The sequence below is a fragment of the Sphingobacterium ginsenosidimutans genome (assembly GCF_039536865.1).
Taxonomy (GTDB): Bacteria; Bacteroidota; Bacteroidia; order Sphingobacteriales; family Sphingobacteriaceae; genus Sphingobacterium; species Sphingobacterium detergens.
The window spans coordinates 461372-570298 of sequence record NZ_BAAAZK010000007.1; the positions used below are offsets into that span (position 1 = coordinate 461372).

The 108927-nt window shown below is 39.7% G+C and carries 96 protein-coding genes and 2 pseudogenes (1 of these 98 running past the window's edge); 53 read left to right on the forward strand and 45 right to left on the reverse strand.

The window, feature by feature from the left end:
• On the forward strand, positions 1-902 hold the 3' portion of the coding sequence (locus tag ABFX33_RS14250; protein WP_346086548.1) for a hypothetical protein. 91 nt of this gene lie to the left of the window's left edge; only the last 902 of its 993 coding nucleotides appear in the window; its start codon lies off the left edge, out of view; its stop codon occupies positions 900-902.
• A gap of 346 nt (positions 903-1248) precedes the next feature.
• Here ABFX33_RS14250 and ABFX33_RS14255 read toward each other — a convergent pair whose 3' ends face one another.
• Entirely contained in the window at positions 1249-1674 is a 426-nt protein-coding gene (locus ABFX33_RS14255) for a hypothetical protein (RefSeq protein WP_346086549.1), read from the reverse strand.
• Between the two features lie 192 nt (positions 1675-1866).
• Positions 1867-2106 (reverse strand): DUF3885 domain-containing protein, encoded by a 240-nt coding sequence (locus ABFX33_RS26730; RefSeq protein WP_257090375.1) that lies wholly within the window; start codon positions 2104-2106, stop codon positions 1867-1869.
• Positions 2107-2210: 104 nt separating this feature from the next.
• Between ABFX33_RS26730 and ABFX33_RS14260 the strand changes: the two genes are divergently transcribed.
• Complete coding sequence (locus ABFX33_RS14260) at positions 2211-4427, forward strand: S41 family peptidase (RefSeq protein WP_346086550.1); 2217 nt, start codon at positions 2211-2213, stop codon at positions 4425-4427.
• Positions 4428-4591: 164 nt separating this feature from the next.
• Here the strand turns inward: ABFX33_RS14260 and ABFX33_RS14265 are convergent, their stop codons facing one another.
• Entirely contained in the window at positions 4592-5104 is a 513-nt protein-coding gene (locus tag ABFX33_RS14265) for a ClbS/DfsB family four-helix bundle protein (RefSeq protein ID WP_346086551.1), read from the reverse strand.
• Positions 5105-5330: 226 nt separating this feature from the next.
• On the opposite strand from ABFX33_RS14265, the gene ABFX33_RS14270 reads away from it, so the two are divergent.
• Positions 5331-5753, forward strand: a complete 423-nt coding sequence (locus ABFX33_RS14270; protein ID WP_346086552.1) for a PD-(D/E)XK nuclease family transposase — start codon at positions 5331-5333, stop codon at positions 5751-5753.
• Positions 5754-5967: 214 nt separating this feature from the next.
• Here the strand turns inward: ABFX33_RS14270 and ABFX33_RS14275 are convergent, their stop codons facing one another.
• On the reverse strand, positions 5968-6399 hold the full coding sequence (locus tag ABFX33_RS14275) for a hypothetical protein (protein ID WP_346086553.1): 432 nt from the start codon (positions 6397-6399) through the stop codon (positions 5968-5970).
• A 125-nt stretch (positions 6400-6524) separates the two neighbouring features.
• Here ABFX33_RS14275 and ABFX33_RS14280 point away from each other — a divergent pair, with 125 nt between their 5' ends.
• Complete coding sequence (locus ABFX33_RS14280) at positions 6525-6992, forward strand: HAD domain-containing protein (protein WP_346086554.1); 468 nt, start codon at positions 6525-6527, stop codon at positions 6990-6992.
• A 322-nt stretch (positions 6993-7314) separates the two neighbouring features.
• Here ABFX33_RS14280 and ABFX33_RS14285 read toward each other — a convergent pair whose 3' ends face one another.
• Positions 7315-8085 carry a tRNA(His) guanylyltransferase Thg1 family protein gene (locus ABFX33_RS14285; RefSeq protein ID WP_346086555.1) on the reverse strand — a complete coding sequence of 257 codons (771 nt, stop codon included), beginning with the start codon at positions 8083-8085 and terminating at the stop codon, positions 7315-7317.
• Positions 8075-8521, reverse strand: coding sequence for an AAA family ATPase (locus ABFX33_RS14290; protein WP_346086556.1), 447 nt, complete (start codon positions 8519-8521; stop codon positions 8075-8077). Before ABFX33_RS14290 ends, ABFX33_RS14285 begins: the two co-directional genes overlap by 11 nt.
• A 315-nt stretch (positions 8522-8836) precedes the next feature.
• Here ABFX33_RS14290 and ABFX33_RS14295 point away from each other — a divergent pair, with 315 nt between their 5' ends.
• The 3 genes from ABFX33_RS14295 to ABFX33_RS14305 all read left to right on the forward strand — a co-directional run bounded on the left by ABFX33_RS14295 (position 8837) and on the right by ABFX33_RS14305 (position 11033).
• Positions 8837-9583 (forward strand): hypothetical protein, encoded by a 747-nt coding sequence (locus ABFX33_RS14295; RefSeq protein WP_346086557.1) that lies wholly within the window; start codon positions 8837-8839, stop codon positions 9581-9583.
• 123 nt (positions 9584-9706) lie between these two features.
• Positions 9707-10294 carry a Crp/Fnr family transcriptional regulator gene (locus ABFX33_RS14300; protein ID WP_346086558.1) on the forward strand — a complete coding sequence of 196 codons (588 nt, stop codon included), beginning with the start codon at positions 9707-9709 and terminating at the stop codon, positions 10292-10294.
• 55 nt (positions 10295-10349) lie between these two features.
• Entirely contained in the window at positions 10350-11033 is a 684-nt protein-coding gene (locus ABFX33_RS14305; protein ID WP_346086559.1) for an MBL fold metallo-hydrolase, read from the forward strand.
• 218 nt (positions 11034-11251) lie between these two features.
• On the opposite strand, the gene ABFX33_RS14310 is transcribed toward ABFX33_RS14305, so the two are convergent.
• Together ABFX33_RS14310 and ABFX33_RS14315 are read right to left on the reverse strand one after the other, a co-directional pair.
• Positions 11252-11569 (reverse strand): nuclear transport factor 2 family protein, encoded by a 318-nt coding sequence (locus ABFX33_RS14310; RefSeq protein WP_346086560.1) that lies wholly within the window; start codon positions 11567-11569, stop codon positions 11252-11254.
• Between the two features lie 21 nt (positions 11570-11590).
• On the reverse strand, positions 11591-12382 hold the full coding sequence (locus ABFX33_RS14315; RefSeq protein ID WP_346086561.1) for an SDR family oxidoreductase: 792 nt from the start codon (positions 12380-12382) through the stop codon (positions 11591-11593).
• 128 nt (positions 12383-12510) lie between these two features.
• Here ABFX33_RS14315 and ABFX33_RS14320 point away from each other — a divergent pair, with 128 nt between their 5' ends.
• A complete protein-coding gene (locus ABFX33_RS14320) occupies positions 12511-12876 on the forward strand; it encodes a winged helix-turn-helix transcriptional regulator (RefSeq protein WP_346086562.1) in 366 nt (121 codons plus the stop codon).
• 283 nt (positions 12877-13159) lie between these two features.
• Here ABFX33_RS14320 and ABFX33_RS14325 read toward each other — a convergent pair whose 3' ends face one another.
• Entirely contained in the window at positions 13160-13396 is a 237-nt protein-coding gene (locus ABFX33_RS14325; RefSeq protein ID WP_346086563.1) for a hypothetical protein, read from the reverse strand.
• A 68-nt stretch (positions 13397-13464) separates the two neighbouring features.
• On the opposite strand from ABFX33_RS14325, the gene ABFX33_RS14330 reads away from it, so the two are divergent.
• The 4 genes from ABFX33_RS14330 to ABFX33_RS14345 all read left to right on the forward strand — a co-directional run bounded on the left by ABFX33_RS14330 (position 13465) and on the right by ABFX33_RS14345 (position 16468).
• Positions 13465-15198 (forward strand): amidohydrolase, encoded by a 1734-nt coding sequence (locus ABFX33_RS14330; RefSeq protein WP_346086564.1) that lies wholly within the window; start codon positions 13465-13467, stop codon positions 15196-15198.
• A gap of 8 nt (positions 15199-15206) precedes the next feature.
• On the forward strand, positions 15207-15359 hold the full coding sequence (locus tag ABFX33_RS14335) for a hypothetical protein (protein WP_346086565.1): 153 nt from the start codon (positions 15207-15209) through the stop codon (positions 15357-15359).
• Positions 15356-16159 carry a transporter gene (locus ABFX33_RS14340; protein WP_346086566.1) on the forward strand — a complete coding sequence of 268 codons (804 nt, stop codon included), beginning with the start codon at positions 15356-15358 and terminating at the stop codon, positions 16157-16159. Before ABFX33_RS14335 ends, ABFX33_RS14340 begins: the two co-directional genes overlap by 4 nt.
• Before the next feature lie 120 nt (positions 16160-16279).
• Positions 16280-16468, forward strand: coding sequence for an SDR family oxidoreductase (locus tag ABFX33_RS14345; RefSeq protein ID WP_257090402.1), 189 nt, complete (start codon positions 16280-16282; stop codon positions 16466-16468).
• Positions 16469-16533: 65 nt separating this feature from the next.
• On the opposite strand, the gene ABFX33_RS14350 is transcribed toward ABFX33_RS14345, so the two are convergent.
• A complete protein-coding gene (locus ABFX33_RS14350; protein ID WP_346086567.1) occupies positions 16534-17508 on the reverse strand; it encodes a helix-turn-helix domain-containing protein in 975 nt (324 codons plus the stop codon).
• A 102-nt stretch (positions 17509-17610) separates the two neighbouring features.
• Here ABFX33_RS14350 and ABFX33_RS14355 point away from each other — a divergent pair, with 102 nt between their 5' ends.
• Both ABFX33_RS14355 and ABFX33_RS14360 read left to right on the forward strand, forming a co-directional pair.
• Complete coding sequence (locus ABFX33_RS14355; protein ID WP_346086568.1) at positions 17611-18108, forward strand: transposase; 498 nt, start codon at positions 17611-17613, stop codon at positions 18106-18108.
• Positions 18101-19285 carry an FAD-dependent oxidoreductase gene (locus ABFX33_RS14360; RefSeq protein ID WP_346086569.1) on the forward strand — a complete coding sequence of 395 codons (1185 nt, stop codon included), beginning with the start codon at positions 18101-18103 and terminating at the stop codon, positions 19283-19285. Before ABFX33_RS14355 ends, ABFX33_RS14360 begins: the two co-directional genes overlap by 8 nt.
• 237 nt (positions 19286-19522) lie before the next feature.
• On the opposite strand, the gene ABFX33_RS14365 is transcribed toward ABFX33_RS14360, so the two are convergent.
• Both ABFX33_RS14365 and ABFX33_RS14370 read right to left on the reverse strand, forming a co-directional pair.
• Complete coding sequence (locus tag ABFX33_RS14365) at positions 19523-20002, reverse strand: GNAT family N-acetyltransferase (protein WP_257090409.1); 480 nt, start codon at positions 20000-20002, stop codon at positions 19523-19525.
• 202 nt (positions 20003-20204) lie between these two features.
• Positions 20205-20456 (reverse strand): winged helix-turn-helix transcriptional regulator, encoded by a 252-nt coding sequence (locus tag ABFX33_RS14370; RefSeq protein WP_346086570.1) that lies wholly within the window; start codon positions 20454-20456, stop codon positions 20205-20207.
• Between the two features lie 164 nt (positions 20457-20620).
• Between ABFX33_RS14370 and ABFX33_RS14375 the strand changes: the two genes are divergently transcribed.
• Entirely contained in the window at positions 20621-23116 is a 2496-nt protein-coding gene (locus ABFX33_RS14375) for a cation-translocating P-type ATPase (RefSeq protein ID WP_346086571.1), read from the forward strand.
• Positions 23117-23264: 148 nt separating this feature from the next.
• On the opposite strand, the gene ABFX33_RS14380 is transcribed toward ABFX33_RS14375, so the two are convergent.
• The 12 genes from ABFX33_RS14380 to ABFX33_RS14435 all read right to left on the reverse strand — a co-directional run bounded on the left by ABFX33_RS14380 (position 23265) and on the right by ABFX33_RS14435 (position 39017).
• Positions 23265-24173, reverse strand: a complete 909-nt coding sequence (locus ABFX33_RS14380; RefSeq protein ID WP_346086572.1) for an SMP-30/gluconolactonase/LRE family protein — start codon at positions 24171-24173, stop codon at positions 23265-23267.
• Between the two features lie 424 nt (positions 24174-24597).
• A complete protein-coding gene (locus tag ABFX33_RS14385) occupies positions 24598-25041 on the reverse strand; it encodes an SMI1/KNR4 family protein (protein WP_257090416.1) in 444 nt (147 codons plus the stop codon).
• A gap of 247 nt (positions 25042-25288) precedes the next feature.
• Positions 25289-25606 carry an EF-Tu C-terminal domain-related protein gene (locus ABFX33_RS14390; RefSeq protein ID WP_346086573.1) on the reverse strand — a complete coding sequence of 106 codons (318 nt, stop codon included), beginning with the start codon at positions 25604-25606 and terminating at the stop codon, positions 25289-25291.
• 125 nt (positions 25607-25731) lie between these two features.
• Complete coding sequence (locus ABFX33_RS14395) at positions 25732-26172, reverse strand: hypothetical protein (protein WP_346086574.1); 441 nt, start codon at positions 26170-26172, stop codon at positions 25732-25734.
• A gap of 349 nt (positions 26173-26521) precedes the next feature.
• A complete protein-coding gene (locus ABFX33_RS14400) occupies positions 26522-28687 on the reverse strand; it encodes a glycoside hydrolase family 97 protein (RefSeq protein WP_346086575.1) in 2166 nt (721 codons plus the stop codon).
• Positions 28688-28775: 88 nt separating this feature from the next.
• Positions 28776-29918, reverse strand: coding sequence for a SusE domain-containing protein (locus ABFX33_RS14405; RefSeq protein ID WP_346086576.1), 1143 nt, complete (start codon positions 29916-29918; stop codon positions 28776-28778).
• Positions 29919-29949: 31 nt separating this feature from the next.
• On the reverse strand, positions 29950-31659 hold the full coding sequence (locus ABFX33_RS14410) for a RagB/SusD family nutrient uptake outer membrane protein (RefSeq protein ID WP_346086577.1): 1710 nt from the start codon (positions 31657-31659) through the stop codon (positions 29950-29952).
• Positions 31660-31679: 20 nt separating this feature from the next.
• Positions 31680-34622, reverse strand: coding sequence for a SusC/RagA family TonB-linked outer membrane protein (locus tag ABFX33_RS14415; protein ID WP_346086578.1), 2943 nt, complete (start codon positions 34620-34622; stop codon positions 31680-31682).
• A gap of 392 nt (positions 34623-35014) precedes the next feature.
• A complete protein-coding gene (locus tag ABFX33_RS14420; RefSeq protein WP_346086579.1) occupies positions 35015-36691 on the reverse strand; it encodes a DUF6377 domain-containing protein in 1677 nt (558 codons plus the stop codon).
• 369 nt (positions 36692-37060) lie between these two features.
• On the reverse strand, positions 37061-37426 hold the full coding sequence (locus ABFX33_RS14425; RefSeq protein ID WP_346086580.1) for an SRPBCC domain-containing protein: 366 nt from the start codon (positions 37424-37426) through the stop codon (positions 37061-37063).
• Between the two features lie 44 nt (positions 37427-37470).
• Positions 37471-38364 (reverse strand): cyclase family protein, encoded by an 894-nt coding sequence (locus ABFX33_RS14430; RefSeq protein WP_346086581.1) that lies wholly within the window; start codon positions 38362-38364, stop codon positions 37471-37473.
• 38 nt (positions 38365-38402) lie between these two features.
• Complete coding sequence (locus tag ABFX33_RS14435) at positions 38403-39017, reverse strand: Crp/Fnr family transcriptional regulator (RefSeq protein ID WP_346086582.1); 615 nt, start codon at positions 39015-39017, stop codon at positions 38403-38405.
• A 315-nt stretch (positions 39018-39332) separates the two neighbouring features.
• Between ABFX33_RS14435 and ABFX33_RS14440 the strand changes: the two genes are divergently transcribed.
• From ABFX33_RS14440 to ABFX33_RS14450, 3 genes are all read left to right on the forward strand, one after another.
• Positions 39333-39719, forward strand: a complete 387-nt coding sequence (locus ABFX33_RS14440; protein WP_346086583.1) for a YtxH domain-containing protein — start codon at positions 39333-39335, stop codon at positions 39717-39719.
• A 238-nt stretch (positions 39720-39957) separates the two neighbouring features.
• On the forward strand, positions 39958-40536 hold the full coding sequence (locus ABFX33_RS14445) for a Crp/Fnr family transcriptional regulator (RefSeq protein ID WP_257090446.1): 579 nt from the start codon (positions 39958-39960) through the stop codon (positions 40534-40536).
• A 71-nt stretch (positions 40537-40607) separates the two neighbouring features.
• Positions 40608-41522: a DUF4267 domain-containing protein gene (locus ABFX33_RS14450; RefSeq protein ID WP_346086584.1), complete on the forward strand. Its 915-nt coding sequence runs from the start codon at positions 40608-40610 to the stop codon at positions 41520-41522.
• Positions 41523-41651: 129 nt separating this feature from the next.
• On the opposite strand, the gene ABFX33_RS14455 is transcribed toward ABFX33_RS14450, so the two are convergent.
• The 3 genes from ABFX33_RS14455 to ABFX33_RS14465 form a co-directional block, all read right to left on the reverse strand.
• On the reverse strand, positions 41652-41909 hold the full coding sequence (locus tag ABFX33_RS14455) for a hypothetical protein (protein ID WP_257090448.1): 258 nt from the start codon (positions 41907-41909) through the stop codon (positions 41652-41654).
• A 177-nt stretch (positions 41910-42086) separates the two neighbouring features.
• Complete coding sequence (locus ABFX33_RS14460; RefSeq protein WP_346086585.1) at positions 42087-42527, reverse strand: DUF4241 domain-containing protein; 441 nt, start codon at positions 42525-42527, stop codon at positions 42087-42089.
• 53 nt (positions 42528-42580) lie between these two features.
• Complete coding sequence (locus ABFX33_RS14465) at positions 42581-43117, reverse strand: hypothetical protein (RefSeq protein WP_346086586.1); 537 nt, start codon at positions 43115-43117, stop codon at positions 42581-42583.
• A gap of 434 nt (positions 43118-43551) precedes the next feature.
• Here ABFX33_RS14465 and ABFX33_RS14470 point away from each other — a divergent pair, with 434 nt between their 5' ends.
• The gene (locus ABFX33_RS14470; RefSeq protein WP_346086587.1) at positions 43552-44535 is read left to right on the forward strand and encodes an Rpn family recombination-promoting nuclease/putative transposase; all 984 of its coding nucleotides are present in this window, start codon (positions 43552-43554) and stop codon (positions 44533-44535) included.
• Positions 44536-44688: 153 nt separating this feature from the next.
• Here ABFX33_RS14470 and ABFX33_RS14475 read toward each other — a convergent pair whose 3' ends face one another.
• Complete coding sequence (locus ABFX33_RS14475) at positions 44689-45111, reverse strand: hypothetical protein (protein WP_257090451.1); 423 nt, start codon at positions 45109-45111, stop codon at positions 44689-44691.
• A 91-nt stretch (positions 45112-45202) separates the two neighbouring features.
• On the opposite strand from ABFX33_RS14475, the gene ABFX33_RS14480 reads away from it, so the two are divergent.
• Positions 45203-45529: a hypothetical protein gene (locus ABFX33_RS14480; RefSeq protein ID WP_346086588.1), complete on the forward strand. Its 327-nt coding sequence runs from the start codon at positions 45203-45205 to the stop codon at positions 45527-45529.
• 84 nt (positions 45530-45613) lie between these two features.
• Here the strand turns inward: ABFX33_RS14480 and ABFX33_RS14485 are convergent, their stop codons facing one another.
• The 3 genes from ABFX33_RS14485 to ABFX33_RS14495 are packed head-to-tail and all read right to left on the reverse strand — an operon-like array spanning position 45614 to position 47731.
• Positions 45614-46225, reverse strand: coding sequence for a hypothetical protein (locus ABFX33_RS14485; RefSeq protein ID WP_346086589.1), 612 nt, complete (start codon positions 46223-46225; stop codon positions 45614-45616).
• A 46-nt stretch (positions 46226-46271) separates the two neighbouring features.
• Positions 46272-46886, reverse strand: a complete 615-nt coding sequence (locus ABFX33_RS14490; protein ID WP_257090454.1) for a DUF4304 domain-containing protein — start codon at positions 46884-46886, stop codon at positions 46272-46274.
• A gap of 53 nt (positions 46887-46939) precedes the next feature.
• A complete protein-coding gene (locus ABFX33_RS14495; protein ID WP_346086590.1) occupies positions 46940-47731 on the reverse strand; it encodes a DUF2711 family protein in 792 nt (263 codons plus the stop codon).
• An 86-nt stretch (positions 47732-47817) separates the two neighbouring features.
• Here ABFX33_RS14495 and ABFX33_RS14500 point away from each other — a divergent pair, with 86 nt between their 5' ends.
• From ABFX33_RS14500 to ABFX33_RS14520, 5 genes are all read left to right on the forward strand, one after another.
• Entirely contained in the window at positions 47818-48285 is a 468-nt protein-coding gene (locus tag ABFX33_RS14500; protein ID WP_257090456.1) for a macro domain-containing protein, read from the forward strand.
• A 269-nt stretch (positions 48286-48554) separates the two neighbouring features.
• On the forward strand, positions 48555-48836 hold the full coding sequence (locus ABFX33_RS14505) for a hypothetical protein (protein WP_346086591.1): 282 nt from the start codon (positions 48555-48557) through the stop codon (positions 48834-48836).
• Positions 48837-48888: 52 nt separating this feature from the next.
• Complete coding sequence (locus ABFX33_RS14510; protein ID WP_257090458.1) at positions 48889-49245, forward strand: hypothetical protein; 357 nt, start codon at positions 48889-48891, stop codon at positions 49243-49245.
• 592 nt (positions 49246-49837) lie between these two features.
• The gene (locus ABFX33_RS14515) at positions 49838-50401 is read left to right on the forward strand and encodes a hypothetical protein (RefSeq protein WP_346086592.1); all 564 of its coding nucleotides are present in this window, start codon (positions 49838-49840) and stop codon (positions 50399-50401) included.
• A 46-nt stretch (positions 50402-50447) separates the two neighbouring features.
• On the forward strand, positions 50448-51011 hold the full coding sequence (locus ABFX33_RS14520; protein ID WP_346086593.1) for a hypothetical protein: 564 nt from the start codon (positions 50448-50450) through the stop codon (positions 51009-51011).
• Positions 51012-51055: 44 nt separating this feature from the next.
• On the opposite strand, the gene ABFX33_RS14525 is transcribed toward ABFX33_RS14520, so the two are convergent.
• Complete coding sequence (locus ABFX33_RS14525) at positions 51056-51775, reverse strand: hypothetical protein (protein ID WP_257090461.1); 720 nt, start codon at positions 51773-51775, stop codon at positions 51056-51058.
• Between the two features lie 105 nt (positions 51776-51880).
• Here ABFX33_RS14525 and ABFX33_RS14530 point away from each other — a divergent pair, with 105 nt between their 5' ends.
• Positions 51881-52228 (forward strand): hypothetical protein, encoded by a 348-nt coding sequence (locus tag ABFX33_RS14530; RefSeq protein WP_346086594.1) that lies wholly within the window; start codon positions 51881-51883, stop codon positions 52226-52228.
• 274 nt (positions 52229-52502) lie between these two features.
• Here the strand turns inward: ABFX33_RS14530 and ABFX33_RS14535 are convergent, their stop codons facing one another.
• Positions 52503-53069 carry a fasciclin domain-containing protein gene (locus ABFX33_RS14535; protein ID WP_346086595.1) on the reverse strand — a complete coding sequence of 189 codons (567 nt, stop codon included), beginning with the start codon at positions 53067-53069 and terminating at the stop codon, positions 52503-52505.
• Positions 53070-53361: 292 nt separating this feature from the next.
• On the opposite strand from ABFX33_RS14535, the gene ABFX33_RS14540 reads away from it, so the two are divergent.
• The 18 genes and pseudogenes from ABFX33_RS14540 (at position 53362) to ABFX33_RS14625 (ending at position 70232) form a co-directional block, all read left to right on the forward strand.
• On the forward strand, positions 53362-54093 hold the full coding sequence (locus ABFX33_RS14540) for a COG4705 family protein (RefSeq protein ID WP_346086596.1): 732 nt from the start codon (positions 53362-53364) through the stop codon (positions 54091-54093).
• Between the two features lie 295 nt (positions 54094-54388).
• Positions 54389-55045 carry a CPBP family intramembrane glutamic endopeptidase gene (locus ABFX33_RS14545; RefSeq protein WP_257090464.1) on the forward strand — a complete coding sequence of 219 codons (657 nt, stop codon included), beginning with the start codon at positions 54389-54391 and terminating at the stop codon, positions 55043-55045.
• A 282-nt stretch (positions 55046-55327) separates the two neighbouring features.
• Entirely contained in the window at positions 55328-55624 is a 297-nt protein-coding gene (locus ABFX33_RS14550) for a cyclic nucleotide-binding domain-containing protein (protein ID WP_346086597.1), read from the forward strand.
• A gap of 80 nt (positions 55625-55704) precedes the next feature.
• Entirely contained in the window at positions 55705-56301 is a 597-nt protein-coding gene (locus tag ABFX33_RS14555) for an NAD(P)H-dependent oxidoreductase (RefSeq protein WP_346086598.1), read from the forward strand.
• A 103-nt stretch (positions 56302-56404) separates the two neighbouring features.
• Positions 56405-56785, forward strand: a complete 381-nt coding sequence (locus tag ABFX33_RS14560; protein ID WP_346086599.1) for a MauE/DoxX family redox-associated membrane protein — start codon at positions 56405-56407, stop codon at positions 56783-56785.
• A gap of 142 nt (positions 56786-56927) precedes the next feature.
• Positions 56928-57662, forward strand: coding sequence for a DUF6597 domain-containing transcriptional factor (locus ABFX33_RS14565; RefSeq protein ID WP_346086600.1), 735 nt, complete (start codon positions 56928-56930; stop codon positions 57660-57662).
• 72 nt (positions 57663-57734) lie between these two features.
• Positions 57735-58268 carry a dihydrofolate reductase family protein gene (locus ABFX33_RS14570; RefSeq protein ID WP_346086601.1) on the forward strand — a complete coding sequence of 178 codons (534 nt, stop codon included), beginning with the start codon at positions 57735-57737 and terminating at the stop codon, positions 58266-58268.
• A gap of 663 nt (positions 58269-58931) precedes the next feature.
• Entirely contained in the window at positions 58932-59708 is a 777-nt protein-coding gene (locus tag ABFX33_RS14575; protein WP_346086602.1) for a hypothetical protein, read from the forward strand.
• Between the two features lie 162 nt (positions 59709-59870).
• Positions 59871-60566 (forward strand): annotated as a pseudogene (locus tag ABFX33_RS14580) (VIT1/CCC1 transporter family protein).
• Positions 60567-60802: 236 nt separating this feature from the next.
• Positions 60803-62002 (forward strand): FAD-dependent monooxygenase, encoded by a 1200-nt coding sequence (locus ABFX33_RS14585; RefSeq protein WP_346086603.1) that lies wholly within the window; start codon positions 60803-60805, stop codon positions 62000-62002.
• Positions 62003-62240: 238 nt separating this feature from the next.
• Positions 62241-62831, forward strand: a complete 591-nt coding sequence (locus tag ABFX33_RS14590) for a TetR/AcrR family transcriptional regulator (RefSeq protein ID WP_346086604.1) — start codon at positions 62241-62243, stop codon at positions 62829-62831.
• A gap of 62 nt (positions 62832-62893) precedes the next feature.
• Positions 62894-63985, forward strand: a complete 1092-nt coding sequence (locus tag ABFX33_RS14595) for an alkene reductase (RefSeq protein WP_346086605.1) — start codon at positions 62894-62896, stop codon at positions 63983-63985.
• Between the two features lie 46 nt (positions 63986-64031).
• Complete coding sequence (locus ABFX33_RS14600; RefSeq protein WP_346086606.1) at positions 64032-64760, forward strand: SDR family oxidoreductase; 729 nt, start codon at positions 64032-64034, stop codon at positions 64758-64760.
• 66 nt (positions 64761-64826) lie between these two features.
• Positions 64827-65591: an SDR family oxidoreductase gene (locus ABFX33_RS14605; RefSeq protein ID WP_346086607.1), complete on the forward strand. Its 765-nt coding sequence runs from the start codon at positions 64827-64829 to the stop codon at positions 65589-65591.
• A 2-nt stretch (positions 65592-65593) separates the two neighbouring features.
• On the forward strand, positions 65594-66592 hold the full coding sequence (locus ABFX33_RS14610) for an NADP-dependent oxidoreductase (protein WP_346086608.1): 999 nt from the start codon (positions 65594-65596) through the stop codon (positions 66590-66592).
• 629 nt (positions 66593-67221) lie between these two features.
• On the forward strand, positions 67222-68088 hold the full coding sequence (locus tag ABFX33_RS14615; protein ID WP_346086609.1) for a hypothetical protein: 867 nt from the start codon (positions 67222-67224) through the stop codon (positions 68086-68088).
• Between the two features lie 815 nt (positions 68089-68903).
• Positions 68904-69422, forward strand: coding sequence for a hypothetical protein (locus ABFX33_RS14620; protein ID WP_346086610.1), 519 nt, complete (start codon positions 68904-68906; stop codon positions 69420-69422).
• A gap of 186 nt (positions 69423-69608) precedes the next feature.
• Positions 69609-70232: a hypothetical protein gene (locus ABFX33_RS14625; RefSeq protein WP_346086611.1), complete on the forward strand. Its 624-nt coding sequence runs from the start codon at positions 69609-69611 to the stop codon at positions 70230-70232.
• An 87-nt stretch (positions 70233-70319) separates the two neighbouring features.
• On the opposite strand, the gene ABFX33_RS14630 is transcribed toward ABFX33_RS14625, so the two are convergent.
• Complete coding sequence (locus tag ABFX33_RS14630) at positions 70320-70829, reverse strand: dihydrofolate reductase family protein (protein ID WP_257090479.1); 510 nt, start codon at positions 70827-70829, stop codon at positions 70320-70322.
• A gap of 89 nt (positions 70830-70918) precedes the next feature.
• On the opposite strand from ABFX33_RS14630, the gene ABFX33_RS14635 reads away from it, so the two are divergent.
• Both ABFX33_RS14635 and ABFX33_RS26735 read left to right on the forward strand, forming a co-directional pair.
• A complete protein-coding gene (locus ABFX33_RS14635; RefSeq protein ID WP_120257676.1) occupies positions 70919-71260 on the forward strand; it encodes a winged helix-turn-helix transcriptional regulator in 342 nt (113 codons plus the stop codon).
• Between the two features lie 15 nt (positions 71261-71275).
• Positions 71276-71464: pseudogene (locus ABFX33_RS26735) on the forward strand (aminotransferase class V-fold PLP-dependent enzyme); the annotation flags it as partial.
• Positions 71465-71856: 392 nt separating this feature from the next.
• On the opposite strand, the gene ABFX33_RS14640 reads toward ABFX33_RS26735, so the two are convergent.
• The 9 genes from ABFX33_RS14640 to ABFX33_RS14680 all read right to left on the reverse strand — a co-directional run bounded on the left by ABFX33_RS14640 (position 71857) and on the right by ABFX33_RS14680 (position 89252).
• Positions 71857-73638 (reverse strand): glycoside hydrolase family 2 protein, encoded by a 1782-nt coding sequence (locus ABFX33_RS14640; RefSeq protein ID WP_346086612.1) that lies wholly within the window; start codon positions 73636-73638, stop codon positions 71857-71859.
• Positions 73639-73717: 79 nt separating this feature from the next.
• On the reverse strand, positions 73718-75352 hold the full coding sequence (locus ABFX33_RS14645) for an alpha-L-fucosidase (protein ID WP_346086613.1): 1635 nt from the start codon (positions 75350-75352) through the stop codon (positions 73718-73720).
• 79 nt (positions 75353-75431) lie between these two features.
• Entirely contained in the window at positions 75432-77381 is a 1950-nt protein-coding gene (locus ABFX33_RS14650) for a glycoside hydrolase family 97 protein (RefSeq protein WP_346086614.1), read from the reverse strand.
• Positions 77382-77416: 35 nt separating this feature from the next.
• On the reverse strand, positions 77417-79477 hold the full coding sequence (locus ABFX33_RS14655) for a beta-galactosidase (protein ID WP_346086615.1): 2061 nt from the start codon (positions 79475-79477) through the stop codon (positions 77417-77419).
• Between the two features lie 113 nt (positions 79478-79590).
• On the reverse strand, positions 79591-80802 hold the full coding sequence (locus tag ABFX33_RS14660) for a glycoside hydrolase family 5 protein (protein ID WP_346086616.1): 1212 nt from the start codon (positions 80800-80802) through the stop codon (positions 79591-79593).
• 51 nt (positions 80803-80853) lie between these two features.
• A complete protein-coding gene (locus ABFX33_RS14665) occupies positions 80854-82770 on the reverse strand; it encodes a sialate O-acetylesterase (RefSeq protein WP_346086617.1) in 1917 nt (638 codons plus the stop codon).
• A 226-nt stretch (positions 82771-82996) separates the two neighbouring features.
• A complete protein-coding gene (locus ABFX33_RS14670) occupies positions 82997-84451 on the reverse strand; it encodes a glycan-binding surface protein (RefSeq protein ID WP_346086618.1) in 1455 nt (484 codons plus the stop codon).
• Positions 84452-84457: 6 nt separating this feature from the next.
• Entirely contained in the window at positions 84458-86050 is a 1593-nt protein-coding gene (locus ABFX33_RS14675) for a RagB/SusD family nutrient uptake outer membrane protein (protein ID WP_346086619.1), read from the reverse strand.
• Positions 86051-86066: 16 nt separating this feature from the next.
• Positions 86067-89252 (reverse strand): SusC/RagA family TonB-linked outer membrane protein, encoded by a 3186-nt coding sequence (locus ABFX33_RS14680; protein ID WP_346086620.1) that lies wholly within the window; start codon positions 89250-89252, stop codon positions 86067-86069.
• Between the two features lie 299 nt (positions 89253-89551).
• Between ABFX33_RS14680 and ABFX33_RS14685 the strand changes: the two genes are divergently transcribed.
• From ABFX33_RS14685 to ABFX33_RS14715, 7 genes are all read left to right on the forward strand, one after another.
• The gene (locus ABFX33_RS14685) at positions 89552-93661 is read left to right on the forward strand and encodes a hybrid sensor histidine kinase/response regulator transcription factor (RefSeq protein ID WP_346086621.1); all 4110 of its coding nucleotides are present in this window, start codon (positions 89552-89554) and stop codon (positions 93659-93661) included.
• A 487-nt stretch (positions 93662-94148) separates the two neighbouring features.
• Complete coding sequence (locus tag ABFX33_RS14690; protein ID WP_346086622.1) at positions 94149-97010, forward strand: glycoside hydrolase family 31 protein; 2862 nt, start codon at positions 94149-94151, stop codon at positions 97008-97010.
• Positions 97011-97039: 29 nt separating this feature from the next.
• Entirely contained in the window at positions 97040-100177 is a 3138-nt protein-coding gene (locus ABFX33_RS14695) for a SusC/RagA family TonB-linked outer membrane protein (RefSeq protein ID WP_346086623.1), read from the forward strand.
• A gap of 12 nt (positions 100178-100189) precedes the next feature.
• Entirely contained in the window at positions 100190-101818 is a 1629-nt protein-coding gene (locus tag ABFX33_RS14700; protein WP_346086624.1) for a RagB/SusD family nutrient uptake outer membrane protein, read from the forward strand.
• A 51-nt stretch (positions 101819-101869) separates the two neighbouring features.
• Positions 101870-102805 carry a hypothetical protein gene (locus ABFX33_RS14705; protein ID WP_346086625.1) on the forward strand — a complete coding sequence of 312 codons (936 nt, stop codon included), beginning with the start codon at positions 101870-101872 and terminating at the stop codon, positions 102803-102805.
• 10 nt (positions 102806-102815) lie between these two features.
• Entirely contained in the window at positions 102816-104435 is a 1620-nt protein-coding gene (locus tag ABFX33_RS14710; protein WP_346086626.1) for a glycoside hydrolase family 43 protein, read from the forward strand.
• A 30-nt stretch (positions 104436-104465) separates the two neighbouring features.
• The gene (locus ABFX33_RS14715) at positions 104466-106910 is read left to right on the forward strand and encodes a glycoside hydrolase family 2 TIM barrel-domain containing protein (protein WP_346086627.1); all 2445 of its coding nucleotides are present in this window, start codon (positions 104466-104468) and stop codon (positions 106908-106910) included.
• 189 nt (positions 106911-107099) lie between these two features.
• On the opposite strand, the gene rsgA is transcribed toward ABFX33_RS14715, so the two are convergent.
• Together rsgA and ABFX33_RS14725 are read right to left on the reverse strand one after the other, a co-directional pair.
• The gene (gene rsgA / locus ABFX33_RS14720; RefSeq protein WP_346086628.1) at positions 107100-108152 is read right to left on the reverse strand and encodes a ribosome small subunit-dependent GTPase A; all 1053 of its coding nucleotides are present in this window, start codon (positions 108150-108152) and stop codon (positions 107100-107102) included.
• 337 nt (positions 108153-108489) lie between these two features.
• The coding region (locus ABFX33_RS14725; RefSeq protein ID WP_346086629.1) for a helix-turn-helix domain-containing protein at positions 108490-108927 on the reverse strand (438 nt) is incomplete at its 5' end.

A 108927-nucleotide genomic window follows, 5' to 3' on the forward strand; every position in this document is an offset into this window, starting at 1 on the left:
TTATCGGTGCAATTATAGTTTGGTTTGCCTGCAAAACTTCTATCAAGCTTATTAAGACTACGGTGACACCGATCAATGCCGTTAAGGAGGGCTTAGTTAAGTTACGCGGTACGATCACCGCTCCCGAAACCTTTACCACGCCATACTTTAAGCAAGAATGTATTGGCTACCATTATAAAAAGGCAAACGTAACTTACGACAGTGAAACAGGTACAGAACATGAAAACAATGCAACCATTGAAGAAGAATTTCAGGACTTTGTTATCACGGATAGTACAGGAACAATCAAGGTGACTTCACAGCGATTTAACCTCTCATTTTTACCAGTTAAAACAGACATAGTTCATAACATCAAATATGGAGAGGATGATATAAAACACAGTGAAGGAACGCTAAAAAAAGGGGATACAATTTCGGTAATGGGCTATGCACAGAAAAGTGCAGATGAAAGTTTCGAAATAATTGAACAGCTCAATAACCCTGTGGTGATCAGCAATACAGCTTTCGAAAATAATAGCCGAAAATCATTCAAGGTTTTCAAGTATCTATTACCTTACATTTTGCTGATGTACTTTTCGGTCAACTATTTTGTGTTTTTTGCTCCAGTAAAACACTGGCCGCAGAATGATGCCTTAGTGGTATTTGGCTTCTTTGGGGTGCCTATTTTAGGGTTGATATTTGGTATTATAGGCAAAAGGGGAACTGGATATCTCAACGTATCTTTCACTGTTTTAGGGGGAACACTTCTTCTCGTTTCTTTACTAACTTTTCCTTTGTTATGCCTACTTCTTATGACTAAAACAGCATTCTACACTATCGTTTGTGTATGGCTTTGCATTTTCATTTCTATCTTACTGGGGGTAGGCATCAATCACAAAAAACTGACCGATCTCAACGAATAAAATCTCAAGACAAGTCCAAATCTGAGATTTAATGCAAATTTTTATTTTCGAATATACTCGCTGTAGCTTTTGATGTACATTACCTTGATTCAGGTGTATTCCATTGTGGGATGCCGATAAACATCTCGTTTATAAATTATTCTGTATATCGCTGCATTCCGGCTTCTTCCTTGTCAAAGTAAGCCTTTATTTTTGAGCAAACTTTAGGATTGTAGCAAAACTTGACTCGCAGGTTTTCAACCCATTCGCCCCGGATTACAATAGTAATCAACCTTTTTGTATCACGGGCCAAACCAATTACGATGATATCTTTGCTCATTCCGGCAAACCAATCAATTTATCGCAGTCATGAATTGTCATCGGGATTATACTTCCTATGATGTATACCTATTGCAACTCCAAATCCAACAAGTGTGGACCATATGATGACAATACTTTCACGGCCGTTTAGGAATGTGAATTTAGATAGGGGATGGGCGTGTATATATTCTGCTATTGGCCATACCAGTAAAGATAGCCCAATTATTATTGCCATTGAAAGCCAAAACTTTGGAAAAGTCAGGATGACATTTGTATTTAGTGTAAATAGTATTGCAGCTAGCGCCGAACCAATATACATGGTATACAATCCCATTGGGAAAAGGATAGATACAGTGATGCCAACTGTGATGACAAAGATGACAATACTCAAAAAACAATGTAGCAATATACCAGTCAATTTTTTTGGAAAACTGATCTTATCAAAATTACTTAATGACACGGCTAATGACATTAATATGGGGATAAGGATAAGTGACCAGTCCCATTTAATGCAAACTAAAAAAATTATGCTTGCCAAAATACAGCAAAGCGATGTCATAGCTATTCTGATAATTTGCATACACCTATTTTTAGATTTAAGTTCCTCAATACCGATCCATTTTTCCTTCGTACCAATTTACACAAACAAAATTGTAATCTGATTTTATAAGAAGAGCTTTTCTATTTGTGCCCTGTCATAGTCAAGAATCCAGTTTTTGTGGTTTTCGTCAATTGGTTTCAGTATTTCAATATTAGTAGCGACAAGATCAAGATCTCTGTCATTGTACCTATTAAAAAGAAGTTTTTTATTGATGTTTAGAAAGTAAATCTCTTTGTTCGAAATTATATGATTATATGCTAACCTTGGGAATCTTGAAGGAAAGTCCTGATTTGCAATTGCCAATAATACGCTATATTAATTCAGAACCTTTGACTTCTAATTTAATATTATTTAACGTTACAACATAAGTATATTGTCTATATTGTATTCGATAATAAACCTGTATTATGAAGAAAGTAATATTGCCTTTTCTGTTGACCGTTGTTTTGACTATCTTTCATTCAATTTTTACCTATGCGCAACAGATAAAATCCTATAATGTTGATCAGCAGATTATTAAAAATGGGCTGCCGGCAGGTTGGTTCTTAGCGGAATCCCGAGGCTATTCTTTCACCGTTGAAAGACATAGCAAGGACGCCGATAAAACACAGTTAAAAATTAGCAGTGTACGCGATAGCAATGGGTATTCAGGTGTTTTGATGCTGAATATCCCTGAAAACCTAGAAGGTAAGGAAATTGCTTTTGAAGGAAAAATCAAGACAGAGCATATAGCTCCTGATGGATTCGCCGGATTATTTCTCCAATTAAAACCCAAAGTTGATGTTGAGAATATGGAGTTCCAGAAATTGAATGGAACACATGACTGGGAAACATTTGGTGTCAGGCTTAAGTTAAAACCAAAGGAAACACGGAGTATTGCCATTGGGACCTTTATCGTTGGTAAAGGGACCGCCTGGTTCGCCGATCTTACCCTTAAAATAGATGGTAAGGATTATACCAAGGCGCTGCAATACCCAAGCATAAACAAAGCAGATACTATTTATAATTTCAATTCACAGTTGAAGGAAATTTCATTAACGAATGATAATATTGCTAAGTTAGCCCATACAGCTCAGATCTGGGGGATGTTAAAATATTTTCATCCTGCCGTTACTTCGGGGAAATGGGATATGGATACGGAGCTTTTCAAATTTATCCCAAATCTGTTGGCGAGTAAGGATCAGGCTGCTACCGAACACCTTTTGAGTGAATGGATCCAGCATTTTGGCCCCTTTCAACCATCTGTGGAGCAATCAACCATTACTGCAGAAAAAATTGCAGCAGCAGCCAACAATGAATGGATAGATAAATTGCCCTATTCCAGTAAGCTCAAAGAAAAGCTTACAGCGCTGTCCCGTGTGATACCAGTAGTACCGAACCAATATATAGACTATTTTGAAGGTGCTGGCAACCCCCAGTTTCATGAATACAGCTATAAAACTGTTCAGCTTTCTGACGTAGGTTTTCGACTTTTGGGGTTATTCCGATATTGGAATGCCATGCAATATTTTAACCCTAACCAAAAGCTCTCCGCACAACCATGGGATCAAGTATTGACAGATTTTATACCGCTATTTGTCGGAGCGAAAACCAAAGCATCGCTGGATGGAACTTATCTCAAGCTTTTTTCAAAAATCAATGATACCCATGCATTTTCTTACCTTTCAGACTACTATCATAAAGATATATTTGGTCCACGTGCTGTAGGATTTAAGAGCGGTTTTATTCAGAACCAGTTGGTGGTCACAGGGCTGTCAGATGATCAGTTCAAAACTGGGCAGGAGTTACAGCTCGGCGATATTATTATGGAGATTGCTGGAAAGCCCGTTTCAGGTATGATTGATTCATTGGGACCATATGTCGCTGCTTCCAATGAAAGTGCACTAATGCGTGACCTTCCGAGTCGGATGTTAAGAACTGCAGATTCCCTATTAATGTTGAAGATTCACCGCGAGGGTAGGGAATCGGTTTTTTATATCCCCACACGTGCTATTGAGTCAATAAAATATACGGATGCAGAACCCAAGCCCGCGATCCGGAAAATGAAAGACGGCATTTTGGTGGTCGATATCGGTGTCTTTAAGGATTCAGATACCCAACGGCTAAAAGATAGCCTGAAAGGACAACGTGGACTTATCTTGGACTATCGTAATTATCCTTCGGCGAGCATGCATGACGAATTGCGTAATATGATCTTTCCATTAGAAAAAGACTTTGTAATATTTTCAACGAGTAAAGGTATGCCTCCCGGACAGTTTAAATACACTGATCCCGTCAAGGCCGGAGCGGTAAATCCGAAAGCTTTTACCGGTAAAGTCGTTATCTTAATTAACGAGCGCGCTCAGAGCGCATCTGAATTTCAGGTGATGGCATTTCGTACTATACCCGGATCTATGGTTGTTGGCTCTCAGACAGCGGGAGCGGACGGCAATATCAGTTGGATTCCACTTCCACTGGGCTATTCAACAGCTTTTTCGGGTATAGGAGTATATTATCCTGATAAAAGCGAAACACAGGGGATAGGCATTGTACCCGATAAGATTGTATATTCCACTATTGAGGGGATACGGAAGCATCAGGACGAGGTACTACAGGCAGGTATTGATTTGATAATAAAACAATAGGCAAAAGTTCTCATCCCATCCGATCGCACATACAACAAAGCAATTTACTTCCGCAAGTCAAGATCATTATGAAAATGGAAATAGGGATAATTAATCTTTATGCAATCCGAAGTAATCAGGATTGATTTTCAAGTTTTTAAATCCTGTCCATTTGGGCAGGATTTTTATTTGATGTTATGTACTTTTTTCCACTTACGAATCCTCCCTCTTGCATTGGTATAAGGCGAAGACGTGTTAAATTGGATCATTCTCCCCAAAGTCCATTTCTCATACCAGGAAACCTCATATAATTCAGTATTAGATTTTTGCTCAATTAGATAAAGAATTTTAGAAACCGTTTCATCTGATTTACTACACAATGTATTGAAGTCAATGCCTTCATAATCTTTGTAAAACTTCTGAGCCAACTTGCCGAGTTCATTCCACTTATAGCCTGTTTCAGGAAAATCTATTGGCTCATTAATATCTTTTTTGCGATTCCATTTAAGCACCAATTCTCCCCATCCAATCAAATAAGAAACAAGGTTATTGATGCTTATTGTAGTATCTTTTGCATGTCCTTCTAAATCTGCGATGTTAGTTAATTCAACAGGTATGGTCGATAATTCATTTTTCAGCTTGTTGTAATTCGTTTCAATAGCTTTTTGTAATTCTTCTTTGTTAACTGGTACAGCCATAATCGGGCGAAATAGATTTTTACCAAATTTACAAAAGCTATTAAAGAGTTTACTTAAAATAAGAAATGATTTGCTTTCGCATATATACCATTTTAAGACGTGTTGGCGAACGTTATTCCAATTGTACAAATGTAAAATATTGGGCATTGCAAATGAAACCCCAATTATCTGTTGCGCTCTGTGACAAATTGACCAAAGAAATATTTTATGATAATTAGGATATAAGATGATTTCGCTTCCATTGTTTAATAAACAGCCAGAGGAGCTAAAGACAGTTATGGATCAGTGGTTGTATTTACTTAAACACTTGAGCACCATGGATAGATTGCCATCATTTTTGGATAAAAGAATATTTGGTCTTATCTTTGAGATAGGAGAGATAGGTAAATTAACGGAGGAGGAACTCATGTCATACGAAGCAAGTTTAAGACATAAGCGTGATGCTGAGAGCGTATTCAATTCGGCTAAAAAATCCGGAGAAGCATTAGGCCACGCTAAAGGTTTGGCAGAAGGTAAAGCTAAGGGTTTAGCGGAAGGGGAGCGTAGAAAAGCACTTGAGACTGCTAAAGCATTTAAGGAAATGGGGCTACCCACAGCTGATATTGCTAAGGGTACAGGGCTTTCTGTCGAAGAGATCGAAAAACTCTAGTACATCAGGGCTGGCATGCCTATCAATGAAACTTTACTTGCAGTAGATTGGAACCGTAACAAGCATACCAAACTTTTTGGTTTAGATTTTCCATTTCTTTAGTGTTTTCTGACTTCTTTCAGATGCCACTGCAATTCTTCAGGAACTAACGCAAAGGCAAAGCTAGAGACCCCAAAATCTTTTGAGAATAATTTCCTATCATTCTGCCAAACTGTTATATGATCCCAATAAGCCAAAAAGAAGGAAATACGATTTTGGCTCTTCTGTTATCAATGGTATCCCAGGATACATTTTGTTTTCTGTACAGATCGGCATCAATATTCATTGACATGATATCTTTAACAACAATGAAATCGGAGGAGTCCAAGTTATTTTCCTCCATCATCTGTCTGGTGATGACTTCAATGTTAGGTTCTGTCAACGTATTTGAATACATGCCCAAATCAAAGTAAAGTTTATCCGTGTTGTCCACAGCAATTGCGCCAACATAACTGTCGATTCCATTTTGTTTGACCTGCTGCCATTTATGAGGAACTTCAAGCGTAAATAGACCAAAATCCATTGTCTTTGTGCGATATGGATCTTTGCACCCAACAACGAGGATAGTGAGGGCCGAAATGTAGAATAGTTTTATGACCTGTTTCATGCTATGGCTTGTGTTTTGAATTTACAAAATTAGGCTGAACTATCAATCTATGGCTAATATTTTTTATTATTAAATCGCAAGCCGGTGGAGTGGAAGTGCCAAATTAATTATTAGCTTAGTGCAATATGATTTTCTTTTTAGATATAGACGGTGTCATGGTACATGCCAATCCACATCGGCAAGTAGAGCAGGCGACCGATGGTTTTTATGTATTCAGTAGCGCCGCTGTTGAAACATTTAATGCTGTGTTCATCCCTAAAGAAGATCAAGTAATCCTCTCTACCTCGCATCGATTTAAATATAGTTTAGAAGAATGGAAAAAACTGTTCGCCGATCGGGGAATTCAGATAGATTCGCTTGCGCTGTTGGAAGATGTTGTACAGAAAGTCGACCATCGCTATACGCGTAAGGATGAAATATTAGATCAGATTGCGTGTCAAAATATCCGACCAGAGCAAATGATCATTATAGATGATGACAAATCATTAAATGATTTGCCACAAGTACTAAAGTCAAGGCTAGTATTGACAACTTCTTATATCGGATTGGCGGAAATGGATTTGCCCAATTTGAAGAATATACTCAACCGGTAGTTTCAGACAATAATTTCTTTATTCATTACATCGTCAATTAGAGCCAGTTTTTAATTGAGTTTGTCTTTTTCATTTACTGAATATTCCATCGCGTCAATGACAAAATTAGTCTTTGGATCAGCGTGCAAGAAGTCAATCAATGATTGATGATTGATCACAACTAAGTTATTACGTATGGAATCCAAAATAGCGGATTGGCCCAAGCCTCAGATAACATCGGTATTGATACAATTAATAGAAATAGTATCTTACGAATCCAGGAAATTTTCATCGTATTAGTAACAAATAACCACTTTGTAATTTGCACAATCATATTCCTGATTTATAGAATTTCGTACTTTTGAATCAGCTCAGCGATATAACGATTATAAGCGTCCCCCATGGGCAGTTCCATATCGGCGGTCAATTGTCTCCGGGTAACCTCAACTGTTTCGTTTGATAGCGGATTGATGCCTGTTGACTTCACATTCTCCCAATATATTCCGATTCCTCTTTTTTGCCAGTGCGGTAGATCATTGAAATTTATGCCATACGTATGCAGCAATTCGTTTTTCATCGAAACACTAAAACCTTCAATTCGTTTGGTAGCTTCATTTTTATTATGCCCATCTCGCCTTAGATTCCAGTAACAATGTGCATTTAACGCATTTCTGTGTGCATCTTCATTCCGCCATCTGAAATAGTCTTCCACAAGCAGCGAATTGGGCAGTTCGGAAATTCTACAATCGAAAGCAGCGACATCGCCCAGCATTGAGGAGAATTTGGCACTTGCTTCGCCAGCCAAGATAGAAATCAGTTTTCTGGTTTTTCGCCCAAAAGTATTCTCATGCAAGTGGAATAACAACGAGATTTCATCGCTTTCAGTAAATCCATATATGATATTAAACCCGCAGCACATGAGGTGTTTGACTGTTTCGACCATCATATCCCTAAATCTCTCATCGAATGGCGCTTGGAAAGGATGTTTTTCTTTTGTCAGTTTCGTAAAATTCCTACCATCGATCCGTGCGACCATATACATTCCAGGTAGGACCTGCCTGTCCTGATAAGTCTCATAAATACGTAATTTCTTATCTAGATCATCAAACTTCATTTTGCCAGTCTTTTATTATAAATCCTTCTGCATCTAATGACACATAATATAATTTGTCAAAACCTTCATCGAGAGCAGGTATTTGTAACTTCTTATGCGTACCGCGAATGCCGATATCAGGAATCCTTTCTTTATTTATCCTCGTACTATTTCTTTCCAGCGAGGACTGCAGGCTAGAGCAAAAGTAGTAGCCGATAACTTTGTATTTATATGCTTTAGCTATTTCAATATACTTTAAGCGATCTAGCCTGGTCGGGTTAGTATTATCTACTACAAAGGCTTGCTGGGTTTCCAAACACGTTTTGATGAATCTATTTTCTTTATTGCGCGTATTGAGGAGATCCATTGAAATTCGAACATGGCTATTAAAATGATTTTCTTTGTAGAAAGAACTCTTTCCGCTCGCTTGGATCCCGCAATAAATGATCATTTCCATCTAATAATAACTAAACTTTTCCCATAATGACGCGTCCACTAATAGTAATTTTTAAAGGTTATCTTTTCGCCTTCCATGAAATATGGCTTCCTATTTTTGAATTTACAAAACAGGATTTAAAAGACAAAATATATAACTCAGAAGCTATAATATACGTATCCATTTTGTATCTTGATTGAGTATGATTAAACTTGACTCAGTTAAATGGAAGATAAATTTATTTGATTCTGTATTAAGTAATTAATTTACACAGGATTGTTGCAAGTTGAAATTTTCTTTAATTTGTGGCTTTAAAATTTATAATTTCTTCAATTTATGCTTTTCATTTATACGCGTTACGAATACATTCTAGGAAGTAAAGAAATCATTGCAACATTAAAAAACGAGACGAAACCGCAGCGTTTCAATCTCCATATCATTACGCCTGCGACTAAATTTTTAGGATTTCCAGTTGGAGGTGGTTTAGTAAAAATGTCCCGATTAGTAAATCCACAAGGACAGGTTATCCACGCTAGAAACTATTCGCCTGAGATAAAAGAAGAGGTAAAAACATTTAAGAAGACGCTAAAAATTCCATATTTCAAACTATGGAAGGGATATTTGATTATTGCCTCAATAGCAATTGCTGGATCTATTATTTATGGTATTAAACTCAATTCAGATGGCAAAAAATACCGCAACGAAAAAGAAAATCTTGCTAAAGCAGCACAGCAATTGCAAACAGGACAGCTTTATGGCGCTAGTTTTTTTACCGATGTAGAGGGAAATAGCATTCAAGGATTACCAGCTGGTTGGGTCAAAATTATAAGGATAGAAGGCGATACTGTTTTTGTGCAACGTTCTAAAAAAATGTCAGATCGTGTTATGTTTGAAATGAAAGATTTAGAATCAATCAAACCCACATCCGATGCAGACTGGAATGATCACATCGAAAAAATGAATTATCCTTTATTTAAAGAAGCTGCCCGCAATAAAAACTTATCAGGCATAGATTTATTATATATTGGTGAAGGCCACGATACATATTCTGGAGTTATTATGTCGTTTAAAGGTGTTGAATAATTGATTTTGGAAAAACAACAAGAGAAAGAATAGGAGGTATGATAATGTTAAATTTGTACACAGGTGGAGTAAGTAAGCTATAAGTGGTGAGAGAAAAATAAAAAAGGACAGATAGAAGGTGTAATGACTGACATATTAATAAATTACCTTTCCTCAACAGGAGCGTTCTCAGATGAGGAAATCAGCTTTTCAATACAGTTCTTTAAACCAATTCACCTAAAAAAAGGTGAGTTTTTTATTCATGAAAATGAATACTGCAATCATATTGGATTTATCGCTAGTGGTGCTGTCAAAGCCTACGCTATTGACCAGGAAGGAAAAGAAAATATAACTTGCTTCAAATTTGAAAAAGAATTTACAGGCTCTTTTACGGAGTTTGTCACACAAGAAAAATCCAGAAGAAGTATCCGGGCTGTTGAAGATAGCGTAATCTATAAAATCAGTTATCTTGATTATCAAAATCTGCTTGCTCAGGTGACCACCCTGAATGGTGTTGTAAAATCAGTGATGGAACAGGAGTATAAACAAAAGGAACATTATCTGCTAAACTACAACAATAGGTCGGCTTTGGACAGATACCGTCAGGTTCTTTCTTCCGACCCTGAGCTGGTCCAACGTATATCGGTGCAGGATCTGGCATCTTACCTTGGCATCACACAACGGTCACTTACACGGGCGAAAGGACAAATCTCAAAAATCAAAGTATTATAGGACAAATGTCCTTTTGCTGTAGGGGACGATGGGCTAGATTTGTACGCAAAAAACTATGTTACGTCAAATTGCACCTGAGGTGTTTCAAATCTCTCTCATGCCAAGAAATAGTATCAACTGCTATATTATTGAAGGTGTGCTGGTAGACTCTGGAATCCGAAGTTCTTATAGTACAATAAAAAAAGCACTATTGAACATCCCGGTTCATCAACATGTATTGACGCATGCGCACGCGGACCATCAAGGCTGTAGCGATCAGATATGCTCAGAATTTGAGCTACCTTTATGCTGTCATCCCCGTGAAATTTTTAAGACCCAAACGGGCCTGGTTACAAAGGACTATCCACGGCCGCAACATTGGATAGCAAAACTTCAACAGCGATATTGGGCGGGGCAGGGACATCAGGTAGATCGCACGATTGCTGAAAATGACTGGGTTGGAAACTTTAGGGTAATTGAAACCCCAGGGCATTCCCCCGGACATATTTCTTTATTCCGAGAGCATGATGGTGTACTTATCATCGGCGATGCGGCAACAAATATGAATCTGCTCACGACACTACCAGGACTGCGGTTACCACCAAATGTCTTCACCTCTGATCAACAGAACAACATCCAATCACTTCAGAAGTTAGCAAAACTCCACCCTTCAATTATCTGCTTCGGGCATGGTCCAATCATGCGCAATTCAGAACGAAAATTTGAGCAGTTTGTCGCTAATTGTAGTTATCTATATTAAAAGTATGCGTACAAGGATTCATCGTTCAGCTGGTATTCGAACATTTTCGCGTATTCATCCTATTGAATTAAAAGCCACCTAGGGTAAAAGAATGAGATCATTTCTGTTGATTTTGATGGTGAAGTAGAGTTTCTTGCTAATGGTATCTTCAAAGCTTTGGATATCAAAAAAAGCTGGAGCAAATACTTCAGCTTTTTTGAATCTAATTGTTTTAGATTCTATTCAGTAATTTTCAGTGATTGAATAAGCCCATTAGAAAGCTGAAAATGAAATTTTAAAATGACTGGACTTCCAGGAAAAGATCCAGAAATTTCCGCGGATAGCATATTTTCTTTTTCGTCATAATCCAATGGCTCCATTGTAGCACTATATTCCTTATTGGATTTGTCAATCCATTGTTCAATTTCTACTCTTCCGTTATGGGTTTTGCCTTCGTCAAAGACTACCGCGGTTTCCGTAAAACATTGTGTATAAGCAGCACTATCGAAACTGTTTTGCCTTTTTACTAACTCGGCGATTACTTTTGGTAAGTTCATATGTTCTATTTTTAAATAATATTAAATTGTTGGTACTGTTCCACCATCGATTATATATTCGGTTCCTGTTAGATAGCTGGCTCTCGGTGAAACAAGGAAACCAACGAGTTCAGCCACCTCTTCAGGTTCAGCGGGTCTTCCGAAAGGGATTCCACCCAATGCGTCCATTACACCTTGTTGCGCTTGCTCCACTGTACTGTTAGCGTTTCTTGCAATTTCGCCCAGCCATGCTTCCGAAGCTGTGGTATTGATCCATCCGGGCGAAACAGTAAGTACACGAACCCCTTTCGGTGTCACCTCATTCGATAAACTTTTACTGTAGTTTCGCAGTCCTGCCTTTGCAGCAGCATACGGCAAAGTTGAATCATATAGCGGCAATCTCCCCTGAATTGAAGCTATATGGATGATAACGCCTGTTTTCCGATCGATCATTTGCGGTAAAAATCCTCTATCTAGACGAATCGGAGCCAAAAGATTAGCCTGTAGCGTAGATTCCCAATCCTCATCGCTTAGCGCTGCAAACCCGCCTGCAGGGGTTGATGAGCCTCCAAGATTGTTTATCAAAATATCCAGTCTCCCATAGTTCGTAAGGATCTCGCTGATTACTTTTTGGGCACCTTCTACTTTACTCAGATCGGAGGCAATGAAATACAGATTAACGTTTTCTCTTTCAGGTGCATTTCTTGCGGTTATAATCACTGTTGCTCCAGCCTGTAGCAGTCTTTCTGCAATTGCTCTTCCGGTACCTTTTGTGCCCCCGGTCACCAAGGCAATCTTGCCTGATAATTCATTGTTAAAATTAAATTGTCCCATTTTTACGAATTGTTTATAGGACAAAATTGGGGTATAAAAACAGTTGGCACAAGTACGGAATTACGATTCATATAGGGATAAATTTTTCCCCTATTGTGCAATTCGGAACATACCCCTAATTTTGGAATATGTATGAGAGAAAAATAATTCCGAATCTGAACTGCGGTCTTGATCTGATCGGTGAAGTTCTTTACGGTAAATGGAAAATACGTTTGCTCTGGTTTATTGAACAGGGATATAAACGACCAAGCGAATTGCAGCGTAAGATTCCGGACGCTTCGCGTAGGGTTTTAAATATCCAGTTAAAGGAGTTGGAAGACCACGGATTGATTACAAAAAAAATATATCCCGTTGTACCGCCAAAAGTTGAATATAGTCTTACGGATTTCGGCAAGACATTGATTCCGATTATTTCAGCATTGGGACGCTGGGGAGATGAACATGAAGAACTTCTGCGTTCGCTGATTTTAAATCGTTTAAAGTCGGAAAGTTGATCTTGCGATATTCCAGTCAGCTGCCTCCCAATACTATATTTATGGTGTTGCATTTATTTCTGGAGATCTCCAGAAGTAAGTAGGATCGAGCGTAATAACATTGTTTTTTAAATATTTATTGCTGCTTTTGTCAAATCCGCTCGGAATTAAAGAAATATACTGAAGATCAGGGTCGGCAGGCCGATATCTACTCTCTGTGTTAAACTGACTCTTATTCGTGCATTGAATCCAATATAAATTCTTGGCCTTATCTCTTTTTTGTTTGGGAGCCATTTTTCTGAAGCTAAGAAAAGAAGGAAAGACCTTCAGGGATATTAGGTTGGCAAAGGAAAAATTGTCCTCCTGCGATAGCATGATAAGTGTAACTGTCCACTTCAATGGCAAGGACGGCACTCATGCCAAGCCTGTTGAAGAGTAGAAAATCCAGATGTGTCAAGTGATGGCTTGCATATTTTGCTTCATCAGGTTTCAAGAGTGAATAGACGTCGATCAGGCTTCTTAATGGAAAATGGAGGAGCACTGGTTGTGATATAAAGTAAAACAATTAACTACTTTAAAGGTTATATTATTAAATATTAACCATTTAAAATGGAATCAATTTTAAAATATCTATTTTTTCTTTTACCTATTTTTATTTTAGGATGTAAAAGCAATAAGGATAATGGTGATGTCATCTATTTCGGTGGCAATATCATTACCATGGAAGATAAGTTCCCACAGGTCGAGGCTTTGGTACTTAAAGGTGGAAAGATCATTTTCGTTGGCCCTAGAAACAAAGCGGATGCTTATGTTGGAGGAAATACCGAGAAGGTAGATTTAAAAGGAAAAACATTGCTTCCAGGCTTTATTGATGTGCATGGTCATATTACTTCGCGCGCAGGCATGGAACAAGCTATAGATCTCTCACCAAGTCCATATGGCACAGTGAATTCCATTCCCGACCTTCAGAAGACCTTAAAAGCTTCTATTCAGCGTAAAACGCTTGATTCTTCCGTTCCCATTTTAGGAAATGGATACGATGATGCTATTATGAGCGAGCATCGCCACCCGACCCGCAAGGAGTTGGATGCCGTCAGTATGAAAATCCCTATCATTGTCATTCATGCTTCAGGGCACGCCAGCGTAGTCAATAGCCCGATGTTGGAATTATTAGGTATTGCCGAAAACGTCCAAGATCCCGAAGGGGGGCATTATGGCAGAGATCCGCATGATAATCGGCTGAATGGCAAACTAGAGGAAAATGCCTCCTTTGCGGCATTAGTAAAATTAACCGAAATGATGCCCAAACCCAAGTCGGTTGACAGTGAGTTATCACAATCCATGAAAGATTTTATCAAAGCGCAGGATGAGTGGCTTAGTTACGGTCAGACGACTATTTGTGATGGACGCTCAATGGGCGTTAGTGTAGGAATGTTGAAAGAAGCGGCCGAAAAGAACCTCTTAAAGGCAGATGTAGTTTATTTTCCCGATTTTGAAGCTAACAAAGCCATGTGGGAATCCTTTAAACCGAACTACATGAAATACATAAAACGGCTAAAATTCGGCGGATTCAAATTTTCAGATGACGGTTCACCACAAGGAAAGACCGCTTGGTTAACAGTACCATACCTGATCCCACCCGAAGGACAATCTGCGGACTATAAAGGTTTTCCGATTTTTTCAGACGAAAATTTATATAACGATCTGAAAACAGTTTTTACAAACCATATTACAGCGCAGCTTCATGTTAATGGCGATGCGGCAATAGATCAGGCACTTCGGGTAATTGGTAGACTGAAAGAAGAAGGACTTTATAAACCCGAGATGAGGGCGACGTTAATTCATGTCCAGAATAGTAGACCAGATCATATCGCCAAAATAAAGGAAATCGGTGTAATACCATCCTATTTCTCTTCACATGTCTATTTATGGGGAGACTGGCATTACCAAAGTGTCTTTGGTCCAAAGCGGGCAGCATTCATTAGTCCTGCTGCATCGGCAAAAAAAGCTGGTATTTTGTTTACAATTCATCATGATAGTCCGGTCACCCCACCGGATCTATTGACAGGAGTTTATGCCGCGGTCAATCGGACAACGCGTTCGGGGATGGTATTGGGGCCAGACGAACGGATAGATGTAATGGATGCATTGAGAGCAATTACGATCAATGCTGCCTATCAGTATCAAGAAGAGAATGAAAAGGGATCTTTGAAAGAAGGAAAATTAGGCGATTTAGTAATTTTAAATGAAAATCCGCTAACAATCGCGCCTCAGAATCTGCGCGAGATCAAAGTCATTGAAACCATCAAAGAGGGGAAAACAGTATTTAAAAGAGATAAATGATTCGTGATATGAAAAAGATATTTTATGTGCTTCTATTTATATTGTCGGGGGGGAAGTTTATGGTCAGGGGCATTATAACGGTTCATCGTTTAATCCCAACGATTATTTTGCTCCGCATGAAGGGTTTATTATTCCAGTCTGGTATGGCTATGCCAATATGAATTATTTCAACGGTCAGGGCAAAAAGACAGATCAATTGATTAATCCAGTTCCTGGCAATCCCACGGCTTTGCAAATCGAACAAAAGGTGATCACTCATTCTTTTATCCTGATGGCAATATACGGCGGAAAGGGAAAGATATTGGGCGCTAATTGGGGACTGATGATTATCCCGACAGTAAACAGTCCTACCGCCAATATTGCCTTGGACTACTATTCGCAGCAGACAGGCCCCGGAAGATATGTTTTTACCAATAAGAGTTTAGGCTTTGGCGACATGTATGTGCAGCCAATCTGGTTATCATGGAAGCAGGGGAAGTTTCAATATGCATTAAATTATGGCCTATGGGCGCCAACTGGCAAATATGAGCATGGTAGTTTAGACAATGGGGGGCATGGTTATTGGTCACATAATATACGTGGTGCTCTTAAATATAAACCAACCTCCAAGATTAATTTAAGTATTGCTCCGACATTAGAAATCAATCAGTGGCAAAAAAATACTGATTTTAAGGAAGGAAGTCATCTTACGTTTGATTTAGGTGGTTCCTATGTACTGAATTCCCGGGGAGACGAAGTGGGACTATTTGGCAATTATTCCAAACAAGTGTCCGATGACAAGGGGACGGTAGGCAGTTTTCTTTCTGACCAAAATGCGGGAATAGGTGCGTTCGGATCCTATTGGCTTGTACCTCATAAAATTGGTATAATGGCTCGAATAACGCAGAATTTTGCGACGGAAAATAGATTTGGTGGGGTTGCCTTTCAAACGGGCGTAAATTTCCTGATACCAGCAAAGTAACTCAAGTTTTTGTACCCGTGGGCGTTCTCCTTGTATATAGTAAAATGGTCTGATTACTAAATCTTACCCTCCACAATTATTCTTCGATGTTCTCTACCCCAGTTAATCATTTCCGAGATTATGACCAAACCAGGATTGGACAAAAAAACATTGGAAGGTCTTGATGAATGGTTAATTAGCGGAATCCCTTTACAGAAAATGGGAACTGCGGAAGATGTTGCCAAAGCTGTTATTTACCTGTCAGATAACAATGTGGCAAGCTTCATGACCGGAACGGAAATCCTTATCGACGGCGGAATGGTTTTATAATTGCGTCGTGCTCTCCTAGGATAAAAAGAGCTACATAATCGATAAGAGTACAAACGAACACTACCTTACCGTCTGACTTTACTTGGCGCCATGCCGAACTTTTTCTTGAATGCTTTACTAAAGTGCTGTAAGGAACAGTAACCCAGTTCAAACGCTATTTCAGTGGCTTGCTTTTTGCCTTCCAATAGATCGTTCTTTGCCAGATCTAAACGTAGGTCAGATAAATAGGAAAAAGCAGTTTGATTAAATATTTCCTTAAACCCTCGTTTTAGCTTATATTCATTAACCCCCGCGATTCTCGCCAATTCTATCAACGTTGGGGGCGACTCGATATTCTTAACCAGATAATCACGGGCGTATACAATTCGTTCTTTATCATAATCATGTTTTATGTATTTTGAGATTGAACCTTGATGATGATTTAAAGACTCTGCTTGCAAGACAAGCAACTCGATGGTTTTCGAAAGAAGAAACAATCTCTTTAACCCACCAGAATAATCACACCTCAAAATCGAATTGATACAGGTTTGTATTGGCAGATCAATATTTAGACTAGAATTGGAGAAAGCAACAGGAGTTCCTGAAACTATTTTATCAGCAAACCGCTTTAAGGATTCGTTTCCATCTTTTGAAATGGTTAAAAAAGAATCTTTTTGAAATTGCACCATAAATGATTTCATCTGCAAACCATCAAATTTCATTGTACCTTTAGCCTTGGTTCCATAGAATAAATTGTGCTGATTACCATTTAATTCAAAGCAATTGCTCATTCCGTTCTGTACTATTGAAGTTCTTCCTTGCAAATTAAAGTGCATGGTTACCAGTTCTGAATCTCCTTTCCAATCCAATTCTGTCGGTTTATCAAGATCAGTTTCGGAATATAAGATCTTAATACCATCGAAAAGCCATTGTTTAGCAGTTAATTGTCCAAAGGGAATATTCGTTTTAAAGGTATTTTCTTTAAAACCATGACTACCAAAATCATTCTCATCAAAGGCTATTTTAAAAGCCTTTTTATCATTTTTCAGTTCAAATCCCATTGCGCCCTAATTTACCAGTTTAACTCCATTTTTTGCAAGCGCATTTTTTGATCGCGCGGTACTTTTGTCAAGTGAGATAATGTAAGAAATAAATTTAGATAAATGAGAAATACATATCAATACCCGAAAGCTACCCGATGGTTATTTTATTCAATCTGTGCTTACTTTATTATGAATGGAGCCCAGTTATGGGAAACAGCGATAATGGTGCCTGCATGGACAGCAGCTCCACCTTCTTCATTCATCTTTTTTCAAAAACCTTACGGACTGGATTTTAAAATGTTTTGGATAATAACACATGGAATTCATGAAATGGTATTTATTACAGCTTTGATTTTTAACTGGGCGATAAAGAATCGTAGAAGGTTAATGTTACTGGTTCTTGTTGCGCATATTGCTGTTAGGATATGGACATTAACGTATTTCGCGCCTATTATCACGGAATTCCAGCAATTACCATATAGCGATACACTGGATATATCTTTACAGGAAAAAGCGGCCCAATGGCGCAATTTAAATTATGTGCGAGTCGTCATTTTTTTTGCATTGAACTTTTTACTGATATCCGGATTAAAAATAAAAGAGAAAAACAATGGATAAAAAAGTACTTATTATCGGTGCCGGAGTAGCTGGGCCCATACTAGCTTTACAACTGAAAAAAATGGGTTTTGATGTTGAATTATTTGAAGCGAGATCAGAAGATAAAGCAAAAGAGGGAGCTTTTTTGGGTCTTACACCCAATGGATTGAATGTATTGAAAGAATTTGTTGACTTAAAACTGCTCAAGGAAGATTATACTCCCGGTTCAATGAAGTTTTTCAATTCTAAAGGAAAGCAAATAGCAGAACACGATACGGCCTATCAGAAACAACAATATGGTGTAGAAACAATTCAGATCAAAAGAGCGAACCTCAATAAAAACATTCTATTAGCTGCTAAGGCGGCTGGGATAAAAATATGGTACGACAAAAAATTTGTCAGATATCATGAAGCTAATGAACAGGTAACTGCATATTTTGATGACGGGACAATGGTTGCAGGATATATTATGTTGGCCTGTGACGGAATGTTTTCCGAAGTTAGAAATCAATTATTCCCGAATGCTTCTCTTATTAAGTATACGAAAGTCATTTCTACTGGTGGTTATGCATATGTTCCTGAACTTTCTGAACCGTTGGATTCCATACACATGAACTTTGGTGAAAGGGGATTTTTCGCTTATTCGGTTTCCGACAAAGGTGAAGTTTGGTGGTTTAATAATTATTTTAGAGAACAGGAACCGAAGCCAAAAGAAGTAGAAAAAACATTAAATACCGAAATTCAGGACTATTTGACAAAAATTCATCAGAATGACGATCCTTTATTTTCCAAAATCATCAAAAATAGCCATCAAATTATTGCATATCCTATTTATGATGTGCCTAAACTTTTGCATTGGTATAAAGGCAGGGTGTGTCTTATTGGAGATGCGGCGCACGGTATCTCTCCACATATTGGGCAGGGAGCCTCATTGGCATTGGAAGATACGCTCGTAATTGCTGAATTATTAAAATTAAATTTAGACTATACACAAGCCTTTCAGCTTTTTCAGAGCGCCCGCCAGCCTAGAGTAGAGCGAGTAATAATAAGTGCAAGGAAAATAGGGATGACTAAAACAAAAACTAATCCAATAACGGCTTGGTTTCGTGATACTTTAATCGGTTTTTTTATTAAAAATCAAATTAAACAACTTGATTGGATTTATGGTTGGACTTTTTCACCAAAAAATAGTGGCTAACGCAATTACTTTAATATTTAAACAGATATTTAGGACTGTAACAATTTTTTGCCGTCAAATAGGCAAGAGTGTCCTCTTCCACAGTTCATTCGATATATATTGTATCCGATAAACTAGCAATCAAAATATTGCTGAATTTCTATATAACCTTCAATTATCCTAAATACCGATGCGTGTAGGATTACGATTGGGTATCAGCTTGACGACGCAAGGGCAAATCAAACGGTGTTTACAACGTTATAAAATTACTTTCCGCAAAATCGTATCATTACCACTCATTTTATACTTTAAAAACCCCATTTTTTCTACCAATCTTATCGCTTTGTGATTTCTCGTTTTGGTAGGTGCAAGGAGAGTCTTTACGTCCAGATTATATTTTGCTAACACAATAAGTAGATCAAAGGCCGATTGCATTAAGCCTTTACCCCAATATTGGGGTAGCAACGATCCGCCAATAACGATTTCCTGATTTTCTTTGTCCCAATGATGTAAAGCACAGTCCCCAATAATCAGTTCTGGGTATTCTAATGGCCTAATCGTATAAATATATTCACATATTGAAATGATACGTTTAGTAAACTCAGCTGCTGTTTCATTTTCCATGAAAGGACTTTCGTCGAAATTAACCGTCAGCTCGGGATGCGAATAGATATTATAGAAGAAATCCGCATCATTTATAGTTAATTCCTTTAATATAACTTTATCGTTGTACATCATAGATTTCCGCCGGGTTAAACCCCTATATATTGGACTAATATCGGAAATTTTACTTTATAGTTGTCTTAGAACCCTAAATCGACTTCTGAGTGGAGTCGATATCCATATGGATTACCTGGCTATTTTGTCAATTCCGATGAGATTGAACAGGATATCAATAAAGCAGGCATTATAAATCTTATTTGGTTTGGATTGTAGCTTGCTAAACCAAATTTTGCAAATGCTTTAAATGCATATGTCCCCATTTACGCATATCGCGGACGATCGGATAAATACTTTCGCCGTATTCTGTTAAGTAATATTCAACTCGTAAAGGAACTTCATTGAAAACCTTTCGGCTAATAATACCATCGGCTTCCAATTCCCTAAGCTGTTTTGCAATTATCCGTTCACTAATTGTTGGGACTGTCTTTTTCATCTCCGTAAAACGGTTCCTATTTTTCCTTATAAGCATAATTAATCAAAGATGAGCAAATTGCGCTTACATAATTCATTAGATTCATGCTATAACTTTCTAACATCTACTTTATAAAATTAAAATCCTGAAGAACATATTCTGGGAAATAGTGTTTCTTATACAGTCAGTAGATAATCGTTTCTATATTAATCAATTTCTTTATGGCATATAATATCCCAAGTCATCTTAAAGGTCTCAATCAGGACGAAGTAAATCGGGCCAGGGCACAATATGGGTATAACCAGTTGGCGGAAAGCCATAAAAGTACCTGGTTGGAATTGCTAGTTGGAGTTTTAAAAGAGCCTATGCTGATTTTGCTGATCGTTATTTCAATGATCTATGTGATTGTGGGTGACTATGCTGAAGCGTCATTTATGATGGTAGCCATTGTAGCGGTAACAGCGATTTCGTTTTATCAGGACAACCGTAGTAAGAAAGCGTTGGAAGAGCTTGAAAAACTAAATGAGCCCCTGAGTGTGGTCATCCGAGATAGTCAGGTGGTAAAGATTGCTACGCGGGAAATTGTGGTAGGAGACCTCTGTATTACAGAAGAAGGACGCATGATAAATGCTGATGGAATTATAGTGCACAGTAATGATTTTTCTGTCAACGAATCATCGCTCACAGGCGAGAGTTTTTCAGTGTTCAAGGATAGTATGACAACCGATAATTTAGTTTATAGCGGAACAATAACAGTTTCGGGTCTTGCTGTTTTTCAGGTACAAAAGATAGGCAAAGACACACGCGTTGGCAAGATTGGCGAATCCATACGAACGATTAAAGAAGAGATTTCACCTTTACAGGTTCAGATCCGGAAATTTGTTAAAGCTATGGCAATCGTCGGACTTGTTATTTTCCTGCTGGTGTGCCTGTTTAGTTATATGGATAGCCGCAATATCGTAGAGAGCTTGCTCAGTGGACTGACACTGGCGATGTCTGTGCTGCCTGAAGAAATTCCTGTTGCATTTACAACATTTATGGCGCTTGGAGCATGGAAGCTTATGCACGAGGGCATTATTATAAAGAGGAGCAGTATTGTCGAGACTCTAGGAAGTACGACAGTAATCTGTACAGACAAAACAGGCACTATTACGGCCAACATTATGCAACTAAAACATCTGTATGATTATCGCTCCAATACGGTTTATGTCGAAGGTGAATTTGACGACAAAGCCCTTAATGAACTTATCGACTATGCCATGTGGAGCAGTGAACCTGTGCCTTTTGATCCAATGGAAATCACCTTACATAAGATATACGAAGAAACGCAAAAAAATGATCTGAGAAAGGATTATCAGCTGTTTCATGAATATCCTCTTGAGGGCAGACCGCCAATGATGACACACCTTTTCGAAAATAATGAAAAGGAGCGGATCATAGCGGCTAAAGGCGCACCCGAAGCGATACTTAGCATTTCCCAGCTCTCCGACGCCGACAGAGATAAGATAAGGAGGGTGATTGAAACTTTTGCTCAGCAGGGATATCGGATTCTTGGTGTCGCCAAATCACATTTTGAAGGGAATGACTTCCCCGCAAAACAACAGGATTTTAAATTTGAGTTTTTAGGGCTTACTGTCTTCTATGATCCACCTAAGCAGGGCATAAGGGAGGTCTTTCAGCAGATCTATGCTGCGGGCATTAAAGTAAAGGTGATTACTGGCGATAATGCTGAGACAACAAAAGCGATCGCTTTGCAGGCAGGAATTGTCAATACTACTCCGTCTGTAAATGGCAGTGACATCGTTGGGAATACCGAAGATGAAATTATGGATATCGCTCAACGGACAACGTTATTTACCCGAATGTTTCCCGACGCAAAACTTGCCGTTGTCAATGCGCTGAAAAAGAGAGGAGAGGTTGTGGCCATGCTCGGAGATGGGGTAAATGACGGACCAGCATTGAAAGCAGCGCATATTGGTGTAGCTATGGGAAATAAGGGAACCGAGATCGCGAAATCAGCGGCAGCATTGGTCATCACCAACGATGATCTGCAGAAACTTATCGTCGGCATCGCTGCCGGCCGCCGGATTTATACCAATATCAAAAAGGCTGTGCAGTATATTATTTCCATTCATATTCCCATTATTCTGACTGTATCCTTGCCCTTATTTTTGGGATGGATCTATCCGCAGATATTTACTCCTGTCCATGTGATTTTTCTGGAACTGGCCATGGGGCCTACCTGTTCTATTGTATATGAGAATGAACCTATCGAAAAAAACACGATGAATCAGCCACCAAGAGCGATGGGAAGTACTTTTTTGAGCATCAACGAACTGGGGATAAGCATCATTCAGGGAATAGCGATCACACTTGGAGTCTTGTTTAGCTATCAGTTTACCGCCCAGCATGGCGGGAGTGAAGAAAAGACAAGGGCGATGGTATTCTGTACTTTGATCTTTGCAAATATACTGTTGAGCTATGCCAACCGTTCTTTCTACTATAGCATAGTCGAAAGCTTTAAGAACCGTAATTTTTTACTGCTAGGAATCTCTTGTGCCGTGCTTATCCTGCTATTTGTCATATTATATTGCAGACCTGTCGCCTCTTTCTTTGAGATCACAGCCCTTAGTGGATCTGAATTGACTACAGCACTCGCCGTTGCCGCTGTATCCGTACTCTGGTTTGAAATTTACAAGCTTATTAGGAGAGCGTAGACATGATTTTTTTAATAATTTAATAGCGTCAATATGTTTATCCAAAGAATCTGTAATAAGTGCCAAGTCTGGATATATAATTACTGTCCATATAATTCAGTAGAGCTTACTAAATTGCCGTTTACGCCAACTGCTGAAGACAGAAAATTTATTCTACTCCCTTTGTACGCATTGGGAGGCAATAAATTGCTGTTGAAGCTGTGATAAATAGGTCAGTTCGATCTTTGCCTCCAAAACAGACGTTGGATGTCCATGGTTCTATTACCTCAATATGTCCTATCAATACGCCTATCGGACTATAGATAGAAACACCTTTCCCCGTAAGGTAAACATTTCCCTGATTGTCCAATGTCATCCCATCAGAGCCTTGGTCGATGACCGCCTTCTGTCCGCTGAGCTTACCGTTAGATTCAATGGTATACCTGTAAGTTTTATTTCGTACCCTATCCGCTACATATAGGTATCTTCCATCGGGCGATCCTACAATGCCGTTGGGTTTAGCTACATCATCAGCCACTACTATTGGCTTTTTACCTTTTCCCGGAGGGAGGTAGTAAACTTTCTGCCCTTCTATCTCCGGTTTTTTTCTGCTCCAGTAGTCACGTTGGTAGTAGGGATCTGTAAAGTAAATTCCACCTTTCTTATCTGCCCAAAGATCATTTGGACCATTCAGTTTCTTTCCATCTACATCTGACAGCAGGACGGTAACTTTGCCATCTTTGCTTATTGACCAAATTTCGTTTTTTTCATCTGCGCAGGCAAGTAGCTGACTGCGATGGTTAAAGTACAGTCCATTGGCACGGCCGGCTGAATCTTTAAAAAGAGAAAGATGACCTTCTGTATTGTATTTCCAGATTTTGTTATTAGGCTGGTCAGTAAAATAGATATTCCCGTCCTTGTCCACTGCCGGCCCTTCTGTAAATGCAAACTGCCGAGATATTAATTTCAGGCTGTCCTGATCAAACAATTGCGCCCTTACCTCTAAGCCTTTTAATGAGAAGAGTAATATGAGCAAGAATGCCGGATAGTACCTGCTGGACTTAATTAAATGTAGCATAGTAAGAGTAATTAACTAATTTATCGTTTTTCCAAAAAAATCAAGGAATGGTATTCGAGAACAAATAACCTTTATTTCAAATCCAATATATGTAATTTTGTAAAGAACTGAAAATATTACCTCTAGTAGAACTCGGTTCGTCCAACTTTACTGGAAGATTTAAAAGGTCTGTCTTATTTTTCGGAGCATCAATAATAAAAGACTTTGTATGGACAAAGGGATCAGTACCCTACGGCATTGCTTGTTGATAATAAATCAGAATCCATCCAAACAATATTGGCATTCTCAACAATGAACTTCAAAACATCCAAATCAAAAGAAGGACTCCCATCTTTTGAAAGTGCAAAATAATATTCACGCTTTTGTATATAGACTTCGGCATTAGGAATTACTTACTGTTTCCCGTATAGATATCGACGAAATTTCAGGATATAATACCCAATTCTTGATGCCACTTATATAGTCCCCCAGGGTCGAAGACATTCCCTTTTAAAAAACGTTGCAAAAATTCGGTAAGCGAAGAAGTCATTCCAATTGTGAGATCCGATGCATTAAATATTTCATAGCAGTTATCTCCCAAAAACCTTAATCCCCACATGTCTAAATAAATCATATATTCTGAAAAATAAAACCAATTATCTCCATAATGGTCTGGGTGCTCCATTATTGCAGCGAGCGGTATAATATTGAAAATATCTTCATTACAGCCAAATCCATTACATAAGAGATAAAATCTTCTAAACTCATCAGGCAAAGGGAATCCAATCTTTTGCTCAAACGCATCGATCTCCGACAGCATAGCTCCAGGATAGATGTCGATACCATCCTTCTCATGCTTTTGTACTATAGCCGTAATTAATTGTCTCATTATTCTATTATCTATAACTGTACATTTCTTTCATCAATAAACAACTGTTTCTTTCCTAATTTTATTTAGGAGCTTTTCAACTTTTAAACTTAATATATTTTTTGATCGATCAGAGCAAATGATCATTATAAATGATGACGCATCAATAAATGATTTGCCGCAAGTGCTAATATTGACAACTTCATATATGGGATTGGCGGAAAAGGATTTGACCAATTTGAAAAATATACTCAACAGGTAGTTTCAATCAATGATCTATTTTTAATATATCATTCAATATTTGTAAGATCTTTCCTGTACCAATCACACGTGGGCCTTCCCGAAATTCAAATAACATACCTTCAGCTAGCCTTCCTTTAAAATATATGACGCCAGCTATCCGAATCACCGCTTTGACCTCCTCCCCGGGATACACTATATCTTTATCAATAAATGTTTGCTCACCAGAAGTTTGCATTTCGTCAAAATCAAATTTGATCTGTGGTCTATATTTAGAGAAAGCAGGTGTCTTTCTTCCACCTTCTCGTGTTGTTCTATATTGAAGCTGCGCTATGAAATCAGACATATATCAAGACTTTTTCTAAAATTAATCAATTTATTGCAGTCATGAGTTGTTATCGGGATTGTACTTCCTACCATTCAGCTAGTAAGGTTGATCTTGAATAGTAGTCAAAACAGCTTAAATAATTACTATTCATAGGTGAATAATCTACTCAATGCCTGCTTTTGAGGATATATCTCGATTACTACACTGTCGCCTATATGACCTAATTTATCAATAAAGAAACCTGTGGATATTGAAGGGCTGCTAACAAAAATATCATAACTATTTCTCTTTAATTTTATGGAAAATTTGCCTTTTTTATCGCAAAAAACTGTCTTATCCTTATCCTTTTCATAGATAGATTGACTTGCACTTCTAAAGTTTACAGATACTACCTTGGTCATATCCATTGGTTGAATTACACGTCCTGAAATAGTAACTGAATCTTTTTTATAATATTCTTCTACTTCCTTAAAAGTACTTGTATACCAGAATATGTAGCTCGCTCCATAACTATAAATTTTGTTTTTTGTGGTGCAAGCGGTAAATAGTAATGATACTAAAATTATACTTATTATATTTTTCATCCTGTTAACATTTAAGTAATCATTTAAATAATTAAGTAGCTAATTTACTTATCTATTTTGTATCTTGATACATCATGATTAATCAAGTTATAAGGGAAGTAGTTATGAAGTATAAAATTCAGAACCGCCAATTCTAATAAAGACAACCAAGATATGAAGATACAATTGACAATGACTGTCCTGCTGACAACATTCGCTTTGGTGACTTTCATTTCGTACAATTGAATCTCTGTAGTACTGATTGGAACGATAAAGTTTAGCTTTTAATAGATGTTCAAAAAATATAGTTTCTGTATTCAGAAATTTATTCCAAAAACAGAAACTATATCATTGTTGCTAAAATTGAATTTTACTTGTTAATCGGTATTATCGATATGGCATAACCACCGCCTTCGGCACAATGTTGAACCATAGAATCCTTTTTCGTTACTCTCATAGTTTTTATGGTGTACGCTTGCGGTTTTGTCTTATAGTTTGCATCTGCCGCGTCAGCATAAATAGTCGCCAAATAAGTCTTTCCCTCATCCAGAAAATCGAATTTTATCTTCGATGCTCTACTGACGTTTCCATTTACACTTCCCAAAAACCATTTTTCTGTATTTTTTTCTTTACGGGCAACTGTAATATATTGACCGGGCTCCGCCTCTAAATATTTACTGTCATCCCAATCCAGCCCGACATCCTTAATAAATTGAAAAGCATCCGGGAAACGATCATAATTTTCTGGAAAATCTGCTGCCATCTGCAAAGGACTATACATCGTTACATATAGCGCCAATTGGTTGGCCAATGTACTATTCACATGGGCACCATTGCTCAGGTTCATTTCAAAAATACCGGGGGTGTAATCCATTGGACCGCCTATCAGTCTTGTGAAAGGCAAAATCGTTACATGATTAGGTTTTATGCCACCGAATGCATGGTATTCTGTACCTCTAGCAGATTCATTGCCTATCAAATTTGGCCAGGTACGTGCTAGTCCGGTCGGACGTACAGCTTCGTGCTGATTAACCATAATTTGGTAGGAAGCCGCTTTTTCTACCGCATACTGAAAATGGTTATTTGTCCATTGGCTATAATGGTGGTCACCCAGTGGAAGAATATTTCCTACATACCCACTTTTTACAGCATCATAGCCAAATTGGTTCATCAGCCTATAGGCCGTATCGATATGGCGCTCATAATTTCGGATAGATCCGGATGTCTCATGATGCATTATCAGTTTCACACCTTTGGAATGTGCATATTCGTTTATTCCTTTGAGATCAAAATCAGGATAAGGCGTGACAAAATCAAAGACATAATCTTTATCATTGCCAAACCAATCTTCCCATCCGATATTCCATCCTTCAACCAAAACACCGCCAAAACCATGTTTTGCAGCAAAATCTATATACTTTTTAACATTGGCTGTTGTCGCCCCATGGGTACCATTTGGTTTCGCCTTACTGAAATCTGTTATTCCCAACTGGACAGACGGAAATTCATTTGTATAGGACCAACTACGCTTACCCGAAATCATTTCCCACCACACGCCTACATATTTTGTAGGCTTTATCCAGGAGGTATTTTGTATTTTGCTTGGTTCGTTCAGGTTATAGGTCATCTTAGATGCCAATATTTCTCTTGCATCATCACTTACGATAATAGTTCGCCAAGGTGAGGTAGCAGGTGCTTGCATTTTACCTTTATCGCCATGTGAATCTGGTGTAAGCCAAGATTCAAAAACAAAATTTTTGTCATCCAGATTGAGGTGCATCGTCGAATAATTCAGACAGCTTGCCTCATGTAAATTGATGTAAACACCGTCGTTGGTTTTTAGCATCAACGAGGTCTGTACTCCCGTTGGAGAGAAAGAGGTTTGAGAGACGTTTCCACCCTCGTAAGCGCTTCCCATCAAACTCCTTATTTCAGATAATTTAGATGTGGTATAATTATACTCCTGGGTATCATAATCGCCGGGAATCCAATAAGCGGTATGGTCACCAGTCATGGCAAACTGGCTACGTTCTTCTTTAATCGTAAAGTAATTTAGGTTTTTCTGCCGTGGGAATTCATACCGAAAACCGAGACCATCATCAAATAAGCGAAAACGGATCACAATCTGACGCTCCGTCTGTTTTTGGTTTAACGTGACAGCAAGTTCATTATAATGGTTTTTTACATTTTTGGTTTCTCCCCATACCGGTTGCCATGTTTCATCGAAAGTGCTGGTCTTTGAATCGGAGATTTCAAAATTGCTATAAAGCGAACTCCTGTTTTTTAGCTGGATTTCACCATCCGTTTGTCCCTTTAAGTGTAATTCTTCATCCGGTTTGAGCTTGAGTTCCAATCCCAGATTACTGGTCTTGATCACCACTTTATTTTTAAACTTTAACCCGTAGGTCGGTGTACCTTCTTTCGTCAATCCAAAGGCCAGTTCAAATCTTCCATTGGGCGATTTTAACTGCTGCCCCTGTGCTACGATCCCGTTACAGCACAAGACGACAAATAAAAGAAAAATTGATTTTTTCATCATTTCTATTTTAGCATATATCTATTAAAATTCAGTATTGTAATGCGCTTTGGATTACTTCGCCAATCGCAAAACCGTCTCATCCGGCTTAGTTTTTGACAATTGAAATTGTTTCGTAAAGCTGGTTGAAGGTAATTTTATACGTTCCAGCTTCGGTAATTTTCCATTTGTTGTCGACTTTACCCTCAGCGATAATTATTGCATCTTTTCCTGTCGTTCCCTCCCCATTGGTTGGTGGCATAAAGAAATCTCCGTCCCAGCTTCCCGTTGCGGTTGGTATCTTAAATTCGCCCACTTTCAATGCGCCAGTGTAAGTAAACTCATAAGGGTTTCCGGCTGTAGGCACCATCGGTGTAGGGTTATCTATTGTCCAACCGGAAGGCACGGCATCTCCCACGAGCCATATCTGCTTGTACGGCGTAAAAGGTTTGATCCTGATAAAAGGGCTTGCACTGATATTAAGCAGAATCTTGTAAGCGCCAGCACTTGCAATGTTCCATTTATAATCCGGATTTCCTCCCGGGACCAGCTGAACAGCAGTTTCGGAAAGCTTTGGATGGTTTGTTAAAGGCATAAAGAAATCTGTCCCCCAATTTCCTGTCGCTACAGGGATTTTAAAGTCACCCGCATTCAATACTTCATTAAACTTAAACTGAAAGGCGTTGGTCGGATCTTTCTTCATCGCATTTGGGTTGTCGATATTCCAGCCATTTGGCGTAGCATCACCCACCACCCATAGGGATGCATACGCCGCACCGACCGGACCAGGAACAACCTGTATACTGATTGTTTTAGATGTAGTTGACAGCATTTTTGACGGAATTAGTCCGAGCACCGTGATATCCAGTTTGGATTCTACATTGGCAGTCATCTTCAAGTTCTCAACGAGTATAGCGTTCAATTCACCCTGCGTAAATCGTTTGCTTATCGCTCCAGCGGCAACTGCTACACTATCCTTTTGCTCGCCGTTAGCCAGGATTATTTTATAAGCGATCATTGCGTTTGAAAATGCCGGCCATGATACCGTAAGAGCTTCCTCAGACGGCTTACTCGGATTAATGACCACCTTATCAGCAGATGCTGTAATAGCAGTAATTTCGAATGGCATCGGGGTAGGAGCATCCAGTTCTTTCGAACAGGACTGCACCAAGAGTAAACATACGCTCCACAGCAGGATATTTCCAAGTTGCTTTGAAGCCGAAAATCTTATATTCCAATTAAATTTCATCATTTTCAAATGGTTTTATACTGACTAAAACTGATTAGTATCCGGGGTTCTGTTGCAATGATGGCGTTAGTGTGAACACACTCTGACCAATAGGATAAATTTTAGTATGATCACTATTGTCAGGTTCTTTATCCCACCATTTTCCAGAATTGAATTTACCCCAACGAATTAAATCGGTTCGGCGTCGTCCTTCGACCAGGAACTCACGACCCCATTCATCGATCATTTCCTGATCGGTCAATTGCTGTCCCGACTCCAGGTACAGACTGTTTGAGCCATTTGGATAGTTACGTTTACGCACTGCATTCAACAATTTTGCCGCGGATCCTTTATCTCCGGCTCTATATTTACATTCAGCCAGTGAATAATAAATTTCAGCAAGTCTAATCTCCGCAAATGCCGAAGAAATGGCATTCGGATCCTTGGAAGGATATATCGGATATTTCGCCACCCATAAGCCCGAGTTGTCATCGGCATGGTTCATATTGGATTCCTTATCTGCGATCTTTGTTCCCGGAGGAGTATCCTTAAACCATCCCACCTGATCACGGGCAAAGATGGTATATCCTCGGTTGCTTTTGACCAATTTTGTCGGATCGCTGTAATAGGGGAGGTAACCGAACAAAAACATACCCTCTCTTTTGCTATTGCCAAGATTTTTATATTTCTTTAACCGGAGATCATCTGGATAGCGCTGAAATTTGATAAAGGGCTTACCAAGTGCAAAATTATACTCGACACTATCCACATCACGTCCTGGCTGAAGGGCATAGCGCGTATTCATATTTCCGAAATCGGTAAATCCGAAGAAATTTTGAGCCTGATGCGGTGCCATCCACCAATACATATCCGAAGTATAATGCCAGTGTGTGCGGGCCAAAGTTGCAGGGAATCCATAGATCACTTCACTGGAATTTGCGTTATCGTAATCAAAAGGTTTCGACCAAATCGTTTCCAGTTGATAATTACCATATTTTCCGTCGATGATATCCTGACATACCGCTGCACATTCGGCATATTTGCTTTGACCTGTATAAACTTCAGCATTCAGATAAAGCCTGGCCAATAAGGCCGCTGCACCACCTTTTGTCCATCTACCAATACCCGTTGTGCCGAGATCCTGACGGAGAGGTAATCCGGGAATCGCATCTTTCAGCTCCTTTTCAATAAAGGCGAATGTTTCAGCAGGTTTCGCTTGCGGCGGAGTTGCCGTTTCACCCTTTACTTTTGTTACCAGCGGAATATTCCGGTATAAATCAAAAGCCCGTAGGTTGAACCATGCCCGGAGCGTCTTCAGCTCAGCCACAAAGTCGGCCTTTTCCGCTTCAGTGATCTGAACTTTTTGGATATTCACCTTTTCGATATCCTCAAGCGAGTTTGTCGCTAAACTGATGCCCTGAAAAAGAGCCTTCCACATATCGCTGGTATAGTCATCCTGAACTGTCCAAGTGTGGTAATGCGCCCGCTGATATTTGCCACCATCAAACCAGTCACCGTCTCTATTGGGAGTCATCAATTGATCGGCAGGGAGCTCCTGCGCATAAAATAGACCACCACCCTGAATCGACCAAAAGGCATGTTCAAACGGCCTCAGAAAATCACGGATCACATCTTCTCTTTTCTGTAAGAAATTGTCAGAAGTAATTTTATCATATAAGGTTTCGTCAAGCTTGGTACAGCTTGCACTTCCCAATATTAGGGTGCTTATAGAAATGGGAATTATATAACGTAATGAAAATTTCATCTTTTTGTTGTGTTTAATCGTTAGAATTTAACCTGCAAACCCGCTAGGAATTGTGCCGTCGATGGGTAGTAAGACAAGGATGTATTGATACCGGGTGTCAGCCCATTAACGGATATTGCTTCAGGATCACCGGTTGTAAACTTGGTGAACGTATATAGATTGCGTGCTACGGCATACACCCGGATCGAACTGATTTGCTTGACAGGAGGTTTGATATTGTAACCGATCGTAATGTTGTCGATTTTAACAAAATCACCTTTCTCCAAGAAGTAATCCGAAAGCGTAGAATAGGTCTCTGCATTGGTCAACGCAGCATATTTACCCTTTCCATAAGCCGATTTGAGCACATTCGCACCAGATTGCGTAACAGGGGTTCCGAGATAAAAAGCGGTCGTGTTAAAGAGGTCATATTTAAATGAACCTCGTAAAAATACCGAAAGATCGAAGTTTTTGTAGGTAAAGTTCTGCCCTAAACTAGCGGTAAACAATGGTAATCCATTGCCTACAAAACGTTTATCTTCTTCCTTAGCTGTATTTCCGGGTATAATATTATTGTCCTTATCATACACCATCAAACGTCCAGTGGCGTCGATACCGGCAGATTCGTACATATAGAAACTGCCAATTCTTCGTCCTTCTTCCAGCCGTTGAGCTGGTCCGGGCGACCCCGGCGAAGGCATATAGGACATGAATTGAAAGTTTTGCCCCTGATAAATGTCATTTGAAAAGGAAGCGAATTTATTGCTATTTGATGCCCCTGCGAAACTCACTGAATATGAAAAATCTTTCTGGGTGAGGATCTTCGCATTTAATTGCACCTCCAGGCCCGAATTTTTCATAGTACCTACATTGGCAAAGGTTGTTGTTAACACGAATGGTGGAACCGGAACGTTATAAGAGCCGAGTAGATCTTTATTGGTACGTACATAATAATTGATACTTCCACTTATTTTTCGTTGGAAAAGATCAAAGTCGACGCCGAAATTTAAGTTCTGTGCTTTTTCCCAACGAAGGTCATAGTTGGTATTCTGACTGGGACCCCAAACTTGGTATGATGCCCCGTTAAACGCAAAATAACCATAACCTTGATAAGTATCTAACGAAAGGTAACTGCCAAAGTCCTGATTACCGGTCTCACCGTAATCTGCCCGAAGTTTCAGGTCATTGATCCAAGACGCTTTCGGAAAGAAATCCTCCTCCATAATCCGCCAGCCTAGGGAGAGCGCGGGAAAATAACCCCATTTGTTCAGCCTTCCAAATTTAGAAGAACCTTCATAGCGCAAACTCGCCGATGCATAATATTTATTTGCCAAATCATAATTTACCCTTCCAAAAAAAGCAATCAGTTTCGCATCATTTTTGTAAGAACCAACCGATCTAAACGTGTAATCACCAGGCTGAGGGTTGGTAGGAATAGGCACGTCATATTGACCTGAGCCCAGATTATTATACGTCAGTACATCGGATGGGAAATTTTGGTTACCTGCATTCATTCCTGAATACAGAAAATAATTATAGGCATATCCGCCTAATACGTTAATATGATGTCTTCCGAAGCTTTGTTTATAGTTTCCTGTCCATTCAAATACATACTGGTCACTTTTTTTATAATTTCTTCCCGCAGAATTTCTACCACTATTTCCATTGATCGCGCCCGTATTGTAGGACGGTGTAAAATTGAAATCAAAAAAATCAGAAGATTGTTGTGCCAGTGTTACCTGTGTAGACAGGTTTTCCAAAATGTTAAGTTTAAACGCCGCATTCCAGTCCAGGTACTTTCCCTCTGTTCCATCCAATACCGTGCGAAGCTCTTCAACAGGATTATAAGCACCAGAAAAACCGGTATTGATATAATTGAATGCATTTGGATTTTTTGCATCCATCACCGGCAATGTCGGATTTAGTGTCAGACTTTGATTGAATGCATTATAACTGGCATTATTTGCTTTAAGGGATCTAGGCGCAATGGTTACAGTAGCTGTATATAGGTTATTGGCCGAGGTATGGGACAGATTCAACCGCGCCCCGTATTCTTTCTTGTCCGAACGTAAGTCCAGTCCATGCGCATTGCGCAGGTCAAAGGAGACGATATAATTGGTTTGTCTGTTTCCACCAGCTAGCTGAAGGGTGTTTTTTTGATTAAAGGCGAATTTGCGCGATACTTCTTTAAACCAATCGGTATTCCCTCCAAAATCCGTTCCCCGGTTGTGTTTTAAGAAATCTTCGGCACTCAGCACCTGGATACGGTTATTCGGTACGTCAAAACTCGCATATCCATCATAAAAAGCGTAAGGGTCTGAAGTGCCTTTTTTTGTTGTGATAATAATCACACCATTGCTTCCGCGTGTTCCATAGATAGCCGAAGCTGCACCGCCTTTGAGTATATCGATGGATTCAATATCGTTTTGATTTAAGTTGTCAACATTTCCTCCGGGAACACCATTAACTACATAAAGCGGTCCAAGTCCGGCATTGCGGGAAGACACACCACGTAGTTGCAGGCTGGGAGAGGAGTTCGGATCCGACTGGCCAGTGTTTACCACACTGAGCCCTGCTACCTTGCCCGCAAGTGAATTGAGTACGCCATTTCCACCAAATACGTTGAGATCCTTACCGCTTAGATGCGTAATGGCGCTGGTTACTTCTTTTTTATCCAGGGTTCCGTAGCCAACGACTACGACGTCAGCCAATCTCTCTTCATTTGTTTCAAGCGTTAGATTATAGACCGTGCTATTATCAATATTCTTTTCTAATTTTTTATAGCCTAGAAAACTTATCTGTAATTTGTCCCCGACATTTACTGCGGATAGTGAAAATCTTCCTTCGGCATCTGTTTTAGTAGCTTTTGGTTTTCCGGATACGGAAATAGAAACACCCGCTATTGGTTTACCTGTCACATCAAGAATTTTCCCCTGAATGTTTTTTTCTTGAGCTTGTGCCCATGTCATTATCAGTATCCACATAAACACAGTGAATAGATACTTTAAAGACGGGCACTGTCTTAAATAGATTACCCTCATAAATTGGTTGTTTAAAATTTATAAATTATCCCTTTTTTGCTGCTTAGGTAGTTTCTAAAACAGCCATTGGTTACAGTTCCAAATCTAGAGAAACCAAATCCTAGGAAAAAGATGGCAAACGCAAAATATAAGTCTGACAAACGATTAAGTATTTGATTATTAATGAGTATTCCTGTATTCTTCTAAAGAAAAATATAGATATGATGGCCGTAAATTAGGTTGGGAAATAGCAGTTAGCGTACCAGATAATCAAAGTTTGGCGCGCAGGACGATAGGTAATACAACGAATCAAAGCTGTATAGATGGGGTATTTAAACGTATCGGGAGTCTTATTACTAAATACTTTTAATCGTGCCGATCTGCATGATGTTTTTATCAAATTCATCCTTATCTATGATCGCTTTGCTTTTAATTTTTGCACGATAAGTATAAATTGTGTTTAGGGAACAATGGAGAAATCCAGCAATTTTAGATGAATCATTTACACCCAGCCGGATTAAGGCAAAGATGCGCAATTCGGTATTCAAAAGCTCATTCGTTTTAAGCATGATCTTTCCATCTTCGGCAAGCAACGCGTTGAAATCGTCTACAAAACTGGGAAACAGATGAAGAAAAATATGATCAAAAGTATTAAACAGTTCCTTTTTCTCTTTGTCTATTCTCTCGTTAGATTTGACCAGGTTAAGGAGCTCCGAAATTTTGTCTCCCATGATCATTTTCTTTATTAAGGTCTGAAATTTCTCCAATTTCGTGATGTACATAGAACAGATATCAAGAAAATGTCCGATGTATACCTCTTTGATCTGATTGGATTCATACAATAAATTGTTCGTTTTGGATAGTTTTTGGTTTACGATTTTATATTCTTGATTTTTAGTTTGCAATTCGTCATTTAGTTTATTGAGATCCTGATTTGCTTTAAATAATTCGAGCCTGAACCGACTCACTTTTCTCATCTGTTTATACAGATATATTATTGCTAGTATCAATAATATGGAAAGGACAGAAGCAACAATTAAAAACATAAACAATTGCTCCTTTTTTTGTTTCTGATGTTCCTGGTAGGAGGCATCAATAATTGGGAAAATCTGGGAAACTTCATAGGTCCTAAATTTAGCATTGCAGAAGATTGCGTCCTCAAGCGATGATTTTATACACATATAAGATTCATCGATGTAACCTTTTTGGTGCAATAAAAATGCTAACGCCTGCATGGAAGTATTTTCCTTTATCGCATTTTTAATATCGCAACCTGCGGATATAATCAGAAATTCGCCCTGTTTGCCTACATTGCCTTCCTTTCTGTATATTTCTGAAATTGCAAAGGCAAGCATTGCTTTTTCATGGCTATCCTCCTTTATCGTTTCGTATATTGAATTCAAGATTACTTTAGCCTCTTTTATCTTGTCCAGATCGATCAGCTTTTCTGCATATACCATTTTGTAGTGATTCGACGCTTTATCCAGCATTGTTAATAAAGAATCACGATAGGTATGGCTTATTGCTAAATAATTTTTTTGGTTATAGTTATGGTAGGCATAAAACTTGAAAAAGTTTTTTTGAGCATCCAGATATTTTATTTTTAGGTGATTGTTTAATTTTTTGACAGCTATTCTATCCAAAATATCTTTGGAATCAATGTACATACCTGCGACCAGATAGTGTAAAGAAAGGTCTAATTCAGTTTCTAGGATCCAATTTAGATTCTGGAGTCTATTTGCCAGATCCAAATTTTTCTTAGCGTAGTAAATAGCGGAATCAGATTTATAAGATGCGTATGAGCTACTCAGCTGTTTTTGTAGTTCAAATTTTAGATTTAAGTTGTCGGTGCTATTGTTCAGCTTTTTTTTTATTTGGGACAGATAAAGCTCTTTTTGCTCAACAAAAGTATCTTTATTTTGAATGAGATTGGTCAGATTGAAAATTAAAGAGTCTGTTAAAACAAGCGCGTTAGCTTTGGTAATTGTAGCTATAAAAAATAAAATCAGATATATAAATACAGGTTTTCGCATTTAAATTAGTAGGGGACTATTTACATTAAATAAATTGAGTAGGCCAAATATAGATAAATAACTCGATTTTGTCCAATGGCGTTTTTCATAGCATACATAACAATATCTTGCCCGATTGAAAATAATAATGCCGTGAGAGTAACAACCACCGATTCCATCGAAGGAAGGGGGATTTCACGATATTATGATCCAATAGCTGCCAATGTAGTTATCGGCACCCATATCTTTAGTGATATAGTGGCATGCCCCGTGACAAAAAAAGACGGCATTTTCATTCTGAAAGCCCTAATTTAAATAATGCTCGAATTTTTGGGAGAACATATTGCCCCAGTTTTTATCGAGTAGCGTATTCAGACTATTCACCGGGATTTAAGTTTCCTGCAACAGCTTTAGATCTTCAATCACTTTTGACCAATAATCTTTGGTCATTTCACGTTGACTTTCATTTTTTAATTTATCAACATGAAATGAAATTGTTGTTTTATCTTTATTTTTCGAAGGAATAAATCTGATCTGTAAATTGGCATCTTCTGCGAAATCCCGGTGCCTCCACTTTGTTCGGATATGTGAATATTCCTTAATTGTCGAAAAATTCTGGTCTACACCTTCAGACCAAAAACCTAACCCTCGGTGTGAAAAAAAAGCTTTCCACAGTGTTTCCAATTTCATTGGCACGGTTTTTCTGATCCCGAATTGCCAGCCTGCATCTTTTGTTAATCCTACGTTACTTCCCATGTAATTGTGTTTTTTGCTGAAAGTGATTTCTTATTTGAATATAATTATTTCCTTTCAATAGAAGCAAATGCCCTGACCGGAAAAGTCCCGACACCTTTAAATTTTGGCGGGGCGGCGGTGAACTTAAAATTCTGATCTGGCAATTTATTTAGATTGCAGAGATGCTCAACGATTAAAATCCCGGCACCCAATAGGACGGTATGAACAGGTCTTGTTCTCCCAGCCGTGTCGTCTATATTATGGGAATCAATACCTACAAGTTTGACGTTACAGTCCCGAAGATACATTGCCGCCTGCTCGGTAAGAAATGGATGGTCCTGATAATATAGCTCCGTATTCCAATATCTATCCCAGCCAGTCTGTATTAACACCGCTCGATTTCTGATTTCTCTATTCTTAAGATGATCTTCCGTAATTTTCAGGGTTTCGGTAAACGGTATATGGATCATTACTGCGTCAAGCTGTGCAAAATTCTTTAAGGCAGTTTGGGCTATGTCATTGCCATCAGCAAATCTATGAAAGGGGCAATCAATATAAGTTCCCGTATTGGTGACCATCTCTATTTTTCCAATCTGAAAAGATGTATCGCCGTCATAGTTCTGTTTTGACTGTTCCCTAGAGAGATAATCGCAAATATGAGGTGCCGGCAGCCCCTTGTAAGTTATCAATCCATCTTCGATTGTATGACTCAAATCTATTAAAAATTCTTTCGCCATACTTTCATCAATTGGTTTACGTTTATGGGGCTCAATCAGGATTTCTTTATTGAGGATATTGACTTTTCCTACCATGAGCAGATGCATATCTTCAACGATATAGTCCGCCAGGACACTGTCACTGATATTGTCTCCCGATATATCTAATCTGAAATCTTCCCCTTTGATACTACCACCATTCGTAAAGAATATCTCGAAGTCAAATTTTATTCTTTTTTCCATAAGATGCTTCAATTTTACTATGACAAAAGTGTGGAAATCTAAATATTGTTTACTTGACTTAGATCAATTTGATTGATTTTTTTACTTCTGATCCTGCTGAGTGTTTCAGGACTCATGCCAAGGTATGAAGCAATATGGAAAAGCGGTATCCGATTATCTGCATGTGGGAACTGTTTTAGAAAATAGTGATAGCGTTCACTGGCGTCCAGCAGTAGAAACGAACTTTCCCTACGGCATTTTTTGATATATTCTTTGGCCAAAATATTCTTCAATAAAATATTCCATTTGGTATCCTCCCGGATTAATCTGTCGATGAGCACCTTTGGTATACTTATCAGATCACATTGTTCAATACATTGAAAATATAAGTTCGTTTTTTCCTGGGTCAGAAAACTTGTAAACGCAGTAAAAAATTCATTTTCAAAAAAGAATTCGGTATTGATTTCTTTATAATCTTTCTGGTAGAAACTTCGTACGATCCCCTTTTTCAGAAAAAAGAGATTGTCTATAGCTGAGGGTGGGTTTATGACGTTACTCTCGCTTTGTAGGGTATAAATTTTTACATTATCCTTCAAGAGTGAAACCTCTCTATCGTCTAACGTGAAGAGGTTCGCAAAGTATTCAATGAATTGAGCTAATTGGTTGTTTTCCAAATTCAAAACAGTTAAAAATCTGGGTTACATGACGGATTTCTTCCGTCCACGATCCTATAGTTAAAAGTAATGAATATCACCCAAAAATGAAACAATTATCTTACCCAATGATATCTGCCCGTGTAAGGGTTGAGAGTTATATATGTTCAACACATTGTTTGGGGAATCTGCCTGTCTTTTTTTGTCCAAAATTAAATAATTCTAAAATCAGTCGTTTATCTAAATTATCCTTTACAGCAGCAGTTAGAGGATTTGGTATATTAATTGCGAATATAGCGTGTTAGTGATTAATTACTAATCTTAAAGTAAAACACTATGTGCAGGTACAAAAATAATACGACAGGAGTACTTTTGGGAATGATCGGTGGAGCGGCAGTCGGAGCTTTGATAGGATTGCTTTTTTCGCCCAATAAAGGTAAAGATAATAGAAAGAAAATTAAGCATAAAACCAGGGATTTCAAAGGCCAGGCTAAGGATAAATATGTGGAAGTTAAACACAAAATCAAGGATGAGTATACTAATATGTCTTCTACGGTAAAAGATAAAGCAAATCATGTGGTGGAGACCGCTACTGAAAACTACGATAAAATAAAAGATCAGATTATCTCTAAAACTTCAACGGCTGCCAATGGCGTCGCATCGGATGTCAAAAAGAAATATAGCAAAGCCATCGTAAATATACGGGATCTTTCAAAAAAATGAGCGATTGCAAAATGGTATATTCAGACAGATTAATTTTTGGGGAACCTACACAACAGGATTTTCAGTGGTAGCATGAATAAATTATAGTTTTATTTCAAGCCTAATGGCGCGTTATTAGAGGCTTAGTGGCCGAATAGTTTTGGTATTTTCAGCCTACGCTATGAACTGTGGCTAAATCTTCTGGACACCATTTCCTAAATAAGAACAGAATTTGAGTTTTTTACCCATTCAAATTGCTATGATAGAATTACTATTAAAAACAATTGCAAGCACCATAACCATTGATCAATCAGATAAGGATCTTATTTCACGACTTTTTAGGGAAAAGAAATATGGTAAAGGAGAATACTTTTTGGCCGAAGGAGACGTTTGCCGCCAGGTAGGTTTTATTATCAGTGGTGTTATGCAATATTATATCAACCACGATGGGGAAGAGAAAACATACGGATTTGGTAAAGAAATGGATTTTGTCTGCAACAATGAAAGCTTTATCCCGCAAAAACCTTCAAGGCAGGCGATTCAAGCTTTGGAAGATTGTACGCTATTTGTAATTTCCTATAATGATCTTCAAATATTTTATGCCGAGATCAGGAATGGAGAACGTTTTGGTAGATTGGTCATAGAGCAGGTTTTTGTTCAAACCCTTCGGGGCCTTAATTCTTTTTATACGGATTCACCTGAAATTCGTTATGAAAAATTTATAAAAGAATATCCGGAACTCGTACAAAGGATTCCTCAATATTATATTGCCTCTTACGTCGGTGTAAAGCCCCAGTCATTAAGCCGTATACGAAAGAGAAATACACAACGTGACTAATTTATTAACCGAGGTGCACGAAACCTAATGGCCCTACAAATAACTTTGTTGTCAAACAAACAGATAAAATTATGACAACTAGAATTTGTTACATTATCTCATTTTTAACCGGGCTGGGACTATTGTTTATCGGTATGAGATTTTTGGTTTCGCCATTGAAGGCCGAGTTTGATTATGGTATCGTGACCGATACCAACAATGATTTTTCTTTTCATTATATAAAAGGAATTCGAGATTTATTTTCGGGTATTCTCCTTGTGCTTTTCGTATTGACAAAGCAAAGAAAGGCGCTGGCCATAGCACTGCTTGCAGCTACTGTCGTACCCCTGGGTGATCTCATGATCGTAATGCTCAAAGATGGAAGCGATTGGCAGCATGGCATAGCTCATCTGATCGCAGTAGCGGTCTGCGTTATAATAGGTTCAGTACTTCTTATACAAAAAAGACAACAAAGCAGTTCTCATCATCAAATATCCTTTGATTTAGTTCAATCTGCGGTTAACGGTGGCCCTACAGTAAGTGAATGTGATCTGCTCCCTGGAGCAAAAACACCATGGCATTATCATACGTTATTTTCGGAGAAGTTTGAAATTCTAGAAGGTGAACTGGAAGTGGGCAAGGACGGTAAACGTTACCAACTAAAGCCAGGAGACCAAATAGTTATAGCAGCCAATGAGACTCATCTTTTTAACAACAAGTCTAAAGGTCTATGTCGATTGCGGACAACCATAGATCCTGGAAATATTGAATTTGAACAGGCTTCACTTATTCTTTTGGGATTAGCCAAGGATGGTCTTACAAACAGAAACGGACTACCAAAAAAGTTTTCAGATCTTGCTTTGTTTATTTATCTGAATAATTCCAAGATGACAGGAGCAATGAAAATTGTAGAACCTATTTTAGATCTTGTTGCGAAAATTGCAATAAAAAGGGGGCGATTGAAAGTTCTTGAGGAAGCCTATTGTAAAACAATCGGTCTGCATTAAACTTCAATTTGCCTCATCGCCTAGTTATTTGGAAATCATCAAAATAGTCAGCTACCTTTACTAAGTTCACTTGCGCTGATGCATATAACGTCACTACTATGGCTAAGATTGAAAATATTAGTTTTTTCATCACTTTTTCAGAATTAGATAATCGGAAGGTAATACTTTTAGATAATCATTGTAAATGAAAACTTCTTCATCTTGAAGGAATTTAAGACCTTCTAAAGGTAAGCCTGAATATTTCGAAAATACCGTAAACGTAGAATCTTTTGGGTATTCGTGACCCGCAATTTTAATTGTTTCAATAGACGGTTTTGCGGCTTCTTCTTTCTTACACGCGCCAAAGCCTAGCCCCAGCAGCGCAATAAATAATAAATATCTTTTCATTTGGTAATATAATTAGTCGATAAGATAAGCATTAATGCATCAATATTTTCCTTTGATAAGGAAAATTACCCAAAAGGGTAGCTGTTTATAGATTAAATATTCGTGTCAAATAAATCAAAACATTCAAAATAGGGTTATATTCTCCGACTTTTCGGTATCTTCCACATATAGTCTACATCAGTCTTTTTCCTCTCGGATAACAGCTTCAGCCAGAGTACATTTGAATTTTACTCGTGCAAATGCGACCCTTCGATCCTTATTGGCGCTGATATTTGCCATTGCCAATTCGACCGGGAACTCACCAATAGGGAACTCCTCATTAAAAGCAATCGCATCACTTAAGGTAACGGGATCAGTAGCGATAATCTGACCTGATAATACCTTTAGATTTCCTACAGCTATCTTATCAAACGTTATTTCCGTGCCGAATTGCGCTACTTTTGTGTCCTTCGCGAAACTACCCTCAAATAGCTGAGGGAATGCCAGAGTGCTGTCTTGAATGGTTATTTTCGGGATCGTATCAGTCAGGTCAAATTCGGTTGTTGGTCCAATGATATCGTTATTATTACCTGGAGCATTGTTTTTCGAACTACACGAAAATAGCACGACGGTCATCATACATATTGTTATTATACTTCTGCACATAGGGAATATAATTATCTTTGTTTAATTCATGACTTTACAGGATGACCTATCTCCTTAAAGAACTTTCTGAGCAGTTCATATGTTCTACCATCAGCGATAACCTGACTGGAACTATCTATCGCCATTGCTTCACAACTTAAACAGATATTCAAAGCAGATATAATTTCGCCCGAACTTTTATAGAACACAATAGCATCCCTGTAAATGGGGGCGCACATCCAATTGTTGACATCAGTTATTTTTGTAAGCAAAATATTCCTTAGAAGCTTGGTTACCTCATGATCGTACTGAAAAGTATTGGTTCTTTGACTAGAAAAATGAAACAGTCCATTATTATCGATTAAGTATTGTGTCATAGCCAATAAGGCGTCCAGTTCACTCAGGCGAATTTCTTCGTTTTCATTGAGATTGTTTCGTTTTTGTTTTCTCACTTTTAAGCGATTCCGTTCAGGTCTTAATACTTGCATTGCCGCTTGATATTCATCTCCGCGCTGGAAGGAATATGTTTCGATGTAGTCAAATGCTAAGCTCTTAATATAATGAGAAGATGTGACTGAATTCATGATACTTTTCATTGTTAAAAGTGAGCGTTTATCTATCTAAATACTAAAAATAAAAGTATAAAAAAGGCTATTAATTGTCAATAAAAATGGTGTTAAGCGAGATCAATTGGAATTTTAGAAACCCCATGAGGGATTGCCAGACTTACTATTTCGAATCTCTTTTAATAAATCATTTATTCTTTTTTCATTTGGCATTCTACTTTTGGTTCCGTCTAAGTAATAATTTATAATAGTGCTGACTGCGTCAAAATTGGCTGCATTATTTACTAAGTAACTCATAAAATTTGATAAAGACTAGTCTGTCTGTAACTTTTCAGCTCGTGCGATTGATTATCAATATAAATTACTTTCCGACCTGTGTTTTTTTTACTAATTATGTTAGTATTTTTAAGTTTATTATTGTATATTTGCTTGATAATCAATTAATAAATATTATGGCTAAATCAAAAAAACATTTGGGTAGGTATGTAGATCCACGTACCGATTTCGGTTGGAAATTTTACTTTGGTAGAGAGGACAACAAAATCTTACTAATTGAGTTTCTCAATAGTCTATTTCATGGAGAGAAGATAATTTCGGATCTAAGATATAAGCCTGTAGAACAAGATGGCGACTATGAGGAAATGCGTCGTGTTGTATTTGATTTGCATTGTATCGGCAGTGATGGTGAGGTTTTCATCATTGAGATGCAGCAGCTCTTTCAAGAATTTTTTAAGGACCGCGCGGTGTATTATACCTCACGTCTCATCAATAAACAATTAGCGCGAGGCAAGAAGGGTAGTGATTATTACCTACCGGAGGTTTACTTTATTGGTATTTTGGAGTTTGACATGGATAGAAACGGAAGTTCTGGTATATCCCGTATCACAGAGCGCCCTTATTTCTATGATGTGGCGCTGTGTGACAAATTGACCAAAGAAATATTTTATGATAAATTGGGGTATAAGATGATTTCGCTTCCATTATTTAATAAACAGCCGGAAGAACTAAAGACAGTTATGGATCAGTGGTTGTACTTACTTAAACATTTGAGTACCATGGATAGATTGCCATCATTTTTGGATAAAAGAATATTTGGTCTTATCTTTGAGATAGGAGAGATAGGTAAATTAACGGAGGAGGAACTCATGTCATACGAGGCAAGTTTAAAACATAAGCGCGATGCGGAGAGCGTATTCAATTCGGCCATGAAATCCGGAGAAGCTTTAGGTCACGCTAAAGGTTTGGCAGAAGGTAAAGCGGAAGGTAAAGCGGAAGGTCTAGCAGAAGGTCTGGCGGAAGGTAAAGCTAAAGGTCTAGCAGAAGGGGAGCGCAAAAAAGCGCTTGAGACTGCTAAAGCATTTAAGGAAATGGGATTACCAATAGCTGATATCGCGAAGGGCACAGGGCTCTCTATCGAAGAGGTCGAAAAACTCTAAGGTTCTATAATTGCAGCTATCTTAGAGGTTTTCTGTCTTCTGTCTTGCATAACGCAATTAATTCTATTTGCGAAAAAGTCCTTAATTAATTCCCAGTTACTTATATTCATACTACCATTGCCGTTTTTGTCGAGGTGGTCAGTAATATCTGTCTCACCACACAATATCCTCATCAAAGATCTCAAAAATAGCCCCATCATTGGTGTCATAAATGCCCCACGGTTTTTCAAGAGATATTTTAACGATCTTTCTTTTTATTTCTTTTCCTGTTTTGGTAATTGATATCTCAACACGGCTATCCAATATTTGTCCAGGAACGAGTATCCAAAAAGGGTACGATGTATTCTCGTCCCATTCTTGGTCAGATAGAACAGGAACTTTCTCTTCAATAATATGCAGACCACCATCTATATCAGTAAATTCACATCGGACAAATCCTGGAACGTCATTGCTTATGTAAGCTGTAACTTTTACGCGAAGAAATCCCATTTTTGCAAATTGCTCACTAGCAAATATACCGTAATCATTTAATTTATCTCTCAACTGAACAATGCGAGGAGCCTTTTTCTTTTTCATAATAAATATGAGTTATCTGTTTTTGTTATCTTTAATTCTTTGCCACGTGTTTTAAGATTTGTTTAAATTTAACATAAAATATCAGCGTTAGATGAAGCTTTTAGAGTTAATTGATTTTTTTAGGGGTGGTGGTTCGTTCAAAGAATTCTGCCTTCTGCAGTCGTTAAATGAGGGATCCGAAGTGATCGAGATTTTTATGGAGATTCCATTGAATATTGATAATGAATTGAGATATTTTGAAATTGAGAAAACTGGAGGGAGTACAGAATATACAGATAATGGAATAAAATCCTATAATTTATTTGATTTTTATTATTTCTTAGATGCCATTGAAGAAGCTTATGATAATCAAAACAGGTTCCTTTCTAATGAAGAACTGGCAAAATTACTCTATAATTATGCCATTAATGATGCTTAGGCAAATCTAAATAGTTGATATAACGAAACTACTTTGGTAACTATCATTATGAAAATGGAACTAGGGATGATTGATCTTCGAATACTATTTCCAATAACCGTTAAGATATTTGTCAATCTGATTTCTGTTCCTTAAATCGATTAATTGAAAGCTATTCCAGTCCGCTAAAACCATTTCGTATTCTTCACCTAAGCTATATAGTGCGTCTTTAATTAATTTGAATTGTTCTCGCGAAATTTCCGTTCGAGAAGCTGTCGCGTTGATAGAAAGCCAAATATGTTTTACAAATTCTTCTTCTGTATCAAAAAATATAGTGAAGTTTGAGAAACCAAAAGCTTTAGTCGATGTTGTTTCGCAGTTGGCTATTTTATAGCCGACATAGTTAATGCTTTTTGCTTTTTCAAATTTATAATTTGTTAATAGTTGACTCAGCGGCTCTGTTAGGATTTCTTTTGAAAAAGTCGTTATAGACATCTGGCCGACTTCGAATATTTCAGTAAAACCCAGACCCTCTCTTGATTGATCCGCGAGAATTTTTACTTCTGTAATCCTATTCTCTATAGACTCCCTATTTTCGGCGGGGACAATTTCAATTTGACAATAATCGTCGTCCCAAGACAGGGGTAAGTATGTATTCCTCTTAGTTTTTGATGCAATCTTTCGTTTAAATATTCTGAAAAAGTCTAATATCTTCATCCTGTCTTAATCGCTGTATAAAATGCCAATTAAAAAATCTATTTTATTAAATTAAACCCTGCTTTTCTGCATATTCTTTGAGGCTTGCCATTTGATATGGATTATAATTTTCTTTTGATATTTTCCTGTATTCAGCTCTGGCTTTATCCAGCAGCTTTAGCTCTGCGAAAAATGTCATTTTAGCGGCGGTGTGCAGTAAGGTTTGCTCGGAAGTTTCCAGTTCGTTGATAAGCTTTTGTTCAGTGTTTAATTTTTCCAAGAATGGTAAAATAAAGCCTGAAATATTATATTTCATTTCGACAATTAGTTCTTCAACATCTGTCGTCGTTGTTATAGTATACCACGTATCGTCTAGCCCTCTCATACAGCCAATTCTTTTTCTTATTAAACACTCAGGTTCGGTGGGAAATGCCGGTACATCTTTGTTATTGTAGTTAAAGCGAGCTAACCAATATTCGGGTGAAAATATTCCGACGTTTATGGTATAAAGGATATCATCTTTGGTGCTAGATCTACTTTTTTGAATATTTATGATGTGACCGATTTTCTCAAGCGGCAAATAAAAATTGTTAGCCTTTTTTTTAAAACCAAGCGGTTTTAAGATTTCAATAAAGCTTTCCTTTATGATTCTGTCAAATTTTTCTTGAGTTTCTGTTTTCATAAATACTGTGATACTATATTATACTGAGCCTATTTCAGACTATAATTGTTATTTTACTCCAAGGTGTATTCCCAATAATGTTCTGTATGGTCATTACAGCTAAAACCCTCAAACAAATTGCTAGCGATAAGCTGATCCATTTTTTTATGATCTGTTGCTATGAGAAAGAAAAAGCTATCCCATTCAATGGTAAACAGAATTTCTTTATCAGCCGAGTATAAGTAATAGTCCTTACCGCCGATCTCATCACAGAATTCATATTCGGTTAGTCGATCAAGATCCACAGTTGAGGTCTGTTCATAAAACTCGTCGGTTATCATGATCTGGTCCCTTCCCAGGAGTTTGAACGCTTTATAGATAACCATCTTTGAAAGTATACCAAAGGCACCTTCGGTCGGATGGTAGATACTTTCGCTATCCGTATAATTGTTAAGCTTTTCCATGAGGTCCGGTCTCGTAAAATTTCGGTTTAACGCACCTATTGAAGTTCGTAGGGCTGTATTGAGATCCGCATAACCTGCAAGATCAGAACCTTTCACGATATTTTTCCAAGGTATTGGTTTGCCCTTCCGAAAAATGTCTTCATCGGCAGGGTATCGGTCATTGTCGTAACTATAGATTTCCCTATTCGCTTCGGGAAGTTTTTTTAATAAATCAATTTCCTTCAGCGCTTCTTCATGCGATAGTAACTTGGCTTTTTTTAGATTACTTTTATCAGTTTCCTCCCTGTCAAGTTGAAAGAAGGGGAGGAATGCAATGAAAACGCTGTCATAATGATCTTCGAAATGCTCTTTTATTGCCCCTTCATAAGGATATAACTTTTCCTCGTCAAATATGTTACCCATAAAATATTGGTCAAATATGTATAGCCTTTATTTCTAATCCAATATATGTAATTTTGTAGAGAAAACAGCATCAGCTAACTCAGAGCATGGAAATAAATTACATAAAAGGAGACGCAACAAATCCTACAGCATCAGGAAACAAAATCATTGTTCACATTTGCAATGACATCGGCAGGTGGGGAAAAGGCTTTGTGATGGCAGTTTCTAAACGTTGGAAACAGCCAGAACAACAATACAAAGGATGGTTCAAGGCAAAAGACAATTTTAATCTTGGACAAGTTCAATTTGTACAAGTCGAAAATGAACTTTGGGTTGCAAATTTAATAGGCCAGCATAAAATCAACAAAGATGAAAATGGTAATGCACCGATTCGTTATGACGCAATTTTGTTGGGACTTGAAAAAGTCGCACAGTTTGCAATTGATAAAAAGGCGACTGTTCATATGCCGAGAATTGGATGCGGACTTGCAGGTGGAACCTGGGACAAGATAGAACCTTTGATAAACTCTTCGTTGACGACTAAAGATATTCAAGTAACAGTTTATGATTTTTGATATGTGGATACCAGTTATAAGGCGCATAAAAAAATTAGATCGAAAGTCCGGGTGTCTCGGAACTGTGTAGGCTCCGTCAGCTGGAAGAAGAGAACGCCCATGTTGCCGATCTGAGCCTTGACAAACAGATGATCCAGGAAGTATTTTGAAGAAAATCAAAACAAGATATCAACGCTTAAATTGATCGCCACATCTCCGACGCAATTAAAGCGTGGCGCGCTTCAGGGAACTGAGCTATTACCTGATACCAAGGGCTGCGGTGGTTTTCAGTGTTGGACATTGTGGCCGTTTTGACCGATCAGAATGATTATACCAAAACCCGAAACTATTGGAAATACCTCAAAGCCAAGCTTAAAAAGGAAAATAATGAACTGGTTAGTGCCACTACCCAGTTGAAAATTATTGCTCCAGACGGAAAAAAAAGACTGTCTGATATGCTGGATCATGATGGCATAATCGCTCCAGGAAAGACTTTCCCTAGCACCAAAGCAAACCGTTTTATAGAATGGTTTACCTATAGCGACGAAACCATCGACGGTAAAAGAAAGTAGTTCCATCTTATCAATTCAAGATAAAGTAGAAATTGATCCATTTTATTACGATTTGTTAGTACTAACTGAAAAACAGATACTGGAAAAGAGATGGTTTAACCTAATAGAGAGAATTGAAAACAAGGAAATCGAATTTAGTATTGAGTTAATCAAAGAAATTAAAACGCATTTCTGGAAACTATATCCTTTCTTTAGTCACGATTTTTTATTGTTCAGTAATATTATTGGTGTCAAAAATGATAATTTCTATACACCAATAATTTCCTCTTTCAATGGTAATTTTGAAATAAGAAATGAAGTATATGGTAAGAATGTCTTATTTTCTAGTTCAGTAATGAATGAAATTATTCAGAAATTAGATGAGCTTATAAAGTTTAATAATGAAATTTCTAAAAATCCGCTAAAATAAATGCAGATAACATGGACAGTTTTAAATGCTAAAATTGTCCTAGAAGGGGATTACTAATGATAGCGAATCGCCAACGGGTAATACGTATTTCAAATAGTTTATAGGAGGTTCTCGCAATAAATACCTAAATAATAAATTCGTTCCTCTCCTTTGAGGATGCTAAACAAAAAATGGAGGATTTGCAGATAGACTATAATACCTCTAAGCCCATAACAACTTTGTAGATTTAAGATCCGACACACCGATTAATAATGATAAAAATCGACAACATATTGAAACAGAAAGGCTACTAAAGTTTTTGTTTTTAATGTATTTTTCTATAACTGTAAACGATATTTCGAGATATTTGAAAAAACATTATATAACCCATGAAGATTTAGAAACCGGTAGTTCCATTTTGTTGCTTCCGTACATCATTTTACGAAAGGTTGATGATCCAATAAGGACCAGTTTTGGCGTTAAACGCAGGTAAAAATCATTGATAAACAATTAAGATCAAAATCAACCAAAAAAGAACAACATGGGTTATGCTGAAACAATAAAGCTTTTATCTACTACGTAGAGACCCAATTAATCAAAAATAAGTTAAGTTATGAAAAAGATGCTCTTTATTTTAGTCTTGTTAATAACCACGTCGGTTATTTTTCATGCGAACGCACAAACAAAAAATAACAACGATTACGATTTTTTTGATACTGTTGTAAACAACCACAATCAAATCTTTCCGGTTTCAGGTATCCCTTCAGCCATTGAAATGGTGCTAAAGTATTGCAAAGCAGTGGATTTTAATTTCTATGACTTACAACTTAAGTGGCAAAATAAAACGGACGGTTCTTTCCGTGACTTTGACAAAAAGGAATTATACGGAATTACTTTTTCCCAGGAGTTCAATTTGCCACGAGATGAAAGTTTTCCAATGGACAGTCTTTTTCAAACGATAGAAAATGAATTGAAATCGGGTAAAAAGGTAATTATCGCACTTCAGGTGGAAACAGGCTGGTCCATATTTCTCGTATATAAAAAGACTCCGGATGGTGAATTTGTTTCTTATAGCAAACAAGGTAGCCATACAACGATACTTAGAAATACAAAAGAAATTGTAAAAAAGTCTAACGGTACAGAAATCATGACGTACAGCATTCCGCCTCATATGTAGAGAGATGTTAGCATGTCTTGTGCGATAATCAAAAATAATTTAAATTATGAAAAAAGTTCTCTTTAGTTTAGTCGTGATAATATCCACATCTTTTTTTTCTCACGCGGAGGCTCAAACACAAAAAAAGGATGAGTTTGAGTTTTTTGATACTGTCATAAATAACCACAACCAACTTTTTCAAATGTCCTGCATCCCATCTGCTGTCGAAATGGTACTAAAGTATTATAAATTGGTGGACTTTAATTTTTACGACTTACAAAATGAATGGCAGAACAAAGCGGATGGTTCTTTTCGTGATTTTGACAATAAAGAATTATACGGTATTACTTTTTCTCAAAAATTTGTTTTGCCTCGTGATGAAACCTTTCCGATGGACAGCCTTTTTCAAACGATAGAAAATGAATTGAGGTCTGGGAGAAAAGTGATTATCTCACTTCCGGCAGACGGCAACTGGCATATGTTTGTTGTCTGCAAACAAACTCGCGATGGAGACTTTGTATCATATAGCAAACTTGGAAGTCATACATTAATACTTAGAAATACAAAGGAGATTGTGAAAAAGTCTAATGGTACGGAAATCATGACTTATCGCACTCCTCCCGGTATGTAGCCTTTTAATACACTAACAGTAATTTTATTTGATGTCTTTTAACGTCAATAATATTCGTAATAATTGCTTTGAAAATTCTGCACTCTTCTCAATAGGAAATTATCTGTTATTAACAGATTTATGTCATCTACTATTTTGTAAAGCTGTTTGATTTGGCTTGACTTCTGCTGAGGTTCAATTCCCTCATTATTTGCTACTTCATCAGCTACGAGCTGTCTAAGCCCCTGAATATACAGCTGCTTTTGTTTGTTGATATCGTATGTTTTTCGAAGCTCGCTTTTATCTTTGGACATCAGGTAGATCGCATATTCCACTTCCGCAAGCAATCTTTTCTGTTGATGTCCAAAATATGTGCCTCCTTGTTCAATAAAAGCAAATAATTCATTCACTTTAGAAAATAAGCGAAATAATATTTTGCGCTGTGCTGCATATCTCTGTTGGCCATTTACATTCATTAAGAAATAGGCGTAGAGCATACAATAATTGTCCTTTCCAGCCTCACTATTGAACTCGATATCGTGTTGCAGTTGATAGCTTAATGTGGGATTAAGTGTCTCTTCAAATACAAATTCAGGATGAATTCTTAAGATATTGTCAAAATAGTCCTGACTGTAAACTAGCGAGTCGTTTGTCTGAAAATGCAATACGATTAATGAATCTGTTGCTGCTAGTTTTGTGATAGCTTTCGCCCATGACGAGTTTTTATATCCCAACAAAAGCACTATAACAAGACAGATTTGGAATATTTTTACAATTAATTTCATGATATGGCTTTACTAGCTATTGAATTTACAAAAGAGGATTTAAATAGACAAAATATATAACCCAGTAACGATAATTTTAATACCTATTTTGTACCTTGATAGCACATGAATTTGAAACTCCAGATGAAGCCGTTAGAAGAAATTGACATTTTTATTTTTGATACATTAACAGGTATTTTGTTTGATAAAGTACCCGAGTACAAGGAAATTGTTGAAATGGGGGAAGATAGTTTTTTCTCAGATCGTTTAACATACTTATTTATGAACGAATTTGCGACTTATCTTGGCGGCCAGATCATAGCAGACCGGACAAGCTCTTTTGTCGAAAGTTCCTTTGATTATATCAATTATATTGGCAAAGTCACAACTGTGAAATCATCAATATCGTGCATGTTGGTATCCTCGAAATATTATACACGGAGGAGGGAGTTGATCGAGAATGGGTCAAGATGAATCTCAGTGAAAAGCTACAACCTTATTTCAAAGCTTGGTCAAAATATTATAGGTAAGATATTATATTAGAACAGCAATATTTATTGCAACTGTCAGATTAATTCTTGACTACTTCAATTTTACCTAATTGACTTAAAAATAAAACGAGCAATATTTGATATTGCTCGTTTTTTACCATTGTTTCTATTTTCTATTATGCTATCGGATTAAGAAAGAATTGTTAAACTTGTCTCTGTATAACACGTTAAATGATCGAATAGTATGACTGCGATTTCTAGGGCATCAATACCGCATCGATTACATGGATCACCCCATTTGACTGATTGACATCAGCAACTGTTACCTTAGCACTATTACCTTGAGCATCTTTTACATATACATCTTTTCCTTTCATCCAAAAAGTAAGCTCACCGCCCTGGACTGATTTGGCTACATACATTCCATTACCATCTTTAATTGCTTTGCTGATCTGTGCAGTGCTCCATTTTCCGGGGATTACATGATAGGTCAATATAGAGCTTAACTTAGCCTTGTTTTCGGGCAGCATGAGGTTGTTTAGTGCTTCTTTAGGTACTTTGGCAAAAGCGTTGTTCGTAGGAGCCAGTACTGTAAAAGGACCGGGGCCTGCTAAGGTTTCCTCTAAGCCCGCAGCTTTTACCGCAGCTACTAAGGTCGTGTGATCTTTAGAATTGACCGCATTTTCAATAATGTTTTTGGAAGGATACATTGGTGCGCCCCCAACCATGACAGTTTTTTCCTTTGTTTGGGCCTGACTGATGTAAGTACTTCCCAATAATGTTACCGCGGTGGCCGTAATCCATAAAATTGATTTGAGTTTCATGATCTTTATTTTTTTGATTTATGATCTAAAAGTTTTATACGATCATTTACGAACAAATAAAAATTTTGGATTGCATTAATGAACAAAATTTTTTATTTGCAAACTTTACTTTTCTTAAAGTTTGAAGTTCTTCTATACCGATTTCAATTAGCCCATAACATGTGAATTATAAATTCACCAATTTCTTCCTTCATCAGTTTGCACAGATCGAGAGAAAAAACGTTCTAAAATAGCGTTCTAACCAATTCTAACTTTCTTCAAAATTGAACGATAGCTTTGTTTAAAAAAGAAGATGAAGTATCTAAATAAAGTAGCGCCCATCACACTTTTGTTCTGGCTGATGAAAGTGGTGGCTACAACCTTGGGAGAAACTCTGGGTGATTTCATTTCCATGACGCTCAATTACGGCTATATGGCAGGTTTAGCTATTACTTTAGTCATTTTAGTTGTCGCCTTGCTGATCCAGCTCAATGCCAAAGAATACGAGCCTGTAAAGTATTGGTTTGTTATAATAGGTACGACTACTTTAGGTACCGAGATTTCTGACTTTATTGATCGAACCCTACGCATGGGTTATCTGTTTGGAAGTATAATATTAGCGCTCTGTCTGGCGGTCAGTATATTATTTTGGTATAGAACCTATAAAAATTTGGAAGTATATCCAATTGTTGAAAAGAAAAAAGAGCTGCTATTCTGGATAGCTGTACTGTTTTCCAATAGTTTAGGAACTGCATTCGGCGATTTTCTAAGTGACAACTTGGGACTGAGCTATCTACATGGGGCTATGGTAACTGGTAGTATAATCATATTGGTGGTGCTGTTACATTACTTCACCAAACTCAATCAAATCCTATTATTCTGGATTGCTTTTATTTTTACACGACCTTTTGGAGCAACTTTTGGTGATTTCCTTACAAAACCATTTGCAAAAGGTGGCCTCGAATTGAGCACGCTCTATGCATCATTGTGTTCTCTTACTTTAATGACAATAATGATAGCTATAGCTCATAAAAAGAAGGCTTAGACAAGCGAAATTGTTATCTATTTTAGATTAATTATCATCCTAAACGTTAGAGTTTTAATCTGTTTTACCTTCTTCTGAAACCTATAATGGGATTTTAACGCGTTAAGATGGGCAAAAGGAAAATTCTGTCTCGTCGATGAGACTGACCTATCTGGTCGGTCTCATTTTTCTATACAAGATTTATTCATGCAAATGACAATTTAAAAATGCCCTTAAATTGTATAACTTTATTATACCAAATTGTTAGCTTTTCAAAAACTTGTAGACTTAACAAAACATTTCATTTTAGCAGCTTATGGAGGGAAAGATAGTTTCAACAATTGGAAATATTGGATTTGTTGTATTTCTTATTATATTTCCACACTTTGTACCATTACCTTTTTATTCTTATGCTCTTGTTTGTTTAGGAGCAATTTTCCTCATGCTAAGAAAGGAAGGAAAGACCTTTAGGGATATTGGGCTGATAAAGGAAAAATTTACTTCAAGAGCATTTATCTTAGGAGTTGTTACAGCATTAACCTGGGTTGCTTTTATGCAATTCGTATATATTCCGAGTATTAAATACTTTTTTGAAGTTCCAGATTATACGGAATACAATTTTATCAAAAGCAGTATGACTAGGTTGATAATGACAGTATTCGCAGCTATCGTTATCGGAGGATTTTATGAAGAGATCGTATTTCGTGGCTATATACAAAATGTATTTGAGAAAAGGATTTTTAAAGGTTTCAGTCCTTTGATCATTATGTTTTTAACAAGTTTACTTTTTGGTCTTTACCATGTGCAGCAAGATATCTTCGCCGTAATCGCGGCATTCATGGGAGGGCTGTATTGGGTTATTTTGTATAAGAGGTTCGGTAGCCTTTGGATTCCTATAATCTCCCATGCATTATTTGACACTATTACACTTATCCTTATTTATAAAGGTGTATTTGGAAGTATTACATATTGATCTATTGCTGTTAAAGAAATAAATCTACCATGTAGATTTAAAACCGTGATTTTAATGAAGTCAAAAGAAATAAAAGAGGCTCATGCATATGGTTAACAGCTCCTAAGAAAATCCTGATGATGCTTATTTAGGGTATTTTTGGTGATTAGATTGTATTGAAATGCAAAAAAAAATAACACCTCTCCAACATAGGCGGGTTGCTCCTGATTCTCAATGATACATCCGGCATCAATAATTTTTTTGTAATTTTATGGATCATCCGGATTACTATTAATACTGTAAATGACAAGCAGAAAAACAAAAAATATAACCGAGTGGGAAAAGTTCAGCCATCTTTTTAAACGACAGGAAATCCCTGCCAAAACAACACTTAAAAAGGAAATAGAAGACCTTACATTGGATCGACTGCTTTTCTACCAAAAACTCTTTCTTTTGCGTATTAAAGACAAACCGCAAAAGCGATACGAAGAGTTGCTTAAACAACGCCCTGAAGTTTTACAACGTATTCCTCAACATTACATCGCTTCATATTTGGGTATTACACCTGTTTCGTTGAGCCGAATCAGAAATAGGCGGTAAAAACCATTTCTTTACAATTGTTATCGTCCCGTAGATTACACTCTTCTCAATTTTGGATTGTAAAATTAAAACAATAAAAAATGAGAATAGCAATAGTATTTAACCACCCATACGAAGGAAGTTATTGCAATGCAATACTAAATGCAGTGACTAAGGGCCTTCAGAAAGCGCAACATCAAATTGATCTTATCTATCTTGATAAGGATGGCTTCAATCCCGTAATGACATCGGCAGATTTAAAAGGATTTAGGGATAAGAAGCCTGTTGACCCGAAAGTCATAGAATACAAAGAACGACTCGAAAAAGCTGACCATTTGATATTTATATTTCCGATTTGGTGGGAACTGATGCCCGCATTGACAAAAGGATTTATTGACAAAGTTCTTTTTCCAGGAGTAGCGTATGATTATACAAACAAGACAAATACACGAATGAAACCTTTACTTGACAATATTAAGGGCCTTACAATGATTACGACAATGAATACACCAAATTGGTTATATTGGCTGCTTTTTGGCAATGCCATTAAGAAAGCAGTGATAATGGGTACATTTTGGAAAATGGGCTACAAAAATCGTAAGTGGATTAGCTTTAACCAAGTGAAAGCGGTCACACAGGAAAAAAGAGCCACTTGGCTGGTAAACCTTGAAAAGAGATTTGCAAGGTTAAACGGATAGCGCAGAAAAAAAAATCAAAAGCTATAAAATGACAGTAATCCTCTTTTTGGTAAGCCCGTTCTTATTTAGGAACAACGTATGTAAATTATAAAAGTACAGTAAAATGAAAAAATACACATCCCTGTTTTTGAGATTTCCGATAGCGCTTTCAATGCTTGGACACGGTTTGGTTCGTTTACCAAAACTAAATGTTTTCAGTGGTTGGATGGTGGAGTTTATGCAGAAATCATATTTGCCCCAACCATTGATTTTAGGTTTTGGCTACGCACTCCCTTTTATAGAAATTATTATCGGACTGTTATTATTGACTGGCGTTTTTCAACGTTGGGCTTTATACGCAGGTTTAGTATTAATGGCAATATTAATTTTCGGAAGTACAACTATTGAAAACTGGACAGCCATAGACACACAGCTTCTGCACGCCGCGTATTTTGCAGGGTTATTAGTACTCAAAGAACTTTGCGGAAATAAAAAAGCTATGTAAATGATAATGCAGACCATTTGGGTTGTAGAATATGTATTGGTTTGACAACTTCTGCTATCGGATTGATGGAACTAATGGGTTGAGGGTGTCTTTTGAAGATTGGTATACGAATTGGTTGAAAGAGGTTATTTGAAGTTGCCGCATGGAATACAAAAAAGTGAAGCCTTACAAAGAATTAGAACCCTTTATTCATTTTTATTGGGAACTGAAGGGAAACGAATATAAAAGGGGCTGGGAACGAGTTTTCCCGGATGGTTGTGCTGGCATCCTATTGAATTTAGGAAATAAATGTTTGACTGATAATGGTTGTTTCTCCATGGATTATGGGAAAACCTATGTAGTAGGTGCTATGAGAGCTTTCAAAGACAGCCTTATTGATCCCGATACGCATCTTATTGGTGTTTGTTTAAAACCCGCAACTTTTGCTAATTTCTACCATTATGCTTCTCAAAATGAATTGACAAACAACACTGTCGAATTTGAAAAAAACATTGCCTTTGTTGTTGATAAAGTATATGAAAATCCATTTAAATATTTTGATCGTTTTTATTCCGAAAGAATAAAGCCCAAAACAATTCATTTACACACTGTTATTAATGATATACATTCATTCAAGGGAAGAATTAGCGTTTTTGATCTAGCAAAAAGAAATTGTACAACCGTGAGACAACTGGAACGCAATTTCAAAAAGTTTATTGGACTATCGCCAAAAGAATATTCGAACATTATCCGTTTTCAGAATGCATTGTCCTTAATCAGAGATTCAAAGCAAAGCCGTAGCTTGATGGATATCGCTTTTGAATGTGGCTATTATGATCATTCACATCTCAGCCTTGAAATCAGGCGAAATACTGGACTTTTACCATCGTCACTTTAATTTGTCGCATTTTTACAAAATGTCGATAATAGCGTAAACGTAAATTTGCAGAAACTTTAAAACTCAAGACATATGCGAAAAATTTCACTTTTCTTTGCAATGAGCCTGGATGGATATATTGCAAAGCCCAACAATGACTTAAGCTTTTTGAAATTAGTAGAAAAAGAAGGCGAAGACTATGGCTATGCTGAATTTACGTCCCAAATTGATACCATAATTGTTGGCAGAAAAACTTATGACTATATGGTTCGCGAAATCGGATCATCTCACTATGACAATGGACAGCGAGATGTTTATGTCATTACAAGAACCGAGAGGCCACAAGTAGGTAGGACGATTTTTTACACGGGAGATTTAAGCGAATTGTCAGCATACCTAAAATCAGGAGATAGCAAAAATATCTATTGTGATGGCGGAGCAGAAGTAATCAATGAATTATTAAAACATGACTTAATAGACGATTTTGTTATCTCGGTTATTCCGATTCTGCTAGGTAATGGAACAAGGCTTTTTAAAGACGGGAGACCTGAGCAAGCCCTAGAATTCATTACTGCAAAAACATTTGATACCGGATTGACACAGTTGCATTACAAGTGTAAAAAGTAAAAAACAACGAGCTGAGAATATTCATATGTGCTGCAATCAGCGACAACCTGATTGCAGCTATCTGATAGTTTATATATTCCATTTGAGGAAGATTGTCTGCACCATAAAAAACTATGTCTCCATTTCCCTTAATCTAGAAGACCTGATGATAAGGGGGCTGTACACCGCAGGATTAGATATCAACATTATCCAGGCCGAAGAAAACTATATTAAACCTCTTGATACAAAGTTCGTTATTATTTTTTAAATATAAAAAACGCTATTGTTTAACAGCATTAAAAATGATATTTTCCATTTGCCCGATCTTTTCCTGACTATGCTGTACGCACAGTCGAGAAGAAGAGTAGGGAAGGCCGTAGTTAAAAGAACTGATTGTTGTGTCGATAAAGCCCCACTATATATCATATTGATCGTTATATCAGTAACTAATGCATTTTTGCTATATAAGTATTTTTGTCAACAGCAAAAAACATTGATTTAGTAGCGTAGATCAGACTATAATTTTGTCCTGAGTTTTAAAAATATAAAATAGCCTCGTGTCAAAAATTCTATAAATTTGTCTTTTTGAATTTAGTTCTAGATATAATTTTACTCTAAATAATTACTCGCAAGACAGCAAAAGGAATTTTTGTAATTATGAAACTTAATTTAGCGCAGCGCAATATGAAAAAGATATTTCAAATGATTAACGGGATCGCATTGGTAGTAACTATCATCATTAATTACCTCTCCAATACAGGGATATTTAATGGACAAACAATGGCAACGATATCCGCCAAATACCAAAATCTATTTACACCAGCAGGTTATGCATTTTCGATCTGGGCGCTTATTTATTTAGGTCTTCTTGGGTTTGTTGTTTTTTATGGTCCATTTAGCAAGCAAACAATTGAAAAAGACAAGATAATTTCAAAGGTAGGTTGGTGGTTCCTCATTTCCTGTCTCGCAAATAGTCTATGGGTGATCTCCTGGCTTTATGACTATACGTTTACCACTATCTTATTGATGATTTTGCTATTTGTAGCACTGTTAAAGATAATTCATAATACATTAAATGCCATAAACCACTTTACCATAGTAGACCGTATCTTTCTACAAGTACCTTTCCATATTTACGCTGGATGGATTTCTGTTGCGTTAATTGCCAATGTTGCTGCCTATTTAACCAAGATTCGTTGGGATGGTTTTGGATTATCGGATACGGTTTGGACGATTTCTATGTTTACAGTAGCGTTATTAATCCATTTGTTTATGATTTGGAGACGCAATATGCCAACATTCGGCCTGGTAGCAGTTTGGGCTTTAATGGCTATTGCAGTCGCAAATACAAAAAACAATAACCTTGTTTTCTTATCCGCTATTATCGCGGCTGTTATTATCTTTCTAAACGTGGTTACATATTATATCCGATTTAGAAAGGAGAAGGTTGCTTACTCTTGATCTTTTTACTGAAATTTACCGACGTTTTCTAAAATTTTGCTTGTTCAAAAACATTACAATGGAAGCTACACTATGACGATCTTTTGTATTGACTGGAAATTACTTTACCACAAAATCATATAATTTAGTACATTTAATTATCTTTTACTCATACATATAGTTATGCACCTTCCATTAGAAAAGCATTATGTTAATCGTGTGGGTTGGCTTCGTGCTGCGGTATTAGGCGCCAATGATGGACTGTTATCGACTACAAGTATTGTTATTGGAGTTGCGGCCGCTAATCCTGATCGGAATACCATTGTATTGGCTGCATTGGCAGGTTTGATTGCAGGAGCCATGTCTATGGCTGCGGGGGAATACGTTTCAGTAAGCTCGCAGGAAGATACTGAAAAAGCAGATCTATTGCGGGAGCAAAAAGAGCTCAAAGAAATGCCAGAGCTAGAGTTGTAGGAGTTGGCGAAGGTCTATGAGAAGAGAGGAGTAAGTCCGGAGACAGCAAAGCAAGTTGCGCGAGAACTCACCGCGCACGATGCATTAGGGGCTCATGCTCATGATGAATTGGGGATAAATGAAATAACGCAAGCCAAGCCTCTGTTGGCAGCAATAGCATCATTTGGCTCTTTTGCTCTCGGAGCTGTGCTTCCATTTATGGTATCATTATTTGCACCAATTGAGCTGAAGGTCTATTTACAATATGGTTTTACGATTATTTTTTTAATGATTCTTGGGGCAATTTCTGCAAAAACAGGGGGCTCAAATATAGGCGTTGCTGTGGGCAGGATCTGTTTTTGGGGTACCATAGCAATGGGTGTGACTGCATTAATAGGTCATCTTTTTGGAGTAAATATCGCTTAGTTCATTAACTATAAATTCTTTCAGTACTTGTTGCAGTTTCGATTACAGCATTTTTTGTGTTCAGTCTTTCATATGCCGGTATAAAGTACCGAGACTTTATAGTGTGTTTTTACACAAAAAAAGCTTTACTTGCTTTTTCGGATTTTTATAGAACCCGTGTGAAAAATTTGCGTGTATTTTTGAACTACTTTGATCTTTAGGTTGTTTGTCTAATCAAAAGATTGAAAATTATAATTATGAAAGACAAAAAAATATTGGTTTCGGGTGCTAGCATCGCCGGTCCTACAATAGCTTACTGGCTAGACAGGTATGGCTTCGAGGTTACCGTGATAGAGCGTGCAGCAGGCTTGAGACTGGGCGGACAGAATATAGACGTGAAAGGACCAGCAAAAGAAATTGCGCTTAAGATGGGTATTTTAGAAGAGATCCGCGCACATAATACCACTGAGATTGGGCTACGTTTCGTTAATTCCGACAATCATACAATAGCAGAATTTCCATCTGATAGTTCAATGAGCATGACTCAGGAACTTGAGATCCTACGTGGCGATCTGGTTAAGATACTGTACGATCTCACCGCGAAGCGTGTAGAATATATTTTTGGTGATCACATCATTGATTTGATAGAAAGTGAAAATGAGGTCAAGGTGGATTTTGCAAGTGGAAAGAAGGGTATCTTTGACATTGTGGTTATAGCTGAAGGTATCGGTTCTGCAACGCGTGATCTTGCCTTTGGCGGTCGTCCTCGTTTTAACTATTTAGGTTTATATACCGCTTATCTTACTATCCTTCGAAATAATACCGACAGTCGGTGGGCACGTTGGTATAATGCGCCAAAGGGCATTGTATTTATGTTGAGGCCTGATAATTATGGAAAGACAAGGGCTTCGGTAACTTTTCTGGCAAAAGAGAACGCGTATAAAGACCTAAGTGAAGTAGATCAGAAAAGTGCGCTTATTGATCGTATACAAGGTGCAGGCTGGGAATCTGAACGATTAGTTAATGAGATAAAAGAGAGTGAAGATCTTTATTTTGAGAGGGTTAGCCAAGTCAAGACTGATAAATGGACTAAGGGAAGGGTTGTCATTACAGGTGATGCCGCTTGGTGTGCTACACCAATTGCAGGAAAAGGTACAGACCTTGCCGTGGCAGGAGCCTATATTCTTGCTGGAGAGCTTTATAGAGCAGGTAATTATGAAGAGGCTTTCCGTAACTACGAAAAAATAATGAAACCCTACGTTCAAGAGTGTCAAAAGCTGCCTCCGGGTATTCCTCGTATAGTATATCCGGAGTCGAGAGTCGGAGTTGCACTCCTAAATCAATTGATAGCCATTGTTGGAAGCAAACCTGTAAAATGGTTGATGCGCGTTTTTTCAAGAGATAAAAAAGACAATAAGAAGGATAAAAAGAAAGAAATTATATTGCCAGATTACTAACAATGAACACTTAGCCGGAACGAGTTCAGTGTATCCATCTACAATTGACTGAATAAACAGATATAACCGTCATTCATCGGGAAATCGTTTCTTCTAACAAACCAGGTCAGACAGGTTAAATACTTTTTTGGCGGAATTGGCATAATATGTTTAAAATGTCAAAATATACTTTTTAGTATATTTCGTTTGTTTTTAAAATATACTTTTTGGTATATTTGTAGCGTAAATAATAAAACAGATGTTGACAAAAGCAGAAAAAACAAAACAATTTATTCTTGAAACCGCCAGCCCGCTTTACAATGAGAAAGGGATCTCGGGTGTGAGCATTGACGATGTTTTGGAAGCGACCAAGTTAACCAAGGGCTGTCTTTATGGGCATTTCAATGGAAAAGAGGATCTTTCGGAACAGGTTGTAGACTATTCACTAAAAAAAATAACCGAAAGAGTGGCATCCGTTGTATCCAAAGGTAAAACGGCAAAAGAGAAGATCTTTTTATATCTTGATTTTTATAAGAATCCGATCGATACGTATATAGAAGGAGGCTGTCCCATCTTTAACACCGCTGTTGAGGCTGATGATAATTTTCCTTCGATAAAAAAGAAGGTTGCAGCAGTTCTGAATGCTGGTCAGATCGCTCTTTCAAATGTACTGGAAGAAGGAAAAATTAACGGTGAATTTTCAGAAAACCTAAATGCAGAAGTTTTTGCCTTTAAAATGTTTTCGGCGATAGAAGGTGGAATTGTTCTGAGCAGGACGATGGGATCGAGAAAATTGATGCTAGAACTTATCAAGGACCTTAAAAAAGAATTAGAGCAGTATATGCTGTAATTTTTTTTGAAACAAAATAGACTAAAAAGTATATTTTAAATATTAAACTAAAGAATTGAAATATGAGCAACATATTGTTTGAAAGCTACGAGTTTAATGGTAAACGGTTAAATAACAGGGTAGTAATGGCTCCGATGACCAGAGCCCGATCTGCCAACGAGGGTAATGTTGCAACCGAACTGACTGCGATATATTACGCGCAGTGTGCAACAGCCGGACTGATCATTACCGAAGGCACTTTTATCAGTGAGGAGGGTATCGGATTTATCAATGTTCCCGGAATCTATACCGATAATCAGGTTGAAGGCTGGAAATTGGTCACTGATTCTGTTCACGATAAAGGAGGGAAGATCTTTGCCCAGCTCTGGCATACAGGAGCTTATTCGCATCCCGATTTGCATGAGGGCAGATTACCTCTTGCTCCATCCGATTTTAATCCTGGGCAGAAAGCATTTACTTTAGAAGGCTTTAAACCTACCGTTGCTCCTCAGCCGATGACAATTGCAGATATCAAAAGGACAGTTAACGATTTTAAACAAGGAGCTATCAATGCTTTCCGTGCTGGTTTTGACGGGATAGAGCTTCATGGTGCAAACGGCTATCTTTTGCAGCAGTTTTTCAGCAAAAATGCCAATAACAGAACAGATGAATACGGAGGTTCTCCTGAAAATCGCGCAAGAATTCTTTTTGAAATATTAGATGCGATCAGAGAAGTGGCTGACATCAAAAATGTTGGCGTGCGTCTCAATCCATCGTTGAATGGAATAATGGGAATTACTGTAGATGATGAGACCATCGCAACTTACGACTACATTATTAAGCGGTTGAATGATTATGATCTGGCCTATATTCATTTAATAGAGCCTTTCACCGATGTAACGGGTAATAAAAATGCGATTCAGCACGTGGCAAAGCATTTTCGTGAAATTTATAAAGGAACTATTATCATTAACCGTGCTTTCAATAAAGAAACGGCCACACAGGTCTTGGAGGATGGAGATGCGGATCTGGTGTCTTTTGGTGTTCCATTTATTGCTAACCCAGATTTGGTTGAACGTCTTAAAACAGATTCGGCACTCAATATTCCAGATCAGGAAACTTTTTATACCCCCGGAGAAAAAGGATATACAGATTATCCATTTTTAAATAAATAAGAACACAGTTATATACATATAATAATATCAAACAAAATTTGTCAAAATGAAAACAACAGGAAATACTATATTCATTAGCGGCGGAAGCGCAGGAATAGGATTGGCAATTGCCAAAAAATTAAATGAAGCAGGAAATAAAATTATTATAAACGGACGTAATGAGGACCGTCTTCAAAGAGCGTTGACCGAGTTGAAAGATGCCGTTGCCATTCAGGGCGATCTCTCCGTAGAAACAGATAGGATACGAATTGCAGAAGATTTGAAGACAAATCATCATAATGTAAATATCATCATTAATAATGCGGGAGCAGCTTTTGGATATTTACTCAGTGAAACGACCAATGCACACGAAAAAGCAATGATCGAGATGAATACGAACTATTTTGCGATCATTCACTTTACAGAATTAATGATTCCACATTTGTTGGAAAAAGAAGAATCAGCGGTGGTCAATGTTTCGTCTATTGCTGTATATGGAAGTCATAAATTTCTTCCAACCTATGGTGCAACGAAAGCGGCACTACATAGCTATACTACAGCTCTGAGAAAAACTTATGAAGAGCAGCAAAAACTTCAGGTCTATGAGGTCTATCCTCCATTGGTAAACACCGATTTTTCTGCTGAAATAGGTGGGGCGGCAGGAATTGCGCCCAGTGAAGTGGCGGACGAACTGTTTATTGGACTGGAAAACAATTTGTTTGATATTCCTGTTGGAGATACAAAGGTTTACGCAAATGCGATTGGGGAAGCTATGGCAAAATTAGCTCAGGCATAAATACAAGCTGAATCAGTCTTTTGAGAAATTAAAAGATTGGTTCAGTTCTTATTAAATTTTCTCATTATGAATTTGAAAAATAAGGTGATCCTGATAACTGGAGGAGGTTCAGGAATAGGACTGGAAGCTACAAAACAGTTTTTAGCACTCGGAAACAGCGTAATTATTACGGGAAGAAACCAGTCAAAACTGGAAGCCGTAAAAAAGCAATACCCTGAAATAACGATTATTCAATCCGACGCTTCTCAGGAGAAGGATGCAATCGCTCTTTATGAAAAGGTAAGCGAAATGGGGGGTATTGACATCCTGTACAATAATGCAGGTGTTGGGGTTGCTCCGTTAAACCTTGGTATTGCCGACACTAGACATCTGGAAGGTGCTGTTTATGAAATGGAGGTTAATTATTTCGGGATAATCCGCCTGAATAATCTATTTATGGAAATGCTCAAATCCCGTCAAGAGGCAGCAATCATCAATACAACCTCCATTTTGAGCATTGTTCCGTCGGTATTGGAAGCAACGTATTCTGCTTCGAAAACGGCTTTGGCATTTTATACAAAATCATTGCGGTCACATTTGCAGGCAATCCATAGTTCGGTGAAAGTTTTTGAATTGCTTCCACCTTTGGTCGATACCGATATGGTCGCCGATCGGCAGGATAAAAAGATAAGTACGCAACAACTGGTCAAGGGGCTGATTTTAGGTATGAAGAAAGACGTTGAAACGATAAAAGTGGGGGATACAAAGGTTATTTCCCTTCTTAATAGGATTGCGCCTAAGACAGCCTATAATATAATCAATGCTAAAAAAGAGTATATAAAATTGAAATAATCATGAAAGCATTTCTAATTAATAAATATACAAAGGAAGGTCTGCAGCTGACAGATGTTTCTTTACCAAAAATTAAAAACAATGAAGTTTTGGTGGAGATTTATGCAACAGGCTTAAATCTGTTAGATTCGAAAATAAAAACAGGGGAATTCAAACTTATTCTTCCCTACAAAATGCCGCTTATTTTAGGTCACGATCTTGCTGGAATTGTAAAGGAAGTGGGAAATAATGTGAAAAAATACAATGTTGGAGATGAAGTTTATGCTAGGCCGACCGACTTTCATATAGGTACATTTGCAGAATATATAACGGTGAGGGAAGAAGATTTAGCCTTTAAACCAAAGAATCTTTCGATGGAAGAAGCTGCATCGGTTCCTTTGGTCGCACTCACAGCGTGGCAGGCTCTGGTGGAAATTGGTCGGTTAAAAAAAGGACAAAAGGTATTTATTCAGGCAGGTTCGGGAGGAGTAGGTACCATTGCGATCCAGTTGGCGAAACATCTTGGCGCAACTGTTGCGACAACTGCAAGTGCCAAAAGTTTTGATTTCCTGAAAGAAATAGGCGCTGATGTTTTAATTGATTATAAAACACAGGATTTTGAAGCAATACTGAAAGATTATGACCTCGTTTTAAATAGCCAGGATAATAAAACACTTGAAAAATCATTAAATATTTTAAAAGCGGGAGGCAGGGTCATTTCAATTTCCGGTCCACCAACACCTGAGTTTGCTGAAGCTATCCATGCGAATTGGCTGGTGAAGATGGTAACAAGATTTCTGAGTTTCGGGATTAAGAAAAAGGCGAAAAAATTGCGCGTTGATTACACGTTCCTTTTTATGAAGGCAGATGGAAATCAGCTCAATGAAATTACAAAATTGATAGAGTCTGGAATCATTAAGCCTATTATAGACAAAGTATTTCCGTTTGAAGAAACCAACAAAGCTTTGGAATATGTCGAAAATGGAAGAGCGAAAGGAAAAGTTGTGGTCAAAATAAAATGAAAGTAAAGATCATTCTAAACAAGCTTTAGTTTTGCTTCAAGTTATTATAAACAACATGTAAGTACCCCATTTTTCCAAATTTCTGAATCTATCATGGCAAACCTGATTGCCGGTCATTGAGTTTAAAATGTTACGAAATGGCCCAATGGAATCTAAATGATAAACGGATTGCATTTACCTACAAGCATGTTCTTAAAGGCTAAAGATCAGCAATATATCTGATACTCACTGATAGATTTTATTCTGTATGTGGCTTATTTTGCACCGTATAAAGAGATTTATCGTTTTTAAGACAATGTCACAACAGACTTCAGCCGGTTTCATCTTTTCTCTACAAATCGTTGCTCTGCATAATAGGTTTAGTTATTAATCTTGTCCCATTAAGAAGTATTATACCATAATTCTATCCCGATAATTGAAAAATGATAGCGGATAATAAATACAGCTTTACGAATTATAAAATAGCCTTTCATACCAAAAGATCGGTCGTATATTTACATAAGTGAGGTTGGGTCAAGTAAATGAAGTTCGGTAGCGAGCTCGCGCTATTTTAAAAATAGTGAATTAAGCTTTGGTGTACTATTTGGCGAGGCTATATATATATGGGGATAGGTCATAAAAAATACGATATGAGAAAAAAAATAACAGCATTTATGTCAATGTTCTTACTTTGCGTTTTTGCTTTTGGACAAGACACACAGAAAACTAAACCCCAGATAAAAACAGAGGAAATAACCTACCATGGAATAGCGGGGCGGCCTATTAACAGAATCGACATGCAAGGACTGGATCAATATAAAGAGTACAATTTAGATGGTACCGTTTCAAATATCTATATCGTAGAGTTTGACAAAAGCAAGAATAAAAATAATTACAATTTAAATGAAAGATATATCTATGAAAAAGGAAAACTCTGCAAAATAGAACTAATTGGCACAGTTACAGGGGATAAATATGGGGAGATTTTGTTCTCTTATAATGAACAAAAACAATTGACAAAGAAGATTGAAAACCGGTACGAAGGCAATAGGTTAAATCTGAATCAATTTAGCGCATACACGGATTATTTTTATAATGAAAATGACGAAACAGTAAAACGTTATGAATACGACGAAACAAAAAAAGAGTTTTTGTTAGTTTCTATTGTCACTAAAATATATGATCGGAATAAAAATATGATTCAAGAAAAAACTGACAATTTTGATGGCAATATATCAGGGGTTGTTGATATCAGATATGACAATTCAAATAAACCAATCGAGCTAAATTCTTCTTATTTTAAAGAAACAAAAAATTATAAATGCAATTCACATGGCGATATAGAAGAAGAAAAAAGCAGGTCTGAAGAAAGCCCTACCATACAATCGTCAACCTATTCATATATTTATGATAATTATGAAAATTGGGTTGAACAAAAGCAGATTATTAAAAGAAATCCTAAAGACGAATTTGAAGGTGGAATTTTAATAAAAAGGAAGATCGAATATTATGAATAAAACGACCACTAAAAAGTGGTATTTGTTTTTTTTAATGGTTCGATGATTACTTTGTTTTTACAATAATTGATCAACATTGGGGTGGAAGGATACGAAATTCTATCGATTTGAGACAAGTTTTTTTATTAATCAGCAAATTGACGGAGGTAAAGTTTCAAAATGTCAAACGCGGTTTATAATGAGAGGAGGTTATAGAATTGTGTCCCGGTCGGGACTGTCCCACTAAGTGTATAAATAAAAACTACGGAGTTCAGTTATGTTACTTATAACTGGACTTTTTTTTCAAATAAATATAATTCAATTAAAAGCCCGTGGGGAGAGTAATCGCTCAGTCGCCAGGTTGTGGGGTATCAACCGGAAGACACCCAACTGTCAGATCAAGTAGTGGCTATTACAGTATAGCGGATCGAAAAATCCCTTTCATAGATTATGTAGTTTCTAGATGATTCATAGTGATTTAGTTCTATTTGAAATATAATGATATAGGTGTCTGATGGAACGTTTTAGCTGTCAATGATAGCGATTTTAAGTCATCAATAATGATTTCATCTTTTTGAAAATCTGTGATTATTTTTTCTTTAATGTTTGTGTAATCAAATGAATCTATAATTTCCCCAGTTAGGATATTTACAAAACAGTCTTTAAATTGGCAAAATATATAACTCGTTGGCGATAATTACATACTCATTTTGTATCTCGATGCAGTATGAATAACCTTGCTATAGGAAAAGTGATAAATAATTATATTGTTGCCGCGTATCCAATAAAGGTTGAGTTTACTATATCTGTCACCTAAACATAACAGAATTAGAAAGATGAAAATTAACTATTCGTTTGGAGTATTTTTATATGCCTATTTGCACCAAATTGACCTTTCTTTAGATAGAAGTAGGTGGGAACCTCTTGATAATCTGAGGGATTTTTATCGAAGCCAAATTTCTCCTCAAAAAGTTGCAATTTATCTCGTTGATAATTTGGGACTAGATGTTAAAAAATTGAATAATTTGATTTTTATCGGTGAAGAGTCTTTGTGGGATAAAATTAAAGATTCATTATTATCTTCCTTCAAGAGAGATGTTATTTTGGAAGACGATAAAGTATACTTTTTATGTCAGAAATTATTGCTTTTGGATAATTTCTTAGCAGATGGAGAACAAGTGCATAAATTAGAAATTGAGAAATTAAGGATAGAGTTTTCTAAACTAAATTATGGTACAGTCAAATTCAAACTTGCAAAAAAAGATCGTTTAAAGGCGAACAACATTGAACATTTCCTGCAAAATGAAACATTGAGCACAATTAAAATTTGTGAGTTTAATAAAGGTTATTTTTAGATCAAAAGCTTATGCAGTTAAAAAAAGCACATGTGATATTTATGAAATACCATTTATTGGAATGTCAAATGAAGAAGCTATTTTTAAAAAGAGAACCTTTTCAGAATTTATTGAGGGGCTTACCTAGTGTTTAGAAACAACTTAAAGTTTAGTATCCAACAATTTATTTCCGCAAAATAAGAGCTTATGAAAGCATTCAACAAACATCACAATATGCGCACGCTAGCCATTGCACTATTTTCGGTGGTATTTATTTTTTCGTGTATCTCTTGCACTTCCATATCGCCTAAGTATTTAGCACAAACTGCTGCGGCGCATAGCGTTTCGATGGTACGATTGAAGGAGACATACATCTTTGATAATTATCCCCAGAAGATAATAGGCCATAATAATAGCAGTCAGGAGAAGAGTGCGGCCTATAATGAATATTGCCTATGGAACTATATTGAGCCTAATTACTATAAAACTGATAGTCTGCACTATCTTTACAGAACTTCATTGGAGCTCACCAAAAAAAATAAGATCCATTTCAAACTAATTGATACCTTAGGAAATGTCGTGCGTGAAAGAACGAGGAAAGTTAAGCCCGAACCGCAAAACTTTGTTTCTTTCAGAAATACCGACCTTGACATCTATGTATTAGTCAATAGATTCTTTACCAAAACTATTTGCTTTGCACTAGATAAACATGGTGATTTAATCGTGCCCAGTGAGTCGACAGCAGCCGGTTTTCTTATTCTCTTTCCGCTCGCCGGCGCCCTTAACCATGATGTATATACTTATCGTCGTGTGGATACAGTCGCCAACTGAAAGGATATAGATCGGAAAGAAATAATTTTAGCGGATTTGTTTCCGTAATTCAACTATTTTTGAAAGACATTTTTGGTCTGTCATTTTTTAGTATTCCTTAGTTAGATGCAATTGAAGAAAACCGTTTTTAAGCTTCTGTCCTTTGTACCTGAACGTTGAACTTAACTCCTCATTGTTTGCTAAAATTGCTCCAGCTCCAGTGATTATAGGACTGACGTTAAAATAGATATCTGTAATCAAATCCCTGTCCAAAAAAGCGTTGAAAGTACCTGCTCCACCTCCGACGGATATTTCACGCACTCCTTTTGTAGACATATATGCAATTGCCTCTTCAGGACTTGCTACAGTCTTGTAGCCATCAGCCGTATAAGATTTATCGGCCAATACGATGATTTCTATTCCATTAAAATGTTCTTTTACTTGATCTGGAAAATTTAGGAAATTTTCAAATGTTTTCAATCCTATTACTACATTTCCAACCTGCCTTACAAATTGTACGTAAAATTCCATCGCTTCCAGTGGTAGTTTATGATGCGGGTTATCGGATATCAAAATTCTTCCATTAGCCGAAATGTTTGCGATTACTGTTACTTTCATAACGATTTTTTTAAAATTTCTGTACCACAAAACTATTGGATATTCAATATATATTTACTATTCATTACCTTTAGGAAAGTAACTATCTGATGTGCAATAAAAATATTGATAAAGAAACTATATTGGCATTAAAAGATGGCATTGAATTGCTCAGTGGTAAATGGAAATTTTGTATCCTGCACAATTTGCAGAAACACGGCACAATGCGGTTTAAAGATCTGCAAGAAATGGCTCAGGGAATATCCCCAAAAGTTCTATCCAACGAACTTCAGGAATTAGAAGATAATTTACTGATTAGTAGAACGGTTAATAACACCAAACCTGTGACAGTTTCTTATGCGCTTACCGCATATGCTAAAGAAACGGAAGAAGTTGCAAATGCTTTAATTAAATTTGGTCTAAAGCATAGAGATAAAATTAAAGCAAAATGAGCGGTAGAGAAGAACAAGCGACAGATCGTTGATCTCATAGATACCAGTGATGAGGATATTTTCTTTACAGCTGCTGCCACTGAAGCTATCAATATGGGATTACGTGAATTATTGAGGGCAGGGAAACAACTTATACCTGAACAGACAGAGCATCCAGCGGTTTGGATACCTGTAGGTATCTTGAAACCAAAGTATTGCCGTTAATACCTTCCTGTTGATATTGATGGATTGATAGATTTTGAATAACTAGAGCGCACAGAAGAATACCAATATTACCTAAACAAGTATCGGGGCAGTTGCAGTATGACAAAAAATGCTGATTCTTATGAAAATGTCGTCGCTGAACGAACCGCTGGTATACTCCAAACAAGAGTTTATGACTGATACCAATCGTTTATATTTAATAAAGCAGATCGTGGCCGATGCAATCCAATATCTATAATAATAACTGACTACATTGTTCTGATCATATGCTAACTCTAAAATCAGATGTACATGAAATCAAATATGAACTTCAGAATTTGTAAAAAAAACAGCAGCAACCTACCGGTCACTACTGTTTAATCTATGTGTCGTTAGCCACTAAAAATCTGTATTTATTTTTCAGGACTAGTCAAATTTTTGAAATAATCGGCAACCAGGTACCAGGCCTTCTTTTTTTGGCCTCTTTCAGATAATAATCCTTTTCTGTTCCAACCCTTTTGATAGACAGGATGGGCCCTTCCAGGCGAACGAAAGTCGACCAGGAGCCATGGTGTCAACCCACGTAAGAAGGAAATGTTTTTAAACATGCTAAATTGACGTTTATAAATATCCACAAGGTAATCTTCACTCCAGCTACTTGCCCGCTTCGGATCGGTATTGTTGCCAAAGACGGCCTCGCCACCAAATTCCGAAAAAATAAGCGGTTTATTGAAGTGGGATATCCACTCGACTTCGCTATCATTCTCAGGCCATGCTTTGTACCATCCAATGTATTGGTTGATCGCCATAACATCCATCAAACGATTCATTTTATCTTCGATATAGGCCTTGTTGCCTTCAAAACGCATGTTATTAAACGCTGATGTCACAAGACGGGTATTATCCAAGGCCTTTGTGAGGTGATAAAGTGCAGTGAGCGAACTGTCTCTGGCCAGAGAGGAGTAAGTTTCGTTCGAAAGACTCCAGATAATCGTTGCCGCCCGATTTTTATCACGAGCAATCATCTCCCGAAGCATTAAATTCATTTTTTTCATCATTCCAGGATCTGCAAAATCAATCCCCTGGTAAATGGGCAATTCTTCCCAGACCATCAATCCCATTTGCTCAGCCATTCTTATCATTTTTTCATGATGTGGATAATGCACTAGACGCACATAATTACAACCTAGCTCTTTCGCCCAATCCAAGAGCATTTTATAATCACTTTCATTATAGGCCCGCGATCTGCGTTGTGGGACTTCTTCATGAATATTAACCCCTTTAAGAAAGATGGATTTGCCATTCAATAAAATATTTGTCCCATCAACTCTGATTGTTCGAAAACCAATTTCTTCTTCGATACGATCGGTTTCGGAATCGACCTGAACGGCATATAATTTCGGAACTGCAGGTGTCCACAGGGTTTTCTTACGAAACGGAATTCTAAGCGTGGCTTTTCCAGTGCTATCTGTTCTTGTTTTATAAATAAAGTTCAATTCGGGAATGCGTATTGCAATCGCTTGTTCTTTTTTAGGGCCATCTAGGGATACATAGCCATTGATGATATTCTCATCCTGCTGTGATAGCTGAATAAAATAATCCCTGATATAGGTCTTTGGCGTTTGTACGAGTTCGACATCCCGTGTGATTCCACCATAATTGAACCAGTCGAAACCGAGACCAGGTATGCCATCTTTTATCCGTTGATTATTTGATTTCACGATAAGGCTATTTTCGCCAATCTTGACATGATCCGTTACTTCAAACTGGAAAGGTGTGAAGCCACCTTCATGTTCACCAATCTTGACCCCGTTCAGATAAACTTCGGCCTTATAGTTTACGGCAGCAAAGTGGATAAAAAACCGGTTATCCTGTTTTGTTTGGATCTTAAAGGGACGTTTGTACCAGATACTGCTTTCATAATAGCTGAGCTCGGGAAGTTGAGAATTGAAATCTCCCGGTACATACAGTTGATGGCCACCTTCAAATGAAGATTCCACAAAATCCGTGTTGCCCAACGGTTTTCGATCTTTATAATATGCAGCCCAATCACCAGACCCCGCATCAAAAGGATCGATAATGACTTCCCATAAGCCGTTTAGACTGGTCCTTTGCCGTCCTTCGATATGAATCATTGCTGATTGTCCGAATAACAGTAATGGAAATAAGGAGCATAGTACTAAAATAATTTTCATGGTACAAGGCGTTTTCATAATCTAATTGTATCAGTGGTATCTTAAAAATAAGGGTACAGCTTGATGAAGAAAAAATGGTTTAATTGATTTTCAGTACCAATGAAATTTGATTAGGCTTATCCGAAGGCAAGGTAACGCTGAGTGCTTCGTCATCTTGTTTAAATACCAGTTTTTTCGGATGCCCCAATAGAGATACTGTTTTAACAGTTACTGGATCGCCGGTGTTATTCTTCTTTCCGAAAGATTTGATCATGATTTTTCCATCCGTTGGCCATGCCAGGACGTGGGCATAGATCGCATCGCCTTTTTTCACAAACCGGATATCCCTAGCGGTATAGTTATTTTCTTTGTCCTCGTTGAATCCAGCGGCATTCAATGGTTTCTGCTCTTCGGTACTTGGACCCTCGCCATATGTTTTCCAGGGACGGGTATCAAAAATTCCCTCCTTATTAACCTGAATCCAATCGCCTATTTCATGCAGAATTTTCTCTTCTTTTTCGTCGATGCTACCATCGCCCTTAATAGGGACATTAAGTAGGAGGTTCCCGTTTTTACTGACGATATCAATAAGCATATGGACAACTTTTTTTGCGGACTTGTAATTGTTGTTTTCATAATCAGCTTTGCTATAATGCCAGCTTCCCAGGCAAGTGCAGGTCTGCCAGGCTTTTTCTTGCACTTGATCTGGAACGCCGCGCTCAACATCCCACACCAAACACTCTTTTTGTTGCTCGGATAAGATTTTTCCAAACAAAACGGCGTTGACTTTTCCCTTATTTTTCTTCGCGTTACTGTTATAAAAATGGGCTGCAATATCGAGCCCGACTGTGCTGATAGGCCAGAGGGGGAGTGTAGTATCATCAAAATAGAGTAGGTCCGGCTGATAGCTGTCGACCATGTCTATTGTCCGTTGATAGAAATTATCAATATACTCCGGTGTCGGCTTGGATGCACCGTTATTCCAGTCCCACTGTGACCACAACGACTTTACGTCTTCACTTCCCTTGCTAAGGGCATGGTTCTGCCGATACAGTTCCTGGGGATCGTAACCTTCCCACCATTTTCCTTTTCCCGCTTCTTTCGTTAAGTTTCCATCATAGGGTACACCTTTCAGGGGGCCTGAGCGATCCGCTCTTTGGGCGGTTTCATACCATGTCCATGCATGGGAGGCGTGGATACTCACACCGAAAGGAAGCTTGTTTTTTTTCGCTGCTTTAGACCATTCGGCGAGAATATCACGTTTGGGTCCCAGATTGACCGAATTCCATTTTTGATGCTTGCTATCCCACAGATCGAAGTTGTCATGATGGTTTCCCATTGCAAAAAAATACTGTGCACCAACCTTTTTGTAGAGCGCAACAAGCCTTTCGGGATCCCATTTTTCAGCCTTCCAGGTAGGGATGATATCCTTAAATCCGGCTACAGAAGGATGTCCATAAGTTTTTACATGTGCATTGTATTGTCCACTGCCTTCATCATACATACCACGTGCATACCAGTCGCCCTGCTCAGGTTGGCATTGTGGGCCCCAGTGTGCCCAGATGCCGAATTTGGCATTGCGAAACCATTCAGGCGCTTCGTACTGCGCCAAAGATTCCCAGTTAGGCTGAAATTTACCAGGCAAGTCTACCGGTCTTTTTTGTTGGGCTGGAGCATTTAAGGTAGCTCCAAGGATTGTAAAGAGTACTAATGTCTTAAAAATGTTCTTGTTCATAACAGGATTTATCGTTTCTTTAGTTAAATAGTGTGCTACTTTGAATAATATTTTTTTTAGATCGATTCGGAACCAAACTTTACTGCGGCCTAATGATTGCCACATAGCCGCCACCGCTGACCATCGGTATTTTTATTGTCTTCCCAGCTTCGATTATCCTACTTTTTTTCTCAAGTTTTGCAGGGATTTTTTCCGCTTCTTTTGCATCCTGCCAGTAGTCCAGCACGTATTTTCCAGCGGCTAGAAAACTTGTTGGTATTGTAATCGTGCGGGACATGCTATTGGTCATGGCACCGATAAACCAGTTTTTCCCCGAACGTTTGGCCAGTACAATATATTCCCCGGGATAACCATCAATGAAGCGCGTATCATCCCACACCGTCGGAACGATCTTTAGAAAATCACTCCCGGGTTGGCCCAACACATGCTTCGGGTGGTCGCAGAATACCGTAAGAGGGCTTTCATAAATAACAAATTTGGCGAGCTCAGCACAGCGGGTATTCATCATCAGGGTTGGAGACTGTTTCTTAAACTGCGCTGGAGTTACATTGAGAAAACCTCCCGGAGTATAGTCCATTGGCCCTGCCAGCATACGCGTAAACGGCAAAGTGACATTGTGAGCAGGTTTGATACGGTCGGAAAATTTCGCATATTCTTCTCCCAGGACTCCCTCGCGGGTTATCATATTCGGGTAGGTCCGTTCTATTCCGTCAGGTTTGTACGCCCCGTGGAAGTTAACCATCAACCTGTGCTCAGCGGCCTTCTTAATTACTTTACGGTACCAGTTTACCATCTCCTGATCGTCGCGGTCCATAAAATCTATTTTTACGCCGGCGATGCCCCAGCGCTCATACAGTGCGAAAGCTTCCTCATAGGCGTTATTGCGATTAGCGTCGGTACTATATAACCAAAGCCAAAGACGTACATTTTTTTTGCGGGCATAGTCAAGTATTTCAGGCATGTTGACTTGCGGTGCCGGTTTGGTAATATCTGCTTGCGCTTGGTTGAAGGGGCCGTACCATTGCCAGTCAATTAACATATAGGGCCATCCTTGCGCAGATGCAAAGTCGATATACTCTTTTATAACAGCAGTTTCCATTTTCACTTCTCCGCTCCACCAGTGATCCCATGCGCAGAGTCCCGGTTTTATCCATGCGGGGTCTTGGATCGCACATGCGGGGTTGAGCGACTGGACAATTTCGGATTCGATAAATCGTCCCGGATTATCGCCAATCATGACCACGCGCCAAGGGGTTTGGATTTTGTCGGAGAAACGAGCTTTGGCCCCATCTTCTTTTTCGCCAGGTAAGGGGGAGAGTTTCGTCGTGAGCAATACCTGTTCCGTCGTATGATCTGCAGCCCGACTAATATAAAAACCAGGATAGTTATCGATGTTCGCTTCGGTAATGGCCAGGTAGGTAGCTTTATCGACTTCGATCAGTAGTGGAAGTCCGATTAAGCTCTGATCGCTGATTCCCGTTAAAGGGACTTTATCGAATTCGCTCTCCTGACTGGATGTAAAACGCGGTTTATATTGTGCTGCCCAAGCTTGAGCCTGATTAGATACTGAAAATCCGGTCATCTCCCGACTTATCACTCTGTTTCCTATTCTAGCGCCGCTGAATAGTTGGTAGCGAAAGGCGATTCCGTTGTCATAAGCTCTAAAGAAGAGGTCCAAGCGACGTTTCTCACCTCCCTTTTCGATCAGGGCCAAATGTGTTTCATTCCACTGCAAATCGACATGGGCATGTTTGTTCTTCACTACTGGAGTCCAGGAATCACGCTTCGATGTGGTCCGAGGTGTGTCTAAAAGCATAAACCCTTTATGCATGGGGGGCTCATCTTGCAATTCAAAGCCTAAGGGTGAGGGATCTATTACCTGTCTACCTTTGTAGGAAACAGCGTAGGAGAGTCCGTTCGATAGGTCGATGTCCAAACAAATTTTTCCATCCGGCGATAGCAACGAATAAGTCTGGGCCGAAAGGCTGGATGTTATCGCGAAAAATAGGGTGACAATAAATGCTCTCATAGTAAGGTCAATGTTTTTGGTAATTAGCGTATCTTTTAGTTTTGTTCCATAATGAGTACTTCCCAGGGCTCCAATATAATCTCTTGGCCCTTCTGGGTGAGCTTATTCGAAATAAGTTCTTTCGCTGGGTCACCTGTATAAGTAATCCGTTTTGTTTCCGTACTGTAATTAAAAATGTAATGAATTGTCTTACCCCATTTATTCTTTCCCGAACGCTGAATGATTGGGAAAGTGTAATTGTCGGCAGTAATGACTTTTGCTTCGATAGCAGTTTTTTTGATGATCGTATGGAGTAGTTCTTGTGATGGATAGGTCCCGATATAAGTCAGTTTTCCTTTACCATAGCTGTTTTCTGTGATTACGGGCCACTTGCCAAAGAAGGGATGTTCAGCATAGGCCAGCGGTTTGGCTGTCTCAGGGATCAAAAATTCATACCAGTCACCAATTTGGTTTTTATCCGCCAATTCAAAAGGCTTATCTTTGAGCCGCATGTCTCCGATGGTGGAGAACTCTTGATAATGGAATCCGCAAGCCTTCCTTAATGGCCCCGGCGCAGCTGTGGCCCTGACGGCCGAATGTTCGTTACAATAGCCACTTTTGTACATCATGACGACATGGCCGCCCGCTTTTACAAACTTGTCAATGGCCAGTAGCAGTTCATCCGTGGCGACATAAAGCGGTGGAATAACCAACATTTCGTAGCCTTTAAAATCAGTAATTTTATCACAGGGAATAATATCAGCTTCAATGTTCTGAAAGTAGAGTGCCTTATGAACCATATCGATGGGATAATTGTTTTTATAGGTATAAGGCATAAAATTCAGTGCGTGGTAGGAATCGTGGCTATATAAGATTGCTGTTTTATTTTTCTTCTTCAAGTCAATAAGACGATCTCCGATCCTTGCCAGCTCCTGAGCTGTGGTTTTAAATTCATCGTATATTCTATTCGGTTGGAGATCGTGCCCCAATACACCGCGCCAATAGGTTTCCTGCCCATAATGCAGCGTAGACCAATGCCAGTATTCCACCATATTTGCACCGGAAGCATAATGAGCATATACATTTTGCCGGAGTTGTCTGTCGTATGGCGGGTATTGTGTGCGTGCATCCCAGCCTATACCTTGTGCGTTGGTTTCCATGACAATATAATTGTTCTTGGCAACCGTCCGGACAAAATCCCCCGAATAAGCAATGCGCTGTCCGTCTTGTTTATCCTGTACGTCGTGATAAATATTGATAGCGGGGTATTGCATCGGGCGAAAGCTTTCTACCTGATCTACATTGTGAAAATCAGGCATGAAGCAATGTGTTATAAATTGGTCCTGACGTTTATATTCATTGACAATGTTACATTGCCAATTCAGAAAGTCGGCTACCTGTTTGCGGTTGTAGCGTTCCCATTCGTTTTTATAGGAAGGATTGGTGACACCATCGCGGGTATAGAACTCTTCCCAGGTGCGAATATTCATACCCCAGTAGTTCATTCCCCAGGCTTTGTTAAGTGAATCGAGGTCGTTGTTAAAACGGCCTTTGATGTAGTTACGAAAGCCGATAAAATAATCCCGGTTGTTTATGCCGCGTGCTTCTGTTTCGTTGTCTACCTGATAGCCAATGATTCCAGGATGTTTTGCGTACCGTTCCATTAGCTTGCGGATGATACGTTCACTATAATATTTAAAAGTGGGGTTGCTCAAGTCAATATTCTGCCTGATGCCATAATAAGCTTTAGTACCCCGCTGATATTCGGCCAGAACCTCGGGATGCATATGCGCAAGCCAGGCCGGAATGGAATAGGTCGGTGTCCCAAGAATGATGCGGATACCCGCCTGATGCATTTTGTCGATGATGCGGTCCATCCATTCAAATGCAAAAACACCTTCCTGTGGTTCAAATAATCCCCAGGTAGATTCACCCAGCCGTACGACATTGAGCCCGGCATTTTTCATCAATCGGATATCTTCGTCCAGACGCTCACTGGGCATATATTCGTGGTAATAGGCTGCCCCGTAGAGCGGTTTATCGAACTTGTATTGTGCTTCAAGCGAGAATACCGCGAGAAATAGGAGGCAGAGCAGAATATAGTTTTTTTGTTTCATGGTTTTTGGTACCGGGTTGTGTTAAGGGCTAGAGACGTACATAGCACGTCTCTAGGTGCATTTATTCAAAAGTTGCTTTTACACGGCCTTCCGGAAGATGCCTTGGGTAAATGCTAGTTTTGATTGCGTGGATATTTAGCAGGTATTGCCATTATTTGTTCTAAAAAGACAGGATCCTTGAATTTACTGGTTGTCCGCTCATATTGCCCAGCACCCTGAACATCCCAAAGCATGGGGCACATACCACGTGAATAAATCGCTTCGGTGACCGAGACATTAAATAACCTGATCACCTCCTGTGTTCTGTTCTTTGAGGAGCAGGCGTATTCGCCAATGATGACGGGTATCCCTTTGTCAACGCAATTCTTCTTTAATAGCTCCATATTGTCATTGAGCTCTTTAAATTCCTGTTCTGTACCCCAGGAAGGGACGCCAACACCCCATCCTGCGTCTTCACCGTTACCCAATATGGCAAACAAAGGCGGCGTATAATAGTGTACGGTCAATGCAAGATGTTTAGCCGGATCGTCCGGAATCTTGGTTAAGGGGTCAAAAGCATGTTCGAGACCCGTATTATAAATTTCGACTAAAAGATGGCGCTTGGCATTGTTGCCGCCCGATTTCCTGACGATGTCGACAAAAAGCTGGTTCAGCTCGTTTACGTAACCGAATGCTCTTGCTTTTTCGGTTTGCCCGCCCTTCCAGGGAGTCCATATTTCGTCGTAACCAATTTCATTCATGGGTTCGAATATCAAATGATCCCCATATTTTTCAAAACGGTTACAGAGCTGCTCCCAAATAGAAGTGAACTTTTTCTTAGCTTCGCTGTCTGTCGGCACTTTTTTGACCCATTCATTTTCATGGTGAACGTTTATAATGGCGACCATGCCGCAATCGAGTGTCCAGTTTAAGATCTCTTCGACTCTATTGAGGAGATCTGGATGGATTCTGTAATTTTCAGCGTTGTTCATCATATTACTCCAGGTGACCGGAATTCGTAAAGAAGAGTAACCGGCTTTTGCATAACCTTCGATCATTTCTTTTGTAATGAGCGGGCTGCCCCACGCCGTCTCGTAATTAGAAATACTACTTGGATTGATCCAGTCACCCGTTGCGTCCAGGGCATTACCGAGGTTAATCCCCAAACCCATTTCATCAACTAACTGGTTGGTACTAAAATTTTCCCTGATGGAGAATTTACTGTAAGTAGGTTTTGGTTCTTCTTTTATCTCAGGCTTGCTGAGCTCTGTATTTGCCTTAATTTCCTTGTTGGAGCATGCCGGTAGAACCAACAGCATAAAAATGTAACTTAATAGTGTTTTCATTGAATATTTTTTTTGTGTTGTTTAAGATCATGTCATCTGGGCTCTGTATGCTTATTCCTCATTGCTGAAAGGTATAGCGGGCAGGCCTTCTTTATTGAATAAATTGACATCGGGATTATTGCTCCAGGCGTAGCGGACAAATACAGGGCTGCTGAGCTGATCTGCGTGAACAACAATTCGATTACCATCAATATGAGCCTGGGCCCAAACAAATTTTTTATCTGCTCCAGCAAGAGCAAAGCCTTCGACGTAACCGTATTTATTGTTAACCACGAGTTCGCCTCCAGTAACATCAAAAGAAATAATCAGTTTATTGCCCTCCTTGACCACCGATTTGAACGTTGGCCCAGAATACACAAGATTTTTTCGGCCATAATTTTTAGCCAGTGCTATTAAAGCGAGTCGTCGACCCACTTCCTGTTTGTTACGTGGGTGGATATCGTCCGCTTCACCAATATCCGTGATTACCGCCTGACCAGTATGAGCAAGACGGAGTGTCCGGGTCTGTGCATCTCTCAGTTTTGCCCAGTCGCTGTCTTCGGGTGATTTTTCTTTAGCCATATAATTGGCCAATTGCACCCAGTAGAAAGGGAAATCAGTTTTCCATTGCGACCGCCAGTCCGCGATGAGGTTAGGGAAGAGGCTGCGATAATCATACGCTCGTCCGGCATTATTTTCACCCTGATACCAGATCACACCCCGGATGGTATAAGGAACAATTGGATTGATCATGGCATTGAAGAGGAGGGATGGAAGCATATTTGGCGAAACTTCTTTGTAATCATGCTGCTGAGTAGTGACAGCCTCCTTATAATTCCAATCACCATCAAGCGGAAATTTCTCGCCCTCCACATCGAGGTACAGCTGGGCCGGGTTTCCATAAAAGCCACCGCCGCCGCCGGTATCCATAATTTTTAGCGTAATTATATTTTCACCGTCTTTTAGAACAGCCTTCGGGATCGTGTACTTCCGTGCGTTTGTATATCCTTTTGTTTCACCAATTTTGACACCGTTAATCCAGCAGACATCATCGTCATCAATGGTGCCAAGCAGAATGGATCCGGTCTTTTGCGCACTACCCTCGGGCAAATAAATACGGCGTTTGAACCATACAATGCCATCCATATCACCCAATTTGGATTCCCACAACTGTGGAATATTCATCTTTCCCCAACCGGATATATCCGTATCGTTTCCGTACCATTTTGCAGCTATTCCCGGATCGTTTGTTAAAGCTTGCAGATAGCCCTGTTTTTTCAATTCGTTTTCTTTTAAAAAGCTCTGCAGACTGCCGTTGAAATGCTGTTGGTAAGGAGCTTTGAAATGCGCGGGCAATTTATTGAAGCCGCTTTCGCTAGTCCAGGTTTCGGCGCCAGTACCACCCCAGGAAGCATTGATGATGCCCACAGGTATGCCGAGTTCCTGATACAGTTTGAGCGAAAAGAAGTATCCAACAGCTGAAAAATCGCCCACTGTCGTCGGGGAACATAACGCCCATTTTCCCTTTAGGTCCTGTTTGGGGACATCACTGATGCCCTTCTCCACATTGAAGGCCCGAATCTTCGGATAATGGGCCTGGCTGATTTCGTTCGCTGCATTATTGGAGTTCTTTACCGTCCATTCCATATTGGATTGGCCGGATGCAAGCCAAACTTCACCGACCAGGATGTTTTTTAGGGATACCTGTTCGCTATGGCCTTTTATTTCCATGTTATACGGTCCTCCATAAGGAGTTGGGGCTAAAGTAATGCTCCATTGACCATTTCTATCTGCTTGTACCTTTAGTTTCTGCTGCATAAACCGGACATGGATCGTTTCATTTTTTTCGGCCCAGCCCCACAATTTTATGGGACTGTCCCTTTGTAGAATCATGTTGTCACCAAATATTGCAGGAAGCCTGAGTTCGGCCTTCAATAGGAATGCCTGCAAAAAAAAGACGAAGAAAATTGGAATCTGTTTTATAGTCATAGTTTATTTTGTGTTATAGTCAAATCAGTCGAAAAATGCTTTGGGCACTGCTCGGAATGCCATTTGATGTTGCATATCATTCCCTGTACTCATGAAGGGAATACTCTTTTTAATTTTCATATGTGTTTGTTTGTCATAATGATTCATGTATTATTGACGGCCGGAATAATTGATTATCCACCTATCCGGCCTTATTGTATCGCAATTCGCTATTCTGTAAATAAACCTAGTTTTTGCTGCTGTCAATGATTCTAAAATTGTCGAAGTAGATATCGACCTTGACATTGGCATTGTCCGCTTTATTTTTCGTGAAAATGCCCAGTTCGGAGCTAGCGATGGCAACAAAGCTTCCATAGTCCGCAACAGAAGTAAACCTATTCAGGGCTATGTCGCATGTCATCCATTTACCAAGGCTTGTTTTATTGGTGTTTCTATCACGAGGCACATAGTCTGATAGCATTTTATCCCAATTTCCTTTCAATTGCATATCAAATGTTGCTGTCACAAGAGGTTCATTTACGAAGCATTCAAAGCGCAGTACAAGGTTGCCGATAGCCGTATTGGCGGGTATTGCATTTACGGCAGGATAGACAGCTTTATTGGATAAATTTCCCCACCAATATTGCCATGCTCCCGGTGATCCAAAAATGCGGTAAGCTGTTCCCGTGCTGAAGAAAGGTGGCTTGGAGCCGTCTGCCGTCACAGCCATATTGTTGTCCCCCCAATCATAGCTACCTACCTTATCCCAATCCAGGACGAGGTTTTGAACGGGATAAAATAGCAGGGTCGAATTGGATTGTCCTCCTGCCGCATGGACTGTGACCGTACCGGATTTTGTCGGAGCCTTTGGTAGTCGATAATAAATTGTATCCTGGCTTTTGGCCACGATTAAATCTTCGCTTGCAATATCATATTCGCCATTGATCGTTAGTTTGCTTACATCAATAAAGTTGTTGCCGGTAATAAATGCCTGATCGCCAATAATAGGCATATCGCTGCTCCATGATTTAATCGTTGGCGGCGAAACATTCGTTGTGAAAGCGATGCTAACTGAATCGGTCATGCAGTAGACCGCGAGCCGGCCATCTTGGATACCGGCGGGAATCGTTAATTCGATTTTATCATAGTCCTTACCGATTTCATATTCCGTAGCTAATACATTGCCGCCGGCCTTGCCTTCGAACACGACTTTTTTTACTTCGTAAAAATTTGAACCGTAGATGCGGAGTTTTTCACCCGCCTTTGCCGGGTATTTTAATTCAATACGGGCGATTTGTGGAGCGGGAGAATAGATATGAAAACTGAACCTTGCTTCGCCATGGTTTGTTTCGATCCGGATTTCATTTGGAAGATCCGGATGGGTGCCAGTCAATAGGAGATCTGCCGGAATAGAAATAATAGCGCTTGTCGACGTACAATAATTTGCATTAAATGCGATCTGCTGGTCATTGATGTAAATTTTTTGGATGCCGTCGAGATTTTTTCCGATAACAGCAACCATTGTGCCCGGAAATGCACCTGTGAAAGTACTATCTGCTTTTTCCGGATCTGTCAACCTTACATGGCTTATCTCGGGAGCCACAGTCATGTCATTGTTACGACTACAGGATATTACCGGCAGGAGAAGGACAGCGATAAGCAAATGATAGCTAAAGCGTATGGTTTTATTTAAAGCTTTCATAATTCTTTACTGATTATTAAATGGATAAGCCTGAGGCTCTTCTTTTAACCTCGGATTTTGGATGAGATCATTCTCTGGATAGGGGAAGAAGATGTTGTTTGCGGTCACGACGACAGGCACTGCAGGTGCCGTGGGATCTTCAAAAATAAGATTACCGTCTTCATCCTTCGTGATACCCGCCGTGGACCAACCACGTTGTTGATCATTAAAGTATTTAAGCATTTTCTCAGGCTTGTAGCAATACCAGCTGACCATATCGTACCAGTTGGTATACTCCATGGCAAACTCCACGCGTCGTTCTTTGATGATATCGTCAAGCGTAATAGAGGTCTTTCGTCCGATCTTGGCCCGATCTCTTACCTTGTTAAAGTAATTTAACGCTTCACCACCATTGAGTGTGCTATTATTACCCAGACTCGCCTCAGCATAGGTCAGGTATACATCCGCCAAGCGCAAAATATAGGTATTGAGGGGTGAACTCATTGACTGCACATAACCGTCATTATCATCGTTAGGGCCACCGATTACGCCTTTTTTGATGGATGCACCTGCATTGCTGTACGAATATCCACCTTTATCAATGGCAATATAGGGATAGAAGGAGTGCTGGGTAAAATAGGTAGCATTTCTCCGGAGTGTATCAGCGCGTTCGTATTGTTTGAGCATGTCGATCGTCCCGTTTAGTCCGCCGCCCCAAACGTTGACACCACCGGTCACGTCTGATGAGAATGCCAGGTCAGCTAAAAGTGTATTACAGACGCCCCAGTCGCCAAGTGGTACCCATTGCATGGCAATCAGTGATTCGGGATTGTTGTTATGTTTGTATTTGAACAGATCTTCGTATTTGGCATAGAGTTCCAGACCACTATTTACACAGACATCCTTTGCGTATTCTCTTGCTTTGGCTAGGTCAGCTTCGTTTCGAGTTCCGCCGGTCTTCCAGCCAGCACGGGAGAGATATACCTTGGCAAGCATACCTTTGGCACCCCAGCTCGTTGCACGGCCTTTATCAGCCTGAACAGGAAGGTGCTGGACTGCAAAGCTGAGATCGTCTATAATAAATCGAAAAATATCTTCCTCCCGATGCCTGGGTTGCATAGGCTCTTTGATCACAGTGTCATTATTCTCGATCAATATGACTGGCCCCCAAGTCCGGAGAAGATAAAAGTAAGCGATACCACGCATAAGGCGCGCTTCCCCAATAGCTACTTTTTTTTGCGCTTCGGTTACATTAACGGCTTTGTGCTTCACAGCATCGATGATGGCGTTTGACATCGTTATGACACCATAAAATGATTTCCAGGAGTCTGAAAGTCCATCATCCAGCGAGGTCACGGTGAATAGGGTATAGGAAGGGTTCATATAGGGATTATAGCCATCATTGGCTCTTAAACTGCCAATAGCGACGGCCGGTCGTTTATTATAGTCAAACCACGCCCGGTTGTACAGTGGTGCTGTGGCTGCTTTCAATGCTTCAGGGGAGGTATAAAAGGTTGCATCCACATAAGCTCCTTCCGGTTCTCTCTCAAGGAAACTTTTTTTACAGGAATGTAGCGCAACAATAGCTATCAATGAGCTTATTAAGAGTAGCTTTTTCATAATTCAGTAGTTAATATTAAAACAAGAAGTTTAAACCCAGGGTATAAATACGCTGTGCGGGATACCGGGCATAATCTATTCCTCTCAGTAAGACATTTTGGTTGTAAGAACCTATTTCCGGATCATAGCCCGTATACTTGGTCCAGGTAAAAAGATTCTGAATATTGACATATAACCTAAGGTTTTCAATTTGATATCGCTTCAGCAGGTTTTGGGAGAAAGTATAGCCAAAAGAAATATTTTTCAGGCGCAGATAGGAACCATCTTCAATAAACCGATTACTCATACGGCTATTGTCATTTGCGTCACTGACAGTAATACGTTGAATACTCGCATTGGGATTGGACACCCTTACATTGGAGATATCCTGGTCGGAACCGCTCGGATCAATCGTTTCAATGAGGGCAATCTCTGTCGTTTTTTTGAGCATACCCGAATTGTTCATCGGGTTTGTAAAATCTTTACGCAGTTGATTATAGATCTTGTTGCCATATACGGCGTTTAGAAAGATATTTAGGTCAAATCCTTTGTAAGAAAAATAATTGTTTAGTCCAAGGATGAACTTCGGATCCGGATTGCCGATAAAATCACGGTCCTGCTCATCTATTTTTCCATCTTTATTTTTGTCCTCGAAAATAAAATCTCCCACCCAAATCCCGTTGACCCCTATGCTTTTATCTTTGGGTAGAGCAATAGGAACTTTATTGCCTTCCTGATCCAGCACCGCATGATGTTGATTGTCTTTCAGGTAAAAGTCACTTTCATTCTGAAACATGCCGATCACATTATATCCATAGAATTGGCCGACAGGATTACCTACTTTGGTCAGTGTGAATGTTTCTGCACCTATTTTTCCCTGAATGGCGGTTGCATCCGTATATAGGTGCGTGACACGGTTTCTATTCATCGAGAAGGTCAAACCGGATTTCCAGAAAAGGCCATTCTTATTGATATTTATGGTATTTAATGTCAATTCAACCCCCTTATTCGTCATCGAGCCCGCATTTATCCAAGGTGCAGCAATTAGCCCACTGATATAGTCAGGCAATACGGCCTGCATCAAAAGATTGTCTATTTTCTTTAAATAGACTTCCGTTGTAAGTTCGATTCTATTTTTAAATAAGCTCAGATCCAAACCGATATTGTAGGCATTGGTTTTTTCCCATTTTAGGTCCGGATTGGCAAAATTAGCAGGATAGAAGCCTGTGCCCCATATGGATGCAGCCGAAGCCATGCTCACGCCATAGGCATAGGAGCTTGCGGCTTGGTTTCCAACAAGTCCCCAGCCCAAGCGTAGCTTTAGGTTGTCTATCGCTGGGTTATTTTTTAAGAAAGGTTCATTTTTAATCTTCCAGGCAGCAGCAAGAGAAGGGAAGGTCCCCCAGCGATTGTTGGTGCCGAATTTGTCCGATCCATCCCTGCGGAATGTAGCAGTCAATAAATACCTATCATCAAATCCATAATTGAAGCGACCGAAATAAGATTCAATGCCACCTGAACTTCTTGAACTCCCATTTTTGGCGGTTTTAGAATCGCCAGCATCCAGCTCATGCACCGTATTTAAAAAATAATTGCTGCGGCTTCCAGAGAGAGACTCCCATTTGTTTTCCTGAGCCTCATGCCCAGCCATGATCGAGAGGTTATGCTTTTCGGCGAAAGTTTTAGTGTAGGTCAGATAGGTTTTCAGGTTGGTAAATGAACCGTTACTGGCAAACCTGGCTCCTGCGGATTGCTGTTTGAAATTCCCGTAATTATATGCGGGCGTGAATTGATAAGCGTTGGAATAATTATAGTTCCCATTACCTTCGACCCGTAGTACAAGATCTTTGATGGGCGAAATATCCGCATAAGCATTGACGCTAATTTGTGCTCCTTTTGCATAGTTTTCACGGGTAAGCGCTTCCTCCAATGGATTGGCGAAATAAGTCCCATACATATTTTCCTGTTGTGTTCCCCACGAACCGTCAGGATTTTTGGCAGGCACCTCTGGCAGCTGCCTGATGGCGAGCGAAATGATCCCCCCATTATCTATGGTGTTCGTATTTTTTGTTTTCGCGGTATAGGCATTAATGCCGACGGTCAGCCACTTGTTGATTTTTGAATCAAAGTTCATCCGTAAGGAATAGCGTTCAAAACCTGATCCTTGTGCGATACCTTGTTGATCAAGGTATCCACCCGTGATCGCAAATCTATTTTGTTCGGTTCCACCGCTGATGTTCAATTGATGGTTATGCATCAATGAAGTTCTAAAAATTTCCTTCTGCCAGTTTGTGCCTTCACCCAACAGCGATGGATCTTTAAATTCCTCCCGATCGCCGAAGCCGATGACTTTGCTGCGAAGATTCTGATACACGGCATATTCGCGGAGGTTAAGGACATCCAATATCGTTGGCAGCTGTTGGAATCCTACATACCCTTCATAACCTAATTTGGTTTTTCCCGCCTGACCACGTTTTGTAGAGATTAGTACGACTCCGTTTGCCGCCCTTGTCCCATATATGGCAGCAGCAGAAGCATCCTTTAATATTTCCATGGATACGATATCTGATGGATTTATTGACGAGAGTGCGCTTGAATTGTCCCGGGTATTACCATCAATTGGAATTCCATCGATCACATAGAGCGGTTCATTGCCGCTGAAAGAATTTGTACCCCGGATGCTGACCGAGATTCCGCCGCCCGGTGCTCCTGAATTCTGTGTCACCGATACACCGGCAGCGCGTCCCTGTAAAGCTTGATCCAGGGAGGTACTTACAGATTTACTGATGTCGTCGGCCGTTACCGAAACGACGGCACCTGTTAGGTCGCCACGTTTCATTTTTCCGTAGCCTACCACAACGACCTCGTCCATGGCGTGAATATTTTCTGTAAGCTGAATATTTTGCTCATTTCCAGTTATTCTTACTTCCTGCGTATGGAATCCCAAATGGTTAAAGATCAGTATACCTCCTTTTGATGCTAAAATAGCATACCTGCCATGTTCATTGGAAGATGTCACTGCGTTTGTACCTTTGAGTTTAACAGAAACATTGGTCAGAGGCAGCCCCGTAGCCTTGTCCGTAATAAGTCCAGAGACATTGATTTTCGAATCCTGCGCCTGTAAGACATTGATAAAAAAGAGAAACAAGGCCGCCAGCAGGAGATACACCCGATGCCGCAGTTTGGGCCAAAAAAACTTTTGTGATCCGTTTTTTGATTTCATGGTTAATTTAAGTTTATAATTCGTTTGGTTATTTTCCCCAGAAAGGGATGATTAAAATTAGGAACAACATAGTGTCTTGATAGGGTTCGGATGTTGAAGAAGAGAGGTTAAAATGTTTATATAGTGGATGAATGATCATTCCATGGGAATTGCAAGCCCTAATCGCGATGCACTTCATATAGGCAGATATACGCTAAGTAGGGACCTAAATGTTTCAGCTTAGGGGATAAAATGATTACTTATGCTATAAAGATTTGATAAAATCAGTATTTTAACGGAAGTTCTTGAAACAATAACCAATGAAGCGTCTTTTATTACTATTCTTATTTTTTGGAATTATTTTCGGCTATGGACAGGAGTTTAAGTTTGCCCATATTAACAATGGGAATGGCTTAGCCGGAAATGAAGTTGTTGCCATATATAAAGATGGTAGGGGATTTGTCTGGTTTGCAACAAACACGGGACTAAATAGGTTTGACGGCGAGCGTATCAAAATTTTCAACCGTAGTATCGACGGTACTTCAGGAACACTTTATGATGGTTTGAAGAAAGTTGTTGAAGATGGGCAGGGGAATTTATGGATGTTGGGCAATAAATATGTCATGTTTGATTGGCGAAAGGAGGTTTTTATTAATAATACAGATTCCATTCTAAAAAAAATGGGACTTCCTCCAAATCCAATTTCTATCCAAGTAGACCAGTTTAAAAACTTTATTGTAGCCTATTCACAAAAAGGCATTTACAAATATGATCCCAAGCATAAAAGAGTGGTAAGCTTCAGGCCATCAAATGATCCGATGAGCATTCGTCCCGCCGAGCTCGTAGAGATCGCCATAAAAGATGAATTTGTGTGGATACTCCACAAAGATGGCTTTTTGGAACGTCTGAATACCCGAACGAAGCAAATTGATATCCGAAAAAATTATTTAAACAGTAGGGCTATAAATTCTATAATTCCGAAGAGTATCTTTATAGATTCCGACCATATGGTCTGGATTTATCCGGGTATAAATAATAGGGGTGTAGTCTGTTACAATAAAACTAATGATCAATGGAAACAGTACGATATTGACACGAAGCCTGCGCTCTCCAATTCCTTTGTACGTGGAATCGTAGCAGACCGGCAAGGATTAATTTGGATTGCAACGGACCACGGTGGTCTCAACCTTCTTGATAAAAAGAAGAATTCCATTCAGGTTCTTCGACACAACGAGTATAATAAAACCTCCGTTGGACAAAACTCTATTGTCAGTTTATATTGTGATCCTCAAGGAATTGTTTGGGCAGGGACATATAAGAATGGTGTTTCATACTATCATCCGGAAATATTCAAGTTTCCTAGTACCGGATTATCCGATGGAAAAAGTGAACTTTTTGACTGCAGCAGTATTGTCAAGGACAAAGCGGGGAACCTTTGGTTGGGGACAAATGGAAAAGGTCTCATTAAGTTGAACGAAACTACCGGGGAGCGCCATTTTTTCAGAAGCAAACGTGATGATATGACAAGTTTGTCGTCTGATATTGTTACCGCGCTCCATGAAGACTATACAAATAAAATGTGGATAGGTACTTTTATGGGCGGCTTGAATGTATATGATGGTGGCCGGTTTAAACGATATGAAGTGCAGGAGAAAAACAACAAGGGACTGTCCAATCAGAGCATATATGGGATAACCGAAGATTCCGACCAAAATTTGTGGATTGCAACGTTGGGGGGCGGAATTGACAGATTGGACCCCAGTAGAACGATATTTAAAAATTTTAATAGAGACAATAGCAAACTACGTTCTAATTTCATTCTTTCCACATTAAAAGATCGGGATGGAACGATTAATTTTTCGTCAGATATCGGTGTGTATAAGCTGATGGGTGATCAGACTATTACGCCTTATTTTCCCGAGGCCAATTTTCAGGATAAGGCTGCTTCGGTTCCCGTTTATCAGCTTATGAAGGATTCAAAAGGCCGCATCTGGTTGGCCACAAAAAGGGGTATAAAAATCTTCGACAATACAAACCGGAACTTCTCTTTTTTGACACTTGCAGATGGCCTATCCAGTGATGATGTGCGATCTTTAGTTGAGGATCAAGATGGGAATGTATGGGCGGGGACAAGCAATGGGCTCAACCGGATACAGTACTTGTCAGCTAGCGGAACTAAGCACAGCAGTATTGTTTCTACCTATGATCTCAGCGACGGGCTGACGGGAATGGTTTTTAATCCCAATGCCGTATATACCGATAAGACCGGTAAAATATATATGGGTACCACCGAAGGCTACATCGCTTTTTATCCGAGAAAAATCCCGGCCAACAAAAGCATACCACAGGCTCGATTTACAGAACTGTTATTGTCTAATGAAGTGGTCAATCCAGAGGAGAAAAGGGGCGATCACACTGTTTTGCCGATTTCTATTGTCGGCCTCGATAAACTCATCCTGAAATATAATGAAACAAACTTTTCCATTCGATTTTCCGCATTCAACTTTATCCAGCCCAATAAAAATAAATATCGATACAAGCTGGAAGGCGTTGATAAAGAATGGATTGAAACTTCACGTAGCACTGGAGTAGCTTCCTATTCCAATCTTAATCCAGGTCGATATATCTTAAAAGTTTATGCGGGCAATCAGGATAATGTATGGTCGCCTCAACCGATCGAAATGCAGATTGTAGTCAATCCACCATTTTGGTTTTCATGGTGGGCTATAGGGACTTATATTGCAGTGTTTGTTTTGTTAATCAGGTGGTTTATTAAATATCGGTTGAAAAGAAAGCAGGATCAACTTGATCAAAATGCCCGTATGTTGGAAGCTGATAAGCTGCATGAAATAGACCAGCTGAAATTAAAGTTTTTTACCAATATCAGTCATGAATTCAAGACCCCTTTATCGCTGATTATCAGTCCGCTGGAAATGTTGTTAAAAAAAGATAGCCATCAGGAACAAAAAGCAGCACTGGGAGTCATGTATAAAAATGCGCAGAAACTGCTTACGATGGTCAACGATATATTGGATTTTCGGAAATTAGATCAGGACAAAACGAAACTCAATATATCATCGGGTAATATTATTGAATTTGTCAAAGAGATCAGTACATCCTTTTTGTCCATTGCAGCTGAAAAATCGATCAGACTAACTTTTACGACAAACCATCAATTCATAGACCTGAGCTTTGATAAAGATAAGATGTATATGGTCATTTCTAATTTGATTTCAAACGCCTTTAAATATACCCGAACTTCAGGCCACGTAGACGTTAGCGTAGCTATAAGTGAAACCATTATAGACCATGAAATCGATAAGCGTCTGTGTATTAAGGTTGCAGATACAGGTATTGGAATAGAAAAAGAACATCTTGACCGAATTTTTGATCGTTTTTACCGAATTGATTCCAATGAGACCCATGGTATCTCAGGGACAGGCGTTGGGCTTCATATTGTAAATGAATTTGTCAAGCTCCATGGAGGAACGGTGGAGGTCGATAGTGAACTTGGAAAAGGGACAGTTTTTACGGTGCAAATTCCCATGTCAAAAGATACTTATGGCACGAATAGGCAAGATGTGATCTATTCAGGCACTGACATTGACAACAATCCGGAAAAAAATGGGGATAGTGAAAGCGATTTTATTTTAGATGCGGAGAGCGGCGTATATACCCTTCTCATTATTGATGATAATGAGGATTTTCGATTGTTTCTAAAGGATCTTTTTAGTAATGATTACAGGATCTTATCCGCCAAAGATGGACAACATGGCTATGAGCTCGCGACTGAATATATTCCGGATCTTGTTCTTTGTGATGTTATGATGCCAAATGTAGATGGCTACGAATTCTGTCGAAAGATCAAACAGGATATACGCAGTTCCCATATACCGGTCGTCTTGCTTACGGCTAAATGTTCGGATGAAAATCAATTCCAAGGCATGGAAGCTGGTGCCGATGGTTATATCTCGAAACCTTTTAATATCGATATTCTGCGCGTTACGCTAGCCAATATTACGAAAAGGCAGAAACAACTACAGGAAAAATTCAAATCAAGAATTGATATCTCAACTACCAAACCGGAGATTATTTCGATGGATCAGAAATTTATACAAAAAGCCGTCTCCATCGTTGAGTCAAATATAGAAAGAACCGATTTCTTGGTTGAAGATTTATGCCGTGAAATGGCGATGAGCCGGGTTAATTTCTATAAGAAAATTCTTGCTTTGACCGATAAAACACCTTCGGAATTTATCCGCTTTATCAGGCTAAAAAGAGCAGCAGAGCTGCTCGAAAAAAGCCAGATGTACGTCAATGAAATCGCTTTCCTTGTGGGATTTAATGAGACCAAATACTTTAGAAAATACTTTAAAGAAGAGTTCGGGATAACACCGAATGAGTATAAAAAGACAATCACCTTAAAGTAGGAAATTGCTGCTAAGATTTCGGCATTGAAAGCAATCATTAAAAATATATGCAGATTATTCGCTGTTATGATGTTTTCTGTGATTTGCCAAATAAGGGCCGTACCGATCCACTATTTTCTGTTTTCCAAATTCGGATGAAAAGTATTGATCGCTGAATCAATGAACCATGGATCTCATACAGTTTTCCAAATTATTGATGGTAGCATCTCCGGTAAAACAAGATTCGGCAATCAAAAACAATCCGGTAAATAAATTATAAACTCGCCTTTGGAAATTCACCCTCGTTTTAGCTCAACTTGTTTTAAAACAATAACTTAACATATAATATATTCCATTTATCCGACCGTATGTTAACAAATCACCCCCTAAAAGTTAACAAATCATAGCCTTAAGACAACCGGTTGCACTTTATATTTGACATGTTCTTTCATTAGGAAAGTATAAGCAATAACCAAGGGAATACAATAACCAATAAATCTTTATTTACATGCGCAACATAACGTATGCTTTAAGCGGTCTGATGTTCTTTACCATGATACATCAAGGATCTGCACAGGCTCAGAAAGCTCAGTTTGAAAAAACCGCCACCGGCGTGAAGGTCAGCTTCAAAAATTCTGCGGGCTCCATTGATCAGGACGTCTATCTGGACGCCATTACGGATAAGATCATACGGGTAACGGCAGTCCCTGCTGGGACTGGCTTCCCGAAACAGCAGCGCCTGGTGATTGTAGACTCTTTGCACCGGCAGCTAAAATCATTTGTTGCCGGATCGACAGACTCAACGGCCACAATACAGACAGCGGATCTGCGGGCTATTGTTTCGTTGAGCAGCGGTAAAGTAGAATTTTACGACTTACATGGCCATGCCATTTTAAAAGAAGCAAAACGGAATTCCGGTTCGTTTACTGCGGGGAGCTATAATGGCGATGCCTTTTACCAGGTCAACCAGGATTTTATTGTCCAACCGGAGGAGGGGATCTATGGGCTTGGACAGCATCAAAATGCGGTCATGAACTACAACCGGGGAAAACAGGTCACGCTACTGCAGTACAATACCGAAATCGGCATTCCATTTTTGTTATCCACCAACAACTATGGTCTGCTCTGGCATAATTACTCGATCACCAAAGCCGGGGATGTGCGCCCATTATTACCTTTGAATGCATTTAAGCTATCGTCCGTGGAAGGGGAGCAGGGCTGGCTCACGGCTACTTATATGAACCGCAATACCGACTCGGTATACCTTTCCCGTCCGGAATCGATCATCGATTATGGCTATTTAACGGACCAGCACAAGTTTCCAAAAGAGATCAAACTTGCGGATACAAAGGTGGTTTATGAGGGTACGCTTGCCTCGCCCTATGCCGGCAAGCATGTCCTGCACTTCAAATATTCGGGATACATGAAGGTATGGATAGATGGTCAGCTCGTCGCCGACCGCTGGCGGCAGTCCTGGAATGCCGGCACTTTTGAGCTTGAAAAAGATCTGGAAAAAGATCAGCCGCGCCGGATCCGGATGGAATGGATCCCAGACGGCAGCGAGTCTTATTTTACCCTAAACTGGCAGAGCCCAATTCCCGCTGCACGGCAGAACCTCTTTTCATTTAATTCCGAAGCCGGGGATGCAATTGACTATTACTTCGTCCATGGTGCATCCATGGACGATGTCATCAGCGGTTACCGGCATTTGTCAGGCAAGGCTCCGATTATGCCGGTCTGGAGTTTCGGTTTTTGGCAAAGCCGCGAGCGTTACAAAACTCAGGCGGAAATTGAACAGGTAGCCACAGAATTCCGTAAACGGAAGATTCCAATTGATAATATTGTCCAAGACTGGTCGTACTGGTCAGAAAACGACTGGGGAAGTCAACAATTTGATTTAAACCGCTTTCCAGATCCGAAGGCGATGGTGAAGAAACTGCATGACCAAAATCTGAAGATCATGATTTCCGCCTGGCCGAAAATAAATGAAGAGTCGCGTGTATATCAGGAGTTTAAAAGCAATAAGTGGATCTACCCACGGAATATTTACGATGGCCGTAAAGATTGGATCGGGAAGGGCTATACTTCTACATTTTATGATCCTTTTAACCAGGGTGCGCGCGATGCCTTCTGGAAGTTATTGGACAACAACTTATTTAAAATAGGCATCGACGCCTGGTGGATGGATGCAAGTGAACCGGATATCCATTCCAATATCGATCTGGATGAACGCAAAGCTGTTTTTCAGCCCAGCATCGGTTCCTCGGTGCGCTACTATAATGCCTTTCCGCTTCAAAATGCGAAGGGTATTTACGAGGGGCAGCGCGCAACGGATCCCAATAAACGGGTGTTTATTCTGACGCGTTCATTTTTTGCCGGACAGCAGCGCTATGCCGCCGCTGCCTGGAGCGGGGATATCGCATCCCGATGGCACGATATGAAGGATCAGATCGCGGGCGGAGTAAATTTCTCCATGTCCGGTACACCATATTGGACAATGGATGCGGGTGGATTCCTCGTCGAAAATAGGTTCCATAAGCCCAATGTGGTGGATCTGGAAGAATGGCGTGAGCTCAATAGCCGCTGGTATCAATATGCTGCATTCTTGCCCCTGTTCCGGGCACATGGACAATTCCCGTTCCGCGAACCTTATCACATCGCTCCTGCGGAGCACCCTGCCTATAGGAGCATGCTTTATGCAATCAATCTGCGCTATAAATTGCTGGCTTATAACTACAGCCTGGCGGCAAAGACATTTTTCGAAGATTATTCAATGATCCGGGGGCTAGCCATGGATTTTCCGCTGGATAAAGCAGGATTTGACCGCAATGACCAGTATCTATGGGGTCCATCGCTCTTGGTGAGCCCCGTCACGGAGAAAGGTGCGAGGAGTCGAAAAATACATTTTCCACAAGGCGCCGACTGGTATGATTTATACAGCGGCAAGAAAGTCAGCGGCGGTCAGGATCTTCTGGTAGATGCGCCATACGAGCGTATCCCGGTGTATGCAAAAGCCGGTGCGATCGTTCCGGTCGGTCAGGAGCTGCAATACAGCACGGAGAAAAAGCAGACTGTACTGGACCTCTATATCTATGCCGGTGCCAATGGCCAGTTTTCGCTCTATGAAGATGAAGGTGATAATTATAACTACGAAAAGGGAAAATACAGCCGAATTGATATCCGCTACGATAACAGGACGCAAACCTTGTCCCTGGCCGACCGCAAAGGGGAGTTTGAGGGTATGCTACATAGTAGAAAATTCAATATCATTTTCATTAGCGACAGAAATGCTACCGGCATCGACAGTCCTACAAAAAAATCAATGGCAGTATCTTATCACGGGAAAGCCTTACAGATTAAATTAAAATAAAAGTAAAACCAATTTATAAATCAAATCATATGATAAGCAAACAATTGTTGAGCAGGGGTGTGGCTGTGGTAGTCATGACCGGCATGACCTCGCTGGTCTGGGCACAGTCCTTTACGGGGTCCGTTGTTTCCGCTGATTCTGGCTTGCCGATCGGGGGCGCAAGCATTAAAGTAAAGAATCAGAAGATTTCAACAAGTACGGACGAATCGGGTAAGTTTTCATTGCAGGCCGCAAAAGGAAGCGTGCTGACGATCTCTTACGTAGGCTACAAAACGCAAGAAATTACAGTCGCCGGAGCGAATGGTATCATTCGCCTGCAGCCCAGTACCTCTGATCTGGAAGAGGTAGTAGTCATCGGTTATGGTGTGCAGAAGAAGAAGCTAAATACCGGGGCGAATCTGAAGGTAGAAGGCGAGGAACTGCAGAAACGGAATCAGCTGAATCCCTTGCAGTCCCTTCAGGGGCAGGCTCCGGGCGTTTCAATTACTTCCACCTCCGGTCAGCCCGGAGCGGATATGAAGGTCGTCGTCCGCGGCTTAGGGACAATTGGCAATTCGGGCCCGCTTTATGTCATTGATGGGGTTCCGGGCGGTGATATTTCGGTATTGAACGCCGCAGATATCCAGTCGATCGATGTTTTAAAAGACGCTGCTTCGGCAGCGATATACGGTTCGCAGGCAGCCAATGGTGTAGTCCTGGTGACCACCAAGATGGGTGCTGCCGGTAAAAGCCAGCTGTCTTTTGACGGATATACCGGTATTCAAAATGTATCACGCAAAGCACAACTACTGAATGCCCATCAGTATAAAACAATCATGAATGAGCAGTCCCTCAATTCAGGTGCTGCTGCCATTGATTTTGATGGAATGGCCGGACTGGCCAATACCAGCTGGCTGGATTACATGTTCAAGGACAATGCGAAAATGGACAATTACAATGTGGCCCTCACCGGTGGTTCGGAGAAATCCACCTACGCCCTGTCCATGAACTATATCAGTCAGGAGGGGATCGTCGGTGGTAAAGATGTATCCAACTACGAGCGCTATGGCTTCCGGACAAATTCAGAACATAAACTCTTCGATAATTTTGTGAAAATCGGGCAGCACCTTAATTTCAACTACATTAAAAATCGGGGAATCGGTGTTGGCAACCAATACAACAATACATTACGTGGAGCTTTTACTACATCGCCGCTGTCACCCGTTTATTCGGACAACGGACTATATGGCAGCCCCTTCAACGATACGTCCAACTCACCCTGGTACAACGGCGACAGTAATCCTTATGGGGTAATGATGACCAATTCGAATAACAGCAACGATGGCCAGAAATTACTGGCAGATATTTTTGCTGAGATTGAACCGGTCAAAGGGCTGAAAGTACGCTCTTTATTGGGCTTCAACTATTATGCTTCGGAATACCGGAGTTTTACACCCCTGTACCGTTTTTCCATTTATACGTACAACCAGGACCATACCACTACGTCCCAGAATATGAGCAAGGGACATACATTGACCTGGACCAATACCGCTTCCTATGATTTTGATATCCGGACGGATCACCGCTTTTCGGCCATGATCGGGATGGAATCATTGCGGTATCAAGGTACTTACCTTTCGGGCTCAAACTGGAACCTGCTTTCGCAGTTCAATGATTTTGCGCATGCCTATCTGGACAACACAACAGGTCAGGCACATCTGGATGAAAAGGGCAATGTGGTCGAGACGCGTACTGTTTCTGGAAAACCGGAGAACGTCACCCGGCGGGTGTCCTACTTCGGCAGGTTAGGTTACAATTACAAAGAGAAGTACCTGTTAAATGCCACCCTTCGCGCCGATGCTTCGTCCAAATTTTCACGTAGCAACCGTTGGGGCTATTTCCCTTCGGTTTCAGCAGGTTGGGTAATCTCTTCGGAAGATTTCTTTCAGGAGAACCTGTCGGGGATAAACTTCTTTAAATTGCGGGCATCCTGGGGACAGGTGGGCAATCAGGATATTGCTGATTTCCAGTATGCCGCACCGATCAGTACCTCAACAGGTATCACATCATCCAATCCTGGAGCCCATTATGTATTCGGTACCAGCAACAACAATATTGCCGGTGCTTACCCGAGCCGCCTGTCCAATCCCAATCTAACCTGGGAGACCTCCGAACAGACAAATGTTGGATTTGATGCCAAATTCGCGCAGAGCCGGCTAGATGTCGTCGCTGACTTTTATGTCAAAAAGACCAAAGACTGGCTGGTAACAGCTCCAGTACTGGCCACGACAGGTACGCTGCCACCTTTTATCAATGGTGGCGATGTGAAGAATATGGGAGTTGAGCTTGGACTGAACTGGGCTGATAAAGTGAATGCGCTTAAGTACCGCCTGGGCGTAAATGGGGCTTACAACAAAAATAAAGTGGGTAAGATCCCAACCGAAGACGGTATTATCCACGGCCAGACAGCCATGTTATATGATAATTCAGAGGAATTTTACCGTGCCGCCAATGGACAGCCCATCGGTTATTTCTGGGGCTACAGCACCGCGGGCTTGTTCCAGAACCAGGCTGAAATTGACGCCTGGAAAAATGCTGGAAAGGGCATTCTGCAGGCGGATGTCAAACCAGGTGATGTAAAATATGTAGACCTGAATGCTGATGGCATTATCAATGCCGCCGACAAAACAAATCTGGGTGTGGGCATGCCCAATTTTACCTATGGATTTAATATCGGACTGGATTACAAAGGATTTGATTTCTCCGTTAATGCTTACGGTTCTTTGGGCAATAAGATTGTACAGTCTTACCGCAATCATACCAATAAGCAGGCGAACTATACCACCCGTATCCTCGACCGTTGGACAGGCGAAGGTACTTCCAATACCATACCGCGTGTGACCGAAACAAACGTCAACTGGCAGTTTTCGGATTTATACATCCAGGATGGTGACTTCCTACGGATTAGCAATGTCACCCTGGGTTATGATCTTTCCAAACTGATCCGGTGGAAATACGCCAATCAGATCCGTTTCTATATACAGGGACAGAATCTATTCACCTTTACGAAATATGATGGAATGGATCCGGAGATCGGGTATGGTACAGACGGCTGGGTATCGGGTATCGACTTAGGGTATTACCCTAGACCGCGGACGGTATTATTTGGTTTAAATGTTAAATTCTAAAATCGAGAAATCATGAAAAAAACAAGTTATATCTCTTATTCAATACTACTGGGATCACTACTATTGGGATCCTGTTCATCCAGTTTCCTGGACGTCGAACCGATGACAAGTGTATTGGAGAGCAACTTTTATAAAACAGTGGCGGATGCTGAAATGGCGCTGGTCGGTTGTTATGACGGTTACCAACGGACAACCTCCAACGGGAGCCAGGCTTTTTATATCACCTCGGAAATTGCTTCAGATAACTGTTTCGGTGGTACCGGAACAACAGATGGCCGCGGTTTCCAGGCTATAGACCGCTTTGATATCGGGCAATCCCAGTCGGACAATAATATTTTTGATGGTACCTGGTCAGATTACTATTCGGGCATTTTTAGATGTAATACGCTGCTGGCAAAGTTAGATGGCACCGATTTTTCGGGCAATACGACGGCACGCGCACGGATCGAAGGTGAAACCCGGTTCCTGCGGGCAGTCCTGTACTTCGATTTAGTGCGTCTCTTTGAGAATATACCACTGTTGACCAGTCCTACGAGTGATAATATTCCGCAATCGGATCCAAAGGAAGTGTATAAGCTGATTGTTTCGGATCTCAAATTTGCTACAAGCAGTATCCCGGCCGATGCTTATCCGAAATCAGCCGCCGCAAGCAACGATGGCCGGGCTACGCCATTCGCCGCAAAAGCACTACTGGCACGGGTTTACCTCTTTTATTCTGGTTACTATGCCGCCGAAGATATTGGCGTATCCAAAGCCGAGGCGCTAGCGGGACTGGAAGATGTGATCAAAAGTGGCCAATTTGCATTGGTCGCTGACTTTAAAAACCTTTGGCCGGCATCAAGTTACCTTCCCAATGCCGCCGACAATACATTGGATATTTCCAAGTACGCAGGTAAAGGGAACTCCGAAGTGGTATTTGCACAGAAATTTAACAATACATCGGATTACGAAGGTCATATCGATGGCAACCGCTGGGTCGTTTTCTTGGGCTTGAGAGGGAAGAGCTGGTCACCCTATGGTCAAGGATGGGGTGCCTGTACCGTAAGCAAAAACTTCTTTAATGCCTTCGATAACAACGATACCAGAAAAACAGCATCCATTATCGATATCGATGGAGAGAAAATACCGGATTTTAATCTGAAAGACCAACGTGAATACACGGGCTATGCGATCAAAAAATATGCACCGACAGCATTGCCGGATGGCACCACAAATACAGGTGGAGATAAAGATATGCAATTGTCCCAGGATCAGGATTACTTTGTGATCCGCTATGCAGACGTCTTGCTGATGGCGGCCGAACTGGGTTCGCCCAATGCCCAGCATTATTTTGACCTGGTGCGCAAGCGGGCTTATAAAACCAATTTCGTCGCATTGCCCGTCTCAAAAAGTAATATCCTCAAAGAGCGGAATTTTGAATTTGCCTTTGAAGGCATCCGTTATTGGGATGTGCTGCGCCAGGGTATCAATAATGCAGCCGCGATCATAGAAACTTCCGAGGATGTGCTTAGTGGTTCGGCTCCCGACAAAGTTATTATCACAAAAAGCAAATTCTTAACCACCCGTGGGTTTATGCAGATTCCCAATAAGCAGATCACGCTGTCAAATGGAGTACTGAAACAAAATGCAGGCTGGAATTAATGAAGAGTACTGCTAAAAGGTCGCTTGGTTTAACGATATAAATCTATATACATGAAAAAGATATTACACGCTGTCATGGCCCTCATTGCGCTGATGACGATGGCCGGAGCCTGTTCTCCAGAAAAATATGCATTAGGGGAGATCGACCTCAGTCCGGCACAGCTGACTGAAGGTAAATCGTACCGTATTGAACATGATGCAAATAATCCGAATATTGTTTATTTGACGAGTTTAATGGATCCGAAATATACCGCGCTGTGGGAACATCCCCAGGGACGGAGCCAGGATAAAAAGGTGACCTTAAAAATGCCTTTTCCGGGAGAATATACGGTTAAGTTTGGTGTCGAAACCCGGGGCGGAGTCGTTTATGGCGAGCCAGTAAGCTTTAAAATTGACGCGATGTACGCTGAATTTATCAGTGACGAGACCTGGACATTATTGACCGGTGGTGCAGGGCAGGAGAAAACCTGGTTTCTGGATCTTGATGCGGCAGGGGTATCCCGCCATTTTAAAGGGCCCATGTATTTTTATGGAACGGGAGACTGGTGGGGCACAGTAAACAAGACCGGCGAGCCATTGAACAGCGACAGCTGGAGCTGGGAACCTGACTGGAAAGGCAATAGCTGGCTAATGCCCGCTGGCGATTATGGCCGTATGACTTTTGACCTCAAAGGCGGGGCCAACGTCAATGTTAACCATGCCATGCTGGGAAAAGTGCAGAAAGGGGTTTTTAATATTGACACCGAAAAGAAAACCATGCGCATGACCGGCGCATCGCCACTCCATGGCAAACCGCAAGATGGTATCGTGGTAGACTGGGGTGATGTTCGCATTATGTCGCTGACAAAGAATACAATGCAGCTGGCTGTCTTAAGGGATCCTGTACTTTCGAATGACGGTGCAGCCATGCTGACTTTCAATTTTATCAGTAAGGAGTATAAGGAAAGTTTGGATCAAGGAGGATCGGAATCCGGTCCGGCCAAATAAGGGGAAAAACATGACTATATCTAAAATGACTTCAAGGTACTTGACACTTCTTAGCTCCACGATTTATTGCAGCTTGCTATTTTTGCTGGCAGCGTCGGGCTATGCACAACTGGGGTTTAAAAACCCAGTTGTCCGAGGATTTAATCCAGATCCGAGCATCTGTCGCGTAGGCGATGATTTTTACCTCGTGACCTCTTCTTTCGAATATTTTCCGGGGCTTCCGATATATCATAGTAAGGATCTGGTCAACTGGGAGCAGCTGGGGCACTGCCTGACACGGTCTTCACAGCTCAATCTACGCGGAGTACCTTCTTCGGGAGGGCTATTCGCGCCTTCGATCCGCTATCACGATGGTTTATTCTATGTCATATGTACCAACGTGTCGGACAAAGGCAATTTCTATTGCACCGCAAAAAATCCGGCTGGCCCTTGGAGCGATCCGGTCTGGGTAGATGTCAAAAGCATAGATCCGGACATTTTTTGGGATGAGGACGGCAAAAGCTATTTTGTGACCCAAGGGGATGAAGGAATCCGTGTGACGGCCATTGACCTGAGTACCGGGAAGCTGACCTCCGCGGAAAAAGTGGTCTGGGCCGGAACGGGCGGGCGCTTTCCCGAAGCGCCCCATATCTACAAAAAGGATGGCTACTATTATCTACTTTTGGGCGAAGGCGGCACAGAATATGCCCACAGTGCCAGTATCGGACGGAGCCGCTCCATCTGGGGGCCTTACGAATCCTGCCCGCTCAACCCAATTCTATCACACTCCAACCGTTTGGGACAGGGAAATCCCATTCAAGGGGTTGGGCATGCGGACTTTATCCAGGCAGCAGATGGCTCCTGGTGGACCGTATTTTTAGGTTTCCGCGTCACGCAACCTTACAGTTATTACCATATACTCGGTCGGGAGACATTTCTGGCACCGGTAAGCTGGCCTAAAGATGGCTGGCCACAGATCAACGGTAATGGAAAAATCCAGCTGGATATGGCGGTGAAGCCCCTGCCAGCAGTTCCTGTGGCAACTCCAACACAGCGCGATGAGTTTACTGCTACACAGCTGGGTTTGCAATGGCAGTATCTTCGGAATCCCGATTCGGCAAAGTACTCGCTGACCGAACGACGTGGTAGCCTCTGCCTGTACAGCAGTCCGATATCATTAAACGAGACGGAGTCGCCTTCTTTTATCGGCCGCAGGCAAACGGAACACGATTTTCAGGCCAGCGTAAAGCTTGAATTTAATGCCGCTTCCGATGGAGAAGAAGCCGGTTTAACGCTGTATCAGAACAATTCGCACCATTACGACTTCTTCCTCAAACGCAGCGGAAAGCTCTTTATGCTGCAGCTGCGCGCTAAGGTAGGATCTCTGCATTATATTGTTGCTGAAAAAGAAATCGCAGGCAACAAGATAGAACTGCGTATCAGTGGAACGCCTTTAAACTACAGCTTTGCTTTTATAGACCCAAAGTCCGGGGACTACAGCAACCTCGCTAGTCTGGATACCCGCTATCTGAGCACAGAGGTAGCTGGCGGTTTTACGGGAGTAATGATCGGTCTGTATACAAGTTCCAATGGGCAGCCAACCAATGCGAAAGCATTTTTTGACTGGTTTGACTATCAATCCTCCTATTAAAGTATGGAGCGGTTCCTTTTCTATAATTTTATGCTAAAATTACTTGTTTGCACCCCATATCGCCGCCAACTGAATGTCCTGGGGCTTTGGCTGATCATGACGATACCGCTGTTGGGGCAATCCCGACAGGAAATTAATTTCAATGCCGGTTGGCGGTTTACACTTGATAGTGTTGGGCAGCATAGCCAGGATTCTGGTGGTGACAACTGGCGCCTGCTTGACCTGCCGCATGACTGGAGCATTGAGATGCCCTTCCGCGAACATAGCCCCGCAGGTAGCGGCGGGGCTTATCTGGATGGGGGCATCGGCTGGTATCAAAAGTCATTTAAGCTGCCCCCGGCCTATAAAGGTCAGCGGATATTTATTGCCTTTGAGGGCGTATATGAAAACAGCGAGGTCTGGATCAATGGTCATTTGCTGGGAAAACGGCCAAACGGTTATATCGGATTTGAATATGAACTATCGTCTTATCTACATGCGGACGGCCGCGAAAATCTACTGGCTGTTAAAGTCAACAACAATAGGCAGCCCAACTCACGTTTCTATTCGGGTTCGGGCATCTATCGTGATGTTAAATTGATTGCCCGTAATAAGGTCAGTATCGCCACAAACAGCACTTTTATCAAAGTAGAGCAGCTCAGTGAAAAACAAGCTGTGCTGAGTCTTTCGTTGGACATCGAACAGATTCCCACACAGACGGGGCCACTTTCCCTACGGACACAAATTGTATCACCCACCGGAGAAACGGTTTCCCAGGTTGAGGATATATTGGTCAAGCGCGGCTCCGGCGTCAATCCGTTCCGGCAGAAAATCGTGCTGGACAATCCGCTGTTGTGGGGAGTTGAAACACCACGGCAATATACTGCGAATGTACAGCTTGTATCGGGCGGCCGGGTGCTGGATGAGCAGGAAACCAGATTTGGCTTACGCAACTTTAGCTTTGATCAACAGCAGGGATTTTTACTGAACGGAAAGCGCCTTAAGATCCGCGGGGTCTGTCTACATAGTGATCTTGGCGCCCTGGGCATGGCTTTTAACCGATCTGCAGCATTACGCCAGCTAAAGTTAATGAAAGCAATGGGTGTCAACGGTATACGTACATCCCATAATCCCGCCGCACCTGCATTTCTAGATCTATGTGATAGCTTGGGTTTTATTGTGATGAGTGAAACTTTCGATGTATGGAAAGGACATAAGAATCCATTTGACTACCATTTGTATTGGGATAAATGGTTCGAGCGCGACTTTGCCGACCATGTCAAACGGGACCGGAACCACCCCTCGCTATTCATCTGGTGCCTAGGGAATGAAGCGCAGGAGCAATGGCACTCTAAGTCGGATGGGGCAGCTATTCCCAAACGCTTAGCAGCAATTGCCGACAGCCTGGATGGTACCCGCCCGACCACCATTGCCAATAATGAGCTGTCCAGCGAAAACCCGGTATTAATGAATCCGGCCGTAGATATTATAGGCTACAATTATAACCATAAGCAATGGGCCAGTTTCCCGTCGGATCATCCCGGGAAGAAGTTTATCGTAACAGAAAGCACGTCCGCATTGGAAAGTCGGGGTCAATATGATCTGGTGCCCTACGATTCGGTGCGCATGTGGCCTGAAAGATGGGATATCCCTTTCAACAACGGCAATAGGGACAAGTCCATATCAGCTTATGATAATATTTATACCCCCTGGGGATCGAATCATCAGACCAGCCTACGTCTGATGGAGCAATATGATCATATTGCTGGAATGTATGTGTGGACGGGTTTCGATTACCTCGGCGAACCTACGCCTTATACCTGGCCTGCCCGGAGTTCATATTTCGGAATCGTCGATTTAGCAGGCTTCCCGAAAGATGTATATTATCTGTACCAAAGCGTCTGGACCGACAAGCCGGTCTTACACGTATTACCGCACTGGAACTGGAAACAGGGGGATAGCGTTGATGTGGTGGTCTATTACAATCAGGCGGATCGATTGGAACTGTATCTGAACGGTAGAAAGATCGCTGAGCAATCCAAAGATCCTAGTCGTTATGACCTCGTTTTTAGAGCCATCCCTTTTGAACCTGGGGTACTTGAAGTGGTTTCCTATCGGGGAAACGAGAAAGTAATGAGCAAAACGGTCCGCACTGCAGCAAAACCATACCGTGTCAAGCTAGTTGCCGAAAAGCCCAGTGTAAATGCCGCAGCTAATGAACTAGCTTTTGTACAAGCATATGTTGTGGACGAGTTTGATACTGCTGTTCCGGATGCGGCGCATGACATCAGGTTTAACGTTGAAGGGGAGGGCGCAAAGATTGTGGCCACAGACAATGGCAATACAACCGATCTCCGGAAATTCCAGTCCAGGGCGCGACAGGCATACCACGGCAAAGCGCTGGCTATAGTCGCCGTCAAGCATAGCGGCAAATTGATTATCAGGGCAAAAAGTAAGGGACTGATCTCCGGGAGTGTTGAACTGGATGGACAATAGAAAGCAAGGATGGAGTAATGGTTCTATTGAATGAAATGTTATCCGACTGAAAACGATAAAAGGGTAGATGCATGATAGAGCGAGATAAGATATATTGAAAAGCAAAGGAGTTCTGTCGTAGTCGACCTCATGCCGCATGTTAATGCAGGTGTTCATCTTAATAGTTGAACACCTGTATTGCTTAAAAGGTTAACGTTTTTTTATTCTCTTAGCCTCTTCTGAAATTTTAGCGAAAGATTTACCCCTGTTCCGTTTCTCATGCTCCGAAGTAGAAAAATACCAGGATTCTTTACGCAGTTTGAGGTAACTATTGTATGCCGCCAGCGCTAAAAGACCATTGTTTACAGCGTCTACGACAGCACAGCCAGGTTCATTAACATGTGTACAATTTTCAAAACGACAGGATTCTGCAAAATCAGCAAGTTCGAATATATCTGATAATGTATCCGAATTGTCTGATGCCAAACCAAATTCTCTAACACCGGGCGTATCTATTAAAATACCACTATCCTTCATCAATATCATTTCCCTTCGGGTCGAGGTATGTCTTCCTTTACCTGACGATTTGCTTATCTCAGATGTGGAAAATACTGTAAGTTCACACAGTGCGTTGATCAAAGAACTTTTTCCGACTCCAGATGATCCTACAAATACAATAGATTCCCCCTGCTTGATAAATTTTCGTACCGGAAGTATTGTTTCTGGAGAAAAAACGCTTGTAAAAAGTATTGGCATTTGACGTCCGATATGTTTCAGCGATTCCTCTACTTTTTGGCGATTGAACTCCAGATCCGATTTAGTGAGGATCAATATGGGATGAATATTTTCTTCTGCTATTTGAACCATAAATCGTTCCGTTCGGCGAACGCTGAAATTGGCATCGAGGCTCTGTACAATAAATGCCTTGTCTACATGGGATGCTATAGCTTGCCTTTCGTTCTGCGTGCCACTCTTTCTTCGGTATAAGGTATGCTTGCGTGGTAAAACATCGACGATTATTCCTTTGTTATCTTCAAAAGGTTGAAAAATAATCCAGTCACCGGTACAGGGGTGTTCAAATGATGAACGTCCATAAAGCATATTACCTGCCAGTTCGCACAACAGCCGACCGCTCTGGGCGATGACCTCATAATTGGTTTTGTTTACTGCGGCAACACGACCATGAAAAAGATGTTTGTATTGTGAGGCTTGTTTGAGTAGGAACAGCGTATCGTTCCAACCATATAATGATAAGTTATTCACTTGTTAATAATCTAAAATGATGAAATAAAATTGCTTAATTCTCTGTCATCCGAATGGTTTGTTCCATACCAACGGCCTTTGGTAATACGTAAACTACCAAACCGATGATTTTCGAAACAAGACACCCGGAATTAGGCAATCATTCCAATCGTCAAACTATAATATGTGAATAGTTGTCTTTGCATAAGATACAAAGATATAAAAAATCTAATTCAATACTTTAATCAGTTGTTTAAAACAATGTTGCTCTGGCTTTCTCCAAGAATAAGAACCAGTGTGTCGACAGGATGATCGAGCAGTCCGCCTGTATTCATGCAAACCTGGTATGAACCCTGCCTTACCGTCCGACTTTACTTGGCGCCATGCCGAACTTTTTCTTGAATGCTTTACTAAAGTGCTGTAAGGAACAGTAACCCAGTTCAAACGCTATTTCAGTGGCTTGCTTTTTGCCTTCCAATAGATCGTTCTTTGCCAGATCTAAACGTAGGTCAGATAAATAGGAAAAAGCAGTTTGATTAAATATTTCCTTAAACCCTCGTTTTAGCTTATATTCATTAACCCCCGCGATTCTCGCCAATTCTATCAACGTTGGGGGCGACTCGATATTCTTAACCAGATAATCACGGGCGTATACAATTCGTTCTTTATCATAATCATGTTTTATGTATCTTGAGGTTGAACCTTGATGATGATTTAAAGACTCTGCTTGCAAGACAAGCAACTCGATGGTTTTCGAAAGAAGAAACAATCTCTTTAACCCACCAGAATAATCACA

Excerpts from the sequence above, each read along its gene's own strand:
- ABFX33_RS14680 (WP_346086620.1), bottom strand. The coding sequence starts at position 89,252 with ATGAAATCAAAAAACGGATCACAAAAGTTTTTTTGGCCCAAACTGCGG.
- ABFX33_RS14665 (WP_346086617.1), bottom strand. The coding sequence starts at position 82,770 with ATGACTATAAAACAGATTCCAATTTTCTTCGTCTTTTTTTTGCAGGCA.
- ABFX33_RS14705 (WP_346086625.1), top strand. The coding sequence starts at position 101,870 with ATGAAAAAGATATTACACGCTGTCATGGCCCTCATTGCGCTGATGACG.
- ABFX33_RS14425 (WP_346086580.1), bottom strand. The coding sequence starts at position 37,426 with ATGGGAAGTAACGTAGGATTAACAAAAGATGCAGGCTGGCAATTCGGG.
- ABFX33_RS14430 (WP_346086581.1), bottom strand. The coding sequence starts at position 38,364 with ATGGAAAAAAGAATAAAATTTGACTTCGAGATATTCTTTACGAATGGT.
- ABFX33_RS14570 (WP_346086601.1), top strand. The coding sequence starts at position 57,735 with ATGCGAAAAATTTCACTTTTCTTTGCAATGAGCCTGGATGGATATATT.
- ABFX33_RS14395 (WP_346086574.1), bottom strand. The coding sequence starts at position 26,172 with ATGAAAAATATAATAAGTATAATTTTAGTATCATTACTATTTACCGCT.
- ABFX33_RS14320 (WP_346086562.1), top strand. The coding sequence starts at position 12,511 with ATGTATGAGAGAAAAATAATTCCGAATCTGAACTGCGGTCTTGATCTG.
- ABFX33_RS14305 (WP_346086559.1), top strand. The coding sequence starts at position 10,350 with ATGTTACGTCAAATTGCACCTGAGGTGTTTCAAATCTCTCTCATGCCA.
- ABFX33_RS14315 (WP_346086561.1), bottom strand. The coding sequence starts at position 12,382 with ATGGGACAATTTAATTTTAACAATGAATTATCAGGCAAGATTGCCTTG.
- ABFX33_RS14265 (WP_346086551.1), bottom strand. The coding sequence starts at position 5,104 with ATGGCTGTACCAGTTAACAAAGAAGAATTACAAAAAGCTATTGAAACG.
- ABFX33_RS14360 (WP_346086569.1), top strand. The coding sequence starts at position 18,101 with ATGGATAAAAAAGTACTTATTATCGGTGCCGGAGTAGCTGGGCCCATA.
- ABFX33_RS14585 (WP_346086603.1), top strand. The coding sequence starts at position 60,803 with ATGAAAGACAAAAAAATATTGGTTTCGGGTGCTAGCATCGCCGGTCCT.
- ABFX33_RS14525 (WP_257090461.1), bottom strand. The coding sequence starts at position 51,775 with ATGAAATTAATTGTAAAAATATTCCAAATCTGTCTTGTTATAGTGCTT.
- ABFX33_RS14575 (WP_346086602.1), top strand. The coding sequence starts at position 58,932 with ATGAAAAAGATATTTCAAATGATTAACGGGATCGCATTGGTAGTAACT.
- ABFX33_RS14480 (WP_346086588.1), top strand. The coding sequence starts at position 45,203 with ATGAAGCTTTTAGAGTTAATTGATTTTTTTAGGGGTGGTGGTTCGTTC.
- ABFX33_RS14330 (WP_346086564.1), top strand. The coding sequence starts at position 13,465 with ATGGAATCAATTTTAAAATATCTATTTTTTCTTTTACCTATTTTTATT.
- ABFX33_RS14615 (WP_346086609.1), top strand. The coding sequence starts at position 67,222 with ATGAGAAAAAAAATAACAGCATTTATGTCAATGTTCTTACTTTGCGTT.
- ABFX33_RS14355 (WP_346086568.1), top strand. The coding sequence starts at position 17,611 with ATGAGAAATACATATCAATACCCGAAAGCTACCCGATGGTTATTTTAT.
- ABFX33_RS14670 (WP_346086618.1), bottom strand. The coding sequence starts at position 84,451 with ATGAAAGCTTTAAATAAAACCATACGCTTTAGCTATCATTTGCTTATC.
- ABFX33_RS14655 (WP_346086615.1), bottom strand. The coding sequence starts at position 79,477 with ATGAAACAAAAAAACTATATTCTGCTCTGCCTCCTATTTCTCGCGGTA.
- ABFX33_RS14520 (WP_346086593.1), top strand. The coding sequence starts at position 50,448 with ATGAAAAAAGTTCTCTTTAGTTTAGTCGTGATAATATCCACATCTTTT.
- ABFX33_RS14640 (WP_346086612.1), bottom strand. The coding sequence starts at position 73,638 with ATGAAAATTATTTTAGTACTATGCTCCTTATTTCCATTACTGTTATTC.
- ABFX33_RS14695 (WP_346086623.1), top strand. The coding sequence starts at position 97,040 with ATGATAAGCAAACAATTGTTGAGCAGGGGTGTGGCTGTGGTAGTCATG.
- ABFX33_RS14290 (WP_346086556.1), bottom strand. The coding sequence starts at position 8,521 with ATGGAAATGATCATTTATTGCGGGATCCAAGCGAGCGGAAAGAGTTCT.
- ABFX33_RS14375 (WP_346086571.1), top strand. The coding sequence starts at position 20,621 with ATGGCATATAATATCCCAAGTCATCTTAAAGGTCTCAATCAGGACGAA.
- ABFX33_RS14345 (WP_257090402.1), top strand. The coding sequence starts at position 16,280 with ATGACCAAACCAGGATTGGACAAAAAAACATTGGAAGGTCTTGATGAA.
- ABFX33_RS14550 (WP_346086597.1), top strand. The coding sequence starts at position 55,328 with ATGACAAGCAGAAAAACAAAAAATATAACCGAGTGGGAAAAGTTCAGC.
- ABFX33_RS14620 (WP_346086610.1), top strand. The coding sequence starts at position 68,904 with ATGAAAATTAACTATTCGTTTGGAGTATTTTTATATGCCTATTTGCAC.
- ABFX33_RS14515 (WP_346086592.1), top strand. The coding sequence starts at position 49,838 with ATGAAAAAGATGCTCTTTATTTTAGTCTTGTTAATAACCACGTCGGTT.
- ABFX33_RS14350 (WP_346086567.1), bottom strand. The coding sequence starts at position 17,508 with ATGGGATTTGAACTGAAAAATGATAAAAAGGCTTTTAAAATAGCCTTT.
- ABFX33_RS14335 (WP_346086565.1), top strand. The coding sequence starts at position 15,207 with ATGAAAAAGATATTTTATGTGCTTCTATTTATATTGTCGGGGGGGAAG.
- ABFX33_RS14645 (WP_346086613.1), bottom strand. The coding sequence starts at position 75,352 with ATGAACAAGAACATTTTTAAGACATTAGTACTCTTTACAATCCTTGGA.
- ABFX33_RS14495 (WP_346086590.1), bottom strand. The coding sequence starts at position 47,731 with ATGGGTAACATATTTGACGAGGAAAAGTTATATCCTTATGAAGGGGCA.
- ABFX33_RS14545 (WP_257090464.1), top strand. The coding sequence starts at position 54,389 with ATGGAGGGAAAGATAGTTTCAACAATTGGAAATATTGGATTTGTTGTA.
- ABFX33_RS14595 (WP_346086605.1), top strand. The coding sequence starts at position 62,894 with ATGAGCAACATATTGTTTGAAAGCTACGAGTTTAATGGTAAACGGTTA.
- ABFX33_RS14385 (WP_257090416.1), bottom strand. The coding sequence starts at position 25,041 with ATGAGACAATTAATTACGGCTATAGTACAAAAGCATGAGAAGGATGGT.
- ABFX33_RS14415 (WP_346086578.1), bottom strand. The coding sequence starts at position 34,622 with ATGTGGATACTGATAATGACATGGGCACAAGCTCAAGAAAAAAACATT.
- ABFX33_RS14390 (WP_346086573.1), bottom strand. The coding sequence starts at position 25,606 with ATGTCTGATTTCATAGCGCAGCTTCAATATAGAACAACACGAGAAGGT.
- ABFX33_RS14365 (WP_257090409.1), bottom strand. The coding sequence starts at position 20,002 with ATGATGTACAACGATAAAGTTATATTAAAGGAATTAACTATAAATGAT.
- ABFX33_RS14280 (WP_346086554.1), top strand. The coding sequence starts at position 6,525 with ATGATTTTCTTTTTAGATATAGACGGTGTCATGGTACATGCCAATCCA.
- ABFX33_RS14650 (WP_346086614.1), bottom strand. The coding sequence starts at position 77,381 with ATGAGAGCATTTATTGTCACCCTATTTTTCGCGATAACATCCAGCCTT.
- ABFX33_RS14540 (WP_346086596.1), top strand. The coding sequence starts at position 53,362 with ATGAAGTATCTAAATAAAGTAGCGCCCATCACACTTTTGTTCTGGCTG.
- ABFX33_RS14410 (WP_346086577.1), bottom strand. The coding sequence starts at position 31,659 with ATGAAATTTTCATTACGTTATATAATTCCCATTTCTATAAGCACCCTA.
- ABFX33_RS14630 (WP_257090479.1), bottom strand. The coding sequence starts at position 70,829 with ATGAAAGTAACAGTAATCGCAAACATTTCGGCTAATGGAAGAATTTTG.
- ABFX33_RS14530 (WP_346086594.1), top strand. The coding sequence starts at position 51,881 with ATGAATTTGAAACTCCAGATGAAGCCGTTAGAAGAAATTGACATTTTT.
- ABFX33_RS14450 (WP_346086584.1), top strand. The coding sequence starts at position 40,608 with ATGACAACTAGAATTTGTTACATTATCTCATTTTTAACCGGGCTGGGA.
- ABFX33_RS14715 (WP_346086627.1), top strand. The coding sequence starts at position 104,466 with ATGCTAAAATTACTTGTTTGCACCCCATATCGCCGCCAACTGAATGTC.
- ABFX33_RS14490 (WP_257090454.1), bottom strand. The coding sequence starts at position 46,886 with ATGAAAACAGAAACTCAAGAAAAATTTGACAGAATCATAAAGGAAAGC.
- ABFX33_RS14405 (WP_346086576.1), bottom strand. The coding sequence starts at position 29,918 with ATGATGAAATTTAATTGGAATATAAGATTTTCGGCTTCAAAGCAACTT.
- ABFX33_RS14260 (WP_346086550.1), top strand. The coding sequence starts at position 2,211 with ATGAAGAAAGTAATATTGCCTTTTCTGTTGACCGTTGTTTTGACTATC.
- ABFX33_RS14400 (WP_346086575.1), bottom strand. The coding sequence starts at position 28,687 with ATGAAAAAATCAATTTTTCTTTTATTTGTCGTCTTGTGCTGTAACGGG.
- ABFX33_RS14370 (WP_346086570.1), bottom strand. The coding sequence starts at position 20,456 with ATGCTTATAAGGAAAAATAGGAACCGTTTTACGGAGATGAAAAAGACA.
- ABFX33_RS14455 (WP_257090448.1), bottom strand. The coding sequence starts at position 41,909 with ATGAAAAGATATTTATTATTTATTGCGCTGCTGGGGCTAGGCTTTGGC.
- ABFX33_RS14485 (WP_346086589.1), bottom strand. The coding sequence starts at position 46,225 with ATGAAGATATTAGACTTTTTCAGAATATTTAAACGAAAGATTGCATCA.
- ABFX33_RS14465 (WP_346086586.1), bottom strand. The coding sequence starts at position 43,117 with ATGAATTCAGTCACATCTTCTCATTATATTAAGAGCTTAGCATTTGAC.
- ABFX33_RS14300 (WP_346086558.1), top strand. The coding sequence starts at position 9,707 with ATGACTGACATATTAATAAATTACCTTTCCTCAACAGGAGCGTTCTCA.
- ABFX33_RS14565 (WP_346086600.1), top strand. The coding sequence starts at position 56,928 with ATGGAATACAAAAAAGTGAAGCCTTACAAAGAATTAGAACCCTTTATT.
- ABFX33_RS14440 (WP_346086583.1), top strand. The coding sequence starts at position 39,333 with ATGTGCAGGTACAAAAATAATACGACAGGAGTACTTTTGGGAATGATC.
- ABFX33_RS14610 (WP_346086608.1), top strand. The coding sequence starts at position 65,594 with ATGAAAGCATTTCTAATTAATAAATATACAAAGGAAGGTCTGCAGCTG.
- ABFX33_RS14710 (WP_346086626.1), top strand. The coding sequence starts at position 102,816 with ATGACTATATCTAAAATGACTTCAAGGTACTTGACACTTCTTAGCTCC.
- ABFX33_RS14700 (WP_346086624.1), top strand. The coding sequence starts at position 100,190 with ATGAAAAAAACAAGTTATATCTCTTATTCAATACTACTGGGATCACTA.
- ABFX33_RS14275 (WP_346086553.1), bottom strand. The coding sequence starts at position 6,399 with ATGAAACAGGTCATAAAACTATTCTACATTTCGGCCCTCACTATCCTC.
- ABFX33_RS14675 (WP_346086619.1), bottom strand. The coding sequence starts at position 86,050 with ATGAAAAAGCTACTCTTAATAAGCTCATTGATAGCTATTGTTGCGCTA.
- ABFX33_RS14560 (WP_346086599.1), top strand. The coding sequence starts at position 56,405 with ATGAAAAAATACACATCCCTGTTTTTGAGATTTCCGATAGCGCTTTCA.
- ABFX33_RS14600 (WP_346086606.1), top strand. The coding sequence starts at position 64,032 with ATGAAAACAACAGGAAATACTATATTCATTAGCGGCGGAAGCGCAGGA.
- ABFX33_RS14255 (WP_346086549.1), bottom strand. The coding sequence starts at position 1,674 with ATGTCATTAGCCGTGTCATTAAGTAATTTTGATAAGATCAGTTTTCCA.
- ABFX33_RS14555 (WP_346086598.1), top strand. The coding sequence starts at position 55,705 with ATGAGAATAGCAATAGTATTTAACCACCCATACGAAGGAAGTTATTGC.
- ABFX33_RS14535 (WP_346086595.1), bottom strand. The coding sequence starts at position 53,069 with ATGAAACTCAAATCAATTTTATGGATTACGGCCACCGCGGTAACATTA.
- ABFX33_RS14295 (WP_346086557.1), top strand. The coding sequence starts at position 8,837 with ATGCTTTTCATTTATACGCGTTACGAATACATTCTAGGAAGTAAAGAA.
- ABFX33_RS14380 (WP_346086572.1), bottom strand. The coding sequence starts at position 24,173 with ATGCTACATTTAATTAAGTCCAGCAGGTACTATCCGGCATTCTTGCTC.
- ABFX33_RS14605 (WP_346086607.1), top strand. The coding sequence starts at position 64,827 with ATGAATTTGAAAAATAAGGTGATCCTGATAACTGGAGGAGGTTCAGGA.
- ABFX33_RS14310 (WP_346086560.1), bottom strand. The coding sequence starts at position 11,569 with ATGAACTTACCAAAAGTAATCGCCGAGTTAGTAAAAAGGCAAAACAGT.
- ABFX33_RS14625 (WP_346086611.1), top strand. The coding sequence starts at position 69,609 with ATGAAAGCATTCAACAAACATCACAATATGCGCACGCTAGCCATTGCA.
- ABFX33_RS14460 (WP_346086585.1), bottom strand. The coding sequence starts at position 42,527 with ATGATGACCGTCGTGCTATTTTCGTGTAGTTCGAAAAACAATGCTCCA.
- ABFX33_RS14500 (WP_257090456.1), top strand. The coding sequence starts at position 47,818 with ATGGAAATAAATTACATAAAAGGAGACGCAACAAATCCTACAGCATCA.
- ABFX33_RS14660 (WP_346086616.1), bottom strand. The coding sequence starts at position 80,802 with ATGAAAACACTATTAAGTTACATTTTTATGCTGTTGGTTCTACCGGCA.
- ABFX33_RS14690 (WP_346086622.1), top strand. The coding sequence starts at position 94,149 with ATGCGCAACATAACGTATGCTTTAAGCGGTCTGATGTTCTTTACCATG.
- ABFX33_RS14445 (WP_257090446.1), top strand. The coding sequence starts at position 39,958 with ATGATAGAATTACTATTAAAAACAATTGCAAGCACCATAACCATTGAT.
- ABFX33_RS14340 (WP_346086566.1), top strand. The coding sequence starts at position 15,356 with ATGAATTATTTCAACGGTCAGGGCAAAAAGACAGATCAATTGATTAAT.
- ABFX33_RS14475 (WP_257090451.1), bottom strand. The coding sequence starts at position 45,111 with ATGAAAAAGAAAAAGGCTCCTCGCATTGTTCAGTTGAGAGATAAATTA.
- ABFX33_RS14285 (WP_346086555.1), bottom strand. The coding sequence starts at position 8,085 with ATGAAGTTTGATGATCTAGATAAGAAATTACGTATTTATGAGACTTAT.
- ABFX33_RS14685 (WP_346086621.1), top strand. The coding sequence starts at position 89,552 with ATGAAGCGTCTTTTATTACTATTCTTATTTTTTGGAATTATTTTCGGC.
- ABFX33_RS14635 (WP_120257676.1), top strand. The coding sequence starts at position 70,919 with ATGTGCAATAAAAATATTGATAAAGAAACTATATTGGCATTAAAAGAT.
- ABFX33_RS14470 (WP_346086587.1), top strand. The coding sequence starts at position 43,552 with ATGGCTAAATCAAAAAAACATTTGGGTAGGTATGTAGATCCACGTACC.
- ABFX33_RS14590 (WP_346086604.1), top strand. The coding sequence starts at position 62,241 with ATGTTGACAAAAGCAGAAAAAACAAAACAATTTATTCTTGAAACCGCC.
- ABFX33_RS14270 (WP_346086552.1), top strand. The coding sequence starts at position 5,331 with ATGATTTCGCTTCCATTGTTTAATAAACAGCCAGAGGAGCTAAAGACA.
- ABFX33_RS14420 (WP_346086579.1), bottom strand. The coding sequence starts at position 36,691 with ATGCGAAAACCTGTATTTATATATCTGATTTTATTTTTTATAGCTACA.